Raw genomic sequence first — 111,642 nt, forward strand, 5'->3', positions numbered from 1 at the left:
TGCGGACGCGTCACGCGTCCGGCGTTCCGCACGCCCTCGTCGCAAGAGGGCGGAACGTTCACCGCAAAACCCGGGCGCGCCGCGCCGCGGGAACGGGATCGCGTATCTCAATTTCAAGCAGGGCTGTTTGAAAATCGAATCCGAAGCCGCTCGCGAATCCGAAGCGGGCTTTGACGTCGGAGTATGGTTCGGCGCGATCCGTCACGGCAATGAGGCGAGGGCGGCAAGATTCCTCACAACATCGCCCAAGACGGCGAGCACAATTCGCCTCACCGACATCAACCCTGCGGTCAGCTCACCGCGGCCGTTCGGCGTTGGCCGGCGAGGAGACCCGCACCCGGACCGGCACCCGTGGCGTCGGCAGGCGGTGTCCGCCGCCGCGGCTGCCCTTGTCGCCGAGGTCCTGTCCCATCGCCATCACCGCGGTGCCCATCGCGGCCGAGCCGAAGGTGACCACGAAGCCGAACAGCAGCAGGCCGAGCGCGGTGCCGGGCGAGGCGTCGGCGAAGATCAGGTCGCGCAGCCGCCCGGGGTTGAGCAGCAGCAGCCCGCCGGTGAGAAGCGCCGCCACCACCGCGCCGGCCGCCAGGTTGATCGCCAGCAGCCGAAACAGCGGTTGCCGCAGCGTCGCAAACCGGACGACGGGAGCCTCGTGGTCATCGCGCATCGCACGCCTTCCTTTCGCGGCCGCTGTGGCCATGACGGCGGTCAACGCCGCCGTCCCATTCCATCACCCCAGACCACGCCATGTTGCCGCGCCAAAGTGCGTTGTCACCTCTTCACCGACCCGACTTTGTCTCCCGACCGACGGGTCCGACCACATTCTGAACCAAATTCACGCACAACCCGCTAAGCTGTCAGGCGCCTTTCGAGTCTCGCGCGCTAGGCGACCTGCAAATTCGCCGCCGATCGCCGGATTGTCGTCATGCTCCATTAAGCTCTCGCCAGGGGAACGGTTTCAAATGATCAGGCTAGGTCTTGCAATTTTGTTGCTGGCGCTCGGCGCCGCGGCTCCGGCCCAGGCGGCGACCTGCGGCGGCGATTTCCAGAGCTTCGTCGCCAGCATCTCGCGCGAGGCGGCGGCGCAGGGGATTTCCCAAGGCGTGATCGCCCAGGCGCTCGGCGGCGTCACCCAGGACCAGGCGGTGCTGAGTTTCGACCGCCGCCAGCGCGGCACCTTCAACAAGAGCTTCGAGCAATATGTCTCGACGAGGGTCGGCCCCGGCCGGATCAAGACCGGGCAGGCGATGCTGATCCGCCACGCCTCGCTATTGTCGCGGATCGAGCGCCAGTTCGGCGTGCCGCCGCAGATCCTGGTGGCGATCTGGGGGCTGGAGACCGATTACGGCGCCGGCGACATGGGCAAGCTGCCGGTGTTTCGCGTGCTGGCGACGATGGCGCATGATTGCCGCCGCACCGAGCTGTTTCAGGGCGAGCTGCTGGCGGCGCTGCAGATCGTGCAGCGCGGCGATCTCGGGATGCGCGACATGATCGGCGCCTATGCGGGCGAGCTCGGCCAGACCCAGTTTCTGCCGTCGTCCTACATCAAATACGGCGTCGACTACGACGGCAACGGCCACGTCGATTTGCGCCACAGCGTGCCGGACGTGCTGGCCTCGACCGCCAACCTGTTGAAGACCGCGGGCTGGCGCGCCGGCGGCTCCTATCAGGAAGGATCGGCGAATTTCGAGGCGATGCGCGAGTGGAACAGGGCGACGATCTACCGCAAGACCATCGGCTATTTCGCCGACCGGCTGGCCGGCGGCAACTGAGCGGCGCGCGCTGCGACCATCACTCGGTGGTCGGCAGCGTCGCCGGCAGCACCACCTTCTTGATCTGATCGACCGTGAAGGACTGGCCGCCGATCGACAGCATCGGCGGGGTCTGCGACAGGTCGGCGGAGTCCACCAGGCCCTGGATCTCGGTGGAGACCGCGACGCTCTTGCCGTCGGCGTCCTTGCCGACCGCCGAGATGGTGTATTTGCCGTTCGGCCATTTCGTGCCGTCGCTGCCCTTGCCGTCCCAGACGAAGCTCTGGTGATCGCCGGCCGCCATCTTGTAGTCGCCGGAAAACACGGTCTGGCCGGTCGCATTGGTGATGTTGACGGTGACGGTCGAGGTCTTCGGCACGTTGATGCCCCAGGCCGCGACGCCCTTGGTCAATTCGGTGGTCTTGCCGTCGACCACGGCGGTGGCGCCGACGAAATTCAGCGCCTGGCTCGCCTGCGCGCTGTTCTGCAGCTTGACCAGCGATTCCAGCTGGCTGTTGGACTTCAGCTGCTGTTCGACGCCGGCGAATTGCACCAGCTGCTGGGTGAACTGGTTGGTGTCGAGCGGGTCGAGCGGATTCTGGTTTTGCAACTGCGTCGTCAGCAGCGTCAGGAAGGTCTGGAAATTGTCGGCGATCCCCGCGGTGGTGCTGGTGGTCGTGGTGCTGGACGAGCTTTGCACCGCCGGGGCCGACACCACCGTGCCGGGCATTGTTGCGTCGATCGCCATGGTGTTCTCCTCAGACCCTGATATCTACGCCGGTGGTTGATCCCAGCAGGCGTCCGTAGCTGCGTCCGACCGCGGCGATCGGCGTGGTGTCGTCGTCGCCGATCAAGAGCCGCTGATAGTTGCCGCCGCGCTCGTCGTTCTGGTTGTTGTTCTGCCCGGACGACTGGTCGCGCAGGCTGAACTGCAGGCCGCTGTCGCCGGTCTTCAGTCCGGCGTCGTCGAGCGCGCGCTGCAATTGCGGCGCGTCGTTGCGCAGCATCGCCAGCGTCTCCGGCTTCTCGACGGTGAGATGCGAGGTGACGTTGCCGTGGCGGTCGACGTCGATCCGCACGTCGATGCGGCCGAGTTCGGCGGGGTCGAGCCGGATCTCGAAGCGGCTGTTGCCGCTTTGCGCGGTGGCGGCGATTTCGACCGCCAGCCGGTCGAGCGGCACCGGCACGTTGGTGGCGAGCGTCGCGGTCAATTGCGCCGCCGGGATCTGCGCGGTTGCGGTGGGCAGCTGGGTCTGCTGCGGAATGGCATTTGTCGCCGCGTCGGCAGCGCCGACCAGGGATTGTGCCGCTGCTGCCGCAGCCGAGTCGGCATGGTGCCGCGGCTGCGCCGGCGCCGCATCCGTGGCGGCCGTGGTCGTCGCCGTGCCGTCACCTTCGCCGGCCTTCGGCTTGGCGTCGGCCTGTGTGGTCTTGTGGGAGGCAGCAGCCAGCGTCTGCGTTGCCGCCGGGCCGTTCCCCGGCGTCGCCGTCGCAAGCGCCGGCGTCGCGGTGGGATCCGCCTGCACCGAGGCATCGGTGCCGCTGCCCGGCTGACCGGGTTTGGTGGCGGCTTTGCCGGTGGTCGCCGTGGAGGCGGCAGCCACCGTCGCGGCGAGCGCCGGGTTTGCCGCGGGGGTCGTGGCGGCGTCAGCCTCGGCCGTGCCGTCGGCGACGGTCTCGGTCTTTCCCGCCTCGCTCTGCAGCGCCAGCAGCGCCGCGGCGGTCGCGGTGACGGCGGTGGTCGCGCCGGCGGTGGGATCGGTTGCGATCTCCGGGCTGCTCGCAACGCCGACCGGGATCACCACCGCGACCGGGGTGACGGTCGGCGTCGTGCCGGCCTGCACCGCCGCGGCAGCGGCGGTCGCGTCGTCGGTGGCAGCGCCGTCGGCGGCGGGTTTGCCCTCCGCGGCGGCCTCTTTGCCGGCCTTCTCCGACGTCGGCTTCGGTTTGCTGCTCGACGTGGTCTCGGAATTGGCGCGGGCGTCGCCGGCGTCGCGCCGGTCGGCGGCATCGGCGGATTTCTTGGCATCGTCGCGGCGATCCTGGGCGCGCTCGGCGCTGTCCGACGCCGCGGCGCGGGAGGACTGATCGCTCGCCCCGCGGTCGTCGGATCGTCGCGGCGCCGGCAGCGGATCGCTCGCCGCTTGACGATTGTCGACGCGATCCGACGCGGTGCTGCTGTCGACCAGCGACGCGAAGCTGTCCGAGGGCGCGGAGCGCTCCTGGCGCGCGTTTGACCGCGCGTCGGGGAGGGAGGAACTGACGGTGTCCGATGTGACGCTGAGCACAGGCATGACCTTTGCGGTAATTCAGCATCTTCTCAGCAAGGACCGCGCCAGTCGGGAGGCCGTGAAAGATATAACAATTCCATTGGCTTAACTCATCGGCGGGGCCGCCGCCGGGGCCCCTGCTGGGGCGATCCTTGCTGCCACCCGGCAAGACTTGCCGTTCTGCCGCGGCAAATCCGCGTCGGTGATTGCCTCTGTGGAATGCGGCCTATATTAAAGGCTTGGCTTTCGACGCTCGACCTAGGCCTCCGCGTGCCGGTTCGGCGCCGGCGCCGCAATCGCAGAATGACCGCAGCAATGCTCAACAGTCTCGATCTCGAAGGTCGCCCCCAGGATACGCGGATCGTCGTCGCGATGTCCGGCGGCGTTGATTCCTCGACCACGGCGGCGCTGTTGAAGTCCGAAGGCTACGATGTCGTCGGCATCACGCTGCAGCTCTACGATCATGGAGCCGCAATCCATCGCAAGGGCGCCTGCTGCGCCGGCCAGGATATTCACGACGCGCGTGCGGTCGCCGATCGGATCGGCATTCCGCATTACGTGCTGGACTACGAAAGCCGGTTTCAGGAATCGGTGATCGACAGTTTCGCCGCGAGCTACGCCACCGGCGAAACCCCGGTGCCGTGCATTGAATGCAACCGCTCGATCAAATTTCGCGATCTGCTGTCGACCGCGCGCGAGCTCGGTGCCTCCGCGCTGGCGACGGGGCACTACGTCTCGTCGCGCCGGCTGACGGATGGGTCGCGCGCGCTGGTCTGCGCGTCCGACGCCGACCGCGACCAGAGCTACTTCCTGTTTGCGACCACCCGCGATCAGCTCGACTATCTGCGGTTTCCGCTCGGCGACATGACCAAGCCGCAGACCCGCGAATTGGCGCGCAAGTTCGGTCTCTCGGTCGCCGACAAGCACGACAGCCAGGACATCTGCTTCGTGCCGACCGGGCGCTACACCGACGTGGTCGGCCGGCTGAAGCCGAACGCGATGGACCCCGGCGACATCGTCGACCTCGACGGCCGGGTGCTCGGCAAGCATCAGGGCATCGTGCATTTCACCGTCGGCCAGCGCCGCGGATTGGGCATCGCTTCCTCGGCGCCGCTCTACGTGCTGCGGCTTGAACCGTCGAGCCGTCGCGTCGTGGTCGGTCCGCGCGAAGCGCTGCGGATGGACCGCATCGTGCTGCGCGACGTCAATTGGATCGGCGACAATTCGCTCGACCTCGCGGTCGGCGACGGCCTCGAACTGTTCGTGCGGGTGCGCTCGACACGGCGGCCGCAGCCGGCCTGGCTGCGCGCGGTGGACGGCGGCTATCAGGTCGAACTGGTTGCGGGGGAAGACGGCGTCTCTCCCGGGCAGGCTTGCGTGTTCTACGACGCGCCGGCCGGACAGGCCCGCGTGCTCGGTGGCGGCTTCATCAAGAGCGCGACGCCGAGAACCGCGGGGAAAAGCGCGTTGCGCGGAGCGCCAGCTTCGCGGCCGCAAGTGGCGGACGTGCGCGGATAGCATCAATCGGGGCAGCACATGGGGAACGATATCGACCGCGCTGGCGTCGCGAAGGCGTATGCGCGTTGGGCACCGATCTACGATCTGGTGTTCGGCAAGGTTTTTGATTCGGGGCGGCAGTCCACCATCGCAGTGGCCGACGCGATCGGCGGCCGCGTGCTCGACGTCGGCGTCGGCACCGGATTGTCGCTGTCGGACTATTCGCCGACCACGCGATTGTGCGGCGTCGATATTTCCGAGCCGATGCTGCGCAAGGCGCAGGAGCGGGTGCGCGCGCTGAAGCTCAGCAATGTCGACGTGCTCGGCGTGATGGACGCCAAGAACCTGGCGTTCCCGGACGGTTTCTTCGACGCCGTGGTGGCGCAATATGTCATCACCGCGGTGCCCGATCCGGAAGCCACGCTCGATGACTTTGTCCGGGTGCTGAAGCCCGGCGGCGAGCTCATTCTGGTCAACCACATCGGCGCCGAAAGCGGGCCGCGCAAACTGTTCGAACTGGCGTTCGCGCCGCTGGCGCGCCGGCTCGGCTGGCGTCCCGAGTTCCCATGGGCGCGGCTGGTCAACTGGGCGGCGCGGCACGGCGGCGTGACGCTGGAAGAGCGCCGGCCGATGCCGCCGATGGGGCATTTCTCGCTGATCCGCTACCGCAAGGCGTAACGTGCAAGCGAGGGAACATCGGCGGCCGTCGCCGGTTCTCTCCCGATGCGAAACCTCAACCTCTCCCTGTTGATCTGCGCCGCCATGCTGGCCCCCGGCGTGGCTGCCGCGCAAGCGCCGCCGGCGACCGCGCCGGCACAGGTCGCGCCGACGCCGCAAGCCGGCTCCGGCAATTGCTCGCCGAGCCGCACCGCGCCCGAGCAGGGCAGCATCACCACGCCCGACGCCACCACCGGCCAGGGCCGCGAGCCGCTCGGTGATAAGCTGGCGCGCTCCGACGGCGTGCTGTGCCCGCCCTCCGGTGTCGACCCGGAAATTCGCGCGCCGACGCCGGATGTCGGCAAGACGCCGGTGATCCCGCCTCCCGGCAGCCCCGGCGGCGATCCGAGCGTTCGGCCGAAATAGCCCATTGCGAAGCTCCCCGCCGAGCCTGCTTGACAGGCCGTCGGGCGCCTCCTTATATGCCGCGCGTTCACGTCCCTACCGACGGTTCGGGCGGCGAATGCGCGTGGCGGGGTAGCTCAGCTGGTTAGAGCACGGGAATCATAATCCTGGGGTCGGGGGTTCAAATCCCTCCTCCGCTACCAAATAATTCAAGCACTTAGATGCAATCGCGATCAGCCACCGAATCCTTGCACCACGGTTTGCACCACGGATTCGGCGGCGAGTCTGCCGTCCGTTGAAGTCAGATAGCGTCAGGCGCCGTCTAGTCGGATAAGCGGAGCCCGGAGCCCAAGGATTCAGCGCCGGCGCGGCAAAATTTCAGATTAATTTCAGCAATTGAGCGACCCGTTGCAGCGCAGGCTCCTGCTCGTCGGCGGCATAGGAATCCATGTCTATTGCTATCGAATGCGGCGCTGGCGGCCCACGGCTGAGGCGACGTAGCCGCCCCAGGAGCCGGCGCGTCGGTCCCGACGCTGCGGTGGCCGACGTCGGCAGGCGGCTGCTCGAGGACGATTGTCAGTCGCGGACTGCATCGGGGGAGGACGACGGCTACTGGGTCGATTTAAGAGGATAACTCCTGCAACGCCTTGCGCCTCCCCTGCTCGACGCAGGCCTCTGCCATCTTGGCGGCGACGATGTCGGCATGTTTGCTGAAGGCCGCGATACGGCCCATGTCAAACCATGCCGACGAGTAGTCTCCGCGCATCGCAATGAATGCTCGTCCCAGGTCCTCGGGAAATGGGTCCATATCGGAGTAGTGCGGGCTAACCTGTCTTATCACAGCGTTCATCATTTCGACCATGCCCTCCAGCTTGGCCTTCGCGAGCCAGGTTCGGACCGCGAAGCCGGCGATGACGAGAATGATGGCGGCGGAGATCGCCGTGGTCTCGGGATGCTCGAACATGATCACTCCCCTAGGTGTACGGCCCTCTTATTTACGGGTGGGAGATCGTCGGCAACAAGAATGGCTCACCGACTGCTGCGCTTCCAGATCGTCTGAGGGTTCCATTTCCCGCCAAGGTGGTGATAGCATGCCGTCAATCGCGGGGGCGACGATGAAGAAATTCGGAAGTTCAGTTGTAGTGTTGGTGGCGTTCGGCGTCTGCTTCTGGCTGGCGCGGGAGGGGGTCAGATACCTGCAGGGGACCGGAGCGCAGGCGTTTTCAACGATTCCTGGCCTGTCTCGCGAATTCCGAGATGGTTTCACCGGCGCAGCTATCCGGACGTGCTTCGAAAACCAGAGCAGGGCGCCGGAGAACGCTGGCCTGACGAAACAGGTTTTGACCAGCTACTGCGTTTGCTTCGCCAACGGCATGGCCGACAGGATCTCCGACGCCACGCTTAAGTCGCTCGATGGCGTCCCTGATGCCGACCGAGTGAAGCGCATGCAGCCCGTCATCGATGCTGCCTATCCGGCGTGCTTGAAAGAGATCCAGGCCACGGCGCAGAGGTGACGGCGCGCGGTGGTGTTCCGCGCGCCTGGTTATCGTGTTGGCGCGCCGCCGGCCGCCAAGCGCAAGCCGACGACGCGCTCATAGGTTAGGCGCTATAGCCGAGGGCGATGGTGCTCGCGCACGTGCTCCAGCCGGCGATGCCGGATGCGCTCGTACGCCCGCACTTTGCAGCGCCGACGAGGAGTCTTCATTCGAAATTCCTTTCGAACAGAGGACGAACATGGCGCTCCCTGGCCTTGAAATCGTCAAGTCAGCGTGCGAGCCTTGCTCTGTGAAGAGCGCAAAGTCGCACGCCCCAGGGCGCGCCGGTGGAGCGGTCGTAGGCCGAGGTAGACCTGGTACGTCGCCTCGGCCTTTCGCGTTCAGGGGCCGACCGCTAAGCCCCCGACGCGGCTAACTCACTCAAATGCCGTCCTCCAATTGCGTTTCCGAATCGTCGCTATGCGGCCCAGGCGGCGGTGCGACCGGATCTGGCGGAGCCGGAGGACCATCGTCATCTGCCAGCGTCCAGCCGGACCTACCGTGCGACACGAAATTCCTCGCCTTCGACAGCATTGCGGATAGGTTCGATGGTGGGTCGTTCCCCGGTACCGAGATCCCGCGCTGGCGGAGATGGTCGAAAATGTCGGAGGTGCGCGTAGGCGTGCTGCGGCCAGCGAGCAATTCCCTGGCGGCGTTAAGCGCAGCCTCGGTCTCAGGTGCGCGCCGACGCCCAACCGCGCGCGCGTGCCCGAGAACTGTCTGGATTGCGAACGCCCCTGAGACGTGATGGGTCGTGTTGCTGCTGGTGTAGAATCGCTGGCGAATGGAACGCAGGTCTGCCAACTTGACCACGCGCACGTCAGGACGGGCCGCGATATCGGCTTCAAGTTCGGCTATTTCGGCGTCAAGCGCTTCGACAAAATTGTCCGACATGACCTCTGCCACGATTCCAATGTTAGCAGATTAAGGGCATAGGACCGATCCGGCAAGCACGCAGACAGACTTATCCACCTGTGAAGTCTGTGGAATAGGGGCTTGACATCTGCTTCGACTCATTAAGGCAGAGAATGATTCGGTTCGCTGAGATCCCCGCGCGACGCGACGTCGGACAGCGCTAGTGATGACGGAGGGGAATCCGACGTGCTACGCCAAACACAACACAGCGCGGCTCGCGTCATGGCGGGCGCGTGCCGGTGACGCTGGCAGTCGTAGCACCATCACACCAGCCCCATCGACAACGGCTCGTCCACCCGGCGCGCGAACAAGCGCAGATCGCGCTCGGCGGTAGCGATCCGCTCGCATGCGATGTCGAAAAATCGCGGCTCGATCTCGATCCCGACAAATGGGCGCCCCATTTTCACAGCCGCGACGCCGGTCGTGCCGGATCCCATGAACGGGTCGAGCACGACGTCGCCCGGATCGGAGAACCAGTGCACAAGCCAGTCAAAATGTAACTGCGCCCGCGAGCACGGATGTCCGTTCGGCTGCCGATTTCCGGGCTGCGCCGCCGGGGCACGACCGGGGATGACGCGCCGGCGCCACCGGATCTCCGTAGCAATACGCGATCTCGTCGCCGCCGAGCACGCGTCCGATGTAGTGTGGCATCACGTAGGGGAGCAGTGCCGTCCGGAAAAACCGCAGCCTATGCGGCACGTCGACGAGAAATCGCGGATCGCTGTCGCAGCGGAGGACTGCGACCAGGCGCTCGACGGATCGCGGCATCGCGGCCATGGCTTGCATCCATAACGCGTAGGGATCGTCCCCGCCGGCGAGCAAATCAGCCGGACAGTTCGGCCACACCGGATCGGTTATCAGCACGTCAGCCCGCAACGACGGCATGATTTTGATAGCGTCGCCGCAAAAGAGCGTTGCGTCGCCGATGACTACCTTTTCCATTTCAATCCTTCCTCCTAAACGGCGACCGCCCGGCCACCCGGTGCGCCGCCCCCCGCTCGAATCCTTCGCGGTACCGCCCGCCGGCGCCGGCTGGCGGCTCGCCGGCCCATCCATCAACGAGGCCGAGCGAGAGGTCGAGCCATGCGCGCTCGACGGCGGTGAGATCGACGTCCGACACCGTGCTCATCATTTGTCCTCGATGGATTTCGATTTGCGGAAGCGGACGAGCGCGTCGTCGCGGCCGGGTGAGAATGCCGCCGACACGCGGCGGTCGATCGCGGCGGAGTAGACCGCGAACATTTCGTGAGGCGGCACGTCGCGCCACATCTCCGGATCCCGGATGTCCGGCATAACTGTGTGCATCTGTTAGTACCTCCCCGCCGTGCGGTCGGCGGCGCCCCGCTTGTAGCCGGCGTCGTAGCAGTAGCCGTCGCCGAACGGCTTGGCACCGAGCAGGCCATCGACGTAGCCGTCGCCGACCGCCTCCTCGTCGCGCGCCTCCTGCGTTTCCGGCAGCGGGCGCAGCTGTTTATTGTAGTCGAAATTTTCGTAGGGATCTCGGATTGTCATTTCAGTGGCTCCGTGAGTTTTCCGTCGAGAATGTCGTCGATCGATACGTAGTCGTCGTCTCCCGGCTCGGGCTCCGTGTGCGCCAGATGCGACGTGGAGCCGGGCCGGAAAATCTCGGTGCGCCAGGCTTTTCGGCGGCTGGCGCGCGTGATGGTCCACCACGTGCATTTGTCGCGCACGAATTTCAGCACTTCTTTGTTCACGTCGAATTCCTCGCCTCGTCGAATGCGGGGTATCGCAATTGCATTATATTCCGGCATGATGTGTTCATCCAGCACCTGGAGCGCAGTTAGTTTGTAGCCGACCTTGTCATGAATGCAGTCGGTGTACGCCTCGGCAACCATGCGTTTGCATTCGTCGGCGACATCAGGGTAGATCGTGTTCAGATCGATGCGCAGGTAGCTCTCGACTTTCTCCGAGTCGAACTGCCTCCTGATCTTGCTCCTTCGCCTACTACGTACTGGCGTCAGGCCGCGCTCCTCGCGCTTCCGCTCGATCAGCAACGTCTCCTGCCGAGGTATGAATCCGGCCTCGTAGAGTCGGTAGCTGTCGGCCTTTTCAGTGAGGCCTTCTGCCGTGAATTTCTCGTCGAATGACGGGCGTTTTCGGTGTAGCGTGAACATGATTTCGACGACTTTTCCGCCCGGCCCGTTGCGACGGTACTCAGCATGCACGTTGTACTCGCGGCAGACCTGGTTGAATTCCTCGACGGCGCGTCGCAGCGTGCGGGTGCTGAATGCTGGCCACGGCGCCGGAATCAGTTCGCCGAGCATGTCGGGCTCGCGGTCCGGCTCGGGCTTGATGTCGAAATTCGCCATCGCGCGCTGCAGTGCTCGGTTGCTAAATCTTGACCGCGGCGCCGGAGCGCGCGGCCGGATCTTGCACTGTTTGAAATCTCCGAAAATGTAGTGCAGTTGCTCCTGCGACAATCGCTCGACTCTCGACGTCGCGGTTTTGAGCCTGAAATTTATCGATAATACCTCGTACAACCTATATCTCGCCGCACTTTTGAATCTGCGTAGTTCGTCGAGGTGAAGTAGCGAAAACACCGCGGGGTTCGACATATATTTCAGCAGCATCGCGTCGAACGAGTATTCCAGCACGTGGTCGCGGATGTACGACGACAGATAGCCGCAGATGAACTGCGCCGGCGCGCCGTTTTTGTCGATGCCTGTGATCTGGATCCTGGCTTTCCCGAGTCGCTCCAGCGACGCGACGAGTTCCGCGGTGGTGCAGTCGAGATAGCGGCGCGCGTCGACCGCCGGGATGGTGTGCGTCGGCTGCGATCCGATCTGGCCGTTGGCTTGCGAGCGTAGGTATGCAAATAGTTGATGATCCTCGATTTTCAGAGTGTCGAGCATCAGCCGTTTCGCGACGGCCTCCGGGGTTTTCACCTGGCCGATGCCAGCCCCGTAGCCGCCCCGGTAGTAGTCCGGCATCTTCTTGTTATCGCGTACGCTAATCTGCGGCTTGTAGAACTGCGCGTGCATGGGGCTGGCCTGTTTGGGATTTGCGATCACTTCGATTTTCCCTCGATCTCGCGCCGCAGAGTATCGATCGCGGAGGCCGTGCGGCGCAACGATTTTTTGTAGTCTGCCAGAGCTTTCGACAACGCGGACATGTGACGTGTTGCAATCGTGCGCTGTCCCGATAGCAACAGAGATAGCATCATTTGCGAGATGCCCATGCGGTCGGCCAGCCGGGCGCGCCAGCCCTTTCCATCGCCGCCGAACAATAGATGTCCGGCGGCGGTGAGGATTTCGATTTCGGTGCGGCTGGCCATCACGCGACGCACTGCTGCGCGAGCTTCGCGGCGGTGTGCTCGATCACGGTGCGCGCGAACTCCGGCCACTCATGCGGATTCCGGATCGACCCGTCCGCGCGTAGCTCGATAGTATCGACGCAGACACCCGCCGCACGGTCGTGGACCGTCAAAACCATGCATCGATCGAGTATTTTGTGCATCACGTCGAGCCCGCCGGCGCGCGCGGCGGCGACGACATCGAGCACCGTCGGCGGCTTCTCGTCGCGCAGCCTGCGGATCGCCGCGGCGACGACGGCGGCGAGCGTCGGCTGCTGCGTGTCGACCGCGGTCGGGATCAGATCGGTGTCGAGCGAGGCGATCGGCGTTTCGGAGCCGTCGATCAGAATGTTCTCAGCGGTCAGGCCGTAGATTCGGTGGCCGATTTCGTACCAATCGACGGTCGTGACCGTGCCGTCGGACAGGACGAGCGGCTCGGTGACGTGGTGGACGGCGCGGTCGGTGGCGCGCGGAATAGCTGGAATTGATTTCATTGTCATAGTGCCCTCGTTGCGTTGTTAGCTGTCGTCGGCGGCTATCGCCGGCTCGTAGCCGGTCTCGATGTCGATCACGTCATCGTCGTCGTCGTCGTTCTGACGCGTGCGGCCGGGCGCGGCGGCGAGCATGCGGGTGACCCACGGGGCGGTGCGGGAGAGCTCGGAGTGGCGGATGGTGGTGGTGGCCATGTCATTTGCCTCGGTTTGCGGGTTTACGCGACCAGGTCGCAGATCGCTGCGTCGTCCTCCGCGGCCATAGCTACCGGCGCCGGCGCCGGACGCGGCTGCACGAACAGCGCCGTTGCGACCGGACTCCAGACGTTGCGACCGGGCAGCGCGAGTCCGGCGCCGGCGAGGGCGCGATGAGTGTCGGCACGGCCCCGCCAGGCCGATCCGGAGAACCGCCCCTTCGGCTCCCTTGCGCGGTCGGGGTTGACCACCCACGATGTCCCGGACGACCAAAAATCGTGGTCGGCGTCACGGCACGGCCGGACGCCGCGGCCCTTTGCTGCGGCACAGACGTATTCGAATGCGGGCACCGTCGAGATCCCGAGCGCGCTTTCGTAATCGTCGCGGTCCGCCAGCCGCCCGCGTCCAGCGGCGATTTCCGCCAGCATGTAGCACCGCCACGCCAGAAGCCCCGACTTGTCGTCGAGCGCGATCCGGTACATCCCGTCGGCGTCCGCCGGCCACGCAGCAACGATGCCCTCGGTGGCCAGCGCGTCGTCGTCGCGGCGGATGCGGCCGAGGCCGCATGTCGCCAGCGGGTCGGTGCCGTGTGCGCGCAGCGCGGCGACGAGCGCGGTCTTGGTTTCCTGGGTCATCGTGTAGATGATCATTTTCTGCGACCTCGGTTTGTGAGTTGCTGAAGAGCCGGCGGCGAATGTCGCCGGCGCGATGTCGGGTGTGCGCCGAGTTAGGCGGCGATCCGCTCGGCGGGCGCCGGGGTGACCGAGGTCCTCGCTGCGGCGGCGATGGATTCGGCCGTCGTGGAGTCGATGCCGAGCGCGCGCATCGCGGTGTATGCGGCGGAGGAGACGGTGCGGGGCGAGCCGATGAGTTTCTCGACGGCGGGATTGCGCGGGTAGACCTCGGCGCGCTGAACCGACGTCACATACCACTGTCCGCCGGCGCCGGCGGTCAGTTCGACCGCGGTGCCGATCGCGCTGCGGCCGCCGTTGTACGATTTCGCCGAGGGGCCCGCGGTGCGATAGCTGACGACGGTGCCGGCGCGCTCGGCGGTCGGGACAGCGAGCCGGTCGAGACGTGCGGTCGCGCGGGCGGCAATGTGCACGAGCGTGCTGGCGTAGCGCAGCGTGAACGCCGAGGCTTTGCCATTGACGGCGTCGAGGGCGGCCTGCAGCGCAGCGGTGTTGTCGTTGTCGATCCGAATCTTGGTCATTGTGTGCCTCGTTTTGTGAGTGTGTTTTGTCCAACGCGTTTACGATGGCTAAACAGAACTCCGGAGGCTCACGTCCGTCAACAGGTTTTTACTCACTCATCGCGTACAAAAATGCGAGGTCGTTACCTCAACCGCAAAATACTCAGAAATGAACATCGTTCACCGCCGCGGTTATTGACGTCACTACTGAACAACGTTCAAAAGCCTGCCATCACAGCATGCGAAAATAATTGTGGGTGACGCTGACACTGGTGCGGAGATGTATGCGTACGCATATGCCATCATTCATTTTCGGCGAGGGCGGGCCGAATTTGCCATCATCCAGGCCTCGCCGTGCGACGTCGGCCGCCACTCAAATTCGCGAAATCCGGTCAGCGGCCTCTGCGGCAGCGGCTCGGCGCGCTCGATAAACATCGCCGACCGCAATGATTCGATTGGCGCGCGTAGCATCGTCTGCCGCTCGCCACGGCCAGCCAAGTCGATACTCCACGACGACCACCGCCAGCGTTTTTCGATGAGCGGCGCGCCGCCGAGCATCGCCAGCAAAATCTCCCGCGGTTTCGCCGTCAGCCGCACGTCGACGCCGCCCGGCGTGCTGTAGACCGGCTCCGGCGGCGGTTCGATCCGTCGGCGAGGATATATGACGTCGCGGTAATGCCACGACGCGTAGCCTGCAGGGATCGGTTTCCAGCGCGCGTTCGGCTGCTGGCCATATGACCAGCCGTCGAGATTGTACCAGCCGTCGGCATTACACCTCGCGACGTCGACGCAGAACTGCCCAACGTCGGCGGCCAGCAGCGCGACGACGTAGCTGTCGGCTCGCGTGTAGTCGGCGGCAGGACGCCAATCGGCGTCAGCGACGGGGCCGAATTCGATGACGTTTCCGTTGCGCCGGATTACGTTGCGCTCGGCGTCGATTATTTCGTCGCCATCGTTCATGCCGCCGTCCTCCATCTGTCTGCCGGCTCCGGCTCGCGCAGCAATCCCCAGGTGCGTAGTTGCGCGACAGCCGCGTCGAGCCCGCGACATACAGCGCACGTCGCGCCGGCGAGCGTCAATCCTTCGCGCATCACGCGTTGATGAGATTTCTCACGTCCGGCTTGGGATTTCATCTCGATATAGTAGGACCGCCCGCGCCAGAGAATGTAGATGTCTGGCACGCCCGGCGTGACGCCCTCATCGCGCAACCGCTCGGCCTCGCGCTTGGCGCGGTAGCCGCCGTTCGGAATAGCGTAGGCCACGGCATCGGCGTGTAGCAGCGGCCATAGGTACTCATCGAACAGGCGCACCTGGGCGTCGTGCTCCGGCGATGCGCGCTTGCGTTTCGGCGCGCCGGCGACCTGCAGGCGCAGCGCCGGCACGCGGAGCAGGGGCGCCCGGCGCTTGAGGTGCGCCAGCGATTTGAGACGGAGGGCCATCAAGATCGATTCATCGGGACTAACATCGTCTGCATTCGTGTCAGACGAAACGGAGACACGTCATCCGGCACTGGCCTGACATTCGCGGTGCTCGGCACCGTCGCCCTGGTCCGGCAGTCGATTAGATCGAAGGCGCGCGGGTGCCAGACGCAGCCTCCGATCACATCGAATGCAAAGGACCACTCTATCTGTTTCCGGGCCGGGTGCCGAAAACCGACATGGCTGTAGAAGAATCCGAGGTGCACGCCGTCGAATTCTCGCGCAACGTCTGCCCAACGGATCTTGATGACCTCGCCGTCGTACACGTAGCCGAACTGATCGCCGAACGCTGCGGCGTTCTCCGGCGTGTCCAGGCGAGCGATGTTGGCCTCCGGAGCAGTCACGACCTGGTAGCGGTGTGCGAAGGCCTCCGCCGAGCGCCACGACTCCGATTCCTTGCGCCATGACGCCCCTTCCGCGAACCAGAGGCCGCGAGGCTTGTGATGCGGTTCGGAGCGCTGGTCGCAGATGTGTGTCGCCTCGATGGGGGCGTAGGAATAATGAAACAGTTTCATAGTGACAGCCTCGGCCGCGGTTGCTCGATTTCGACGACGAACGCCGGCATGAAACCCGCGTTCTCTGACATCCCGTGCGCGAGCGGATATCCGCGCGGATTGCAGACTACGCGCGTGTCGCCGACGGTGTAGTCATGCGTGTCGTGGACATGTCCGTGCACCCACAACGCAGGCTGATACGTCGCGATCTCGGCGCTCATGTCGCTGATGAATGACGCGTTGACCGCGCCGGCGCCGGCGTACCGCGGATGCAGCGAACCGGGGTGGCAGCCATGATGTGTGACCACGACGCACGCCTCGTCGGCGTGCTCGGCCAGTTTATCGGTCAGCCAGCGGCGCTCGGCGATATGCCGGCGGGCGGCGTGCTGCGGCGAGAACTGCGCAATGCTGCGGCCGTCCGCGACGGTCAGAATGCGCAACGGGTCGTTCAGCCGCCAACCGGCATCCAGCCCCGCGCGACCTTTCGTCTGAAATCGGTAGTCAGTCCAGAGCGTGCAGCCGATGAAACGCACGCCCTCGATCAGCGGCGCGTCGTCGGCGTCGAGAAAATGAACGTCAGCGTGCGCCGCTGCAGATTTGCCAGCACCTATGCGATCCTCGATGATGCCGCCATAAAATTCATGATTCCCGGCGACGAAAATGATCCGTTTGTCGGCGAGCGCGGGCTGTGCGGCCAGCCATTTCACGGCCTCGATCGGGCTGCCCGCGACGTCGCCGGCGAACACCGCGACGTCGAACTCGACGTCCGGCGGCGGCGTCCAGGTCATTCCGCCGTGCTCGATGTGCAGGTCGGATGCTATCAAGATGCGCATGATTAAAGCCCGAGCCGATGCGTGTAGTCGTGCTCGACCTCGACGACCAGGCGTTCGTCGAAATCCGGATTCTCGCGCGGCGAGTTCCGGATGTCGCGGATCGGATAGCCACGCGGGTTGGCGAGAATCCTGGTGGTTCCGACGACGCGGTCGACGTTGCGGTGAATATGTCCGTGGCACCACAACGCGGGCGCCTGGTCGCCGTCGAGGAGATGCGAGAGATCGTTGTAGTAGCACCAGTCTAAATTCTGCGGCTCGCGATCGTTCGGGACGGGAACGTGATGAGTAGCGACGACCGTCGGGCCGTCATGCCCCGTCGCCAGCACAGATTCGATAAATGCTACCGACGCTCTATGGGCCTCGATCGTTTGCCTCGGCAGGAGCATGTCACGCGAGCGGCCGCGGCCGGTTTTGATCATCCGGTAGTCGTTCATCCCGCCGCGGCCAGCGGCGTCGCGAACAGCGTCGGCGAACGGCATGCTGGCAGGCCGCTGGCTGAAATCAGTCCACAACGTCGCGCCAATGATGCGCACGTCGTCGACTACTACGCATTCGTCGTCAAGCAGATCGACGTCATACGCATGCGCCGCGGCGCGCGCAAGTTCGCGCTCGCGTTCAAATGTGGTTTTCGCGCCGACGGGCGCCTTCGGATTGCCGTCGCTGTAAAAATCGTGATTCCCGGGCACGTAGATCACGCGGTCGCTCGGAAAATTCTGCCGCAGTCAGCGGATCGACCACGACGCCGGCGCCATGACGTCGCCGACGCAGATCACCAGGTCGCGTTCGAAATCGTTCGGCGGCGTCCACGCGTTGTGCGCGATGTCGACGTGTAGATCGCTGATGACGTGGATTCTCATAGCGGACACCTATCCCACAGTGTGGTATGCGAATTTGATAACCGCGATTGCAGTTATAGCGAGCGCGAGCGTGCTCATGCCGCCACCGCGTCGCTCGCCGGCGCCGGGAGGTCGATCGCGAGCGGGCCCTTGCCGACAAGGATTCGATGCACGCTGCGCGCGCGGCTGACGTCCCAGCCGCAGTATTCCTCGACGTCGTCGATGCGCCCGTCTGCGATCGCGTCCCACACGCCGGAGCCGTCGATGGCGGCTTTCGTCGGCAGGCCAAGCACGCGGCAGAGCCGGTCGAGCGACGGGCCGTAAAGCTTGCCGGCGGTGCTGCCGGCGAGCTCCATTGTGTCGACGACGAACTCGTCGGAGTAGCGCGGCGAATCCTTTGCTCGCTGCAGCCACGCCGGCACCGCGATGCCCAGCACGATGCAGCGTTGCCACAGAAAAAGGATGTCGAATCGCCGGACGTTGTGGCCGATGACAACGACCACGCCGCCGAGGTCGATCGCGGTGTCGATGAAATCGAAAAACTGCAGCAGCCGCAGGCGCTCCGGCGTGACGTCAACGGTCACGTGCGGCGTCGATTCAACGCCGGGCTCAGCCCAAATCCGGCCGTCGTGCGCGTCGACAGTGCGCAGCGTGACGACCGGCTGGTCGTCGAGCGCGGCGCCGACGACTGCGATGTGGCCGCTCCAGCCGTCCAGCGCGGTATCGCGCCACGCGCGGTCTGCGGCGGCGCGCGCCTTGGCCTGCGCGGCGGCCAGGTCGGCCACCGCCGCCGCGGTCTTGCGGTCGACGTCGGCGGCGATTTTCGCGGCGTCGGTGAGCAGGCCGTCCGCGCGGATCTCCGGCAGTACGTCAGACACGTGGAATTCCGGTCGCGCGAAGATTTCGTCGCGGAGTGCGGGGATCTGCGTCGGGATTGTCTCGAGATCGATGTAAAGCTCGCGCATGCGAGGGTGCCTCCGTTGATTTTGCGGATGATTAAAATTGTCGAACGCGTATCAACAGAACTAATATGTGTTGCCGATGAAATGACATGCGGATAAAGCGAGTGTCAAGCGTGACATGTCACAGACCGGAGATCATCGATGAGCAACGAATCCTTCAATCCGCACGCATTCGGCGCTGGCGCGGTTTTCGGCGGCGGGATGGCCGTCGGCGGCATCGTCGCCAGCGCATTCGCAGGCGTCGCCGAGGCGCGGCAGGCGGCGTACGATCGCGCGGCGTGCGATGACGCCGAGGAGACGCAGGCTTACATTTATGAGCTATGCGAGCTCTACGAAAACGAATGCCGCCAGCGCATCGAGGCCGAGGCTCGCGAGCAGGCGGCATACGCCGATATCGCTGATTTACAGGCGCAGATTGCGTCGCTCCGGATCAGACTCGCGGGCCGAAGCTGATTGCCTGCTCGTGTTCGTGCGATGCGAGTCCGTCGAAAACGTTGCCCATCTGGGAGCCAGGCTTGTAGTATTTCGACGTCTCGGAGACGTCCAACGGCACGTCGTCGAGACGCTGCACCGCGCACACTCCTGGCACTAATTTCTCGCCGGAGATGTGCGCGAGTATTCTCGCGGGGCCGGCCTCGGCAAGCGTTTCGAATTGCGCGTGCGTTAGACCCGGAAGCCAGTCGCGTAGCTGCGGCGGGATCGCGCGCGGCATGGCCAGACGGCGGCCGTCCATGGCCACGGCGAGCGAGTAGGAAAACACTGTCCCCGCCGCGCGATCTGCGGCCGTCGTCGTCGCCGCCGACGACGGTTTGAATCCCGGCGGATAGCCGCCCGGCGGCGGCGGGATCTGTGCCGCCGCCGCGTTTTCGGCTGCGCGCCGCAGCGCTGAACGCGGATCCGGACGCTCGGTCGATTGTGCCGGCGCCGCTCCGCCGCCGCCGGTCAGCGCCTGAACGATGCCTCCGGCGAGACGAAACGGCGACAGCAAAATCCAATCGAAAATGTGCGCTGCGCCTGCAAACGCGCCGCGCAGCGCGCTCACGATGGCCATCAAAAACGCTCGCATTGTAGTCCTCCTGGTTGATAGTGACCGCTCCCCGCCGAGGAGAGGACACCCGGCCTCGGCAAGCGCCAACAGAAAAATCTCAATGATGGCAACACAATAGCGCTTGCCGAACATGGAGTGTTCGGATATGTGTTGCCTCCGCGTCGTCCAGTGACGCCCGTAAAATCGCCGCGTTCACTTCCCCGTCCTCGAGGAGTATACGATGGACGATAACGACAAAACGCTGCCGGACATCGCCGGCGCGCAGTTGCCATCCGACCCGCTCAGCCGCATCGAACACGTCGGGAAAACGTTGTACGGGACGGAGTGGCGCGGGCGCCTAGCTGACGGAATGGGGGTCGGCCGCACGACGTTGTGGTCGTGGCTCTCCGGCTCCAGCAAGCCGCCCGGCGACATCGACGCACGCCTGGCGCGCGCTGTTCGTATCGAAGCGTCGTACGGACAGCGGCGCGCCGCGCGTCTCGCCGGCATCTACAGCGCCCTCGCGACGACGAAGGAGTCGTGAGATGCAGCAGATGGAAATCGATTTCGACGCACTCTGCGAGCCGCAGCGGCGGCCGCCCGTGCCGGCGGCGCGCAGCATGGAAAAATGGACGGTTGACGATATCGACCGGCTGCACGCGCTCACGCAGCGCATTCCGGCGCCGACAATAGAGCAAGCAGCCGCCGAGCTCGGGCGTAGTGTGCACGCGCTCCAGCGAAAATTCTCGGAGGTCGGATTCCGTCCGGTGCGCGGCGATCCGGACAAGAAATGGAGGCGCTGCTGCCGTGCCAGAGAATGTTTGTGTCGGAGCACGTCGGCAACCGGATCTGCCCGCGTTGCACGCACGCCGACGAGCTGGAGGGGCGCTATGACAACGCGTAGTACCGCCGGCTGGCGATTTCTGACGCCGCCGACCCGACCGAAGCCGGTTGCCGTCGCCGGGTCGGCGCCGCCGGCACCGGCGTCGCTCGCGCTGCCGGTCGAGCCGCCGCCGGTTCGGCTGACGGACCGCGACCGCAAGCGGCTCCACGCCGTCGGCCGCGAAGTGGGGCTCGGGCACGACGCGATAAAAGCGCTAGCCGTCGAGGCCTACGCTATCGGAAGCCTCAACGAGCTCACAGAAGAGATGGTGCATTATCTCGTCGACAGAATGCAGCGCATGCGCCCGCAGCCGGTGGTCGCGCCGGCGCGCCGATTGCGCCTGCCAGCGATGCTATCGCCGCAGCCCCCGACGCACGTCACAGCGCGTCAGCAGCCCGACGGCTCGGCCGTCATCGTCGATCCGCCGGAGCGCGCCTGCGAGGTCGTCCGTCCGGCGCCGCCACCGCCGGAGGAGCCGGCGCGGCATCGCGGCGTCTCGGAGTCGATCGACCAAATCCGGAAGCGCGCGCTCGGCGCCGCGGCCGAGCGCCAGGTTGTCGTCGCGCCGGTGCTGACGCCTCGACCGGCCGAGCCGCCGCCGGCGCCGACGCGGGCCCCAGTCGTCGACGACGACGGCTGGCTGTATCGTCCGGACGGCAGCCGGATCCGCCGTCCGCCGTTCCTGCCGCCGCGGCAGTAGCGTGCGTTCTGGTACGCGACTTTCCGTTTCAAGAAGGGGGATGTAACGGGGGGCCGTCGGGGATATGTGCGTACCAGTACGCTGTTCAAGTACCCTCCCGGGATGGCAGGGAGCCTCGCCACATGGAGTCGCCGGCTGATGGGCGGTTGTCAGCCGGCGCGATGAAAACCCAGGTGCGAATGCGTCCCGCGGGGCCGACGGAATAAAATAGTTTAAGTTAACGTTGAGAAAAATCAATTTGGCGAAATCGTGGAGGACGCCGCAGACGCCCGCTGATGAACTGCGGTCGCGTCGGGGCGAAATCGGAGCCGTCGCTTAGCCTCGCGCTTGCGTAGTCGCGTGCCTGCGCCAGGTCCATGTAGCCGTAAGACGCAACTTGTGCGATTTAACAATATTCGAGTGATGGCAAGGAGTTAGTATTTGGCGATCGCCGATAGGCCAGATATATTACGCTTAATAGCGCCTGGTCGCGGTTACAAACCGCGTGGTGTGGCTTTAAACCGAGGAATATCCGATGGATCCACATGATAATCACTGGTCGGACGTCACTGACGTCAAATTACCGCCTGATCCCATCTATCGCATCAAGGCAATTAGTACCACGCTGTATGGCACCGAATGGCGCAGCCGCATCGCCGAAGGAATGGGAGTCGATCGCAGGGCACTGTGGCAATGGCTAAGCGGTGCCAGCGAACCGCCTGCAGACCTCGACTCGAAGCTCGCCAGGGCGATCCGCATCGAGGTTGCGTATGGGCGGCGCCGCGCCAGCCAGCTCGCTAGCCTATCGCGAGCACTTGCTCTGACCGCTCCGAACATTCCGCCGCGAGACACTGTACAGCAGTGACGCATGTCGGGTGGCTCACGGAATCCAAAAGCAATCGGCTGCCCGGATCATAGCTTATATACCGCGCAGAAACCGGCCAGCGCGGCTATTCGCTGGCCTACCATAGAGTTTATTAGCGTTCCTACGCAGTACCGATCACCAACCCGTACGGCCGCTCTACTGGAGCCCTGTTATAACCAACGTGACGCCTGCCGTCGTCTTAGTAACGGCTGTCTCACTCAGCCACCGCTATCAAGAATCAATTCGGATGATTTCGGCATACAGTCGCTGTACACAGGCGGATCCCCCAGACACACCCGGAACCTCGTCACGATCCGCGCGGAAGAGTAGCTGGCGTTCGTAGTCAAATACGAAGACGCCTTCGTGAAAGGCGGCCTGACACCTGCGTAATTCGTTGGGGTTGCGCCTTGCGAAGCTGGGCGGTGGTGCTGGGAAGCGCCGGCGTCCCACTATAATCCGAAATTCATGGAGATGTCCGTTGAAGCCTGGGCGCGAGGTCCTCAGGCGGCGCCTTCAGCCTCGTCATGCTCACACTTGCGCGGCTGCTAGGCATTCAACTCCACATTGACTCCGCGACCCGGGTGGCGGTCATGTCGCCGTGGAGCTACTGGCCCGCCCATTACGGGCGGACCAGAGAACTTGCTTGTGAAAAATTACCGGTCGATGGTTTCAGAGGTCACCACCGCGAAGCGGATCTCCTCGCCATCGCTGCCGTCTCCCGACTCCAAGCGAGCGCGGAAGAGCTCGCGCCTCTCGTCGATCACGGAGTCCGACGCACAGAACCGCACGCGCGCTTTGTAGCCGTACCGCCGCCGTGCCCTGCGAAGCGCGAAGATTTCCGCGGCGGACTGCCGATCGACTACCGCCAGCAAACCTACGCGTGTGCCGTCGCGCAGCGCGCGCACGTTGGGATCTCTCGCGAAGAGCGGGAACAACCCTCCGGTCACAATTCGGGGAAGACAGATATATGTCGCCATTTGGTAACTCCGTAACGTGAAGATGAGCGCCGAGTTGCGTCGTGCAAAACGGACACACCACACCGTTCGTAGCGATGAGGCCCGCGCGAACGCGGAATGTAGCGCCGGATTCTAAGCCGACGAGCTGTTATTGGAAAAAACGGACGGAATGCCGGCTCGAACGCGGACTATGCTGTTAGAATGCGGCGCCGTTAAACGGCGTGGGGCACCTACGCAGGATAGCTCATTCGACGAACGAACTATGATTCGATGATGCCATAGCTAGACGTACCGGGGGACGCTGGACGATGACGAAACCGCACGAGTGCGGAAAGATGACGAAACCGCATGAGTGCGGAACGATGGCGAAAACCGCACGAGTGCGGAAAGATCGGAATGGTTGGAGCCCGTCCTGGTATGGATACGCGAACCTCTCTCGAAGGGCACGCGCAATGCGCAGACGCGATGGACGGATTGATGTCAAACAGCCTATAGCGCGCTATAGTACGAATCGATATTACGACCGCAACCGAAAGATTCCATTGTGGTGTCGAGATGCTCAATCGGTTCGTTACAATGCGAACAGAAGCTTGAGTACAATATTTGTCTTGCGACGAACGCGATTGGCTATGGTTACGGGCATGAGGGCGAGAACTGGGACCGAAGGGACGTTATGACCTAACCATCAGGCTCTGTTTTCATGCTCGCAAGTCTCTATAACCGCCATCTGGATCAAGTGCCTGACAAGCTTCAGATCCAGTTCTTCTGCTAAGCCACTGATTTCGCCCAGCTGATCGATCAAACGGCGTAATTTTTGTTGCCTCTCGGTTATCTGGCGCATGTTTTCGGAGTTGGACATGGCAAGAAAACTCCCGCTGAAATCACGTTCGCCAAATCCCCTTGCGTCCCGGTTGCGCACCGGCAAGTCGCGCTCATCCAAATCATCATCGATGCCGATCCGTCCGCTCGCGCTATCACCGAACAAACCGTCAAAATCAGAGATCAACAAAGAAGGACTTAGGCTCAATCGGGCGTTCTTTGGGATCACCAAAAAGAGCGACCGACTGCTCGTGATCGCGCTGGCTGAACGTCTGGCCAGGCCATGACCGACTGACAACGCCCGGCATCAGCCCGCAGCTCGACCTCGATGCTCATCGGCGGCGGGATCAGCGTCACTGATGCCTTCGGCCGCGGCGGAGGGTTCGGAGTGACCGACGTAAACCGGAAGGCGGCAGCCATTTCGAGTGCCAGTAACTGAAGCTCGAGCATGGCGACACCCATCCCGGCGCAAGCGCGAGGACCGGCGCCGAACGGCAGGTACGCATCGGTTGAATAGGTGCGATCCATCAGGAATTGGTCCGGCTGATCCCAATAGCGGGGATCCCGCTGAAGTTGCCAGGGAGAGATCAACAGAGAAGTGCCCTTGGCGAGTTTATGGCCGGCTATCGTGGTCGAGCTCATCACTTCACGCGAGAACCACCACGCTCCAGGATAAAGCCGGCAGACTTCCCTCACCAGCGTGGCGCTTAATTCCGCGCGTCGGACGGCATCGGCCCGCAACTCGCCTGACCCATCCGCGCACTCTGACGCTTCCGCCGCGATCGATTGCATCAGGTCTGGATCAACCGCCAGATGATACAAGATCCACGCGGCCGTGGTGCCCGTGGTATGGTGACCTGCGAGCAGCAAGGTCAGGATTTCATCGTGCAATTCCTCGTCGGTGAGTCCCAGGTCCTCCAGGTCCTTCAGCACACTTGCGCTGCCAGCCCTTTCGCGCAGTCTCTGGACGACGGTCGACATCGCCAGTTTGGCGAAGTCCCGGCGTCGCTTTTGGCGATACCAGCCGACCGGACCGACGGGCAGCACGCGAAACATGTCGTCGGCGAGGTCGTCCTCGATCATGCCCACCGCCTGCACCAGTGCTTGTTCGTCGCCAGCCGAAATGAGCTGCGTCCCGAACACCGCGATGCAGATGGTTCGGAGGGCAAGGGCTGCGGTGTGCCTGTGTGGATCGAAACAACCCAGGCGTCCGATCTTGGCGCCGACCGCGCGGATTTCAGCACACAGTTCCGGCAGGTAGCGCTCCACGGCGCCCTTCGCCATGCGCTTCTGCAGGACGTCCCGTCGGCGCTTGTGCTTCTCGCCGTGCAGCATCAATGAACTCTGCCCCAGGATGGGCTGCAATTTCCTGATCAGCCGACCTTTGCCGATTTCGGTTTCGGGAGCCTTCAACATCGGCCGGATCAGCGCCGGATCGGTGACCAGCAAGACCGGCTTCGGTCCCAGATGCAATCTTTCGAGGCCGACGGGCGCTCGGTTGCCCCGGTCCAGGAGAAACCGCAGCGGATCACGCCGGAATGCTCGCACGTCGGAGAATGCGTGTGTCATCTTGGATCTCCAGGTTTCGCGACAAATCGAGGAATTTATGCAGCCCGCGGTTGATCGCGGGATCGAGAGGAATTTCGCCGGCAACCGCCGTGAGGCTCGCGCCGCGACTATCAGTTCCGATGATCGCCGGTGCACCCAACCGGTGGGTGATGATGTCCATCCGTCCGAGGAAGCGCTCATAGGCCAGGTCAGCAAGCGCGACCAACGAGGTTGCACGGCGGGATTCTGCGAACCGAAACATGGCTGCATAGTTCATGCGAGCCGCTTCAACCCCATTTCCAACTGGCGGGAGCACGCCGAACCGGCTGATCTCCCAAATATCGGGGCTCCGCGGAAAGCCCCGCTCTGCGAGGTGCGGAGCGATCTCTTGCGACAGGTATGGCTGGTCGGTGCGGATCGCCCGGAACCCGCCCACAAGTTCGCCGCGATGGAACAGCAGGCAGTGCTGCGCTCCCGCGGTATCGAACTGATCGCGCTCGATGTCGCCTTGGGTCGGTAATTGCCAACCGCACTTGTCGACGAACAGGCGCTTGCGCAACCGCAGCAACGCCCGCACACTGCCGGGGTCGATATCTTCAGTAGTGATCAGGGCTTGGTATCGGGTGGGGGGACCGTGCATAACTCATCTCCCAAAAAGCATGTCATCTTGGGCAAAGAGCGAACGGTGCCGGCACCCCCGAAAAGGGGGGGATTTCGAAATGAAGCTGTGTGATGCGATTTCCGTCATCGAATCAGCGGATTGCATGGATGATCTGAGAATCTCCCTTCACCAGATTATCCAAGACTACGGGTTTGCTAGTTTTGCATTCTTAGATGCAGCCCGCCCGGAGCTTGATGTTCCCTACTACACGGGCACCCATCCGATCGCCTGGGAGCACGCTTACCGCCAGAACGATTTCATCCGTGTTGATCCTGCCCTGGCCAGGGCGCGACGAACCAACACCCCGTTTGCCTGGCACCACCTGGATCTTCCAAGGCAAATCGGGAGACGGCGTCCGCCGGAAAACCGAATGATGGATGCGGCGAAGGAGTTTGGTTTTACCGATGGATACGTGGTTCCGTTTCACTATCGGAACCGATTGGGTGCGATTCACTCAAGTTCGACGGTATTCTTTTGGGTGGACAGCGCGTCATGTTTTCAGAAGCTCTTTGCGGAGCACAGGCACGAATTGCACCTCATCATGATCTACTGGATTCAGCGTGCGATCGATGTGGTGGGACGAGATCGGCGCAACGCTTGCGCGATCTTTCGCCCCCCCGATGTCGAGCTACCGCTCCACCTCACTCTCCGCGAGCGCGAGGTGATGTCTTGGGCGGCCCGTGGCAAGACCGTTGCGGATACCGCTGAGATCCTGGGGCTGTCAGCGGAAACGGTTGACGGATTCATCAAGCAAGCGCTGCGTAAATTGAACGCGTCCAACAAGACCCACGGGGTCGCGAAGGGCATTGCCCTTGGGGTCGTGGATTTTTGAAGACGATGAAGCCGCGATAACTGACCGGCAAGCCGCGGCTCACGGCTTGGCCTTTCATTGTCCGATCTCTCGTTGATTTTGTAGTGGCTGTTGCGGCTCCGCTCGACAGCGAAGCGAGCGCGTCGGCGCAGCAAACGTTCGGTCATTGAGAGGACAGATAGTTTGCAACGACGCGCCGAGCGATAGCGTTGGTCTCGGGGAGCCCGATCGAGATGCGCGCCCAGGTTTCCAGCGGAGAGTGGCTTCGGCCGATATCAATTCCCATTGCGGCGAACTCCGCCGCCAGCAGCCGTTGCGGACGTTTGGTATCGAAGAATATGAAATTTCCCTGGGAGTCCGTGAAGCGGACGAGGTGGTCGCGAAGCATGGCCTGCCAGGCGTCGCGCTCGGCCTCCACTTGCGTGCGAACGGTGTCGATGAACGCGTGGTCGGTGAGACTTGCGTTCGCCGCGACGAGGCTGAGGCGGTTGATGTTAAAGAAGGCGCCCACTCCGATCTGGCTCATGGCGGCGGCGATATCAGGCGGGGCCAAAGCATAGCCGAATGCAAGTCCGGCGAGGGCGTGGAGCTTGGCAAAGGTGCGGAACACAATGATGCGCGCGCCTTCGCGCACCAGACGCGCTGCAGTCCTTTCGCGAAAGTCAGGCAAATAGTCCAGATAAGCTTCGTCGACCAGCACCAAAGTGCGCTGGGAAAGCCGGCGCAGAAACGTTAAGAACTCCTCCTTCTGTTCGACGAGTCCGGTTGGATTGTGCGGATTCACGAGGTAGACCGCTCGTGTACGGTCGCTAACGCGCTCGGCGATCGAGGGGAGGTCGTTCTGCAAGCGATCGTTGAGCGGAATGCCGATTTCCCTGCCCCCGGCCGGAGCAACCGCGTCGACGAGCGCGGTGTAGCCGGGCTCCGAATAGAGGAACTCGCCGTTCGGACCACCGCGTGCGGCAAGGTACAGCCCGAACACATTGAGCACCTCGCCGAGCACGATTTGCTCCGGGGCGATGTTGTCCAATTCGGCGATGGTTGCCTTCAGATCGACGAGGTCATCGCCGGCGTAGCTGCTCAGGTGCGTCAGCGCATTCCGTATGGCTTGCAGCGCCCGCGGCGAGGGGCCGAACGGGTTCTCATTCAGGGACAAACGGATTCCGTTGTGCAAGGTTGGCATCGCCATGGTATTTTCGCATGATCATTGCGTGGATCGCCATAATAACACGCTTGAGGCACGGCCGGATGCACCGTCAGGACGGGTCAATCAGTTTTTTCGCGCGAATTGCGAGTTGCTAACTCGCGTGCGTGACCGTTGTTGCCGCCCCTGAGAGCCACGCGCGGGCCATATATTGAGCATTGCCGGCCCGCCGGGCGCTTCAATCCGCAACGGAGGTCGCGCCGGCCGGGGCGGGTTCGATGACGGTCACCGTTCCGGCCTCGTTGTCGGTCTTGGCGAACACCGTGAAGAACTCGATCTCCGGCGCCGTCCCGTAGCGTTGAATGATGCCGTCGCGCCAGGGTCCGGAGTAGAACGCCTCGGCGTCCGCCAGGCTCGCCCATTGATACACGCCGCCGGCGACGCCGCGCTCGCTCCAGATGAAGTGCTTGCTGAGCAGTCCTTGCACCGACTGGAAACCCGGAGCGATCGTTTCGAAATGATCGCGGCATGCGGCACGATCGATATGCGCGGGCAGGCGATAGCGCACAATGGCGGTGATCATCGGTCCTCCATGGACGGCGGGAGCGCAACGGCTAGACGCGATGCAGCGAGACTGAAACCTTCGGGCCGTTCTTGATGGTCTGATACACCACGCAATAGCGCTCGGTGAGTTTCAGCAACAGATCGAGCTTGTCCTGCGGCGCATCCGTTCGGACCTCAAATCGCAGCCGGATCTCGCGAAAGCCGACAGGCGCTTCCTTGTCGACGCCGAGCGTGCCGCGAAAATCCAGATCGCCCTCAGCGAACACCTCGCCCCGCGATAGCGGCAGCTCGATCGCGGTGGCAACCGACTTCAGCGTGACGCCGGCGCAGGCGACCAGCGCCTCCAGCAGCATGTCGCCGGAGCAGAGCTCGAGCCCGGAGCCGCCGGTCGCCGGATGCAGACCGGCCGTCGCCAGAGCCTTTCCGGTTTCGACCTTGCAACTGATTTCGTCGGCGTCGATCGCGCCCTTGGCCTTCAAGGTGATCAGCGCGGTGGCCGGATCGGCCTTGTAGCGCTCCTTGATCGGTGCCTGCAGCGCACGCAATTCCAGCGCATCCATCGATCGCTCCTCCCAGGTTTTGCATGCTTATATCCCAGCGCCCGCGTTGAGCAAATCGTCGTCTTGGTGCCGATGACGTTGCAGGGAGAGGTCAAGCGAGTGCAAGACGGCGCGCTTGACGTCTTCGAAGGACGCCGAGGAGCGGTCGCGCGGACGCGGCAGATCGGTCCGGATTTCCTCGAACAACCGTCCCGGCCGCGGTCGCATCACCAGCACGCGGTCGGCAAGCGCCACCGCTTCCTCGACGTCGTGGGTCACCAGGATCAGCGTCGGTCGGGTATCGGCCCAGAGATCGAGCAGGTGGTCCTGCAGATCGGTGCGGGTGAACGCGTCGAGCGCCGAGAACGGCTCGTCGAGCAGAATGACTTCCGGCTGCGGCACCAGTGCTCGCGCGATCGCCACGCGCTGGGCTTGACCGCCGGAAAGCTCGCGTGGCCATGCTTTGGCTTTGTCCGCAAGCCCAACTCGGGCAAGCGCGACGGCGACACGTGAATGGCGCTCTGATCGCGGCAGCCCGTCGAGACCGAAGCCGATATTGTCGGCGACACTCAGCCACGGCAGCAGCCGCGCCTCTTGGAAGATGATGCCGATCTTGGGGTGTGGCGCGGTGACGCTCTCACCGTCGAGCGCGACAGTGCCTGCGGTCGCTCGATCGAGTCCGGCGATCGCACGCAGCAATGTCGACTTGCCGCAACCCGAGCCGCCGATCACCGCAACGATCTCGCCGAGATTGATTCTTGCAGAGAACGATTGCAGCGCGTGGACGCCGTTGGGGTAGGTCTTGTCGACGCCGTCGAGCACCAGCATCAAATCTCTCCGTCGTGACGCCCGAACGCATCCTGCCAGCGCAGCAGCGGTGCCGTTGCGATCTCGATCAGCCAGTCGGTGGTCTTGCCGAGCAAGGAAAAGATCACGATCGCCGCGACGATCTGCGCCGGCTTGCCGAGCTGCTGCCCGTCGATCAGCAGGAAGCCGAGCCCCTCCGAAGCGCCCATGAATTCCGCCGCGACGACGAACATCCAGCCAAGCCCGAGCCCGACGCGGAGCGCCAGCACATAGGCCGGCAGCACCGCCGGCAGCAGGATGCGCCGGATCATCGCCGGGCCGGACAACCGGAACGCGCGGCCGACCTCGACGATCTTGCGGTCCACCGAGCGGATCGCGCCCATCATGCCGAGATACACCGGGAAGAACACGCCGATCGCGATCAGCGCCACCTTCGAGGTCTCGAAGATGCCGAGCCACAGAATGAATAGCGGCACCCAGGCGATCGATGGGATGGCGCGGAGCGCCTGCACGGTCGGATCGAGCAGCCGGCGCGCCAGGCTCCAATAGCCGGCGACGGCGCCGAGCAGCGTGCCGGAGAGCACGCCGAGACCGAAACCGGCGGCGACGCGGCCGAGCGTGGCGGCGACATGGCGGGCGAGTTCCCCGGTTCTCGCCAGCTCGGCGAGGGTGGCGAACACCCGCGAAGGCGGCGGCACCAGCCGGCCGGTGGAATAGCCGAGATACACGGCCGTTTCCCAGCCGAACGCCACCATCAGCGGCAACAGCAATCCGAGCACCGGCCCCCGCCAAAGCCGCGCGCGGCGCGGCGCCGGTGCAACCACCGTCGTGACGGGCGCGGCATTGTCTAACGTCATGGCCATGAGCAAACCGCTTCCCAACTAAGTCTCCACGTGAGCACCGCCTTCATCCAAGGGAGAGACGGCATACAATTCGAGCCACCGGATGCGGCACGGCGTGAACCGCAAGCACCGGGAACGACAACCTCGGCAGCCCCAACGCCGTTCGCCGCGCGACGAACTCAGTTCGTCGGCAGCGGCACCTGATCGTCGATCAGATTGTCGAGCACGGCCTTCACGTCGACCGACGGCTGGATCACGCCGGCCTGCTGCAGCGCCAGTCCGGCGGCGAGAATGGAGTCGCGCTGCGGCGCGCCGATCCTGCTGTGGCTAAGCTCCGTTCGCTCCTTGAGTTGCTTGTCGACCACGGCCTCGGGCAGCTTGGTGACGCCGATGAACGCCTGCTTCAGATCGTCGTAATGAGCGAGCGAGTATTTGCGCGCGTCTTCGTAGACGGCCAGCACGCGGCGAACCAAGTCGGGATGCTCCTTGAGGAAGTCCTCGCGAACGTTGAGGATGCCCCAGGTGTTGGCCTCGGGTTTGCGGTAGAACAGCCGCGCGCCTTCCTCCACTTCCGCCTGCGCCATCATCGGATCGAGGCCGGCCCAGGCATCGACGTCGCCGCGGATCAGCGCGGCCTTGCCGTCGGCGTGCTGCAGCAGAACCGGGGTGATGTCGTTCTGGTTCAGGCCGGCGCCGAGCAGGGCGCGTACCAGAAAGATATGGGGGTCGGTGCCGCGGGTCACCGCCACTCGCTTGCCCTTGAGGTCGGCAATGGAGGTGATCTTCGAGTCTTTGGTGGTCACCAGAGCGGTCCATTCGGGCCGCGAATAGACGTAGATCGACTTGATCGGGTTGCCGTTGATCTTGGCGACCAGTGCGGCCGAACCAGCGGTGGAGCCGAAATCGATCGAGCCGGCGTTGAGGAATTCGAGCGCCTTGTTGGAGCCGGCCGACTGCACCCAGACGATGCCGATGCCGTCCTTGGCGAACTCCTTCTCGAGCAGGCCTTGCTGCTTCAGCACGATGGCCACCGGATTGTAGGTCGCCCAATCGATCCGGATCTCCCTCGGCTTGTCAGCGGCAACTGCGGCCGAAGGCGCAAAGATTGCTACCAAGACCAGACTGATCGCCAGGCGCCGGGATATCGTCGTCATCGGTTTACTCCCCTTATCATTGATGCAGCGCCTCGCGTCGAGCGCAGTTTGACGCGACGATAATACCTCGACGAGACATTCGATGTTTCAATTAGTTATTAGCGCAAATCAACTGGAAAGACGTTCTCGCAACTGATCCATCGCGAGGATGGAGTTCTTCAGCATGGCGAGTTTCCAGCATGGGTGGCCCGCGACGCCGTGACCGTCCTGATCGAGACTGGCATCGCACGCATCGATCGATCTAAGATGCTGACCGAATGAACAGCCTTCAACATCACGGCGGCGTCGATGTGAGCCGAAGTGCCGCCCGCCGCGCGACATGACTCCCAAGCCCAAAAGGTGACCGCTGGTGATTGAACGAGCTTTGCTGACCGAGACCCTGGCCGCGGAAGCGCTCGGACGAATTGACGCTGCGACCGGCGCGCTGGTTCCTCCGCTGCATCCATCCACCACCTATCAGCGCGGCGCCGACAATTGCTATCCGCAGGGCCGGGTCTATTCGCGTCTACGCCGAGGCCAGATCCCGGCATAGCCGGCGATCGGTCAGTCGATTTCAGCGGCGGTCTGCGCGATCACCGCGAAACGATCCGAGAGTTCGACCAACGCCACTTTGTGAAGGGTAGCCGCGGGCACCACGCCGCCTTGTCCATCCGGCAGGTCGCGGGTCGCGCAAGCGTCCGCAACCAGGGTGACGCGATAGCCGAGGTCGAGCGCCGCACGCGCAGTGGAACTGACGCACATATGAGTCATGAAACCGGCAAGCAGCAACTGCTTGCGTCCGGTGGCGCTCAGCAACGCGTGCAGATCGGTGGAGGCGAAGGAATTCGGCAGTGTCTTCTCGACCACGGTCTCGGCGGCTAGCGGCGCCACCGCATCGATCAGTTGACCGCGCGGCGCGATGCGGTCGAACAGACTGCCGACCTTGCCCTGGTGCGCGACGTGGAAGATCGGCGTGCCGGCTGCGCGCGCCGCCTTCAACAAGTGCGCCGCGGCGGCGACCGCGGCCTGCGCGCCATCGACCGCAATCGGCCCCTCGAGATATTCGTTCTGGATGTCGATCAGCACCAGGGTGGCGTCAGCCAGCTTGGCCGGATTGAGATCGGCGCCAGCGAGTTGCAGCAGGGTCTTGGCGGTGGACATGGCAGGCTCCATCGGAGGTTCGAGGCGGGACTGAGAGACTAGCGCGAGCGCGTGCAAAGCATAGCGGCGGCCGGTTGCCATGCGATTAAGGAACGACCTGCTCGCGACGATTGCTGCGTCCTGAGCAACGTTCACGAAGGTGAACGCGGCAGCGGTGGCTCCAAGATCATACCGAGGAGAGATCGCCAACTGAAGCGTGCAGACAGCCGCGCCAATTGCTGTATCGTGACTTATCCATATGCGATCTGCCACACGACTGACGAATGGAGTGCGACATGTCGCGGGTATCGATCACAACCAAAGCCGATCTGGCTATCCGCGCAATCAGGCGACCTTCGCTAAAGTCAAAGCAGTCGAGACTCCGGACGATGCCACGGTGATCCATGGACGCCATCATTGGCGTCTTGTCGCAACTTGAATCGATAGGGCCCGGGTCCACCCACGCAGTGGCGTGTCATTTCCCGGCGACGAGCAGCGCCAGACGGCCAGCAGGGTCGAGGACCCGCCAGCAGAAACACCGCCACTCAACCAACGACGCGAGCGTGTTCGGAGGCTGGGGGCCGCGATGATTGCGGGTTTCGCCATTTACGCCCAGATCGACGAGGTTTCGACGTCGCCGCTCCAGGAATAGATCGCCAGCAGCGGCTCGTGGTCGGTGCGCATCGCATGGACTACGTTGCTTCGATGCAGGATGGCCGATCCGGGTGCGAGGACCGCGCTGTCGCTGCCCACCGTCCATTCCGGGTGGCCCACCACCACACGATAGAGTTCGACCGCCGGATGGCGGTGCGGCGGGTAGAAGCTGTGCGGGCCGATCAGCGTCAGGCCGAAGCAGACCTCGCTGCTGACGATGGGTGCGACAGGCCCAATCAGTTCGGCCCAACCCATGGCGTTTTCCAAGCCGGCTGCATCGGATCGGGGCGCATAGCCGTAGCGCCACGGCAATCGTGCGGCGAGCGGACGGAGCGCCGTGGCGATGTTCGGCGCAACCCGATCGGCGAGATCGAGCGCCAGCGGCAAATGCCGCGTCAACGGATGTCCAGTTGGCTGCCAGTTGGCCGGCTGCGTCGCCAGCCCGGCTAGGCGAGATTCGACGCTGCGGATTTCCTCCGCCGCCTCGGCGCTGACGCCGGTCTGATCGGCGAACCACAGCCCAAGCGCCGCAAGCAGCGTTGCGAAGAGCTGGTCGTCCGCGCTCTCGGCCACTAGCTCAGCCCGGATTGCAGCACGACATAGGTATGCCCGATCCGTGCGCCGCTGCGGTGCGCCTCCCACGCAGCCACCGCGCTGAATTGGCCGTCCGCCAGCGCCGTCTCCAGAGCCTCGGCATGGTAGCCGGCTTCACCGGGATCGAGCCCCTCGAACGCCGCTTCCAACTGATCCACGGCATAGAACTGGAACGGTCCCAGTCCCTGCCGCTCCCAATGCGCATAGGTGGAGATGACGTCCTCGGCATCGGCCTGCACCTTCCAGCCATAGGTCAGGAACGTGGGAGCTAACCCCGCGGTGCGTGACATCCGTGCGATCACGTCAAGAGGTAACCGCGCGCCGATGGTCGACAGCACCACGCCGCCCGGCGTCAAGGCCTCGCGCGCCTGCACCAGCGCGAGGTAATGCATGGTCAGCAGCCAATCGGTCACCAACTGCGGAATGATTTCGGCCCGCGGCGCCAGGAATGCCGCACTGGTCTTGTCCCGCTCGATCAGCCGGGCATCGTCGACCGGCAGGTTCGGCAAGTTCTCGTAGATCACATCGAACTTCGCGCCGCTCGGCGCCAGCGGCGTGAGCAGGTCGCCGGCGCCGGCGTGCAGCACCACGTCGACGCCCGCTCGAAGGTTGCGACGGACGTTGCGTTCGGCGGCGGCAACCACCTCGTCGAACAGGTCGGTGATGCTGACGACGTCGGCGTCCAGAATCTCGATCGCCGCCAGCGCATCGACGCCGGAGCCGGTGCCGATCGATGCGAACGCCCGCACCGGCGTCGCGCGACGGCGCGCCAGCGCACGAAATGCCGGTGCCGCGACGCTGGACACCCAGTCGCGTTGGAGATCGCTGAGATCGGGCAGATAGGCGCGGTCCGCCAGTTCGATCTCGACCTCGTCCTTGATGCGCCGCAATGCGGTCGCTCCGAAATAGCGCCGCGCATCGAAGCGGAGCGGGGAGGAAAGCGCCGAGGTGGGCGGCGTCGCGCCGCTCGAAACGGTGCCGGCGATGAAGTCAGTGGGCATCACGTCACGTCTCTTCTGTGGTCAGGCACGAACTCATAGCGCAGCGGAGCCGACAAGACATTCTCTTGTTGCTCCGAGAATGCGCGGTTCATGCTGCGCGGTCGGACTTACGGAGAGCCGGGACGAGTCCACGACATGAGGCATCGTGCGATCTGTGGCCAGCTGATTTGCGCCCCTTGCGGCGCGCCGTCAGACCATCGGGCGCAGTACGTTCTCAATTTCGGCCGAAACTTAGCGCGCTCGTTTCGCCAAATGTTGCGAGGAGGGCAAGACGTTGCAAATTTCAACAGCGTATTGACGCTGATTTGATCCGGCGGCCAGTGTGCTGACGGAAGATGTCGGCCGGCGAAATCTCGCTCGTCGAGCCGGGCCGCGGCGAACCGATTTCTCGCGCGGTCGATGCAAGCTGAACATCCGTCACATCGGTCGGAAGCGGCGAGATCGTGAGACGGAGCGGAGTTGTGAGCGTGACGCGGCAGTTCGATTACCTGATCGTCGGGGGCGGCAGTGCCGGATGCGTGCTCGCCAATCGATTGAGCGCCGATGGCCGTCATCAGGTCGCGCTGCTGGAGGCGGGCGGGCCGGGTGGGCACCCTTCGTTTCATTTGCCGGTCGGCTACGTCTGGAATCGCGCGCATCCGCGCGGCAACTGGTTGTATCGCACCGAGCCCGAGCCATCGAGCGGAGACCGCGCGATACTCTGGCCGCGCGGCAAGGTGCTCGGCGGCAGTTCGGCGATCAATGGGCTATTGTATATTCGCGGTCAGCCGCACGATTACGACGCATGGCGCGACCTCGGCAATCCGGGCTGGGGGTTTGCCGACGTACTGCCGTATTTCCGCAAGGCGGAGGATCAGGCACGCGGCGCCGACGCGTTTCACGGCGCTGGCGGCCCGCTTGGCGTCTCGGATCCGACCGTCCGGCATCCGCTTTCGGATGCCTATATCGCCGCCGCGGTCGAGGCGGGCCTGACGCCGCTTGATGATTTCAATCGCGATCGGCAGGCCGGCGCAGGCTACTTTCAGTTGACGGTGCGCAACGGCCTGCGCAGCAGCACCGCCAACGCCTATCTGAAGCCGGTGCGCGGTCGCGACAATCTCCACGTGGTCACCCATGCGCATGCCATGCGCCTCACTTTCGACGGCCGCCGCGCCACCGGCGTGGTCGCGGTGAGAGGTGGCCAAACCGAAACCTATTCGGCGCGCCGCGAGGTGATCGTCGCAGCCGGAGCGATCGGCAGTCCGGCGCTGCTGCAACACTCGGGCGTGGGCGCCGCCGATCATCTGCGATCGCTCGACATCGAGGTCATCGCCGACCTGCCGGGCGTCGGGCAGAATCTGCAAGACCATTACATGGTAAGCCTGACCTACGCCGTCCGCCGCCTTGGTAGCTTCAACGAGACCACCCGCGGCTGGCGGCTGGTCCGCGAAATCCTGCGCTACGCAGCGTCGCGTCGCGGTCTGCTCACGCTGAGCGCGGCGCAGATCAACGTCTTCCTGCCGACGATCTCCGATCCCGACAACCCGGACGTGCAGTTTCATGTGATGCCGGCGACCTTCGATTTCGAAACCGGCAAGGTCGAGACTGAACCCGGGCTGACCTGCGGGGTGTGCCAACTGCGCCCCAACAGCCGCGGAACGATTCTGATTTCGCAGCCCGATCCGCGGGCCGCGCCGGCCATCCGTCCCGGCTATTTGACCGACGATCGCGACAAAGCGGTGCTGCTCGAAGGACTCCGGTTCGCCCGCCATATTGCCGCGCAGAAGGCGCTGGCCGGCGTTGCCGCCGAACGGCTGCCCGGCAGCGGCGTGACGACCGATAGCGACCTTCTGGAGTTTGCACGTCGCACCGGCAAGACGCTGTATCACCCGGTCGGCACCTGCAAGATGGGACGGGACGCCGACGCGGTGGTCGACAGCGAATTGCGCGTGCATGGCGTCCAGGGCTTACGGGTGGTCGATGCGTCGGTGATGCCGACATTGGTGTCGGGAAACACCAACGCGCCGACCATCATGATCGCCGAACGCGCGTCCGATCTTATTCTTCAAAGCGTGCGAATCCCGGAACTACAAGCGTGACCGTTCTTCATGATGCGGCGACCATCGACAGTCGCGACCCTGCCGAATATCAGGCCGCCCTCGGTGTCTACCGTTTCGAGAGGCTGAAACAGCAGATCCGCCACGTCTGGAGCAACGCGGACTACTTCCGGCCGCGGTTGATCGCTGCCGGGCTGTCGTCGCCGGACGATGTCCGCTCGCTGGATGATTTCCGTCGCTTGCCGGCGATGTTGGACAAGGCCAGCCATCGGCAATCGCAGGAGGACTCGCTGGCGCGTTACGGCCATCCGTTCGGGCTGCATCTCACCGTGCCGGTCGAGCAGGCGGTCCACCTGGCCGCCACCTCGGGCACCACTGGCCAGCCGACGTTCTATGTGTTCAGCCGGCGCGACCTGGAGATTTCGCATCGCGTCCTTGCACGGCTGTTCGCGCACGCCGGCATTCGCCCCGGCGAGACCACGTTTCACGCCTTCGGCCTGTCGCTGTGGCTGGCGGGCATTACCTATGTCCAGGCGTTGGAAGCTTATGGCGCGCGGCCGGTGGCGCTGGGGGCGGAGGCCGGTGTGCCGAAGATCCTGCGCTACATCGCGTTCACTCGGCCGACCACGCTATTCGCTACGCCGTCGATGGTGACCCAGTTGGTCGAGCGCGCGCCGAAGGAGATCGGCAAGCCGGTCGCAGCCCTCGGGATCAAGCGCGTGCTGTGCGCCGGCGAACCCGGGGCCGGGCTGCCCGCGTTCCGGCAGCGCGTGCGCGAGGAATTCGGTGCGGAAGTCTTCGACTTCATGGGCGGCGCCTGGCACAACGCCGCCTCGTCCTGCGCAAGCTCCGACTATCACGGCATGCACTATCTCAGCGACGACACCTGTTTCCGTTACGATCTGGTCGACCCGGCGACCAAACAACCGCTAGCGCTGACCGACGGCGCGGTGGGCGAGGCGATCCACACCGCGCTGGATTATCAGGCCGCGCCGGCGTTCCGCTACGCGACCGGCGATATTCTGAAAATCCACGTCGGCGTCTGTCCTGGTTGCGGCGTGTTCGGCACACGGATGGAAGTGGTCGGCCGCGTCGACGACATGCTCGCCATCAAGGGCGTCAAGGTCTATCCGGCGGCGATCCAGAATGTCGTGCTGCAATTTCAGCCCCGGGTGTCCGGCGAATTGCGGATCAGGCTGGACCGCCCGCCGCCGAAGGTCGAGCCGCCGCTGCGGCTGGTGATCGAAGCGGCGTCGGATGTGCCGGAAGCGGCGTGGCCGAGCCTCGCCGACGACATCGCGCATCGGATCCGGGAGTTGCTGAGCTTCCGCCCGGTGGTCAGCATCCTGCCGCACGGCAGCCTGCCGCGGTCCGGCCAGAAAACCAAATTGATCGAAATCGCCGGCCAAACCGCCGCAACCTGAGCTTACGAAAGGACCGCCATGTCGAGCGTGCTGTATCAGTCCCGCGACGGGATCGCCGAAATCACCATCAACCGCCCGGATAAGCACAACGTCATCGACCATTCGGTGGTCGACGGCCTACATGAAGCTTGGCATCGTTTCAACGCCGGCAGCGATCGCGTCGCCATTCTCACCGCCAATGGCGACCGCGCGTTCAGCGCCGGCGCCAACCTCAAGGATATTCCTCACGACTTTTGGCGCGCCGTGCCGGGTGTCGGTGTGCCGGTCGAAAAGCCGATCATCGCCGCGATCGGCGGACTGGTGATCGGCGGCGCCCTGGTGCTGGTGCAGTTCGCCGACCTGGCGATCGCCGCAGACAACACCGTGCTGTCCTATCCCGAGGCCAAGGTCGGCTATAGCGGCGGGCTGATCAGTTCGCTCGCGGCGCGGATTCCGCACAAGGTTGCGATGGAATTGCTGCTGGTCGGCGGCTCGATCGATGCCCACCGCGCCTACGAGATCGGCCTGGTCAACCGCGTCGTGCCGAGCGGCGATCAATTGACGGTCGCCCGGAAGTTCGCCGCCGAGATTGCCGCGAATGCGCCGCTGGTGCTCAAGCTGTTGAAGAATTTCGTCGGCGCGACGCTGCCGAAAGGTCCCTCGGAGGCCGCCGCCATCGCCCGCGCCACCGTGGAGGCGGTCAACACCGCGGACGACTATCGCGAGGGCATCGCCGCGTTTTTCGAAAAGCGCGCCCCGATCTTCAACGGCACCGTCCCATCTCCGTCTGAGGCCAGCACGGTCTAATCCGGGTGAGCATGCCCGCCATGGAGACCGCCACCCTTGATCCGAGCGACGCAGCAGACGCAATGTCACCGGTGTTGGATGCATGGACGCGGGCGGCGCGGTGGCCGCTCAGGCGCTGCGGCTGATTGCGGTGGTGTAGATGCGCTCGATCAGCGTCAGCGCGCCGCGATATCCGGCATAGCCGCGTGACAGCACCACTTCGTAGGACGCCGGGAAGCCGACTTCGAGGATGAACCCGCGCAGTTCCTTGGCGAGATCGCGTTCCCAGGTGGTGCCGAAGATCAGCGGCGGCTTGCGGCCGAAATCGGCGGCGCGGATCGCGGCGTGAACCGCGTAGCTGTCCTCGGCGAAGACCGGCTCGATCGAGACATCGTGGTCGAGCGAGCGGAACGCGGCGCGCACCGCGTCGCGATGTTCGGCGGGCGTATTGTCGGTCACCACCACGCAGGCCGGCATCAGGCCGAGCTGGCGGACCGCGAAGGTGCTGAGGGCCAGCGTGGTCGCGGCATCGCCCACTGCGGCGAAGCGTGCCGGCAGGCCCCAGCGATATTGCGAATAGAACTCCGAGAACGCCTCGATGTAGCCGTAGTAGTCGCGCTCCTCCGCGGCGATGAAAGCCGCCGCCGGCGCTTCGGGCACGCCGGCAAACCCCGCGACTTGGCGTAGGAACTCGCTGGTCTGACGCCCGCCGATCGGCGGCACCGCAATGTGCAGGAACGGCTGGCCGTATTGGCGCTCGAGATGCTGCGCAGTGGCCAGCCCCAGCCAGGGCGACAGCACCAGGTTGAACTGCGCTCGCGGGATCGCGCGCCACTCGGCGACGCCGGCCGAGCCCGGGCCGAACAGCACGTTGACGCGCAGACCGATGCCTTCGAGGAGGCGTTTCAGCTCGACCAGATCGCCACGCCAGAACGGATCCTGATAGGGGATTGGCGACCACAGATTGACCAGGCCCGCCTCGCGTGGTCCGTCGTAGGGGCCGGCGAACTGATCGATGATGGCGCGCGTCACCACCTCATGGCCGAAATAATTGTTGCCACGGAATCCGCCGGTGCCGGCATGCACCACCGGCGCGCCGCGCGCCTGGAACTCGCGCACCACCGCCGGCACGTCGTCGCCGATCAGATCGGGAATGCAGCCGGTGAGCACCACGAACAGGTCCGCTTCCATCAGATCGAGCGTATGGGTGATCAGCTCGCGCAGCCGGTCCTCGCCGCCGAAGATCACCTCGCGCTGGGTGGCATTGGTGCTGGGGGCGACGCCGAGGCCGCCCCAGCCGCCGCCCTGATAGGCATTGTTGAACGCGAGCGCGCCGCATTGCTTATCCGCGCATCCCGGACCGCAATGGGTGATCGCAATGGCGCGCGGGATCGATGCCACCGTCTGCATTGCTCCGAGCGCGCAAGCGTAGCGGACCTGCTCGATCGGGCCTTCTTCCGCAATGTCGGGAACCAGCGGTGCCGCGCCGGAGTTGCGCGTCTTCAGTGGCGTGATGGCCATGACTGTCCTATTCAGATGACTGTCCTATTCGGCGGCCTGCGTGGCAGCCGCCTGGCGGGCCAGCAGATAGGGATCGGTTTGCTCCAGCCACCACTGCTTGTAGGGCAGGCTGGTGTGGCCGGCGAGATCCTGATGGAATTTGCGCTGCGCCAGCGCATCGACGATTTCGTCGCCGAGGTCGATCATGCCCTGGTAGCCGATCGCGGTGGAGGCGTCGCCGAGCGCGATCGCCGGCACGCCGAGCCGGGAGGCGAGGCCGGCGAGGCCACCATGGCGGATGATGATGAAATCCGGATCGGAGCGCTTCAGCAGATTGTAGAACTGGTAAGGCTGGCGGTTGGAGATGCTGAAATGCTCGACGTCGCCATAGGTGTCGATCATGTGGCCGAGCGAATCCTGGCGCGCGTCGTGACTGTCGTAGACCGGGTCGTGGTGGAACACCAACGACCCTGGCACCTCGATGCCGAGTTCGCGCAACACGCCGATCACGCCGTGAGCGTAGGCGGCACCCATCGCCACATAGCCGCGCACGCCTTTCAGACGTTCGCGCAGCCGCTCGATCTGCGGGCGGACGCGGGCGTGCTCGCGGGCGATGTAGGCCTCGGCCAATTCCTCGCGGCCGGTCGCCGCCCCGAGCGCGCGCAGCCAGGCGTCGGTGCCGTCGAAGCCATAGGGCTGCGGCGCCTTGATCTCCTGCACGCCGTATTGCTGCTCCAGCGCCGCGCCGAGATAGCCGCCGACCGAGTAGCAAAAGGTCGCTGACGCCACCGCCTCGGAGGCCCGGGCTATCTCTTCGACCGAGGCGACGGTGAGGATGTTGTTGGCTTCGAGGCCCAATTCGGCGAGCATCGGCGTGAACACGTCGCTGCCCCACAGCACGATGATGTTGACGAGGTTATCCCGCCGCGGGCCGGGCTCGGGCTTGACGACGTGGCGCAGCACGCCGTGCTGGAGCGCGTCGAAGCCGGAGCTCCAATGCTTGGACTTGAAGCCCTCGCAATACATCGCGACCACCGGCAGGCCGAGCTCCTCCTCGCAGTCGCGCACCACGCTCTCGACGTCGTCGCCGATGATGCCGGTGGCACAGGAGGTGGCGACGAACACGGCCTTCGGTTGGTGGCGTTGCGCTGCGGCGCGGATGGTGGCGCGCAGCTTCTCGGCGCCGCCGTAGACCATGTCGCGCTCCAGCAGATTGGTCGAGAGGCCGGTGACGTTCCGCGGGGCGAGCCCGCGCCGCAACAGGCCGTTGCGGAAGAAGGCGTTGCTGTTGATATGGCCGGCGGCGCAGCCGATCGGCGAGTGCTGCACCAGCACCGCATCGCGGACATTGCTGGCTTGGCTTTCGGCGATCTGCTCGCTGCAGGTCGAGCCCTGAGTGAAAGGCGACTCCAACTCGCAGATGCGCTGACCCTTGCCGCCGCAACCGGGGCCGCAGCCGCCGCGCGAAAATGCCGACTCAGTGGCGAGCCGCGACGCCGGTCCGTCCCATGCGGTGATGGTACCAAGGCGTTGTTCACGAATTTCGGCAGAGGGGCTGCGAAGATTGATGGCCATGACGGTGTTGCTACCTGTCCATGCGCGGGACTATCAATAACGATGCGGGGCAAGAAAACACGTGGTGTTGCGCTACGCAAGCATGAACAGCGCAGAGCAAACGGAATTGGAATGTTGTAGCTTGGCTCAGCGGTTTTGAGAGAAATAAGTTATCGCCGCAGCACCGGCTTGCGCTTAGGCTTCGGCGAGCGCCGCTTGCAGTACGCCGATAATGTCGCGGGGATTCTCCAGGCCGATCGAAAGCAGCACGTGGTTCGCCGCGGTCGACGGCGCGATGACGGCGCTGCGAACCCCGCCATAGGTTGCCGCGCTTTCGAACAGCCAAAGGGCTTTCTTGAAGCGTGTGGTCGCTTGCGTATCGGCGAGATCGAAGCCGATCAGCGCAGCGCCGCTAGCGAGCCCCGAGACCTTCGGATGTCCAGCCAGATAGGCCGCGACCTGTTGCGCATTGGCGTTGTGGCGCCGCAGCCGCAACGGCAATGTTTCGATACCCTGGATCAGATGGAACACCGCTAGCGGATTGATCGCGGCACCCAGATCCCGCAGCAGATGCGCCCGGGTGCGCGCGACGAACGGGCTGGCCTTCCACTTCTTCACCAATTCGGTCCAGACCACGCCGTGATAGGAACTGTCCGGCTCCACCAGCGTCGGCAAGCGCGCCGCGTGAGCCTCCCATGAAAATCCACCGCCATCGACGATAAGGCCGCCGTCGGTGGTGCCGTGGCCGCCGAGATATTCCGCCGCGGAATAGACCACCACCGCAGCCCGGAGCTCGAACGGCCGGCACGACAGCGGCAAGGCGGTGTTATCGACGATCAGCGGCACGCCGAGCTGATTGGCGGTGTCGGCAACGCTTTCGATCGGGAACGGACGCAGCTCCGGCACGCTCAGGCTTTCGACAAAATACGCGCGGGTGCGCGCGTCCGTCAGCCGGACGAACGAGCCAACATCGTCCGCACAGGCGAGCCGAACCTCGATGCCGAGCTGATGCAGCGTGATCGGCAGCCCCGCATGGCGACCCTTGGCGATATCAGCCGAAACCACGACATTGTCGCCGGCGCGCGCCAGATTGAGCAACGCATAGAGCGAGGCGGCCTTGCCAGTTGCCAGCGCCAGCGCGCCCACTCCGCCCTCGAGCGCCGCGATCCGCCGCTCGAGAAATTCGCGGGTCGGATTGACGGTGCGCGTATAGGTGTAGCCGAGTTCTTCCAGGCCGAAAATGCGCCGGGCGTGTTCAGTGTTTTGGAACTGATACGAGGTCGTGAGGTAGATCGGCGGCACCACCGCGCCGGTCACCGGATCAGCCCGGAACGAGCCGCCATGCACGGCGATGGTCTCGAACTTCGCAGCCTGTTGCGTGGTCATGAGGATAGTCTCCACGGCGTGATGGCGCGACAATACGGTTCGCACCGCGTGCCGCGCCGCAATCGCTAGCAGCCTCGATGCAGCCGACGCGACGCCGATCAATGAGTCCGGTCGTGAACCGCTGGTAACTTGATGTAGTCCGTTACGGGGAAGCGGAATAGCGGTCGTGCGTAAATCCGGCTTGTTGAGTAGGGTTGTAGAGAATACGATCATGAAATGATGTCAAGTAACTCGGCTTGAAAGCAGATATGCATACGCCCCGTCCGACCCACGAAGAGATTTCTTTCCCGATCGCGCTTCACCCCGATACGTTTGCTCTTCATGGCGCCCTAAACGGCGGCGTTGGGGCGGTGCCGATTCATCAGCGTGTTGACGGTGGCGATGCTGATCGCGCCACGCTTCCGCGCTTTGGCATCGATGCGCTGGATGCGCTGTATCCGTCGGTGAGCAATCCGACGCAGCACGCATTCGAGGAACGGCTGGCGGCCTTCGAAGGCGGCGCCGCGGCTCTTGCGGTCGCCTCCGGGCAGGCGGCTTCGGCGTTTTCGGTGCTGAACCTGGCGCGGGCCGGCGATAATTTCGTCACCTCCACCGGCCTCTATGGGGGCACGTGGATCTTGTTCGACAACACCTTGCGGGAGTTGGGCATCGAGGCCCGGTTCGTCGATCCGACCGATCCGGAGAATTTCCGCCGCGCTACCGACGCCCGCACCCGGCTTTATTATGCCGAGACGCTGCCGAATCCCAAGCTCGAGGTGTTTCCGATCCGCGAGGTCGCCGAGATCGGGCGATCTTTGGGGGTCCCGCTGGTGATGGATAACACCTCGGTGCCTTTGACCGTGCGCCCATTCGAGCACGGTGCGGCGATTGTGATGTATTCGACGACGAAGTACATCGGTGGCCACGGCACCACACTCGGCGGTGCCATCATCGACGGTGGCAATTTCCCCTGGGAGCGGCAAGCCGGGCGCTTTCCCCAGCTCACAGAACCGGACGATGCGTATCCCGGTGTGGTCTGGACCGACGTCGCAAGGCCGTTCGGTCCGATCGCTTTCGTGTTGCGGGCGCGGATGAAGTTGCTCGCCGACTTCGGTGCGGCGATCACTCCGATCGCGGCCTTCCACCTGCTTCAGGGTCTGGAGACGTTGCCGATCCGGATGGAGCAGCACAACGCTAACGCCATCGCGGTGGCCGATTATCTGAAAGACCATCCGAAGGTTGCCAGGGTTCATTTCCCGGGGCTGCAGAGCGGCGAGCTGCGCCGCCGGGCCGATGCCTGTATGCGGGGTGGCTACGGCGCGCTGATCGGCTTCGAACTCAAGGGTGGCATCGCGGCTGGCCAGCGCTTCATCGAGGCACTGAAGCTATTTTATCACGTCGCCAACATCGGCGATGCGCGATCGCTTGCGATTCAGCCGGCCGCCACTACGCATTCGCAGCTCAGCGAAGCGGACCAGCTGGCGGCAGGCGTCACACCCAGCTTCGTCCGCTTGTCTATCGGGATCGAACACCAGGACGACATCATCGCCGATCTGGCGCAGGCTCTCGCTGGCGTCTGAGGTCTAACCTCGTCGATCGCCGGTGGCGCAGATCTCGGACGAGCGGTGGTCGTGACCACAGCGCGCCGGGCGGGGCGGGGCGGCGGCTACGATAACATCTCGATAAAGGCCTTGACGCGCATCACCTGCTCTTCGGTCGGCGGTTCGCGGTGGACGTCGGTTTCCAACGTGATGATCGGGATGTCGGCGCGGTTGAAGTGATCGCGTTCGAGCTGCTGCATCAGGCTGGCATAGGGGCAGCCGGTGATCGACGACGAGATCACGCCGCGGGCGCCGGTCTTGCGCACCTCCTCCTCGACAAGATGGCGGCGATAGGCCACCGACGCGCCGACCGCCTCGCCGAGGTCGCCGCGGCTCTGGGCGTCGAGCACGTAATGCGCCAGCGCTTGCAGCGGCGGCAGATCCTCGCGGTAGGTGTCGGCGCCGTGATAGACCCAGCCGACGATCGCGCCGTTGGATTCCTCGATCGCGTTGAAGATCTGAATGTTGCCGACTGAACCCGCCAGCACCACCGGAATGTAGTCCGGCGCCTCCGGCTCGTCGTCGAGCTCTTCCAGTTCGGCGATCAAAGTATCGAGCACGGTGCCGAAAGCGTCGAGATCGCCGAAGCCGTGCATCGCCCCCATGAAGATCTGCTTGGTGTGAATCCCCGGGATGTCGAGCGGGTGGCGGGCCCGCAATTCCAGCACCCGGGCGACCTTGTGCAGCACCGCGTTCTTGCGCCGGATCTCGAGCGCGACGCGGTCCTCATCGGCCGGCTTGCCGGTGAGCCAGTGCGACAGCCGCTGCAATTCCTCGACCAGGAAGGCGATATCGGCGTCGTGCTTCGCCGTTGAACGGAACGCGGTGACGGTGTCCAGCGTGAAGATGTCGTAGCCGTCCTGCTTGGCCAGTTCGAGCACCGAATGGATCGGCTCGCAGCCGGAGCCGAAATGCAGGATGCGCTTGATCTTGTGGTCGCGGTCGATGTGCAGGCGACCGAGCATGGCCTTGATCATCGAACAGAATTCCGACGGGACCTGGAAGTGATCCTCGGCGATCGCCTCAGATTCCCGACTCTCCTCGGACCATAATTGATCGTAGCTGACCGGAATGGTGTCGCAGGCATAGGTGAGTGGCGATTCCCAGCTCCAGCCACCCCAGATCACCGATCGGCCGGCATCGGCGGCGCCCAAAATCGAACGGAATGAATAGCTCTGCGCCATTGCGTCGAGCGCCTGCAATCCCTTCGACCACGACGGCAGACGCGGGCGGCGGCGGAGCAGGGTGGGCGCGTCGCGTTCGAGTGAAGCCGTGTGGGTCATGGAACAGGTTCCTTGCGATGCGCCGTTGCGGCAGGTCTCAATGGGCGGGTGCTGCGAGGTCGACGTCGTGGCGCCGTTCATTCAGAATCTCGATGAAGGCTTCGACCCGCGTCTTGATCTGGCCGTGATCGCTCTGCGAGTAATCGCTGGAGAGTTCGAGCACCGGGATGCCCTGATCCTGGAAATGGTTGACGAAGGCCTGGCGGGTGATGCCGTAGCAGGCGCAGAATTTGAGGTAGACGTAGAGGATGCCGTCGACGGCGTAATCCTGCGCGAGGCAGGTCGGAAAGCTGAGGCTGTCTTCCAGCGGCTTCATCCGCGCGCAGGGCGCCTGGTCGAGATAGCCGTTGGCGAGTGCCGCGAACGGATCGCCGCTCTCCGACAATTCATGGACGAACGGGCGCAACCCCGCGCAATGATCCTCGGCGACCACGCGGGCGCCGATCTCCTGTTCGATCAGGCTCACCAGCCGGCGGTCGCCGTCGGCCATGATGCTGCCGGTGATCATCAGCCGCACCGGCCGCGCGCCGTCGTCGGGGGTGCGGCTAAGCCTGTCGTAGAGCGGTTGATAGAGTGTGATCAGTCGCTCCGGCGGCAGATAGAAATAGCCGCGCACCAGTTCGAGGAAGTCGAGCCCGGTCAGCGGCGGATTGCCGCGTTGCCGGAGCTCGGAGAGCTTTTTCAGCAGCCGACGCGCCTGGTTGAACAGCACGATCTGGGCGTGGATGTCGTCATCGTTGATCGGACGACCAGCGAGCGCCGCGGCATCGTCGCGAAACCGCAGAATCTCTTCGCGAAAGTAGCGCCGCGAGGCAGCTTCATTGCGCATCCGCGGCAGGTTGAACAGCGTGGTGGGGACAAACTGCTCGATCACCTCGGAGGCGCGTTTCATCGAAGCGCAGGTGTGGAAATTGTACAGCTTATCGACCGCCAGATAGAACGGATCGCCGCCATTGCGATCGAACGCGCCGATGCAGCTTTTGCTGAAATCGCAGAACACGCTTTGGGTATAGTGCTCGCCTTGCGACACGATCTGCGCATCGCCGGCCTTGAACAGCCGGGCGTGGCGCAGCCCTGCGGCGTTGAGCAGCTCCGGCGGGGTGTAGGCGCAGAAATAGCCGGCGCGCTTGATCTCGTCCTGGCGGTCGATGAAGTCGCGCTGCTCGGCCTCGATCAGGGCGCGGATCGGCAGGATGTCCGCCGACAGCGACGCCTCGCCGGGACGATCGGGGTGTGCAATGTCCAGCATGATGGTCTCTCCGATCTCAGTCGTCGGCCTGCGCCGCAGCCCGCACGGCATGGGCGGGTTTCGCTACGCGCTCCGGCAGCCGGATGCCGGCCGGCAGGTCGTGGCGATGGTGCAAAGGATGATCCGCGGCGGCGTGGGTGGGGTGCGCGTGACCGTTGGCCGCTCCATGAGCGGCAGGCTTCGCGCTGGCGAGGCGCCCGGCCTGCACCGCGGCGCCGAGTGCGCCGGCATAGATCATGTCGATCGGGGTGGCGGCGAACGGCCTTCCGATCAAATCTTCCATCGCCTTGCGCATCCCGACATTGTTGGCGACGCCGCCGGTGAACACCAGGTCGGGCTCGGTGCCGACCCGGCCGAGCAGGGTCTTGACCCGGCGCGCCGAGGCGTAATGGATTCCCGCGGCGATATTGGCGCGCGCCGAGCCGTCGCCGTGGCGCTCGCCGCGGGCGCGCAGCGAGATCATTTCCGATTCGGCGAATACCACGCACTGGCTGGAGATCTGCGCCGGTGCGGTCGCCGCCAGCGCCACCGGGCCGAGTTCGTCGAGCCCGAGCCCGAGCAGCACCGCGGCCTTTTCCAGAAACCGCCCGGTGCCGGCGGCGCATTTGTCGTTCATGACGAACTGCACCACTTTGCCGGTCGCCGGATCGATCTTGATCGCCTTGGAATCCTGGCCGCCAATGTCGATGATGGTCCGGGTCCGCGGATTGAGCGCGTGGGCGCCGAGCGCGTGACAGGTGATCTCGGTAACGACCTGATAGGGGATGTCGTCATAGGCCAGCGAAATTCGCCCATAGCCGGTGCCGACCACGAACTTCACGTCTTGGCGCGCGAGGCCGGTCTGCCGCAGCAGCCGCGCCAATAGCTCGTCGGCCGTCTCCTGCATGTACAGACCGGTAGCAACGAAGGTGGTGTGGATCTCATCCGTGGTCAGCAGGACGGCTTTCGAGCCGCGAGAGCCGATGTCGAGGCCGACGACGGGGCGGTCCGGCGCAAAACGCCAGGGCAAATCCACTGCGATGTCGCTGATCTTCAAGCGCGCTTCCTCATCGGCTGCCGGTGGCGTCGCCGTGACCGAATGTTGAGCGCCCGAGAATTGCGAGCGCAACGGCCTGATGGGATCCGGACGCGGATCACACCAGCCACGCAATTTGATCGAGACCGCGCTGTCGAGGCAATTTCCAATTTCAGCCGGTTCGCAGGCCAAATTTAGTGTCGAGCATGCGGATTCGAGTATTGGGTTTCAACGCGCGTCCGCTGATCGGCATATCACTATCATGATGCCGTCGTGGTCAGTTGTTGGTCTTCGCGTAACAAGAGGGCTTGTTTGATTGTCGAAGCCAATGGACGAGATCGTGTTACCAGAGCAAACAGAACAGCCGCCGACTAACTCGATAGACCAGAGTGCTATCAACGACGTGAGATGACGAACAATATAGATCACGTCACGTAAATAACAGAAGATCAGTTCATTGACTTCGGTCTATAGCGAGCTACCATTTGAGAGAGGAAGCGGCCGATGAGGAAGCAACCGATGAAACTCAGCGGCGCGTCGCGGCGAAGCTAGCTTCGGGTCGGCCGCACGACGATCAGGTCGGCTTGGAATATCGCTATGACGCCATCAGATGGTTCGAAAGGTCACGGTCGCGGCGCGTCCGAAAAGCGTGAACGGTCGTTGTCGCGTCGCCGCCTGCTCGGCTTCGCCGGCGTATTCGGTGCCGCTGTTCCATTTGGGGGGCTGAAAAGCGCGAACGCGGTTTCCCTTGTTGTCAGGCCCACGGCGTTCGATCCGTTTCGGTATGCGCCGGTTTGCCGGGTCTCCGACACCACGGCCCTGGACGGCCCGCCTCGCCAGATCCGGTTTGCCTATAACGGCACCGGAGTCTGCACGGCCGCGGTGCCGGTAGCGCAGCATCGCGGCTACTTCACGAAGCACAATCTGGAGGTGGAGTTTGTCAAGCTCGCCGGTTCGACCGACCAGATGCTGCAGGCGCTCGCCACCGACAAAGCCGACGTCGGCGCCAGCATGCTGCTGAACTGGCTGAAGCCACTGGAGCAGGGCATCGACGTCAAGTTGACCACGGGGCTGCACGGTGGCTGCACCCGGCTGTTCGCCGGCAAGAATTCCGGCTTCACCGATATCAGCAAGCTGAAAGGGCAGACGATCGGCGTTTCCAGCATCTCCGGCAGCCCGCGCAATTTCTTCGCGAGCCTGTTGGCGCAAAGCGACGTCAATCCGGAAACCGAGGTGCAGTGGCGTGAGTTTCCTGCCGACCTGCTGCCGGTCGCCCTGCAGCGCGGTGAGATCCAGGCGATCGCCGATTCCGATCCGACAGCGTGGCTGACACTCAAGCGGAGCAACGGCGAGTTAGTCGAGATTTCGTCCAATCTGGTGGGAGACTACGCGACGCTGTCGTGCTGCACGCTCGGCGTCCGCACCGCGCTGTGGAACCAAGATCCGGCGGTGGTCGCGGCGCTGACCCATGCCATTCGCGACGCGGCGGCCCACGTCGCGAGCCAGCCCGAGGATGCGGCGGAGGTGTTCTCGCAATATGCGCCGAAGGTGCCGGTGGCCGATCTCGCCGCGATGTTGCGTAGCCACACTCACGGTCACCACCCGATCGGCGATACGTTGCGGAAGGAAGTGATCAAGATCACCAGCGATCTGAAGCGGGCATCTATCATCAAACCTGGCACCGATCCGGTGAAACTCGCCAATCGCGTAGTCGTCGACGTCGCCGGTTGATTGCCTGCTGGCGTGGCCGCGTTGCGGCCTTCGCAAGCCGTACGGTGGATCTCCAAGGCGCCCGGTTGTCGTTGTGCGGCGCGTTTGCCAGGCGCGGTCGCAACCAAGGCGACGAGGCATGAAAGCCCGCGTGGATGGGCAAGGGATCGGCGGGTGCGGATGAAGGTTGCAGGCGGACGCCATGGCATACCAACTCTCCTCACTCTGCTGACTACTCTGCTGAGGGCGGCCGTTGTGCGCCTGAATGCGATCGTGGGCTGCGGTGTGATCGGCTTGGTGCCGATCGCGCAAGCCGGACCGGCGACCGGCTATATCGAGCGCTACGTGTTCGTGCCATCCGCCGTCTCCCCGATCGTCACTTTGATCGACACCGACACGGATCAAATCTCCGGGACGTTGCAGCTCGAATACGTGCCGGGTCAGGTCGAGGTCAGTCGTGAATTGACCAAACTGATCGCTACCGAAGGCCGCTCCGCGATGACGGTGCTCGGTGTGTTCGGCGGGCCTCCGAACCAGATTGCGCTGCCCAACGCCGCGCAGCGGCTCGTACTGGGAGCCCGCGGACGCGTGGTCGCAGCGATTGATCCGACGGCTGGCGCGATTGCATTGGTGGATCTCGTCAGCGAACGGGTGACGGCTTCGATCACCGGCCTGCCGCCGTTACGGGACGTGATTTTCGGCAATGACGACAGTACGATCTATGTTGTGGCCAAGGGCGGAGGCGGGATCGGCGTGATCGATGCGGTGACCGGTCGGCAGCTTCGGCAGATTGTCGCGGGGGCACCGCCTGGGACGGATATTGGTACGCTGACGCGGTTGCCGGGCGACCGCCGCCTGTTGTTGCAGCCGCAGGGTGGTGGCTCGATCGATGTTCTTGATCTTGGGCTCGAACGGACGATCGACCGGATCGACGTCACGGTGGGGGCTGGCCCGGCGGTGCCGTCAGGCACCGGCACAGTCTTGATGATACCCGATGGATTGCGGCAGACGCTTGTTGTTCGGAGCGAGCATTTCCCCGCGCCTGTGACGTTGCGCGGCGCGGCTGGCGTCACCGGGACCTACAGTGCCTGGCTCGACAGTGTGGGGTTCGTCGCCAGCGCGGCGCGGCGGCAACTGTTGGTCTATGATCTCGACCGGCCGGCTCTGGCGAAGGAAATTACGTTGCCCGGCGTGCCGGTGCGCGGCGCGGTGACGGTCGACAGCCGAAAGCTCTATCTGCCGTTGTCGGATCCGCCGAAGCTGCTGGTCGTCGATGGGAAGACCCAACAGGTGGTCGCGACCATCGATCTGCCGAGCCAACCGCTCGTCGCGATCGTGGCCGGCGGCTGGGGGGTGTGCCACTGACAAAGTCGTCCGGAGCCGAGCGCCCTCGAATTGCTGGTTACGACACGACGCATCGTGGCGCGGTGATGCGGCACGCATGGAAGCTTCGATGAAGGCGAGTGCGGTGCTGTCTGAATCTCCGAATCTCCGCAGATTCGAAAACAACTACCATCGCGTCTGTGCTTAGCTCCGATCATCGCGGCCCACGATACAGCCGGAAGGGCGACATATGACTGATCGAAATGCTGATGCAAGGCAACGCGTGAGCCGATCGGAGGTCTCGCGCCGCGCGGTGTTGCGGGCAACAGCCGGCGCGGCGCTGGCAGCTCCGTTTGGCTTGGTGCGGCCGGCGCGCGCGCAGGATGCCAAGGTCTTGAAGCTTGCCTGGATGCCGATTGCGCTCTGCCATATTGGGGTCCCCGTCGCGTTGCACCGTGGATTCTTCGATAAGTACAATCTCAAGGTCGAGACCATCAATTGGGCCGGATCGACCGACCTGCTGTTGCAATCGTTGTCCTCCGGCAATGCGGACTTCGCCATCGGCATGGCGCTGCGCTGGATCAAGCCGTTGGAGACCGGTTTCGACGTCAAGTTGACGGGCGCCACCCATGGCGGCTGCATGAACATCCTAGCGCCCGCGGGGTCCGGATTGACCAATCTGCAAACGCTGCGCGGCAAGCGGATCGGGGTCGGCGATATCGCCGGCGTCGATCGCAATTTCTTCGCCATTGCGCTGGCGAAGCGCGGTGTCGACCCGGTCAAGGAAGTCGAATGGCGGCAGTTTCCGCCGGACCTGCTCGGCGTGGCGATCGAGAAGGGCGATGTCGATGCGGTCAGCACCAGCGACCCGCTCGCCTTCAAGCTAAAGCGTACGCATCATCTGGTCGAGGTATTCAGCAATGTAGTTGAAGAATACGCCGATCGCGCCTGCTGCGTGGTCGGCGTACGCGGCAGCCTCTATCGCGACGACCGGCCCACCGCCGTTGCCGCGACCAAGGCGTTGATCGAAGCGACGCAATGGGCGCAGGACAACCCTGACGAGGCGGCGGTGGCCTACGCGCCTTATGCCCCGAAGGAAAATCCGGCGGATCTCGGCCGCATGTTGCGGTCGTTGACCAACAACCGGCATCCGACCGGTGAGGAGTTCAAAAACGAGATCATCACCTACGCCGAAGAGCTGAAAGTGGTCGAGGTGATGAAACGCACGACGGACACGAAAAAATTCGCCGACCGCGTGGTCGTCAACATCGATTGAGTTCGCCTTCGCCGCAACGACGCGTGGAGCCATCGCGGGTGGCGCCGACCACGCCGGTCGATAAGCGCCGCAGCCATGTGGTCGGGTGGGCGTTTCGGCTCCACATCGACTAGCTTGCCACGCGCGTGACGGCTGCTTCGCGCGCAGGTTTGAAGGCGCTCCCGCAAGCGCGGAGCGGTTGGAGGTCGCATAGATGAAGCATCGTTTGCTCTCTGCGCGCGACAAGGCTGGGAAGTCGGCATCCACAATCAGCAACCTCAACACCATCTCTGCCGTCTACGAGTGGCTGATCCACGAAAAGACCGTGGACATTTGCCAATCCGATCGCCTCGCTTCGGAAGCGCGGCCGTTGGCCAGTAGATTCGGATCGAGGCCAAGTTTGAGCCGAAATGTTCGTTCACGGTCTCGAGTTGGACGTTGATCGCCGAAGGGGTGGAGACGGAAGTCCAGCGGTGCTTCCTTGTTTCGGAGCGGATCGACCAGTTGCAGGGCTATCTGAACGGCCAGCCGCTGCCGATCGAGCATTGGGCGGCGGCGGTCGGCCTGCCTGACGTCACCGGAGTGCCGGCGCGAGCCGCGTGGGTCTGACCTTCGCCGCGGTGCCTCTGAGTGACAGCCGCATTTTGCTGCGGGTCACTCTCCGACGAAAACCACCGCTGCCGCAAGAGCGGCTTTGGAGAGCAGCGACGGCTGCTCCGGGCTAGATGTTGCCTGTGGAGATCGTCGCTCTTGGTGCAAAACGGTCGTCGTTGATAGACAGCGTAGATAATCATTGCGGCACGACTAAGCACGACCTCTGCGTCGCCGATGCGGAGTCATGCCGAGGTATTGGCTCGTCTTATGGTCCGTATAAGTCAATGAAAGACTTGATGTATTTGACTTGGCGAGGGAGTAAATATACTATTCGAAGATGATAGCAGCGATTACCAACTGGTCCGTCGCGAATCCGGACCCAAGTCGCCGGGGCCCCTGATGGCAGTTGTTCTTTGCGACCGATACCGCGACCGGGCTTCGTTCCGGGAGGCTTGCTACTGCGAGGCTTGCGACGGCGAGAGTGATGTTACGACCGCGTGGGCAATCAGGCGGCGCTTCGATCGAAGACGTCGTGCAACACGACGAACGCCCGGCGGTCGCCGCCGCGTCATTTGTCGCGATGGGTTGGTCCGGCTATGAACCAAGCGATGCGGTCACCCGCGGCCGAGGCGCTGGTGCCGCCACCGCCAGAATTTCGCGCCATTACTGAGACGTTGTTCGACACAGCGCCGTCGCGTCAACCGTATTCGCTCATTGCGCTGGGCGTGAGCCTGTATGTTCTCACGCTGCTGGCGCTCCTGGCCGTCGATTTCAGCGCGCCGCCGATGACGCTCGAAGCCCCGATGGAGATGATCTACGACGAGCCGCCGCAGCCCGAGCAGCAAGCCGAGCCGGCGCAACCGGAGCAACCGCCGGAGCCTGCAGCGGCCAAACCGGAGAAGCTGCCGGAACCGGTTGTGGAGCAGGCCGCTCCGGAAAAGCCGCCGGAGGTCAAGCCCGAACCGCCCAAGCCGGAACCGAAGCGGGTCGAGCCCCGACCGAACAAGCCGAAACCGCAGCCGGCGCAACACGCAGCCCAGCATACCGAGGGGGCGGTGCCCTCGGATTATGCCAACGCGATCTATCAGAGGATCAACAGGGTCGCGGGCGGCAGCTTGCCGCGTGGCGCGCTGGCGTCGGGGCAGTCGATCCGTATCAGCTATGTGATCGTGATCGGCGCCTCCGGCGAGCTGCACTCCAAATCGGTCTCGGCCTCGGGCAACGCGGCGCTCGATCAGGCCGTTTCGCAGGTGCTGGCACGCTCAGCGCCATTTCCGGCGCCGCCCAATCTGGGGGCGCGCTCATACAGGATATCGGGCGCCATCGTCTATCGCCCGTAATCGCTTCGACGCCAACATCTCGTGAAAGGGAACGGCATGGCTGAATCTGCTATTTCTTCCGGGGGCACCGCGGGTGCCATCCACATTGCGACGCCGCTGGAATTGTTCGTCCAGGCCGACACCATCGTCAAACTGGTGATCGTCATCCTGATCCTGGCGTCGGCCTGGAGCTGGGGAATCATTGTGGCCAAGTCGGTTCGCTTGGGCGCGCTCGATCGCACCGCCGAGCGTCTGCTGAAGAGTTTGACGAAGGGCGTGTCGACTTCGGAGTTGTCGGAGGAATTTCTGAAGGTCAAAGCCGACGATCCGCTGCGCATCGTGTATCAGGCCATGGTCGACGAAAACGCCAGCTCCGCGGAGTTGCGCCGCAACGTCGGCCAGCAGGAAAGCCTGCTGGAGCGCGTCCACCGGGTCGCGCAGCTCGCCAGCGGTAACGCGCTCGACGGCTTGCGAACCGGCCTGCAGGGGCTGGCGACGATCGGCTCGATTGCGCCGTTTGTCGGGCTGTTCGGCACCGTCTGGGGGATCATGAACAGCTTTCAGGGCATCGCCGCCAGCAACAACACCAGCCTTGCCGTCGTCGCCCCCGGCATCGCGGAAAGCCTGTTCGCGACCGCGCTGGGTCTTGCCGCGGCGATTCCCGCCGTGGTGTTCTACAATCGCATCGGCGGCGCGATCGGCAAATACAGCAAGCGACTGACGACGTTCATCGGCATTTACGAGGTCGAGTTGTCCCGCCAACTCGCGAAGGGAGAGGCACATGGCCGCCGGGCTGCGTAAACACGACGACGATTACGACGACCAGCCGATCAGCGATATCAATGTGACGCCGCTGGTCGACGTCATGCTGGTGCTGCTGATCGTGTTCATGGTGGCGGCGCCGCTGATGGCCGCCGGTGTTCCGGTCGATCTGCCGAAAACCCAGGCCAAATCACTCAACGACCAGAAGCCGCCGCTCGCGGTGAGCGTCGACGGCGCCAGCAAATACTACATCGGATCGAGCGAGGTTGCGGCCGATCAGCTGCTGCCGACGCTGCTGAACTACGCCGAAAACGAACTCGACCGGCGCATTCACGTCCGCGCCGACAAGAACCTGCCGTATCGCGCGGTGCTGGAAGTGATGGGGCAGATCAATGCCGCGGGGTTCACCAAGGTGGCGCTGGTTTCGGAGGCGGCCCAAGGCGCCAACACGACCAATGGTCTTGCGTCACCCGAGGTGCGGCACAATTAGCCGAGGTTTTGCGCGGTGCGCGACGCGATCAGCGGCCGATGGCAAGTCCCCAGCCGGCGCCGCTGAAATTTTCGCTGCGGGCGCCGTGGCAGCGCTTAAATTTCAAGCCGCTACCGCAGGGGCAGGGCGCGTTGACGCCGACCTTGGCGCCCGCCGGCGGCGGTTGCAGCAGCGTCGCGAGGCGCCGCATCGGCGCCTCGACGTGTCGGAAGAACGCTCCGTATCCCTCGCAGAGATAGTTCAGCGGCGCACCGCCTTCGGGTGCGGTGACGAAGCGGTTCTTCGGACACTCGCCCTGACAGGCGGCGCGCACGTCGCAGGCCCGGCACTTCGGCGGCAGCGCGTCCCGCTTGTCGAGGCCGAACCCCGCTAAGTCGGCGCTCGCGGCGAGATCCGCCAAGGGCGTCACCAGCAGATTGCCGAGGCGATGTTGGGCGTCGACAAAATGGTCGCACATGAAGACGTCGCCGCCATGCTCCAGCACCAGAGCGTGGCCGCAGGTGGCGGCGAAGGTGCAGACGGGCGAGGGCGCGCCAATTTGCGCGGCTAACGCGGCCTCGAAGATCTGCACCGAGACCCGGCCGACGTCGCGCCTTAACCATTCGTCGAAGATCGCGATCAGGAAATGCCCCCAGGCGATCGGCGCGACCGACCGGCTGCTGACGTCGCCGAATGCCGTCCGTTCGACAACCGGGATGAACTGGAGAAAACGCGCGCCGGCTTCGTCGCGCAGGAAGCGATAGACCTCGAGCGGCCGCTCCTGGTTGGCCGCATTGACGGTCGCCAGAACGTTGAACTCGACGCGATGCCGCGCCAGCAACGCGATGCCGCGCATCACCTTGCTGAATGTGCCGTGCCCGGCCTTGTCGCGGCGATAGCGGTCGTGGCAGTTTGCCGGTCCGTCGAGGCTGATGCCGACTAGAAACTCCTCGTCGCGCAAGAACGCACACCAGGCGTCGTCGAGCAGCACGCCGTTGGTCTGCAGACTGTTGTGCACCACCTGATGCGGTCGGCGAAACCGCCGCTGCAGGGCCAGCGCGCGGCGATAGAAGCCGAGCCCCGCCAGCGTCGGTTCGCCGCCCTGCCAGAGGAACACCGCCTTCGGCCCGGCCTGCGCCAGATATTGCCGCGTATAGGCCTCCAGCACGTCGTCGGACATCCGGAACGAACTGCCGGGGTAGAGCTCGGTCTTGCTACGGAAGAAGCAGTATTCGCAGGCGAGGTTGCAGGAGGCACCGGTCGGCTTGGCCATCAGTTGAACGCCGGCGCGCCGCGCCGGATCGGCCCCCCGGCTCATGCGGGGACCCGGCGCGCCCTCGCGGCGCGATCGAGCGGCAGTCCGACGGCGAGAAACAGCGCCGCGGCGGCCGCGCAGCACGCAAGGCCGAGCCAGCCGATCGCCGAATAATTGCCGGCATCGCCCGCGGCGCCGGCCAGCACGGATCCTGCGGCCTGCGACAAGAGCCAGGTGGCGGTGCATAGCGTCGGCAGCCGCCCGATCGGATCGAGCGCGCAGGCCGCGCCGATCAGAGCCGGATAGGCCAGGAACCACAGCACGTAGTTGGCGACGAAAGCGATCGAAAAGGCCTGCGCGTCGGGCGGGGCGGCCTGAACCAAGCAGGCGACGCCGCTCGCCAGCAGGAACAGCAGCGCGGGAAGTGTTCGGCCGAGCCGCGCGCCGAGCAGGCCGCCGCCGATGCAGGCGGCAAAGCCCAACAGATTGCTGAGACTGGTCAGATAGCCGAATTGCGCCCGACCGATCCCCGCCGCCAGGCCGATACGCTCGGTAAACGGCCAGATCGCCAGCGAGCCGAAAGTGAACAGCGCCGTCGCAGCCAGCATCGGCAGCGCATGGCGCAGTTTCGGCCAGGGCCGCCGGTGCGGCGCGCACCGCGGCGCCGGGCTGCTATCCGGCGCACCAGACGGCTGCAGCATCATGAACGGGATCAACACCAGCACGAAGGCGCCCAGCGCCAGAAACATCGCAGGCCTGCCGCCGAACCCGCCGGCGCTGGGCAGCGCGACGCCCATGGCCGCAAACAGCGCGGTCTGCATCGCCATCGCAAAGGAGATCGCCTGGTCCGGGGAGGCGGTGCGGGCGGCGAAGACATTCACCGCGGTGTTGAGCAGGCCGAACCCTGTGCCGGTCGCGACCCGCAGCAACACCAGCACGGCGTAGCTGTCGACCACGGCGGATAGCAGCTGGCCGATCGCGGCGAGCAGCGCCGCGCCGCCGGCCAAAGCGGGCAGCGACAGCCGGCCGGCGCGGGGCGCCAGCACGAACATCGCGGCCGCATAGGCGAGCATCTCGGTCATGCTCCAGATGCCCATTCGGGTGGCGGAGAAGTGCAGATCCTCGATCAGGCCGCCGACCACGAACGGCCCCAGCGAATTCATGCTGTGCGCCGCCGCGTCGACCGCGCCGATCGCCAGCCAGTCGCGCGGCCGGATCCGGATAGCCGGCCGCAACGCCGATTCCGAGCGGAGACCGGCAGAGGGCTGCGCCGCTTCGGTCATGCTCAGAACTTCTGCGTCAGTTCGAGCCCGAAGGCGCGGCGCTGGCCGGGATATTGCGTGATGCTGCGGTTGAAGAACATCCCGAACGCGTTGGTGTTGTAGGCCCGGTCGGTGACGTTATGCACCCAGGCGGCAAGCTCGGTCTTCTGGTCCTCGGTCCGGTAGGCGAGCCGGAAATTGCCGAGCAGCAGATCGCCCTGCGAGAACGAGTTGTGGATCAGCGCCTGCGCCTCGGGCGTCGCCAAAAATGCCGCCGCCGTCACGTTGGTGGCATCGGACCAGGCCTGGAAGCGATAACGGCTGGTGTAGCGCCATTCGGTATTCAGATCGAAGGAGCCGAACGACACCGGGACGTGAAGGGTCGCCCCGAGGTTGGCCGAAATCTTCGGCGCGCGTTCGAACGGCTGGCCGGAGAGGTCGATCGGGTTGCCCTGGTTGATCGGATAGGGACCGCTGGCATTGGTGAAACTGACATAATGCGCGTTCTGATAGGTCGCGCCGAAGGTCGCCGTCAGGTTCTCGACCGGCCGGACCTTGCCTTCGAATTCGAAACCGTCCGACACCGCGCTGGCGGCGTTGGTCGTCGTGGTGCCAGTGTTCTGCAGGATCGTCACCTGCATGTTCTGGTAATTGTAGTGGAACGCGCTGACGTTGAGCTGCAGCCGGCCGTTCCACAGCAGCGTCTTGATGCCGGCTTCGTAGTCGGTGAGGATCTCAGGATCGAACAGCGCAAAGTCAGACGCGGTGGCGACGTAGGTGTTGTAGTTGCCGGTGCGGAAGCCGCGGGCGTAGCGCAAATACACCGAGTCGTCCGGTGTGACCTTGTACCTCAGCGTCAGGTCCTCACTGTCGTGGACGCCGCTGGTCGACAGCGCAGGACCAGCGATCGGCAGGCCGGTCGACGGATTGATGTAAGTCGCGGTCGCGGTGTTGATGTAGGTGAGGTTGCGGTTGCTGGGGTCCATCGGCGAGGCGGTATTGGTGATGTACGACCAGGCTTCGCCGTTGGCGCTGCGTTTTTCGTCGGTGAGGCGGCCGCCGGCGGTGAGCGTGAGGCGGTCGGTCAGATCCACCGCCAGCGAGGAGAACACCGCCAGATCCCGGGTGTTGATGTTGAAATTATAGGCGTTGCCGTCGACTCCGAAATTCACCGGGCTGTACAGCGGCTGCTGGCTGTAGGAATTGGTCTCGTTGTTCAGGTAATACAGCCCGCCGATGAAACGGACCGGATTGGTGTCCGGCGAGGCGAAGCGGATCTCGTTGCTGATGACGTTGGAGCGCCCGCCGATGTTCTCTTCGTAATTCAGCGGCGCCGGGGACGCGTCGTCGTCGGAGAAGATGTTGAACTTGCTCGACTCGTAGGCGAAGATATTGGTCAGCTTCCAGTCGCTCTGCAGATGATAGTTCGTGGTCAGCGAGATCCCCGAGCGTCGATTGGACGATTCGCCGCTGCCGTTGTTGGCGAGAATGTTGCTGCCGGGGGGCTGCGCGTAGCCCTGGGCATCGAGGCCGCCCGGCAGCAGACCGACATGTCGCAACGGCACGTCGGTCCGGTTATTGCCGGTGTGCACTTTCAGTAGCACGTTGAGGTCGTCGGTCGGCAGGAACTCGAGTTGCCCGCGCATGTCCCAATAGCGCTGTCCGCCGACCGACTTGTTGCGGAAGAAATCGTGATACTGGCCGCCATAGCCCTGATCGGTGAAGGAGAACCGTCCTAGCACCTTGTCTTCGACCAGCGGGCCGCTGATCCCGGCTTCCTCGCCGAGGCGTGAGCGATCGCCGACCGTGGTCTTCGAGTAGGCCTCGAATTTCGGGGTGGGGCGGTTGTTGTAGTAATTGATCGTGCCGGCTGTGGTGTTCTTGCCTTGCAGCGTTCCCTGCGGTCCGCGCAACACTTCGACATGGTTGAGGTCGTAGATCGGCACGCCCTGCGCCGAGCCGGCATCGAGGAAGACGTCGTCTTCGGACACGCCGACGGCGGGAATCATGTTGGCGGAAAAGTCGTTGGTGCCGATGCCGCGGATTCGATAGCGCGGATTGGTCGAGCCGGACGTGGTCTCCGCCTGCAATCCGGGAATCGCCTGCGAAAGCGTCAGCGAGTCATGCACGGCATTGTTGGTCAAAGCCTCGGCGGTGGCGGCCGTAATCGAGATCGGCGCGTCCTGGGCCTTTTCCTCGCGCTTCTCGGCGTGCACGACGACATCCGGGATGGTGAGATCCGCCGGCGCCGTGGCTGCGGGCGCGGCGGACGCCGGCGTCGGGCGGTCCTCGGCGAGGGCGGCGGTGATCGGAAGCGCGAGCGGCAGCATCACCAGCAGCGCGCGGCGGGGCGGCGTCTTTGTCATTGTCTGTCGTCCTGGTGGGCTGAGCATGGCCGGACCTTGTCCGCGGAACAAAGGCTGCTCGGCAGGCGGCTGTCGGCCTCAAGCCGTTCGATGGGTTTGTGCGGGCGGATGTAGGCGGTGGCGGCGACCCCAGGGGGCTCGTAGTCCCAGGGCGTGGTGCGTCCGCGTCGAAGCGCGTCCGCCACCAAGGATCGGCGACATTGGCTTGCCAGCACGTCGGCGGTGATCGTCTGCAGGGCCCAGCGCCGGTGAGCCTCGGCGCGGAACGCCGCGGCTTCGGGCGCCGCTGCGGCGAGGTTGTCGAGTTCATCCGGGTCGGCGTCCAGATCGTAGAGCTGGTCGGGATCGCCGGGCGAATGGACGAACTTCCAGCGTCCGCGCCGGATCATGACGATCGGCGCGACGGCGCCCTCGGCGCAGTATTCGGCGAACACCTCGTCATGACCCCCGCGGCCCTCGAGATGCGGCTGCAGGCTGCGGCCGTCGGTCTCCGCGGGCCGGGCGGCACCGCCCAGCGCGCACAGCGTCGGCAGCAGATCGACCAGCGACACTGCCTTGTCGACGACATGCGGTTGGAAGCGGCCCGGCGCGTGGACGACGAGCGGGATTCGGCAGGCGCCCTCGAAGAACGACATCTTGTACCATAGCCCGCGCTCGCCCAGCATTTCGCCGTGATCGCTGAGGAACACGGTAATGGTGTTGTCGGCGAAGCCGGATTCATCGAGCGTCTTGTGCAGCAGGCCGATCTGGTCGTCGACGAAGGAGATCGCGCCGTAATAGGCGTGGCGAGCGGCCCTGACCTGGTTCTCGGTGACCGGCTCGGCGTCGATGCCGCAGATATGCCGCAGCCGTGCCGTGTGCGGGTCCGGGGCGCACTGGCGAGCAACCCGCGGCAGGTCGATCTCGGAGTCTTTGTAGCGGTCCCAGTAGGCCTGTCCGATGTTGAACGGATCATGCGGGTGAGCGAGCGACACCACCATGCAGAACGGTTGATCGTCGCCGAAGCGGGCGAGATCGAACAGCTTGCGGCGCGCTGCAAACACGACTTCTTCGTCGTAATCGATCTGGTTGCTCCGCGCGCACGGTCCGGCCGAAAGCACCGAGTCCATTGAGTGATACCAGTCCGGCCGATGTTCCGGACGGGTCCAGTCGGGAGTCCAGGTGAAATCGGCCGGGTAGATGTCGGTGGTGAGCCGCTCCTCGAAGCCGTGCAACTGGTCGGGACCGACGAAGTGCATCTTGCCGGAGATGATCGTGCGATAGCCGGCGCGGCGCAGATGGTGACCGATCGTCGGCAGCTCCGCGCGCAGTTCGCAGGCATTGTCATAAGCGCCGATGGCGGTTGGCAACCGCCCGGTGAGCAGCGAAGCACGGGAGGGACCGCACAGCGGGCTGTTGCTATAGGCGCGATTGAATCGCACGCCGTTCGCCGCGATCCGGTCGAGATGCGGCGTGCGGACGACGCGGTTGCCGTAGGCCGGCAGCGCGCTCGCGGTGAGCTGGTCGGCAATGACGATAAGTAAGTTCGGCAAAGACGGCGGCATGCGGTTGTTTTCTTCTGATTAGCAGGCGCTACGCGGTAAAGCCTTTCTTATGTGGCGTCGCCGGCAGCTTTTGGATCGCGGTGAGTTGGTGCACAATTGCTATCGAACTAATCAACTATTAAACAAGTCTGTGAAGATGCCATCCTCTAATGGACGATATGAGCCCGATTAATGTCAGACGCTTCGTTCCGACCGCTGCTCATCGCGCTCGCCAGTTTCGAAGCGGCGGGGCGACTTGGTAGTTTCAGCGCGGCAGCGGATGAGTTGCGGCTGACACAGCCGGCTGTCAGCCAGCAGATGTCAGGACTGGAAGCTGAGCTTGGCGTTTCACTGTTCCGGCGATTACATCGCGGGGTGACCCTGACGCAGGCCGGCCAGACGCTGTACGATGCGGCTGCGAAGGCGCTGGATCTGATCGATGTCGCGGCCTCGGCGATCCGGCGCGACCCGGCGCGCCGACGGCTCGTGGTGTTCACCGATTTCGCGTTCGCGGCATTGTGGCTGATGCCCAGGCTGCCGGCGCTGGAGGATCATCTTCCAGGCGTCGAAGTCCGCATCCTCACGGCACAGAGCGTCGTTGATCTGCGTGGCGAGGACGTCGACGTCGCGATTTTGTTCGGCGATGGCCGGGGGCGGTTCTTTCCGTCCGGTTGGGAAACCAGCCTGTTGTTTGGCGAAGAGGTGACGCCGATCGGCAGTCCGATGCTGCTGAAGGACGCGAAGCCGCCGGTGGCTCCGGATCAGATCGCACAGATGCGGCGACTGCATCTGCAGGGCGGCCGCGACTGCTGGTTCACCTGGGCGGATTGGATGAAGGCCCATGGGGTGGTGGAAAATCCCGGCGCGCCGCCGCAGGCTCAGGATCTGAGTTTCGGCAACTATCCACTGATCCTGCAAGCGGTGATGCAAGGGCAGGGCATTGCGCTCGGCTGGAGCCCGCTGGTGGATGATGGACTGCGGGCGGGATGGCTGGTGCGGTTGACCGAACAAAGCCTGACCAGCGATCGCGGCTATGTCATCGCGGTGCCGACGCTACGCAATCCCGTCGGGCGGCGATTCCGGGACTGGGTGTTTGCCGAACGTGACCGAGGCGAGATGGCGATGAACGGCCGATCTTGCGCAGAGCCTGAGGGGGTTTTCCAGCCGCGCGGCTGAGCTTGGGCGTTGCTGTTGGGTCCTCACAGCACCCGGAAACCGTGGGTGCCGTCGCGGTCGAGTTGCGCGATCAGGCCGAACTCCCAGTCGAGATAGGCCTGCATCGCCGCACTCGCATTGTCGGTGCCCTCATAGGGCCGCTTGTAGACATCGTCGACCGGCTCGATGCTGCGGGTGATGCCGCGCTCGACCGGCAAGCCCGCCGCCTGCCAGGCCGCGGTGCCGCCGGCCAGCACCGCGATCGGCCGGTCGGTCAGCGCGGCGAGGTCGGCTGCGGCGTAGCGCGCGAGGTCGCCGTCGTCCGACGTCAGCACCAGCCGTTGGCCCGCCGGCAGGCGTCGCAGCGCTTCGGCGAGTCGCGCGCGAATCACGAACCACGCGCCGGGGACATGCCCTGCCGCGTGGCGCCGGCTGGTGGCGAGATCGATCACCACGCTCTGGTCCAGCTCCGCCGCAAGCGTCTGCGGCGCAATCGCCGCGATTGCGATCGCCGGGAACGGCGGCTGGCGCGGCGGCCGCGCGCCAGTCTCCAGTTCGGCGCCGGCGAGGCCGTTCTGCAGCACGTGGACGTCGCGCCATCCCATCTGGATCAGCCAGGAGGCGGCCAGCGTCGCCCGCACCCCGTCATCATCGGCGAGCACCAGGCGGCCGTGGCGGACGCCGATCCATTCGTCGGTGGCCTGCACCAATTGCCCGCCGGGCGCCGAGCGGAAGCCCGGCAGATGGCCTTCGTCGAATTCCTCCGGGGTGCGCACGTCGAGCAGATACAGCGAGACGCCGGCCAGGTCGCGCTGCCAGGATTCCAACGTGGCGCGATCGACGAAGGGAACGCCGACGCGCTCGGCGAGCGACCGCGCGCGCTTCTGCGCGGTTGCGCGCGCCTCGGCCGACAATTCCGGGAAGCGCCGCTCGGCGCCGTGGTCGAGTTGAAGTCCTGCGAGGGTCCAACCGATGGTGCCGTTGCGCAGCGCGAACACCTTGTTGGGAATGCCGGCATTGATCAGCGACTGCGTGCCGATGATCGAGCGGGTCCGTCCGGCGCAGTTGACGATGACGGTGGTGTCCGGCCGCGGCGCCAGATCCTGCAGCCGCAACACCAGTTCGCCACCCGGCACGCTGGTGCCGGTCGGAATCGACATGGTGCGATATTCCTCGAAGCGGCGGGAATCCAGCACCACGATGTCGGCATGATCCGCGATCAGTCGCTCGATCTCGGCGGCGGCGAGCGAAGGCGTGTGCCGCTTTGCCTCAACCAATTCGCCGAACGCCTTGCTCGGCACGTTGACGTCGATGAACACTTCGCCGCCGGCGCGCCGCCAACCCTCAAGACCGCCGTCGAGTTCAGCGACATCGCTGTAGCCGAGTGCGATCAGCCGCGCCGCGGCGCGTGCGACCAGGCCTTCGCCATCGTCATAGAGCACGATCGGCGCATCCAGCCGCGGCGCCAGATCCAGCACGTTCAATTCGAGCCGGCTGAGCGGCAGCGACACCGCGAATAACGGATGGCCGCGCGAATAGGGCGCTTCCTCGCGGACGTCGAACAGCGCGATCTCGCGGCCTTCGATCAGGGCGGCGCGGACCTCCGCGACAGTGGCGGTGCGGGTCATGATGGATCTCTCTGAAATAGCAGGCATCGCGCGGTTCAGCCCTGCAGCAGCTTGCCGGGGTTCATGATGCCGTGCGGATCGAGCGCGTGCTTGATGCGTTGCATCAGCGCGAGTTCGAGCGGGGTCTTGTAGTGCGGCAGGTCATCGCGCTTGGAGCGGCCGACCCCGTGTTCGGCACTGATGGAGCCGCCGAGCGCGGTGACCTGCCGATGCACCAGCGCGCGGATGTCATTCTCGTGTTCGGCGACGTGGGACTCGTCCTGAGCGAGCGGGCGGGCGACGTGATAGTGCAGATTGCCGTCGCCGACATGGCCGTGGGCGAATACGCGGACGCCGGGAAAGCGCTGCTGCAAGGCGGCTTCGGTGGTGCGCAGCAATTGCGGGATCTGCGAGATCGGCACCGAGATGTCGTGCGGAATGACGCGGCCGTCGCGGAGCTGCGACTGGGCGAGATTGACCTGGCGGAGTCGCCACAGCGCCTGGCTCTGCGCCAGGCTGTCGGCGATCACCGCATCGATCGCGATGCCGTTCTCGATCGCCGAGCCGACGACGCGTTCGAGCGCCTCTTGGGCGTGCTGCTCGCTCTCGCCGTCGGAAACCTCCAGCAGCACATAGCTGCGCTCGGCCTTCGGTTCCGCCGCGAACGGCAAACGCTCGTCCGGCAATTGGTGCTCGACCAGCGCGTAGGCCGGGCCGGTGATCAGTTCGAAGGCGGTCAGCGCGGCGCCGAACCCTTCGCGGGCGCGGTTCAACAGCGCCAGCACGTTCTCGATGGTGGCGAGCTTGATGAACGCGGTGCGTTGCGCCACGGGCTGCGGGAACAGCCGCAGCGTCGCCGCAGTGATGATGCCGAGCGTGCCCTCGCTGCCGATGTAAAGATCGCGCAGATCGTAGCCGGAATTGTCCTTGCGCAGGCCGCGCAGCCCGTTCCAGATTTCGCCCTCGGGCGTCACCACTTCGAGGCCGAGCGTCAGATCGCGGGTGTTGCCGTAACGCAGCACCTGGACGCCGCCGGCGTTGGTGGCGAGATTGCCGCCGATCGTGGAGCTGTCCTCGGAGCCGAGGCTGAGCGGAAACAGCCGGCCGGCGTCGCGCGCGGCGTCCTGCACCTTGCGCAGCGCCAGGCCTGCTTCCACCGTGATGGTGTCGTTGTCGAGATCGACGGCACGCACGCGGTCGAGGCGTTTCAGCGAAATCACCACCGCTTCGCCGCTGTCGTCGGGCGTCGCGCCGCCGACCAGGCTGGTATGGCCGCCCTGCGGCACCACCGGGATGCCCCAGGCCGCGAGTTCGCGCACCACCTCGGCGACCTCCGCGGTGGAGGCTGGCCGCACCACGGCGCGGGCGCGGCCGACATAGCGGCGGCGATAGTCGGTCAGCGCCTCGGGGGCATCGATGCCGGCCACCACATGTGCCGCGCCGACGATGCGACCCAGCGCCTCGAGCAGCGGATCGGAGTGATCGGCGTGGCTTGCGGTCGCGGCTTCGGCAATATTGCTCATCGTGGATTTCCCAATGTGTTTCCTAAGTCGTCATGACGGATTAGGTGCGGCCGACGGCCGGCCCGGGTGCAAGCTCGCCGGATCGGTTTTGGCGAAGGCGGGATGCCGTCGTCAGATTGCGTACTATCGAATCGGCTCGTAACAACCCGATGTCTGTTGGAGATCGGCGATATGATGGTTGGGCCATGATAGAACGGCGAACGCCCCTGCGTCTGCCGCTGCTCGGCTAAAACTACCGCTAAGCAGAAAATTGGGAGATTCGGATCACGCGCGCCGCGATCAGGGAAAGGGTTCTGCTGTGATTGGCCCTTGACTGAGGATCGCGATGCCATTGAGTAAGATTGTGAGGATGGGTGGCTGCAACGCGCGTGGCCGCGTTGCTGTTTGGCTGGATCGGTTCGGCCACAATGGTGGGCGCACGCTCGGCTGGTCCATCGCAACGGCTGCTCGGCCGATGCCGGCAATTCTCTCGGCTGGCCGATCGAGAGAAGAGGAATCTCCACAGCAGTTGATAGTTGGAAATCTGGTCCATTGACCCGACCCTTGGCGACAAGAGATACCTTTGGCTCTCGGCGAAATGTGATCGCCGCGCCGATTGCCGTGTGAGAGCCCCATGACCGCCGCCGTATCCGTCCCGCGTCCCGCCGATGCGCCCGCAACCGTCGAGGAGGTCGTGCGGCGGGCGCGCGCCGCGCAGCAGGCGTTTGCAGAGGCCGATCAGGCGCGGACCGACGAGGCGGTGCGCACGCTGGCGTGGTCGTTGTACAAGCCCGAGCACGCCCGCGAACTCGCCGAACTGGCTGTCGCCGACACCGGGCTCGGCAATGTGCCGGACAAGATCGTCAAGAAGCAGCGCAAGACTTTCGGCACGCTGCGCGATCTGTTGCGGGCGAAGTCGGTCGGCGAGATCGAGCGCGACGAGAGGCGCGGCCTGGTCAAATTCGCCAAGCCGCTCGGCGTGGTCGGCGCGGTGACGCCGTCGACCAATCCCGGCGCTACCCCGGTCAACAAGGCGATGATGGCGATCAAGGGCCGCAACGCCATCATCATCGCGCCGTCGCCTCTGGGTTATCGCACCACCGCGCGCGCAGTCGACTACATGCGCGCGGCGTTGCAGCAGGTCGGGCTGCCGCAGGACCTGGTGCAGATTCTGCCGGCGCCGATCACCAAGGCTTCGACGCAGTCCTTGATGCAGGCGGTCGATCTGGTGGTGGTCACCGGCTCGCAGGACAATGTGCGGCGCGGCTATTCCAGCGGCACGCCGGCGATCGGGGTCGGCGCCGGCAACGTCCCGGTGATCATCGACGAGACCGCCGACCTCGCCGACGCCGCGCGAAAGATCGCAGCCTCGAAGAGTTTCGACAACGCCACCTCGTGCTCGTCGGAGAATTCCGTGGTGATCGTCGACGCGGTGTACGACGCGGCACTCGCCGCGTTGCGCGACGCAGGCGGGTTTTTGGCTGAGCCGTCGCAGAAATCGCAGATCGAAAGCGCGCTGTGGCAGGGCGGCAAGCTCAACCGCGACCTGATCGCGCGCGACATTGTGGTGCTGGCGGCTGCCTTCGGTTTGCCGCAAGCCGCGACGGCAAAATTCATCATGGTGGAAGAGACCGGCGTCGGCTGGGAGCATCCGTTGTCCGGCGAAAAACTATCGCTGGTGCTGACCGTCTACCGCGCCAGCGATTTCGCCGCCGCGACCGCCAAGGCGCGGGACATATTGGATTATCAGGGCCGCGGCCATTCGCTCGGCCTGCACACCAAGGATTTCGCCCGCGCCTATCAGCTCGCGGAATCTTTTCCGGTGGTGCGGGTGCTGGTGAATTTCGCCCACACCTTCGGCAATGGCGGCGGCTTCGACAGCGGCCTCGACTTCACGCTGACCATGGGCTGCGGCTCCTGGCAAAAGAACAGCATCTCGGAAAACCTGAATTATCGGCACTTTCTCAACATCACCCACCTCGTGGTGCCGATCGCCGAGGACAGGCCGAGCGAGGACGAGTTGTTCGGGCCGCATTGGCAACGCTACGGGCGATAGGACGCGGCGATGAACTTCGAAGAGCACGTCGGCAAGGCACTGCTACTTGCCCCGGCCGGAATTGCTATCCCGCGCGGCGTTGTTTGTACGACGCCCGACGCCGCCGCCGACGCGGCGCGCGGCATCGGGCCGGTCGTGGTCAAGGCGCAGGTGCCGGCCGGCAAGCGCGGCAAATCCGGCGGCATCGCGATCGCCGTTACGCCGGAGCAGGCGGCGAGTGCTGCGCGAAAAATTCTCGGCAGCAGCATTGCTGGCTACGTGGTGGAACGCGTGCTGGTCGAAGCGCGCGCCGAGATCGATCGCGAAGTCTACGCGGCGGTGGTGACCGACGTGGAAAGTCGCAGCCCGCTGGTGCTGTTCTCGGCCGAGGGGGGCGTGGAGATCGAAGAACTCGCAGCCGCAAAGCCCGATACGATCCGCCGCGCCGTCGTCGATGTGACCCGCGGCTTCAGGTCAGCCGACTCGGTGGATCTGCTGCGCGGGCAGGGGCTCGGCGCGGCCGAGGCGGCGATCGCCGAGGTGCTTGCGAAGCTCTATCAGCTCTATCGCGACCACGATGCCGAACTCGTCGAGATTAATCCGCTGGCGCTGTTGCGCGACGGCCGCGTGGTGGCACTGGATTGCAAATTCGTGCTCGATGACGCCGCGGCGCTGCGCCAGCCGGCGCTGGTCGCGGCTGCGGCGCCGTTGAAGCTCACCGCGCTGGAGGGGCGCGGCGCCGAGCACGGGCTGAAATTCATCCAGCTCGACGGCAATGTCGGGATCCTCGCCAACGGCGCCGGGCTGACCATGACGACGATGGACGTGATCGCGCAATTCGGCGGCCGGCCGGCGAATTTCCTCGAGATCGGCGGCGACGCCTACACCAAGGCTGAAGTCGCGCTCGATCTGGTGCTGTCGAATCCCGGCGTCAAAAGCCTGGTGGTGAATTTCTGCGGCGCCTTCGCCCGCACCGACGTGATGGCGGCGGGCGTGATCCGCGCCTGGGAGGTGCTGCGGCCGAGCGTGCCGGCGTTCTTCTCGATTCACGGCACCGGCGCCGACGAGGCCGTGAAGCTGGTGCGCGAGCGGCTCGGTGTCGAGCCGTACGATCTGATGGAAGACGCGGTGCTGGCCGCGATCGAGGCTGCACGATGATCTATCGCAGCGGACACAGCGTGCTGGTGCAGGGCATCACCGGTAAGCAGGGCAGCTTCTGGACCCAGAATATGCAGGCCTGCGGCACCAACGTCGTCGGCGGCGTCAATCCGAAGCGCGCCGGCGAAAGGATTCTCGGCGTGCCGATCTACGGCTCCGCGGTCGACGCGGCGTGGGACGGCGCGATCGACATCTCGGTTATCTTCATTCCGCCGCTGCAGGCGCGCGCCGCGGTGATCGACGCGATCGACGCTCGTATCCGCACCATCGTGGTGCTGACCGAACACATTCCGACCCGCGACATCGTCGACATTCACGCCCGCGCCCGCGCTTCGCAGAGCCGCATCATCGGCCCGAACACCGCCGGCATCGTCACGCCCGGCGAGGGCTTCGTCGGCATCATGCCGGGCGGCAACGCGGAGGTGTTTCAGCCGGGCAGCGTCGGCGTGATCTCGCGCAGCGGCAGCCTCGGCACGCTGATCTGCCTCGATCTCAGCCGCGCCGGGCTCGGCCAATCCGCCTTCATCGGCATCGGCGGCGATCCGTTGATTGGCACCACGACGCGCGACGCGTTGATCGCGCTCGACCGCGACCCGCGCACGCGGGCGGTGGCGCTGATCGGCGAGATCGGCGGCAGTATGGAAGAGGACGCCGCCGACTATGCGCGCGGCATGACCAAGCCGGTGGTGGCGTTCATCGCCGGCCGCGCCGCGCCGCCGGACAAGAAGATGGGCCATGCCGGTGCGATCGTCAGCGGCGGCCGCGGCGGTTACGATTCTAAGCGCGCGGCGCTGGAAGCCGCCGGCGTGCGCGTCACCGATACGCCGAACGAGCTGGCGCGGGCGCTCGCCGGCCTGCTGGCGCCGTCCGGCGTCGCCTGATCATCCCTCGACATTGCAACCTGGACTTCATCCCATGCGTATGACCACCGAAGAAGCGTTCATCAAAGTCTTGCAGCTGCACGGCGTCGAGCATGCGTTCGGCATCATCGGCTCGGCCTTCATGCCGATCTCCGACCTGTTTCCGAAGGCCGGGATCAGGTTCTGGGACGTCGCGCACGAGGCCAATGGCGGGTTGATCTGCGACGGCTACACCCGCGCCACCGGCAAGATCGCGATGGCGATCGCGCAGAACGGTCCCGGCGTCACCAATTTCGTCACCGCGGTGAAGACCGCGTACTGGAATCACACGCCGATGCTGCTGGTCACGCCGCAGGCCGCGAACCGTACCATCGGGCAGGGCGGCTTCCAGGAAGTCGAGCAGATGGCGATGTTTCGCGACACGGTCTGCTATCAGGAAGAGGTGCGCGATCCGTCGCGCGTCGCCGAGGTCTTGAACCGCGTCATCACCAAGGCGAAGCGGCTGTCGGCGCCGGCGCAGATCAACATGCCGCGCGATTTCTGGACCCAGGTGATCGACATCACGCTGCCGTCGATCATCGAACTGGAGCCGCCGGCCGGCGGCGCGGACGCGGTCGCTGCGGCCGCGAAGCTGTTGTCGGAAGCTTCGTTCCCGGTGATCCTGTCGGGTGCCGGCGTGGTGATCGGCAACGCGATTGCGTATTGCGTGGCGCTGGCGGAGCGGCTCGACGCGCCGGTGTGCAACGGCTATCAACACAACGACTCGTTTCCCGGCTCGCATCGGCTGGCCGCCGGCCCGCTCGGCTACAACGGCTCGAAGGCGGCGATGGAGTTGATCGCCAAGGCCGACGTGGTGCTGGCGCTGGGGACGCGGCTCAATCCGTTCTCGACGCTGCCGGGCTACGGCATCGATTATTGGCCGACGGCCGCCAAGGTGATCCAGGTCGACATCAACCCGGATCGCATTGGCCTCACCAAGCCGCTGAGCGTGGCGATCTGCGGCGACGCGGGTCTGGTGGCGCGGCAGATCTTGGCGCAGCTCTGCGCGACGGCGGGCGACGGCGGGCGTGAGCAGCGCAAGGCGCTGATCCACACCACCAAGTCGGCCTGGCTGCAGCAGCTCTCCAGCATGGATCACGAAGACGACGATGACGGCACCAGCTGGAACGAACGCGCCCGGGTGCGCGATCCGGAGCGGATGTCGCCGCGGCAAGCCTGGCGGGCGATCCAGGCCGGCCTGCCGCGCGACGCGATCATCTCGTCGGACATCGGCAACAATTGCGCGATAGGCAACGCCTATCCGAGTTTCGACGCCGGCCGCCGCTATCTGTCGCCCGGGCTGTTCGGGCCGTGCGGCTACGGCTTTCCGGCGATCATCGGCGCCAAGATCGGCCGGCCGGATCTGCCGGTGGTCGGCTTCTCCGGCGACGGCGCGTTCGGCATTTCGATGAATGAAATGAGTTCGATCGGCCGCGAGGAATGGCCGGGGATCACCATGGTGATCTTCCGCAACTACCAATGGGGCGCCGAGAAGCGCAATTCGACGCTGTGGTACGACGACAATTTCGTTGGCACCGAGCTCGATCCGCATCTCAGTTATGCCCGCGTCGCGGTGGCGTGCGGGTTGAAGGGCGTCACCGTGCGCAGCCCGGACGAGCTCACCGCGGCGCTGGCGGAATCCTGCGCGGCGCAGGCGGACGGTGTCACCACCTTCATCGAGGTGGTCTTGAATCAGGAACTCGGCGAGCCGTTCCGCCGCGACGCCATGAAAAAGCCGGTGGTGATCGCCGGCATCGACCGCGCCGACATGCGGCCGCAGCAGGGCTCGGCATGAGCGCATCCTCGTGGTGAAGCGTGGCGCGCCACTTGGCGTCGCACAGCCTCATGGTGAGGAGCGCGCCGACTTCGGCGCGCGTCTCGAACCATGAGGCCGCCCTCATCCTTCGAGACGCCCGGCTTCGCTCTTCGGGCTCAGCCTGGCTCCTCAGAGCCTGACCGAAAAAGCAGCAAGCAAAATCAGGGTTTTGTCATTGCGAGCCGAGGACGGCGCGTAGCGCCGGCCGAACAGCGAAGCAATCCAGGGGCCTTTTTGCGTGGCCCTGGATTGCTTCGTCGCAAGAGCTCCTCGCAATGACGCGTTCAATGCCTGATTCCATTGATCGCTTTTTGAGTCACACTCTCAGGATGAGGAGACTTGATCACTCCGGCTTCGGCGTCCAGATCTTGGCGTCGTCGGCGTTGACCTTCACCGGCAGCAGGCCTTCGGCGAAGAACGCGTCGGCGATGCGCTGCTGCTCCGACAGCCCCGGCGCCGTCACCGCGCCGACCTTGTAGGAGCGGTGGCTGTTGGCCTCTTCGACCGTGGTGGCGTCGATGCCCCACAATCCTGCAAGCACTGAGGCTGCGTCCTGCGGCTTCGCCTTCACCCAGCGGCCGGTCTCGTCGAGCTTGCGAAAGATCACGTTCAGCACGTCGGCGCGGCGGTCGGCGAACGCCGCGGACGACAGATAGTAGCGCTTGTAGCTGGCGAGCCCGTTGCTGCCGTCGGCGAGCACGCGCGCCTTGGACTGCCGCGCCGCGCTGGTGAGGAACGGGTCCCACGCCACCCAGGCGTCGACATTGCCGCCGATGAAGGCGGCGCGGCCGTCGGCCGGCGTCAAATAGGCCGGCGTGATGTCCTTGAAGCTGAGCCCGGCCTTGGCCAGCGCGGCGAGCAGCAGGAAATGGCTGCCGGCGCCTTTGGTCACCGCGACCTTCTTGCCCTTCAGATCGGCGATGCTCTTGATCGGCGAGTCCCCCGCCACCAGGATCGCCTGCGCCGAAGGCGAGGCGGATTCCTCGGCGATATAAGCGAGCTTGGCGCCCGCGGCCTGCGCGAACAGCGGCACGGTGTCGGCGACGTCGGCGCCGAAATCGACATTGCCGGTGTTGATGGCTTCCAACAGCGGCAGCCCGCTGGTGAATTCGTGCCATGATACTTTGACGCCGAGAGGCGCCAGCGCCTTTTCGAGGTCGCCATTGGTCTTCAGAATGGCGGTCAGAGTCGATGACTTCTGATAGCCGATCCGGACCTGGTCGGGTGGGGCCGGTGTCTGCGCGGAGGCGTTCTGGGCGCCGATGGCGAGCGCGGCGGTGCCGATCAGGCCAAGCCTGGAAATGAAACTGATCATGGTCCTCGTCTGGGTTTCAGGGATTGTGCGGCGGCGCCAATCGATTGCTGGGACGCGGCGTCAGCACCACTGCCGTCGAATACGCCCTTGTATTCCCGCAAATGATGGTGGCGATCCGTCGTGCTGTCGAGGAGTCCTCGGAAATAGCACGGCATTGACTGTCTGCGCCGCGTGCGCGGGTGATTTGTTCTATTGAACCGGCGATACGCGGATAGTCTTTCTGATTCGCGGCGTGGCCGTCGCACCGCGCCGAGATCGGCGCGTCATAAGCCACGGTGGCGGTAGCGCCCGCTCGGCGCTTGGCTCCCTCAGCGTTGCGCGCCGGCGCTGAAAGAATTTTCCCCGAAGCGATGAAGCCCTGAAGGAACCTGCTGCGCCAGCACGCGGAGAATGACATCCGTTGCTTTCTTTTCCGACCGATTGATAAGTCGCCGTGACTACGCCACGACTAAGTCGACGAAGCAGCGCCGCGTCCCAGCCTCGCATCGACCGCGAGAGCTACTGCGTCGCCGACGATCGAATGGACGTCAGGTCAGACGCCGGGACGGGCCTCGTTCAAAATGAGCCGTCGGGCGCGGCGAAGATATGGAGTTGATGAGATGAAGTCGATGACCTGGCTCGCGCTGTTGCTGGCATTCGGATCGTGGGGCACGCCGGCCGGTGCGCAGACCAAGGAGGTCACGATCGCGCATCAGGACATGATCGTGCCGTTCCGTGTCGCGCAGGCTGCCGGCGCGGTAGAGCGGTCCACCGGCTACAAGATCAATTGGAAGATTTTCGGCGGAGGCGGCGATGTGATCAAGGCGATGGCGTCGGGCGACGTGCCGATCGGCGAGGTTGGCTCCAGCCCGGCGACCGCGGCGATCGCCCAGGGCCTCGACATCGAGGTGGTGTGGGTGCTCGACGATATCAACAATGCCGAACAGTTGGTGGTCACGCCGAATTCCGGGATCACCGACCTCGCCGGCCTGAAGGGCAAGAAGATCGCGACGCCCTTGGCTTCGACCGCGCACTACCAGTTGATCTATGCGCTGAGCAAGGCCGACATCAAGCCGGGTGAAGTGCAGGTCATCAATCTGCGGCCGCAGGAGATCGCCGCGGCCTGGGAGCGCGGCGACATCGACGGCACCTTCGTTTGGGATCCGGTGCTGAGCCGGGTCAAGGCCAATGGCGGCAAGGTGATCCTGTCGTCGGCCGACGTCGCCAAGCTCGGCGCGCCGACATTCGATGCGGTGATCGTCAACAAGGCGTGGGCCGACAAGAACAAGCCGTTCGTGACCGCCTTGGTCAAGGAACTGGCGCGGGCGGATGCCGCGTATCGGCAGGACAAGACCCGCTACGCCGCCGACTCCGTCGTGGTCAAGACCATCGCCCGCGTGGTCGGCGCGAAGGCCGAAGACGTGCCCGCCACGCTCGACAGCTACGCGTTCCCGCCGGCGGCGGTGCAGGCCTCGGCGGTCTGGCTTGGCGGCGGCAAGGAGAGCGGCGTCGCCAAGGCGCTGGCCAATACAGCGCATTTCCTGAAGGAGCAGGGACGCATCGTCGAGGTGCCGGCGGACTTCTCGAAATACGTCAACGCCGAATACGCCGCGGCAGCGGCGCGATGACGCGGCCGGAGTCCGCGGCGGCGCTGACGGTCGACGAGGTGTCGGTCCGTTACGCCACGCGGGACGGCAGCGTCGCGGCGCTCGACAGGGTCAGCCTGTCGATCGAGCAGGGCGAATTCGTCGTGGCGATCGGCGCCTCGGGCTGCGGCAAGACCACCTTGCTGTCGGTGATTGCTGGATTTCTGGCACCCACCGACGGCGGCGTGCGGCTGCGCGATCGAGCGGTCGTGGGTCCGGGCTCGGACCGCGGCGTGGTGTTTCAGAAGCACGCGCTGATGCCTTGGCTGAACGTGATCGACAACGTCGCCTTCGGGCTGCGGATGCGCGGAGTGGCCAAGGAGCAGCGCTACGCGTCGGCGCGCGAGCAACTCAAGCTGGTCGGTCTGGCGGATCTTGAGACCAAGATGGTCTATGAGCTCTCCGGCGGCATGCAGCAGCGCGTCGGCATCGCCCGCGCGTTGGCCTGCGACCCGCAGATCCTGCTGATGGACGAGCCGCTGGGCGCGCTCGACGCGCTGACCCGCGAACAGCTGCAGGAACTCATCCTCGATGTCTGGCACCGCACCGGCAAGATGGTGTTCTTCATTACCCATTCGGTCGAGGAGGCGCTGTTCTTGGCGACGCGCCTGGTGATCATGACGCCGCGCCCCGGCAAGATCGAGCACAGCATTGAACTTGATTTCGGCCGCCGCTTCGTCGCCTGCCGGGACGCGAGGCAGGTGAAGTCCAATCCGGATTTCATCGCGATGCGGGAATTCGTTCTCGCCGCGATCCGGCAGCGCGATACACTCGCGGTGGCCCGATGTCCGTGATCACCGCCAAGCCCGAACCTGACGCCGCGGTCCGACCCCCGGGGCCGCAGAAGACCAGCCGCTATCGCCGGCTCGGCGAGGGATCGAGCCTGGCGCTGAACGCGGCCAGCATCGCCGCGCTGCTGCTAGTGTGGTGGGGCGCCACCCATCTCGGGCTGATCAAGCCGCTGTTCCTGCCGAAGCCGGAGAGCATCTGGATCGCGTTCCAGCAGGCTGCGGCCGGCGAACTCGACGGCCACACCCTGGCGGTGCATTTTGTCACCAGCATGTGGCGGGTGTTCCTCGCGTTCGCGCTGGCCGCAGCGGTCGGCATCCCGATCGGCATCGCGATGGGCGTGTCGCGGATTGCCCGCGGCATCCTCGATCCGCCGATCGAATTCTATCGGCCGCTGCCGCCCCTCGCCTATCTGCCGTTGATGATCGTGTGGTTCGGGATCGGCGAATTGTCGAAGGTCCTGCTGTTGTTTCTGGCGATCTTGGCGCCGGTGGCGCTTGCCGCCCGCGCCGGCGTCCGCTCCGCAGGCCAAGAGCAGATCCAGGCGGCGCGCTCGATGGGCGCGTCGACGCTGCAGGTGATCCGGCACGTCATTATCCCGAGCGCGATGCCGGAAATCCTGGTCGGCTTGCGGATCGGCATGGGCGTCGGCTGGACCACGCTGGTCGCCGCCGAAATGGTCGCGGCCGACGCCGGCCTCGGCAAGATGGTGTTCAATGCATCGAATTTCCTGCGGACCGACGTGGTGATCCTGGGCATCCTGGCGATCGGCGCGGTCGCCTACGCGTTCGAGCTCGCGATGCGCGGGATCGAAACGCGGCTGGTGCCTTGGACGGGCAAAGCCTAGCGGGAGGTTCGAAGATCATATCCGAAGCGTGGAGACAGCCGCGCCAATTCCTGTATCGTAACTTGTCTATCTGCGATCTTCCACACGACTGACCAATGGAGTGCGACATGTCGCGCGTATCGATCAAGACCAAAGCCGATCTGCCGGCCTCGCTGCATCCGCTGTGGGACCGCATGGAAGGCTATGGCGCCTTTGCGAGCCAATCCGGCGCCATGGCGCAGCGGCCGCCGATCTTTCAGCACATGTGGTCGCTGCTGGTCGAACTGGCCGATGACGGCGTGATTGCGAAACGGCACCTTGAACTGGCGCTGGTGACCGTGTCGTTGCTCAACCAGTGCAGCTATTGTGTCACGCATCACACGCCGAAGCTCGCGATCCAGGGCGTCTCCGAGGCCGGCGCCGAGCGGTTGCTGGACTACCAGAACCATCCCGAATTGGATGAGGTCGATAAATTGGTGATCGAGTATGCGATCACCGTGACGAATAACTGGAACAGGACCAGGGACGACATCTTTGCGCGATTGCGCGCTCATTTCACTGAGCCGCAGATCGTCGAGCTGACGTGGCGGATCGCGCTGTGCGGGGCGTTCAATCGCTTCAACGACATTTTGCAGGTCGACGTCCAGGACGGAGCACAGGCGGCCGCGGAATAAACGCGCGCCACCGCCGCGCGATCATTCCACACAAATTGATGCGCAACTTTCCGGAGCGATCGCGGCCGTCGTGCACGCGATTAGGCTTGCGCAGCAAGAAATGGCCTGTGTTGCTGGCACGAGCGATCCGATCGTGCTCCGCATCCCGACTAATTTGAAATTGACCATCGCAACCGCGCACCTCGATATACGCGTAGGTATTTCTGGCCGGCAACGCTGCCGCCTTAGAAAACGCGTCACGGTCGATTTCACGAGGGACGGATGCTGCATCAGCGATCAGCGCAACGCGCGCGAGGATTTGAACCAGCGATTGACGCAAGGCGTTTTCGCAAATGGACCTCGGCCGCGGCGATGGCCGCGGCCTTGCTACTTTCGACACCGGCATTGTCCGAAGCGCCGCAGCCCGGCGGGACGCTGACCGCGATCATCCAGCCGGAGCCGGTGATCCTCACCGCCGCGATCAACACCGCGGCGCCGACCGGCACCATCAGCGGCAACGTGTTCGACGGCCTGGTCGATTACGACACCGATCCCAATTATCCGGTTTGCACCACAAGCCGAAGATTTAGCGAAATGGCAGCCTTAACCGACCAAGAGAAACCCGCGCGGGTCGCGGACTCCTCAGAGATTGAGGTGACGCAAGAAATGATTGAGGCCGGAATCGACCCGCTTCTTCGCTTTGCCCCACAAGGGCGACACTGAGGAAGAGACCGTGGCGGAAATCTATCGCGCTATGTGGTCTGCTCGTTAGCGCTAACCGCGCCCCGCTCAATGCGCTCTAGGCAATAGGCAACCATTTCACTGAAAATCTGGAGCTTGGCCGCCTTTCCAGTGAAGTTGAAGCTTTGAAAGTGTTTGAATAAATCGCCGGAAAAGAAGGTGTATTCTTTTGGCTCGTGCGCCATCCGGTTCCTTATGTTCTTGATTGCCATCAATTTTACATACACATCATCGTCAATAACCTCCAAGGCGTAGGCAACATCTATCTTTGCCGCGAACTCGCTGAGGGGCTTAAGGCCGCCAAAGAGCCGTTCTTGTTTTTCCTTGGAAAGCCCCGGTTTCATTTTTGCCAGAATGGCGCCTCTTAGGGCTCGGTCAAGGATGGATGCTGATAGGATGGCCGTACCGGCGTGACTCTTGGTCCAGAGCTCAAACGTCTCAAAGAATCGTTTGGCCCCAAGCGTCGGATTATCGGATGTATCGGACATGACGAAAGCCCCCAAGGTTGACGACGAATACAGCGACGACGAAATGCTCAGGCCTTCGTCGGCATCATGCCCATCATCATCATGCCGCCGCAGCTCATCATCATCGGCATGCCGTTGCCCATCATCGCCATCATGTTCTGACAGCACTGCATGAACATGTCCTTCATGGCGGCATCCATCGGCGCCATTTCGCAGGTCATCGTGCCGTCGGGAGACATGCTGCAGGTCATCTTGCACATCATCATCGGCAACGGCATCGGCATCGCCATGCCGGGCATGCCCATGCCGGGCATCCCCATCATCGGCATCGACACCATGGGCATCATTTGCATCGCGGCGTTCATAGCTCGCTCCAGCACTAGGGACGAAACTGATTTCGCCCGACCTGACAAAGAGTAGGACCATCTCCGCATTCGCTCAATAACAAGCAAATTCCTCTCGTCTCTTTCCTCCAACAAAGCGCCTGAGCTGACGCCAGCGCGGACAGATCCGCCGTTATCTTGGAAGTTCATCCAATATATTGGCGATCAGCCACAGACCCGCGAGGGCATGGCGTGATCTGATGCATTGTGGCTGGGGCGACTCGTGTAGTTGCTGGCCGGAAAGAGCGCTCCGCTCACGCCAGTTACACAGCCTAGGAGTGGCGATAGCTTTGGCGCGATAGCCTAACGGGCGCCCTTCGCCCAGTTACCCTGGTGATGTGCAGCTGCGGTGCATGGCTCTAGGTTTGATGGGGCTCGTAGAGCCCGGCGAGCGAATGAGAGGTTGTTGTGGAAATAATTACCAAAATTGCCGAGATGACCGAGCGATATTAGCAGAAGATGATCGCGGGTCGACGACGCCGACCCGCATTCATCATCAGCGATCGAAAATGAACCTGTCGTGCCGATAGGTCCGGTGACGTTCGCCCGTCCGGAGGAAAACGGTCTCGTCGCGGGGCAGCGACAACACCCGGCCGTTGACAACAACCGTGCGAACGCCGTGGTCCTCAGGGCCCCAGCCGATTCCGACCGTGGCCTGAGCGGGCACGGCCGCAACCAGGGTCGTCACGGCGGCAGCAACTAACGCCAATCGTAACGTCATTTCAAAGCTCCTTTTGTGGGTTAACAATTCTAATTCAATCGGCGTCCATGAAACAAGTTCCTACTCACCTGGTAAAGATTAGTTGACAGGTAATAACGTAGGACGGCGGGGGTGATCCATCGCGATCCCTGCGAGCGCCGGGCGCGGTCGAAAATGCACATTGGCGACGCCCTGCGCGGCTGTCGCTAAGACTCAAGAGTCGCTTCGCTCGTCACTCACCGCGGGCCGGTGTAATCCGTGCTGCGTCAGACGAAATCCGGGACTAATTTGCAAAATAATCGCAACTAAGCGACGCGCGACGCGGTGAGATCAACGCGAATGGAAATATCCCTGAAGTGATACGCGGCTTGGACGATTAGTATCGACGTAGCCGAATCTTTGGATGGGGCGAGTCAGCTGATTTCATTGACAATAATGGCCCGACAAATCACGCTTAGTTGATGAAATGACGTGTTGCACGTCGTTCGTGAACTGAGATGCGCAGTTCGCTTCTCCATCAAACATGTCGGTTTGCTAGTTGCGCGGGCAAACTGCGAGCCATTATAGAGGAGTTCTTTATGAGACATATGTTGCGCCGGCGCGCCGGCACTTTCATTCAGGCGACGGCGGTCGCGGTCGCCATGCTCGGCGCGGTCACCGCGGCCGATGCAGGGCCGACGCTCGATGCCATCAATGCACGCGGCAAGATCAAGGTCGGCGTCGGCACGTCGCCCGGCTTCTTCGCCCCGGACAGCAACGGAAAATGGCAGGGCTTCTTCGTTGATTTCGGCCGCGCCCTCGCAGTCACCGTGTTCAACGACCCGGAGAAGGTGGAGTTCACCTCGTCGTCGCCGCAGCAGCGGCTGCCGTCGTTGCAGGCGGGCGAATTCGATGTTCTGCTCTCCGGCGTGACGCAGACCATCACGCGGTCCTTCAAGCTCGGTTTCCATTTCGGACCCGTGGTGTTCTATGATGGCCAAGGCCTGCTGGTTAAGAAGTCGCTCGGCGTCAGCAAGGGCGCTGACCTGAACGGCGCCACGATCGGGATTCAAAGCGGCACCACCGGCGAGCTCAACATCGCCGACTTCTTCCGCAAGAACAAGAACACCTTCAAGCCCGTCGTGATCGAGGAGACCAAGGAGCTTCGTACGGCGCTGGAATCCGGCCGGGTCGATGCTTTGACCCAGGACGCGACCGACCTCGCCATCACCCGCGTGCAGCTGACGAAGCCGGATGACTACGTGCTGTTGCCGGAACGGCTCTCCAAGGAGCCGCTGGCGCCGGCGATCCGGTCCGGCGACGACCGCTGGCTCGAGGTCGTCAACTGGACCGTCTACGCCACCATCCAGGCTGAAGAGCTCGGCATCACCAAAGCCAACGTCGACAGCCTGCTGGAAAGCGACGATCCCGAGATCAAGCGCTTTCTCGGGACCGACAAATCGCTTGGCGAGGCGATCGGGCTCGATCCGAAATTCGCCTATAACATCGTCAAGGCGGTCGGCAATTACGGCGAGATCTACGAGCGCAATGTCGGCAAGGGCACCAAGCTCGACTTCGAGCGCGGCTATAACCAGCTCTGGACCAAGGGCGGTCTGCTGTATTCCCCGCCGTTCCGCTGAGTTGCGGCGATGGCGGACATCGGACAATTGCCGACCGCGGCGAGGCCGAACCCAACCGGGTTCGGCTTTCGTCATGTGATGGCGGCGTGGTGGGGAGAGCGGCCGCTGGCGCAGCTCGGCGTGTTTCTTTGCGTCGGCATCGTGTTGGGCTATCTCGGTTCCAATCTGTCCGGCAACATGGAGCGCGTCGGCATCAGCCCGGGCTTCGCATTCTTCTGGTACGCAGCCAATTTCGAGATTGGCGAGTCGCCGATCAACTATGCGGCTGGCGATAGCTACGGCCGGGCCATCCTGGTCGGCCTCCTGAACACGGTGAAGGTGGCCGCAGTCGGTTGCGTTCTCGCCACCATCCTTGGCGTCGCGCTTGGCGTCGCGCGGCTGTCGCACAATCGGCTGCTGTCCGGACTGATACGCGGCTACATCGAACTCGTACGCAATACGCCGCTGTTGCTGCAATTGTTCTTCTGGAACATCACCGTGCATATGCTGCCGGGGCCGCGCCAGGCCTTCGAGCCGATGCCGGGCGTGCTGCTGTCCAACCGCGGGGTGTTCGCGCCGGCGTTGCAGTCGAGCGCGGAATGGATCGCGCTGATCATCCTTGCATTGTTGCTGCTGATCGGGTGGGTGGCTCGCCTGCGGCGGCTTGGCGGTGCCAGGTTGTCGGCGGGTGTGCTCGCCGTGGCGTTGTTGTCGGCGGTGGTCCTGCCGCTGGCCGTGGCGCGCGCGTTCGGGGTCTCGATCGCCGTCGACTGGCCGCGGCTCGAGGGCTTCAACATTGCCGGCGGCCTGTCGCTGTCGCCCGAATTTGCCGCATTGGTGATCGGGCTGGTGGTGAATTCCGCAGCCGGCGTCGCCGAGACGGTGCGCGCCGGGATTCTCTCGGTGCCGACCGGCCAATGGGAGGCGGGGCAGGCCTGTGGCCTCAGTCGATGGCACGTGCTGCGGCTCATCGTGGTGCCGCAAGCGCTGCGCGTCATCGTCCCGGTGATGACCTCGAACTATCTCAGCCTGACCAAGAACTCCAGCCTGGCGGTGGCGATCGGTTTCCCGGACCTGGTCAGCGTGCTCAACACCACGGCCAACACCACGGGTCAGGCGCTTGAGACCATCGCCATCATGATGCTGGTCTATCTGTCGCTCAGCCTTGGCGTGTCCGTGGCGATGAACGGGTACAACCGCCGCTTGGCGATGCGCGAGGCAGGTCGCTCGTGACGGTGACAAGTCTCAATTCCGAATCCCGGCGCACCCAGCGGCGCGGCGTCACGGTGGCGCCGTGGCGCCGCGGCCTGCTGGATTCTCCCGGCAACATCGCGATCACGCTGGGCTATGTCCTCGTCGTTGCCTGGCTCGGCATTCCGTTTCTTCGTTGGGTGGTCTTCGACGCGACATTTAGTTCGGACGCTGCCGGCTGCGCGTCCGGCGGCGGCGCTTGCTGGGCCTTCATCGGCGAGAAATGGCGCTTCATCCTGTTCGGCACCTATCCGGTTGAACGCCATTGGCGGCCGGCCTCGGCCTGCATTCTGCTGATCGGCCTCCTGATCGCGGCCTGCATCCCGCGATTCTGGGGACGCGGGCTGGGCTACGCGGGGGCGGCAGGCCTCATCGTCGCCGCGATGTTGCTGTGCGGGGTTCCCGGGCCGATCGTCGCGACCGATCAATGGGGCGGGCTGCCGGTCACGCTGTTCCTGTCGGTCGGCGCTTTCGCCGGGGCGTTTCCTCTCGCGATCTGTCTGGCGCTGTGGCGACGCTCCGACCAGGGCGGCGTGCGCTGGCTTGCCACCGCCTTCATCGAGGTGGTGCGCGGCGTGCCGCTGATTTCGCTGCTCTATGTGGCGACGTTGCTGTTTCCGCTGATGCTGCCCGCCGGCGCCAGCCTCGACAAATTCGTTCGCGCTGGCGCCGCGCTGACGCTGTTCGTCGCCGCCTATCTGGCCGAAATCATCCGAGCCGGTTTGCAGGCCGTGCCGCGCGGCCAGTATGAAGCCGCGCTGTCCCTCGGATTGTCGCAGCGCCAGGCGACGCTGCTGGTCGTGCTGCCGCAGGCGTTGCGCGCGGTGATCCCGCCGATGGTCAATCTGGCGACCGGAATGTTCCAGGAGACCACACTGGTCGTCATCATCGGAATGTTCGACCTGCTCAATACCGCGCGGGCCGCCGCCAACGATCCGAATTGGATCGGCTACTACAACGAAGCCTTTGCATTCGTGGCGCTGATCTATTTCGTGTTCTGCTTCAGCCTGTCGCGCTACAGCCTCTGGCTGGAGCGCCGCTTCGGTCAGGCCAAGCGGTGATCGCCAGATGTCGTTGATCGATCAGCCTGGGACGCAAGCGCATTCATCGCGGCGGGATGTCGGCCTCGTCCGAAGCGATGCAGCCGTCCGATGAGTCGTCGCCTGCCACCATTGATTCCGTTGCGAGCCTTCGAGGCCGTAGGCCGCACCGGAAGCATCCGCGCCGCCGCCGAGGAGCTGTCGGTCAGCCATTCGGTGGTCTCGCATCACCTGCAAACGCTGCAGCAGCAGCTGCGCGTCAAGCTGGTTCAGGCCCGTGGCCGCGGTATCGAACTCACCCCAGAAGGGATCAGGTTTCAGGAGGAGATCGCACGGTCGTTCGACCAGATCGCGCAGGCGACCTGCAATCTCGGCGGCGCCCCTGCCGATCGGACGCTGAAGATCTGGTGCCGACCGGGGCTCGCCGAGCGCAAGCTGATGCCGTCGCTGCCGGATCTCAGAGCCAAGCTGCGGGACCGCGACATTGTGCTGTGCCCGACCAATCTGCGTCCAGACCTCACGGCCGGTGAGGCCGACGTCGAGGTGACATCCCTGCATCATATCAGCTCCGATACGCGATTGTCCGCGGAGCTTCTGAGCCGTCCGCGGGTCTTTCCGATCGTCAGCCCCGGCTTTCTGGCGCGCTATCCGGAGGTCACCAAGTTTGAATCGCTGACGCGGATGCCGCTGCTGCATGAGGATAGCACCAAACAATGGGAGCGCTGGCTCTGCGCCGTGCGACCAGGGTCGTTCGATCAGCTGTGCGGAGTGCGGCTGTGGAATGCGCAGTTGACGATCCAGGCCGCGCGGTTGGGGCAGGGCATCGCCTTGTCCAATGACGCGCTGGTTTCCGAGGAACTTGCCGCCGGCGATCTGGTCGAGCCGATTGCCTCGAATGTGCGACTTTGGGGTTACTACGTTCTGAGTAAGGCGTCGCGATGGCGCGACCCGGCCATCGTAGTCGTCCGCGAATGGTTGCATGACATCTGCACCGCGGTGCCGCAGCAGGCTTGATTGTCGGCAGGGTGCGTCGTTTAGGTCACACCCATTTGCCTGTTGCGAAGTAGCACGCGAGGCGTAGCTACAAGATGCCCTCGCACTTCGCGACGTTACAATCGTTACCCGCCTGAGGCCGTCGCCATATCAACGCGCGTCGCGTCCCGTGGGTTTGTCGAACAATCTGCTACCCGTCGTAGATGAGATTAGTTCGCCGGTTTGGTGCGGAGACCTCTTGCGTCCATTGCTGCAGCAGATCGACCAGTTAGTTAGATATTACATGATTGTCCGGATCGAAGCCGCCAAACATAGTTTTTTGCAACGGCTTGTCGTGCATCACCGACATTTCGCAAATCATCAGACGGGGTAGCTGCATTTTGCAGCAGCGCGGATCTGTGGGCGGGGCAAGCGCGTGAAACACGGCGACACAATCGCCATTGAAACGGGGGACGTTGATTATGCGAATGACTGAAATATTACTTACCAGTGTTTGCGCTGCGGCCATCGGCATCGGCCTCGGGGCTGGGCCGGCCGCCGCCGACGAGGCCGGGGATCTTAAATCGGAAGTGAAGGCGCTCAGGGCCGCACTCGAAGCCGTGCAGAAACGTCAGCAGGCGCTGGAGCGCAAGGAGGCGGTACGACAGGCCGCTGCGGCCTCCGCCCCCGCCGCCGGGCCCTTGCTGGCGGTGAAGTCGCCGTTTGCCACCGCGCATCCTGGCTATCTGCAGATCCCCGGCAGCAATACGCTGATCAAGATCGGCGGCTATGTGAAGGTCGATGGCGTTTACGACGTCAAAGGCAGCTTCAACGGCACAGCGGCCACGTTCGGCGACATTCCGCTGGAAGGCACCGCGGCGTCGAAGCGCAATCCGAATTTCAGCGCGACCGCCCGCGAAAGTCGTTTCAACATCGCCACCTTGACGCCGACCGAATTGGGCGAACTCAAGACCTTCATCGAAGGCGATTTCTACGGGGCCGGCGGCAACGCCGAGCAATCCAACAGCTACGGTTTCCGGCTGCGTCAGGCCTATTTCGAAGTCGGCCCGTGGCTCGCTGGCCAAGCCTGGACGACCTTCGCCGATCTCGAGACGGTGCCCGAAACGCTGGAATTCAACGGTCCGTCCGGCTTCCCGATCGCCCGCCAGGCGCTGGTTCGCTACACCACCGCGCTCGGGCCGGGCGCTCTCAGTCTGGCGTTTGAGAATCCGTCGAGCGACGCCCAATACACCCACGCGGTCTGGCCGGATTCGATCGGGACGAATTTCGCGCCGGAGGGCGTGGTGCGATGGAAGGCCGATCCGTCCTGGGGCCATGTCGCCGTCGCGGGCCTCGCCCGCGAGATCAGCGCCGACACCGGCGGCCCGAATATCTTCGGCATCACCGGCAAGTCCTCGACCTTCGGCTGGGGCGTGCTGGGCGCGATCGGATTCAATACCATCGGCAAGGATCGGCTGTCGTTCCAGGGAATCGTCGGCGAGGGCATCGGTCGCTACTTCAACAACGGCGCCGACGACAATTACCAAGGCGCCTCGGTCAATCTCGACGGGTCGGTACGCGCCACGCCGGCATTTGGCGTGACCGCCAGCTACAAGCACTATTGGAACGACTGGGTCCGGTCGACGGTGGCCTATGGTCACACCGAGTATGACAACGAGCTGCCGCGCGACCAGCTCAATTCGATTCGCAGTATCGATTCGGTGCACGCCAACTTGTTGTTCAACCCGTTTGTGAACACCACGGTCGGCGTCGAATACGTCTTCGGGCATATCAAGAAGGATGCGTTCGATCCGGCGACCGGGGCGACGGGCCCGGACGGCTGGGCGCATCGCATCCAGACGTCGGCGATCGTCAACTTCTGAGCGCGGCCGCATCACGCGGCTGACCGTTACGACATCGATGGACCGGCGGCGTTGCGCCGCCGGTCATGAGTTTGGGGACCGACCCCGTATGTCCTGCCCCCGCCGGGACGGCTAGCATCATTTCACATGGCTCAGAACGTCGCCTTCATGTTGACATAGAAAGTTCGCCCGACTTCCGGATAACCCAGGCGAGGGCGCTGTTTCTGGGCAGCGTCACCGTGATCGCAATTCTCGTGCACTGCTGTGCTGTCGCACACCACCTGGTTCCCGACATACTGGAAGGGCAAGGTCGCGGCGATCGAGAGCCAGGTCAACATCAGATAGCATTTCCTGAGAGCACGTGCAGCCGGCCGGGATCCACGGGCCATTCCTTTGCGACGACGCATGATCCTCACGCGCGCAAGGCATGGGGTAACGGGATTCATCATGGTGTATGCCCCTGTTCCCGAAGACCCGCGGCTTCCGCCGGTTCTCATCAACATGTTTTCTGAAACCCAGACCAGGCCGAGCCCGGCGATGCGCGAGGCGATGGCTTCCGCCGAGGTCGGCGACGAGCAGATGGGCGCCGATCCGACGGTGAATGCGTTGTGCGAGCGGGTGGCCAACCTGCTCGGCAAGGAGTCTGCGGTGTTCATGCCGTCGGGCACGATCTGCAACGTCGCCGCGACGCTGACTGCCGGCCTGGCGACGAGATTCTCGCGCATGAAACCGCTCACATCTTGACGCTGGAGGGCGGCGCCCATGCGGCGCTCGGCGGCGTTCAGATCAGGGCGCTGCATGGCGCCGGCGGCCAATTCACGGCCGACGGACTTCGACGAGCGCTTCGTCGCCCCGACCGGCGTCAAGCGCGGCAAGCGCTGATCAGCGTCGAGCAGACCACCAATCTCGGCGGCGGGACGATCTGGGAAGAATCCGAGCTCGATGCCGTGGTGGACATCGCGAGGGCCGCGGGGTTGGCGACCCACATGGACGGCGCGCGGCTGCTGAATGCCTGCGTTGTCACCGGCCTCAGCCCGCGCCAGATGGTCGCCGGATGGGATTCGGTCTGGATCGATTTCAGCAAGGGGCTATGTGCGCCGCTCGGCGCCGCGCTGGCCGGATCGCGCCGCTTTGTCGACCAGGTTTGGCGCTGGAAACTGCGGCTCGGCGGCTCGTTGCGGCACGCCGGCATCTGTGCCGCCGCCTGTCACTACGCGCTCGACCACAATGTCGGCCGCCTTGCCGACGATCACGCCAACTCCTGGACGCTCGCCGACGGGCTGTCGGCGATCCCCGGCATCGTTGTGCAGGCCCTGCAATCCAATCTGGTGTTCTTCAATGCCAGCGGCGCCGGATTGAGCAACGAGCGAATGGAGACCGCGGTGCGCCAGCATGGCGTGATGATCTCGATCATGGGCGGTCGGCTGCGCGCCTGCACCTATCTCGACGTCAGCGCCGCGATGGTCCAGGGAAACATTGGAGATCTTCGGCGAGGTCTTTCGCAATCGGGACGTTGGCGAATTGAGGCAGCGCGAGTTTTTCGGGCGTGGCCTGATCGTTGGTCTTCCTCGTCAGCCCATGGTGCTGGCGCGGACCACCGTGGTGTAGGTTCGCTCGATCAGCGCCAGCGCGCCGCGATAGCCCACATAGGCGCGCGACAGCACTACTTCGTCGGTGCAGGGATATCCGATCTCGACCAGCGGTGCGCCGATCGAATCCGCCAGCGCCGCCTCCCAGGTGGTGCCGAACACGATCGGTAGCTCACCGCTGAAATCGGCCTGCCGTATCGACTGATGGATCAGGAAGCCGTCCTGCTCGAACGCCACCTCGGCGCCTTCCCCCAGCGCGCGATAGCGTGCCTCGATCGCCTCGCGATGCTCCGGCGGCGGATTTTCGCTGATCACCATCGGTCCGGGATTGAGCCCCAGCTGCTCGATCAGGAAGGTCGCCACCGCGAGGTTATAGGCGCTCTCGCTGACCACCACGGCCTGCGACGGCAGCCGATACTGGCTGGTGCAGCCGGCATAGAACGCGGCGAAGTCGCGCAGATAGATGTAGTGTTCCTTCTCCTCGGCGGCGATGAAGGCTTCGGCGCGGTTGCGGTCGAGCCCGGCGAATTCCACCACCTCGCGCAAAAACGCGCTGGTCGCTCGGGCGCCGATGGGAATTGTCGGCACGTGCAGGAACGGCTGGCCGCAGGCCTGTTCGAGATGCGCCGCGGTGGCGAGCCCGAGCCACGGCGACAGCACCAGGTTGAACTGCGCGCGCGGAATCGCCCGCCACTCCTCGACGCCGGCGGACGCCGGGCCGAACAGGATGTTCACCTCGAGCCCGATGCCCTGCAAAATCCGTTTGATCTCGGAGAGGTCGCCGCGCCAGAACGGATTCTGATAGGGCAGCAACGACCAGACATTGACCAGCCCTTGCTGTTTCGGGACATCCCCTTGGCCCGCGAACTGATCGACGATGGCGCGGATGATGATCTCGTGGCCTGAGAAATTGTTGCCCCGATAGCCGGTGGTTTCGGCGAACACGATCGGCACGCCGCGCTTCTGATAGCGACTGACCACGCTCGCCACGTCGTCGCCGACTAGACCCGGAATGCAGCCGGACTGCACCACGTAGAGATCGGCCGTCATGACTTTCAGCGTCGAGCGGATCAGTTCGTCGAGCCGGTCGGCGCCGCCGAAGATCACCTCCTGATTGCCGAGATTGGTCGAGGGGACATGGAATTCACCGCCCTGATAGCCGTTGATGCCGGATAGCGCATGGAACTGCTTGGTGGCGCAGCCCGGGCCGCAATGGGTGATCGGCACCGCGCCGGGGATCGCGATTACGCTGGCCAGCGCGCCGAGGCTGCATCCATAGCGAACCTGCTCGATCGCGCCCGGCGAACTGCAGAACGACTCCGAGGAATCGCGAGGGTTGGAAACCGGAGATAACATCGGCAAGTGTCCTTACGCCGGCTCGGCGCTGAGCGCGTAGGGGTTGGTCTCGGCGAGCCAGGACGGCTGATAGGGAAACGCGGAATGCGCCGCGACGTCGTCGTAGAACCGCTTGCGCGGCAGCACCCCCAGGATGGCGCGGCCGATCGTCAGCAGGCCCTCGTAGCCAAGCCCGTCGTTGGAGTAGAAGATCGGCAGCACCGGGATGCCCATCCGCCCGGCCAGCACCGCCATGGTGCCGGAATGTCGGCAGATGACAAAGTCCGGCTTGGCCCGCTGTAAGGCGGCGTGGGCCTGAAAATGCTGGTCGGGGCTGACCGTGTAGTTCGGCACGTCGCCCCAGGTCTCGACCAGATGCCCGAGCGAATCCTGCTGCGGGTCACCACTGTCGGTCGCGGGGTCATGGTGGAATGAGAACGCGCCGTCGACCACGACGCCGAGTTCGCGCAAGTCAGCCAGCAGCCCGTGCGCGAAGGCGGCGCCCGCGGCGACGAAGCCGCGCTTGCCGGCGAGGGCTTTGCGCAAGTGCGCCAGCTCCGGCGCGATCCGGGCGCGTTCGCTTTCAATGATCGCCTCGACGCGGTCCTCGCGGCCGGTCAGTCGCGCGATGTCGCGTAGCCAATAATCAGTCGCGTCGAGACCATAGGGCAGCGGCGCCTTGACCTCGGGCACGCCAAATTCCTGCTCCAGTCCGGTCGCGAGATACGACAGCACGAAGCACATCGTCACGGTGGCCACGGCCTCCGAGCATCGCGCCAGCACCTCCAGCGTATTGCCGCCCATCACCAGATTGACCCGCAGCCCCAAGGGCGCAAGCAACGGCGTGAAGACGTCCGGTCCGCCGAGATGGATGACGTTGATCAGGTCGGCCTGCTTCGTTGGCGTGTGCGGCACCAGCCGGCGCAGGATGCCGTGCTCGATGACGTCCCAGCCGCTCGACCAGTGCTTCGACTTGAAGCCCTCGCAGTGCAGCGTGACCACCGGAATCCCGATTTCGTCCTCGACCCGCTTCGCCGCGCCATCGACGTCATCGCCGATGATACCGGTGGCGCAGGAGGTGGCGACGAAGATCACGCGCGGATTATGCCGCGCGAAGGCGTCGCGGATGGTCTGTTCCAGCCGCTCGACGCCGCCGAACACCATGTCCTGCTCGCCGAGATTGCTGCAGATCGATTTCGGATCTTCCAGCTTCCAGCCGCGCCGCGCCGCCAGATCGCGATAGTAGCGTGCGGTGAAGGACTGACTGGCGGAGCAGCCGATCGGCGCGTGCTGGATCACCACCGACTGCTGGATGATGGTGGCATTGGTGACCGCGATGTGCTCGGCGCACATCGAGGCCTGCGCGAACGGGCTGGATTGCTCGCACAATCGCCGACCGCCATTATCGCAACCTTTAGCGCAGCCGTAGGTGAAGGCGGAGTCCCGCGCCAGCTGCGTGGCGCTGCCTTCCCATTGGGTGATGGTGCCGAGCCGCTGGTCGCGGGTTTCGACCTGGGGGAGTCTGAGATTAAGCGCCATACGATCCTCGGACTGTGTTCAGGCTTGATCGAGCGCCTGCGCGATGTCGGCGATAATGTCGTCGACGCCCTCGATCCCGACCGAGATCCGCACATAGCCGGGCGTGACGCCGGCGGCGAGTTGCTTGTCGGGTGCGAGCTGCGCATGCGTGGTCGACGACGGATGGATCGCCAGGCTGTGGGCGTCGCCGATATTGGCGACGTGGAACAAGAGCTTCAACGCGTTGATGAAGCGGCGGCCGGCCGCGAAGCCGTCGTGCAGTTCGAAGCCGACCAAAGCGCCGTAGCCGCCGGTCAGATACGTATCGGCGCGGCGGCGGGCCTCGCCGCTCTGCAGCCCCGGATAGATCACGGTCTCGACCTTGGGGTGCTGGGCGAGATAGTCGGCGATGCGCGCGGCGTTGGCGGTCTGCTGCCGGATCCGCAGCGGCAGGGTTTCCAGCCCCTGAATTAGCTGAAACGCGTTTTGCGGCGCGATCGCCGGGCCGAGGTCGCGCAGCAGACCGGCACGCGCCGCGAAGGCATAGGCCACCGGGCCGTAGGGGCGGGCGATGTCCGGCCAGTTGCGGCCATTATAGGATGGGTCCGGCCCGGTAATTAGTTTGTGCCGTTCGGCGAACTCCTCCCAGGGAAACTGCCCGCTGTCGATGATGACGCCGCCGATGGTGGTGCCGTGACCACCGATGTATTTGGTCGCCGAATGCACCACGATCGCCGCGCCATGATCGATCGGCCGCGCCAACAGCGGCGCCGCGGTGTTGTCGATGATCAGCGGAATCCCAAAGCCGCGACCGATCTCGGCGACCTCGCGGATAGGAAACACGTTGAGCTTGGGGTTGGGCAGGGTCTCGCCGAAGTAAAGCCGTGTGCGATCGTCGGTGGCGTTGCGGAAGGCTTCCGGATCGGAGGGGTCGACGAAGCGCGCCTCGATGCCGAACTGCTTCAGCCGGTTGGCGAAGAAATTCCAGGTGCCGCCGTACAGATCGGTGCCGGTGACGATGTTGTCGCCGGCCTGCACCAGCGTCAGCACCGACAACGCCACCGCCGCCTGTCCGGATGCCAGCGCCAGCGCCGCGGCGCCGCCCTCGATCGCGGCGATGCGCTCTTCGAGCACATGCGAGGTCGGGTTGCCGATCCGCGAATAGACGAAGCCGAACTCTTCGAAATTCACCAGCCGGTCGGCGCGTTCGGTGCTCTGCAGATCGAACGACGTCGACTGATAGATCGGCACCGTGGTGGCGCCTGTCGCCGGATCTGCGCGGAACGAACCGCCATGCAGCGCAAGCGTATCAATGTTGCTGGTCTGAAGCGGCTGATGCGTTTGCAGCGACATAGAACATCCTCTTGATCAGGGCGCCGAAGTGATCGCGGCGGGTGACGCCGCCGGCCGCGGCTATCGTCCACGTGAATGCCACAACGCTAGAGAGGGCGCGCGCGAAGATCAATCGCGATGCATAGAAGGAAACTTCAATCTGCGTGCGATTAGGGAAAAGCGGTTTCGCCGCCGAACCGCGCCGAGCGAGCGGACGTGATAATAGGTAGCAAGGTGGTCAGGCATCCAGACTGATTTGCGACGCTTAGCTGGCGGTGCGGCGGCGGCTTGCTACCGGGCTTCGAGAAAATTGCCCTTCCCGGGAGCACGCCCCCGACATGAAACGCGCGCCGGCATCGGTGATCGGAGTACCAGCGTCGCTATTTTGCCGGATCTCTCGACAGTCACCAAACCCGGCGGCATCATTCCGCCGTTACTGTCGCTCATGGCATCGGCGTTCATCATGACTGTTTCGCAAAAGGCGCTCCCAGTCCTCGACTTGACCAGCTTCGACGCCGAACCGTCGCAACGCGGGGCGTTCCTACGCGAGCTGTGCGAGGCGGCGCAAGGGCCGGGCTTCTTCTATCTGGTCGGCCACGGCATTTCAGCTGATCTGATCAGCGATGTGCTGGCTGCATCGCGGCAATTCTTCGATTTGCCGGAGCGGGACAAGTTCTCGATCGAGATGATCAACTCGCCGCATTTCCGCGGTTACACCCGCGCCGGGCTGGAATTCACCCGCGGCCTGCCGGATTGGCGCGAGCAGCTCGACATCGGCGCCGAACGCGACGCGTTGCCATGGGACCGCACCGCGCCGCCCTGGATCCGGCTGCAGGGTCCCAATCAATGGCCGGCGGCACTGCCCGGGTTGAGGCCGACGCTGTTGCGCTACCAGGCGGAGGCAACGGCGCTGGCCATCAAGGTGTTGCGCGCCTTTGCGGCCGCGCTTGAGCAGCCGGACAACGTGTTCGAACCGATCTACGCGCCGAGCCCGAACCAGCTCCTGAAGATCATCCGCTATCCCGGCCGCGATGCGGGCGACAGCGATCAGGGCGTCGGCGCCCACAAGGATTCCGGCTTCGTCACCATCCTGCTGCAGGACAAGGTCGGCGGCCTGCAGGTCGAGACCGCGGACGGCTGGATCGATGCGCCGCCGCGGCCCGGCTCCTTCGTAGTCAACATCGGTGAAATCCTGGAGCTGGCCTCGAACGGGGCGTTGCGCGCCAACGTGCATCGCGTGGTGTCGCCGCCGGCCGGCGTTGACCGGCTGTCGGTCGCGTTCTTCCTCGGCGCCAGGCTCGATGCCACCGTACCGCTGCTCGACCTGCCGCCGGAGATCGCGGCGCGGTCGCGCGGGGTGACGGAGGATCCGCTCAATCCGTTGTTTCACGAAGTCGGCCGCAACTACCTGAAGGGCAGGCTGCGCTCGCATCCCGACGTGGCGCGCCGGCATCACGCCGATCTGCTCGACCCGTCATCGACCCAATCGGAGCCGGCCTCGGCTTATTAGGCCGCGCCGGCCGCGACATACAGGAGCGTTCAATGCCTCAATCGAAATCTGCTGGCGGCCGGGTGTCGCGGCGCACCTTGCTCAAAGCCACCGGCGTGGCCGGCCTTGCCGCATCGGCCGGCGTGCTGGCGAACCAGATCTATTCGCCGGCGGTGGCCGGTCCCGCGCCAAAGGTGCGGCTGGCCTGGACCGAGGTTGCGGCATGCCACTCGCCGCTCGGCTTCGGCGTCGCCAAGGGCTTCTACGCCAAGCACGATCTCGACGTCGAATTGTTCTATCAGGGCGCCAGCGGCCAGACCCTGATCCAGGCGCTCGCCACCGGCAAAGCCGATGTCGGCGCAGGGCTGATCGGCGACTGGCTGAAGCCGCTCGAGCAAGGCTTCGACGTCAAGCTGTTCGTCGGCTCGCACGGCGGCTGTCAGCGGTTGCTGGCGTCGAAAGCCTCCGGCGTCACCGACATCGCCGGCGTCAAGGGCAAGACCATCGCCAGCTACGACGTGGTGTCGCCGCCGAAGGTCGCGTTCCAGGTCACCCTGGCCAAAGCCGGGCTGGATCCCGAGAACGACGTCACCTGGAAGGTGGTGCCGTTTGATCTCGTCGGCGAAGCGGTCAAACGCGGCGACGCCGACATCGCCGCGCATCTCGATCCTTGGGCCTATTCGATCGAGAAGAAGTTCGATCTCGTCAAGATCGCCGACACCCAGACCGGGGTCTATGAAGGCCACACCTGCTGCGTGCTCGGCGCCAACGGCCCGTTCCTCAAGGCCAACAAGGATGCGCTGCGCAGGCTCGCGCAGGCGAATATCGAAGTGCACGACTACGTCGCCGACCATCCGGACGAATTGGCCAAGTGGTATCTCGACGCGTTGAAGCCGGCGGGGCTCACGCTTGCAGAACTGACCGAGATCCTCGGCTCCTTCGTGCTGCACAATCATCCGATCGGCCCGCCGCTGGTCGATCAGATCCGCAAGACCTCGGAGGACCTCAAGCTGGTCAAGGTGCTCGATCCGAGCACCGATCCCAAAGCCTTCGCCGAGCGCGTCACCGTCAATCTGTTGGCCTGAGACTTCCACGATGACCGACGCGACTGAAACGCTCGACGGCGCGGCAGCAGTCGACGCGCCGGGGCTATTGCCAGGGCTGTGGCGCGACGGCCTGCTGATCGCTCTGGCCTGGGGAGTCGCCGCGGTGGTGACGGTAAGCCTGCCCGACGTGGTGCCATGGGGCGGTGGCGATTTGTTCGCCGCGATCACCGGGGTGGGAGCGCTGACTTTCGTCGTGCTGGCGTTTGCCGCGCACCGGCTCGGGCGGGCAGGCGAGATCCTGATCCATTATGGCCCGTGGCTGATCGCGATCGGGGTGTGGCTGGCGCTGTGGGAACTGATCACGGCGAAAACCGGCTGGCTGCCGAAGCCGTTCTTTTCGCCGCCGCACGGACTGCTCAACGTCTATGTCAATGACGGCCAGCGGCTCTTGATCTGCATCGGCTATACGCTGCGGCTGTGGGCGCTCGGCTTCCTCTCCGGCATCGTGGTCGGCTACGCCGTCGGCGTGGCGCTGGGCTGGTCGAAGCGTTTCGCCTATTGGGGCATGCCGTTGTTGAAGCTGATCGGTCCGGTGCCGGCGACCGCCTGGATTCCCTGCACCTTCTATTTCTTTCCCACCACGTTCGGCGCCAGCATCTTCATCGTCGCATTGGCCTCGGGAATTCCGGTCGCGATCCTCACCGCGTCCGGGGTCGGCTCGGTCAACCGCGCCTATTACGACGTCGGCCGCATCCTCGGCGCCGACAGCCGCTATTTGATCCGCCGGGTGGCGATCCCCGCTGCGATGCCGCACGTCTTCGTCGGGCTGTTCATGGCCTTGTACTATTCCTTCGCCGTGCTGGTGGTCGCCGAAATGCTCGGCGCCAAATATGGGCTTGGCTGGTACATCCAGTTCCAGACCGCCTATTCGGGGTACGCCAATGTCTACGCCGCGCTGCTGATCATGGCGGTGCTGTGCGCCGGCATCATCCGGCTGTTGTTCGTGGCGCGCGATCGCCTGCTCAAATGGCAGCAGGGCTTCATCTGATGAGCGACGCAGTCTTCGCAGAGCAGGCCGTTGCCGATCAGGCCGTTGCAGATCGCGCCGTCGCGGCGCCGGCGCCGCATGCGGGCGCCGGCATGGCGGTGGAGATCCGCAAGGTCAGCCATCACTTCCGGCTCTCGGGGAAGTCGCTGCCGGTGCTGGAGGGGATCGACTTCAGCGTGGCGCCAGGGGAATTCGTCGCGCTGCTCGGTCCCTCGGGCTGCGGCAAATCAACCCTGCTGCGGCTGATCGCCGGACTGGAGCCGCCGTCGGCCGGAGCGATCGTCGCCGACTCCGAGCCGGTCAACCGGCCCGATCCGTCGCGCAATCTGGTGTTTCAGGATCCGACGTTGTTTCCCTGGGCGACGGTGTGGCGCAACGTCGCCACCGGGTTGGAAGCGCGCGGTCTCTTAAAACAGCATCGCGCGCGGGTCGACGACGCGCTGGCGCTGGTCGAGCTCGGCGGCTTCGCCGACGCCTATCCGCATCAATTGTCCGGCGGCATGGCGCAGCGCGCCTCGCTGGCCCGCGCGCTGGTCAACGACCCGTCGCTGCTGTTGCTCGACGAACCGCTCGGCAAACTCGATTCGCTGACCCGGATGACGCTGCAGGTCGAACTTGTGCGGCTGTGGCAGCGCAACGGCTTCACCGCGCTGTTGGTGACCCACGACGTCGAGGAGGCGCTGCTGTTGGCCTCGCGGGTGATCGTGTTCAGCGAGCGCCCGGCGCGGATCAAGGCGGAGTTTCGTTTCGACGAGCCGTATCCGCGACACCGCGACGATCCCGGGCTGATCGATCTGCGCCGCCGCATTCTCGGCACGCTCGGTCTGGCAACGTGAGCTCGTCGTGACCCGCACCGGCACAGGCTTGCTGATCGCCGGCGTTGTGCTGCTGCTGGTCGCCGTGGCGTGGTGGTGGCTGACCTTCGCCGACGTGGTTCGCTATGCCTATCTGAGCGCGCCGGAGGCGGCGGCCTGCCTGATCGGCCGCTCCGACGTCTGCGATCTCGCCCGTGCGATGTGCCGCGGCTCGCATCCTGCCGCGGTGCTGGCCTATTGGTGGGGCACGTTCTGGATCGCCATCGCGCTGGCGTCGGCGAGCCTGAGCCTCGCCGGCGCCAAGCGCGCCTGACCGTCGACCTCAAATGATCGCCAGCGCCTGCTCGAGATCCTCGGTCAAGTCCTCGACGTCCTCGATCCCGATCGACAGCCGAATGAGATTGGGTCTGATGCCACGCGCGAGGCGGTCGGCCTCGGGCAGCGAGCCGTGGCTCATGGTCCAGGGTTGCCCGACCAGGCTCTCCACCGCGCCGAGGCTCTCGGCGAGCGCGATCAGCCGAAACCGCTTAAGCACCTCGACGGTCTGTTGCTCGTCGGCCTTCAGATAAGCTGCGACCATGCCGCCGCCATTGCTCATCTGCCTTGTGGCAAGATCGTGCTGCGGATGGCTTTGCAGCCCCGGATAGATCACCCGCTCGACCCTCGGATGCGCCTCCAGCCAGCGCGCGATGGCGAGCGCATTGTCGCCGTGGCGCTGCATCCGCAGCGGCAGCGTCTTGATGCCGCGTAGCGCGAGAAAGCTGGAGAACGGGTCGAGGATGCCGCCGGTGGCGTTCTGCAGGAAGGCAAGTTTCTGCTCGAGCTCGGCGTCGCGCACCACGATGGCGCCGCCGACGATGTCGGAATGGCCGCCGATATATTTGGTGACCGAATGCACCACGATGTCGATGTCGTGTTCGAGCGGGCGCTGCACCGCCGGCGAGGCGAAGGTGTTGTCGACCACGGTGAGCACGCCATGCTCGCGGCCGATCGCCGCCACGGCCTCGAGATCGGCCAGCCGCAACAAGGGATTGCTCGGCGTCTCGATCCAGATGAAGGCGGTGTTCGGCCGGATCGCGGCGCGGATCGCCGCGGGATCGGCGGGGTCGACATGCGTGGCCTCGAGATTGGCCGAATGATTGCGCACCCGGTGAAACAGCCGCCAGCTGCCGCCGTACAGATCCTCGGATGCCACCACATGGCTGCCGTGCGGCGCGAGGTCGAGAATCGCGGCCTCCGCGGCAAGCCCGGAGGCGAAGGCAAACGCGGCGTGGCCGCGTTCGGCGTCGGCGATCGCGGCCTCGAACGCCGCCCGCGTCGGGTTCTGCGAGCGGGCGTACTCATAGCCTTTATGCACACCGGGCGCCTGTTGCACGAAGGTCGAGGTGGCGTAGATCGGCGTCGTCACCGCGCCGGTCGACGGATCGACATGCTGGCCGCCATGGACGGCGCGGGTGTTCGGTCCGGCGAGCCGGCTGTTACGAATGTTGTCATGCATGGCGATCGACCTTACGGCGGAGGTGGTTGACGAGATCGATCCGCGTGATCAACCCCAGGAAATGCGCGCCGTCGACCACCACCACGACGTGGCCGCGATCGAACACCGGCAATAGCTGCTCAAGCGGCGTCGACACCGACACGGTCTCGACGCGTTCGCTCATCGCAAGGCTCACCGGATCGGCAAAGCGTGCGGCATCGGCGAAGGTCGCCATCAATAGATCGGACTCGTCGATGATCCCGACCACATGGTCGTCGATCAGCACCGGCAGCTGCGAGACGTCGTACAGCTTCATCCGCGAATAGGCGAAGTTCAGCGTATCGTCGGGCGCCACGGTGATCGCCGCGCCCTCGTCGTGGCGGCGCTGGATCAGGTCGCGCAAATCGCCCTGCTGCGGCCGCTGCAGAAAACCCTGGTCGGTCATCCAGGCGTCGTTGAACATCTTCGACAGATATTTGTTGCCGCCGTCCGGAAACAGCGTGACCACGCGCTTCGGCGTGGTCTGCTCGCGGCAGTAGCGCAGCGCGGCCGCGAGCAGCGTGCCCGACGAGGAGCCTGCCAAGATGCCTTCCAGGCGCAACAACTCGCGCGCGGCGGCAAACGAGTCCGCATCCGAGATCGAATAGCCCCGCGCCACCCGCGCGAGATCGGCATTGGGCGGCACGAAATCCTCGCCGATGCCTTCCACCAGCCAGCTACCGAGTTCGCCGGGCTGCCGTCCTTCGACGACATCAACCAGGATCGATCCTTGCGGATCGGCCAGCACCATCTCGGTCGACGGCGAAACGCGCGCGAAGAACCGGCTGATCCCGGTCATGGTGCCACCGGATCCGATGCCGGCCACCACCGCGTCGACGCGTCGGCCCATCTGCTCCCAGATTTCCGGGGCGGTGCCGACCTCATGCGCCAGCGGATTCGCCGGATTGGCGAACTGATTGATGAACACCGCGCCCGGTGTCTGCGCCGTGATCCGCGCGGCGACATCCTGGTAGTAAGCGGGATGGCCCTTGCCGACGTCGGAGCGGGTCATCACCACTTCGGCGCCGAGCGCCTTCAGGTGCAGCACTTTCTCCCGGCTCATCTTGTCGGGAATGACAAGGATCAGCCGATAGCCCTTCAGCGCTGCGACCAGCGCCAGCCCGAGCCCGGTGTTGCCGGCGGTCGCCTCGACCAGCGTGCCGCCGGGCTGCAACCGGCCGTCGCGCTCGAAAGCGGTGATCATCGACAGCGCCGGGCGATCCTTGATCGAGCCGCCGGGATTCTGGAATTCGAGTTTGGCGAACAGCCGGCACGGGCCGGTATCGAACTGGGTGAGTTCGACCAGCGGCGTATTGCCGATCAGATCGAGCAGACTGCGTGGGGTCTGCTCGTCGGAATGCAAGGCTGCAATCATATTCACTGAGCGTCTCGCAATGATGGCGTCCCCATGATGCGCTCACCGAGCCGGGCCGCGGTTCACAACTAACTGATCCTCGGATCGCGTCGTCGTCAATACGCCGGGACGACTTAAGCAGAAACTGTGAGTTCCACCGCCGCAGGCAGCATGGAACTGCACAAAGCGTCACTTCGGCAGCATCGCGTTCTTCGCGGTTTCGGTCAACGCGTGAGGGAACCATTGCGGTCGTGTCGAGGTCACTTTGCGGTGACGATGCTCGCGCCGTCCACCCGCGTCGCGGATCCCTAATGGCTCGCGTCGAGCGACTTGTAAGCACGGTGATACCTTGCGTTATCAGCACAGCAACAAACAGGTCATGGACATACGCGTAGAAGAATACTCTTCACGGTTGAGTGGCGACTATGAAAACCAATCCTCGCGCAAATGAGTTACGAGTCGTGGTATCCGCTCCGTTGTGAGCGTGCCGAACGTAACTATCAGCGACTGCTGGTCGTCAATTCGCAACGATGTGATCGCGCATGGGTCCGCCACCGAGCTCAACCGAACCAACCCGGGTGGCGATCGCCACCGGCGACGGCGTCGCGGTCACCGAGCATTTCGGCTACGCGACGCAATTCCAGATCTGGGACTTTTCCGGCAGCGCACCGCGGCTGGTAGAGACCAGGCGTAATCTTCCGGCCTGCGGCGCCGATCGCAGCGCAGAGCGCCGCGATCCGATGGATATTTCGGTGGATCTGGTCGCGGATTGCCGCGCCGTGGTGGTGGCGCGGATCGGCGAATGCGCGATCAACCGGCTCTCGGCGCTCGGCATCCTGGCGTTCGAGACCGATGACGCGGTGGCGACAGCGGTGCGTGATCTCGCCGAAAGCACGCTGTTGCGGGAGCCCGTGCGCGCATGACGATGCCTGTCGATCCTTGCGCGGCGCAGACCATGCGGTTGGAGGCGACCAAGCCGGCGTTTCCGGCGCTGGAGGGCCGTCACCCTTGCTTCAGCACCACCGCCGTCGGGCACGCGCGCAGCGCGCGGCTGCATCTGCCGGTCAGCCCCGGCTGCAATATCGATTGCGCCTTCTGCATTCGCGATTTCAATCGCCGCGATCAGCGCCCGGGCGTCGCGACGCGGCTGCTCAGTCCAGATCAGGCGGTGGAGATCACCGAGCGGGCGCTTGAGCTGTGCCCCACCATCAACGTGATCGGCATCGCCGGGCCGGGCGATCCGTTGGCGACGCCGCATGCGCTGCAGACCTTCGAGAAAGTTCACGCCCGCTGGCCGGAGCTGGTGCTGTGCCTGTCGACGAACGGCTTGATGCTGCCGGAGCGGATTGAGGAGATCGCCGCGGTCGGCGTCACCACGCTGACGGTCACCGTCAATTCGGTCGACCCGCAGATCCAGGCCCAGATCACCCCGAAGATCGCTTGGCAGCGCCGCAGGTTGGACGGCATCGCCGCGGCCGAGCGGCTGATCGCCAATCAGCTCGACGGCATCGCCAAGGCTGCGGCGCTCGGGTTGACCATCAAGATCAACACCGTGCTGATCCCGACCGTCAATGACGACCACATCGGCACGCTGGCGCAGCGCGTGGCGGAGGCCGGCGCGCAAATGATCAACATCATCCCGCTGATCCCGCAGCACGGCTTCGCGCATCTGCCGGCGCCCGGCATGATGAAGCGTTACGTCGCCCGCGCCGACGCCGAGCAGCACTTGCGGGTGTTCACGCATTGCCAGCGTTGCCGCGCCGACGCCTGCGGCATTCCCGGCGTCAGCGACTACACCGCGCAGCTCTATGGCGACGGCATCAGCGCCGAGCCGACCTTCTCGCACGGCTGACGCCGTACACCCAACAGCAACAACCAGGAGCGCCGATCATGGCCAAGAAGCTGAAGCAGATTGCGATTTACGGCAAAGGCGGGATCGGCAAGTCGACCACCACCTCGAACATCAGCGCGGCGCTGGCTGAAGCTGGATATAAAGTGATGCAGTTCGGCGCCGACCCCAAGGCCGATTCCACCAACACGTTACGCGGCGGCGAATACATCCCCTCGGTGCTCGACCTGTTGGCGGAGCGGCGCCGCGTCGACGCCTATGAGGCGATCTTCGAAGGTTTCGGCGGCATCTATTGCGTCGAGGCCGGCGGCCCGCAGCCCGGCGTCGGCTGCGCCGGGCGCGGCATCATCACTGCCGTGGAGCTGTTGAAGCAGCAACGGGTGTTCGAAGAACTCGACCTCGACATCGTGATCTACGACGTGCTCGGCGACGTGGTGTGCGGCGGTTTCGCCGTGCCGGTGCGGGAAGGCATCGCCGAGCACGTGTTTACGGTGTCGTCGTCCGACTTCATGGCGATCTACGCCGCCAACAATCTGTTCCGCGGCATCGAGCGCTTCTCCAATTCCGGCGGAGCGTTGCTCGGCGGCATCATCGCCAATTCGATCAACACCGATTTCCAGCGCGAGATCATCGACGACTTCGCCGCCCGCACCGACACCCCGATCGTGCAATATGTGCCGCGCTCGCTCACCGTGACGCAAGCCGAATTGAGCGGCCGCACCACCATCGAAGCGGCGCCGCAATCGGCGCAGGCCGATGTCTATCGGCAATTGGCCCGCCGCATCGCCGAGCATACCGACTCCAAAGTGCCGACCCCCCTCAACCCGACGCAATTGCGCGAATGGTCGGCGCGCTGGGCGGACCATCTGGTCGCCGCCGAACAGGCCGAGGCCGAGCGCAGTAGGCAGGTCGCCTGACGGCGGCCGCGCGGCCGATGGCGAGGCCACACTGTCAGCATCTGTGCCAGCGGAGTATTCGGCATGACCCTCAATCTGAAAACCTCCAGCGTCGAGACCCGCGAGCAGCGGCTCGGCACCATCATCGGCTGGGACGGCACGGCGACGCAGCTCGCCGATGAATCGGCGTTTTCGCGCGGCGATTGCGGTGGTTGCGGCGGCAAGGCGCGGCGGATCTGCGAATTGGAGGGGCCGTTCACCCAGGGCTCGGTGTGCAGCGAGCAGATGGTGGAGTGCCAGGCCGGCAACATCCGCGACGCGGTGCTGATCCAGCATTCGCCGATCGGCTGCGGCGCGGGGCAAGTGATCTACAATTCGATCTATCGCAACGGATTGGCGATGCGCGGCCTGCCGGTGCAGAACATCCGCTTCATTTCCACCAATCTGCGCGAACGCGACATGGTCTATGGCGGCGCAGATAAGCTGGCTTTCGCGATCAAGGCCGCGGTCGAGCGGCACGCGCCGAAGGCGGTGTTCATCGCCACCTCCTGCGCCTCGGGCATCATCGGCGACGACGTCGAGAGCGTGGCGCGCGCCGCGGAGGCGGAGTTCGGCATTCCGATCATTCCGCTGCATTGCGAGGGCTTCAAGTCGAAGCACTGGTCGACCGGCTTCGACGCCACCCAGCACGGCATCCTGCGCCAGATCGTGCGCAAGAACCCGGAGAAGCGGCAGGACGACCTGATCAACGTCATCAACTTGTGGGGCACCGACGTATTCACCCCGATGCTCGGCGAACTCGGGCTGCGGGTGAACTATGTGGTCGACATGGCGACCGTCGAGCAACTGGCGCAGATGTCGGAAGCCCGCGCCACGGTGAGCTTCTGCTACACGCTCGGCACTTATCTGGCGACCGCGCTGGAGCAGGAATTCGGCGTCCAGCAGATCAAGGCGCCGCAGCCCTACGCCTTCGCCGGCACCGACGCCTGGCTGCGCGAGCTCGCCCGGGTCACCGGCCGCGAGCAGCAGGCCGAAGATTACATCGCCCGCGAGCACGCTCGGGTGAAGCCGCTGATCGCCGAACTGCGGCCGAAGCTGAAAGGCCTGAAGGGCTACGTCGCCACCGGCTCCGCCTATTCGCACGGTCTGATCGGCGTGCTGCGCGAGATCGGCGTCGAGGTCGACGGCTCACTGGTGTTCCACCACGACCCGGTCTACGACTCGGAAGATCCGCGGCAGGATTCGCTCGGCCATCTGGTCGAGACTTACGGCGACGTCAAACATTTCACCGTCGGCAACCGCCAGCAGTATCAGTTCTACAATCTGCTGCAGCGGGTGAAGCCGGACTTCATCATCATCCGCCACAACGGGCTGGCACCGCTGGCGGCGCGGCTCGGCATTCCGGCGATCCCGCTCGGCGATGAGCATCATGCGCTGGGCTATCAGGGCATGGTCAATCTTGGCGAGTCGATCCTGGCGGCGCTGCAGCATCGCAAATTCCATCAGGACATCGCGAAACGCGTCAGCCTCCCCTACAAGCAATCCTGGCTGGCTGAGCCCGATCCGTTCGCGCTGTCGCGCGGCGCCACCGCGTAAAGGAGCTCGATAATGGCCATCCTCGCCCTGAAATCGCGCCCGACCGAGATTTCGCCGGACGCCGACAAATCCGGTCCGATCGAGCTGGTGCGCTATGTCTGCGCGATCGGCGCGATGCAAAGCGCCGCGGCGATTCCGCGCGTGGTGCCGATCACCCATTGCGGCCCCGGCTGCGCCGACAAGCAATACATGAATCTGGCCTTCTATAACGGCTTCCAGGGCTCAGGCTATGGCGGCGGCCCGGTGGTGCCGTCGACCAACGCCTCGCAGCGCGAAGTGATCTTCGGCGGCGCCGATCGGCTGCGCGAATTGATCGAGTCCACGCAATTGGTGCTTGATGCCGATCTGTTCGTGGTGCTGACCGGATGCATCCCGGATCTGGTCGGCGACGACGTCGGCTCGGTGGTGCGCGATTTCCAGAAGAAAGGCGTGCCGATCGTCTATGCAGAGACCGGCGGTTTCCGCGGCAACAATTTCACCGGCCATGAAGCGGTGACGCGGGCGATCATCGAACAGTATGTCGGCCCGTGGGACGGCGTCCGCGAGCAGGGGCTGGTCAACGTCTGGTCGCTGCTGCCGTATCAGAACACGTTCTGGCGCGGCGATCTCGAAGAGATCAAGCGGCTGCTCGAAGGCATCGGGCTCAAGGTCAACGTGCTGTTCGGGCCGGATTCCGCGGGCTTGAGCGAATGGCGCGACATCCCGCACGCGCAGTTCAATCTGGTGCTGTCGCCGTGGCTCGGGCTTTCGACCGCGACGCTGCTGGAAGAACGCGTTCACCAGCCGTTCCTGCATATCCCGGTGGTCCCGATCGGCGCGCGGCAGAGCAGCGAGTTCTTGCGCCAGGTCGCGGAATTCGCGGGTCTGCCGTCCGAACGCGTCGAGGCGTTCATAAAGAGCGAGGAGACGCGGTACTACAATTACATCGACGGCTTCACCGATTTCTATTCGGAATATTGGTGGGGCTTGCCGGCGAAATTCGCGGTGGTCGGCGACAGCGCCTACAATCTGGCGCTGACCAAGTTTCTCGTCACTCAGCTTGGCCTGATCCCGGCCAAGCAGATCGTCACCGAAGATCCGCCGGTCGAGCACCGCGACGCCATCCGCGCCGAATTCCGCAACATCGATCACGACGTCAGCGTCGAGATCGATTTCATCGAAGACAGCTACCAGATCCACCAGAGCATCCGCAACGCGGACTTCGGCCACAAGCCGCCGATCATCTTCGGCACCACCTGGGAACGCGACCTGGTCAAGGAGATGAAGGGCTCGCTGGTCGAGGTCGGCTTCCCCGCGTCGTACGAAGTGGTGCTGTCGCGCAGCTATGTCGGCTATCGCGGCGCGCTGTCGCTGCTGGAGCGGATCTACTCCACGGTGGTCAGCCACAGCGCGTGACGATGGGGTCGGTCGTCATCGATCGACGAGGAGCCGAGGCGGAAGATTGAACTTCCGCCGACCTCTGCCTTGGTTCGTTTGACGACGCAGCGCCCCTGTCAGGCAGCCGACGCCGCGAAGGCCTGCTTCAAGTCCCACAGAAGATCCTCCGCATCCTCCGTTCCCACGGAGAGCCGGATCTGCTCCGGCTTGACGCCGGCCAGACGCTGCTCGGCTTCCGTCAGTTGGCCGTGGGTGACCGTGCCGGGGTGAACGATCAGCGACTTTGAGTCGCCGACATTGGCCAGGAACGAGAAGATCTTGGTGGCTTCGATGAAGCGCACCGCGCGCTCGCGGCCGCCTTTGATTCCGAAAGTGAGGATCGAGCCGGCGCCCTTCGGCAGATATTTGCGCGCCAGATGGTGATACGGGCTACTCTTCAGTCCCGGGTAGGCGACCCATTCGACGTCGGGATTGGTTTCGAGCCATTCGGCGATGCGTTGCGCATTGGCGACCTGGCGCTCCAGCCGGAACGACAGCGTCTCCAGCCCCTGCAGGAACAGGAAGGCATTGAACGGGCTCATGCAGGCGCCGAAGTCCCGCAGATAGTGCAGCCGCACCTTGATGATGTAGGCGATGTTGCCGGCGCCGGGATAGTCGCCCCATTTCTCCCAATGCACGAAATTGCTGTAGGCAGGATCCGCCGTGGTGAATCCGGAAACTTGCCGTTGCTCCAGTTGAAGTTGCCGCCGTCGACGATCAACCCGCCGATCGAGGTGCCGTTGCCGCCGATGAATTTGGTGGCGGAATGCACCGAGACATTGCCGCCGTAATCGAACGGCCGGAATAGATAGGGCGTGCCGAAAGTGTTGTCGACGATCAGCGGGATGCCGTTGCGTTCGGCGATCCGGCCGACCGCCTCGAAATCGATGACGTGATGTCGGGGTTGCCGATCGTCTCGACGAAGATCGCGCGGGTCTTGTCTATGACGGCGCGAGCAAAATTGTCCGGGTCGGCCGGGTCGACCAGGGTGGTGGTGACGCCGTGCTTCGGCAGGGTGTTGACGAACAGGTTGAACGAACCGCCATAGAGCGTCTTTGCCGCCACCACCTCGTCGCCGGCATGGGTGATGTTGAGGATCGAATAGGCGGTGGCCGCCGATCCCGAGGCGACCGCGAGCGCTCCGCTGCCGCCCTCCAGCGCGGCGATGCGATTTTCCAGCACCTCATTGGTCGGGTTGGTGATGCGGGTGTAGTCGAAACCGAATTCTTCGACCGAGCTGATCGCCTTGGCGGCGGCGAAATCCTTGAAGACGAACGAGGTGGTTTGATAGATCGGCACCGCGCGCGCGCCGGTGGCGGCGTCGGGCACCTGTCCGGCGTGCAGCTGCTGGGTGTTGAAGCCGAATTGGCGTTGAGCCATGTCGATCCTCGCTCATGCGAAATAGGTTTCGGGCTGGATACGGAACGGATCGAGCGCGGCATCGATATCGATGCGCAGCGCGCTGTTGACCACGTTGTTGACGATCATCAGCGCGCCGAACACCGTCAGCTCGACGATCTCGGCCGGCGAGAACTCGGCGGCCAGCCGGCCATACAGCGCGTCGTCGACGCGGTTGGCGTCCTTGGCCAGTTGCTGGCCGTAGTCCCAGAGGAGCTGTTCGCGCGGCGTCAGCTGCAGCGTCTCCGGCGCCTCGCCCCAGCCGGCGATCTCCCGCCGCATGAAGGTGGTACAGAGCTCGCAGGCATTGGCGCGGGAGATCGCAAAGCAGAACAGCACCGCGGCGCGTTCGCCGAGGAACGGCTTGACCCGGGCGAACAGCGTGTACCATTGCAGCACGGCGTGCAGCGCCACCGGCGAATGCAGCAGCACCGCCTTCATGTTGGAGAGGCTATGGGTCTTGATCAGCGCGTCATAGGCCGCGCGAATGTCGGCCGGCGCCGTCGCCGGGTCGATGGGGGCAATGCGGGACATCTCGGGATTCCTGGCTTTGCTCGGCGCTGAAACATCTCGCGCGATTCCTCCGCCGCTGCTGTTGTCGCGGAGCTGTCCGCGGCTCTGCTGCGGCATCGAGCGGAAGATTGCTGCGCCATGGTGGGATGCGCGATGGCGGTGGAGGCGATCCGCCTCCACCGTTTTCGAGGACGCGTGCTATTCGGCCGGCACGGCGGGGGCCGCGGCGGCTTCGTTGAGGTCGACCTGGATCAGTTGCAGCACGCTCGGCGAGCGGCTGCGCAGATACAGGAAATGCAGCGCGCCGATCGCCAGCAGCGCCACGAAGATGTAGGGCAGCAGGTTCAACGGATAGGGCGGGATCGGGTACAGCGAGCCGATCAAGGGCAGCGCCAGCAGCAGCACCGAGGCCGCCGACACCGCGAGATGAGCGGCCCTGAGCTCGCCTCGGCGCTTCAGGAACAGCGGCGCCGCCACCGCGACCAGAATATAGGCCACCAGGAAGCCGAAGGTGGCGAGCGTGCCCAGATAGGCGAAGGCGTCGAGCAGGCCGACGCCGAGCAGCGTCAGCGGCAGCGACAACAGCAGCACCGCGACGCTCGCGATCGCCACCGCGATATGCGGCGTGGAATGGGTGGCGTGGGCGTCGCCGGCGCGGCTGTGGATGATGCCGTGGCGCGACAGCAGAAACAGCACCCGCGCGCCGGCGTTGATGCTGGCCAGCGCCGAGGCGAAGAAGCTGGCGGAGACGCCGGCGGCGATCACCGGGCCGAGATAGCTAAGGCCGATCGCCGAGGCGACCACCGACAGCGGCGCATCGGCCTTGTCGAGCGGCGTCGCGCTGCCCTGGAACGCGGCGACCAGCACATAGGCCGACACCACGAAGAACAGCCCGGTGAACGCCACGGTGGCGATGATCGAGCGCGGGATCACCCGCAGCGGATCCTTGGCCTCGTGGCCGAGCACGGTGGCGCTTTCAAAGCCGACGAAGCTGAAGAACGCCAGCACCAGGCCGAGCTGCAGGTTCTCGCGGCTGACGTCGGTGAGCCTGAGTTGCGCGGCGTCGATCGACGGGCCGGCATGAATGAAATAGCCGACCACGACCGCCAGAATGGCGATCACCGTGATCGCCTCCAGCGTGAGCGACAGCCGCGTCGACAATTTGATGCTGCGCCATGCCACGTAGAACGCCAGCCCGATCGCCGCCAGCGACAGCGCCACCGCGGGCCACAGCTCGGCGAACTCGCCGAACACCAGATGCAGCACCACCAGCGCGTAGTTGATCGAACCTGCGACCACGGCGCCGGCGGTGAACAGATAGGCGATCACCAAGGACCAGCCGGCGATGCCGCCCCAGAACGCGCCGAGGCCCTGGCCGGCGAAGGTGTAGAGCGCGCCCGGCGAAGCCGAGCGGCTGGCGAACACGTTGATGTTGAGTGACAACAACAACAGCGCCAGGGTGGCGAAGAAGTACGCCAGCCAGGTGCCGTTGCCGGCGGTGGCGAACACCCCGAGCACCACGAAGGCCGGCGTGCCGGAGGGCGCGATGACGCCGACCGATTGGGCGACGACGTCTGCAAAGGACAGATGGTCGCGCTTGAGGGATCCTTGCGGCGGGTGAAGAGCTGAGGTCATGAGCGTGGGGTCTCGCAATTGCCGATTCATCGATGCACGGAGAAGGGCCATTGCGGCCCGGCGATGGCCGTCAGGCCACCGCCCCGCTACATGGGTCGGCGGAACCGGAGACGGCGGGAAGGATGATGGCGAAGCCGGCGAAGCCGACCACCTCCCGCCAAGGCTTGAAGGCCCACAGCAACTTCATGAATCCAACTCGCCTTTCGGACGAACGCGGATCAGTGCGTAGTAACGGTTTCGACGCGCAACAAACTCGTTGCGCACGCAAATGCTATGTGGCGTGTCCGTCCACGTCAACGAAAGCCGTTTTCGTAATTGCGCTGCACGACGCAACAAACCTCCGCTGCTAAGCGCAGTCGGAGTTATCTGTTTCATGGCGAGTGCTGGACCGGCTGCAACGCCGCGCGTAACTATCCGATCGCGAGGATCTGTTCGATCAAGGCGAGGCCACCGCGGAAGCCGCCGAGACCCGCAACCAGCCGATGCTTGCCGGTCGGGACCGCGACTTCGATCAGCGGAATACCGAGTTCGTCCGCGACGGAGCGTTCGATCGCGCTGCCGAGCACGATCTCTGCGCCGGAGCCCCGCAGGATGTCGTCGATGCCGCCGGCGTCCTCGATGAATTGGACCTCTGCAAGGCTCTCAGCGAGAGCGTCGCGGACCTCAGGCGCGGGGTCGTCGGTGATCAGGGTTGCTCGCGCGGTCCAGCCCAGCGTCTCGGTTAGGAATCGCGAAAGCCCCGCGGCGTGCAGGCTCGGCGCCACCACGGCGAAATCGCGCTGCGCCTGGCGGCGATAGAGCGCCTCGGCGACGGCGTCGAGCAGGTAGGCTTCGCGCCGGATCTCTTTGGCCAGATAGGACTCTGCCTCCGCAGGGCGCGGCGATATCAGCCCGGCAACCCGACGCAGCAGATCGACCGAGGCGTCGGCGCCGACGGGAAGGCCGGTGACCTGCAGCCAGGGAATGCCGAACCGCGATTGCAGCGCGCGCGCCGGCTCCAGCCCCCAGGGCGACACCACCAGGCTGAGTTCGGCCTGCGGCAGAGCGCGCAGGCTATCGACGCCTCCATCGGGCCCGAATAGCGAATTGGCGTGCAGTCCGATGCCGGCGAGCATCCGCGACAGTTCGTCGAGTTCGGCCAGCCAGAACGCGTCCTGCTGCGGCACGATGCCGAGGATATTGACGAGGCTCACGCGCGTGCCGCCCGGTGCCGGATCAAACGCCACCCGTTGCGCGATGACACCCTTGAGAAAGGCCTCGTAGCCCTGATAGGCCGAGCCGCGGAAACCGGCCGTCGCGATTTCGATCGCCGGCTCACCCTGATTGCGGACGTCCTGCACCATGGCGGCGACGTCGTCGCCGATCATCTCGGCGGGGCACCCGCTCAGCACCACGGTCAACTCGCCATCGACCAGGCCGATGGCGTTCTTGACCTGCTCGCGCAACCGCGAGCCGCCGCCGAAAACGATGTGCTTTTCGGAGAGATTGCTGCTGGGCACCGCGAGGCGGCGGTCGTCGCCGAGGCATCCTCCGCCGGCGAGAGCCGACTGATAAGCCTGGACGCCGCAGCCGGGCGTGGAATGTAACAGCGGCGTCACGCCGTCGATCGCGGCGGCGGTGAACAGCGCGCCGTGCAACGCGCAGCCGCTGCGCGAGCGCGTGAGCGGAATCGCCATCTACTTGACCTCGAGTTTGATGTACCAGTCCGGGCTGCGCTTGAACCATCCTGGCTGATAGTCCCCGCGTCCGCCGGCGAGACGTTGCACCAGCGCGGTGTTGCCA

At 64.7% G+C, this 111,642-nt stretch carries 110 protein-coding genes, 1 tRNA gene and 3 pseudogenes (1 of these 114 only partly in view); 51 read left to right on the forward strand and 63 right to left on the reverse strand.

Going from position 1 to position 111,642, the window contains the following annotated elements:
• Positions 1 to 295: 295 nt before the first annotated feature.
• A complete protein-coding gene (locus tag HNR60_RS07860; RefSeq protein ID WP_184256116.1) occupies positions 296 to 667 on the reverse strand; it encodes a hypothetical protein in 372 nt (123 codons plus the stop codon).
• 295 nt (positions 668 to 962) lie between these two features.
• Between HNR60_RS07860 and HNR60_RS07865 the strand changes: the two genes are divergently transcribed.
• Complete coding sequence (locus tag HNR60_RS07865) at positions 963 to 1,772, forward strand: lytic murein transglycosylase (protein ID WP_184256118.1); 810 nt, start codon at positions 963 to 965, stop codon at positions 1,770 to 1,772.
• A gap of 19 nt (positions 1,773 to 1,791) precedes the next feature.
• Here HNR60_RS07865 and HNR60_RS07870 read toward each other — a convergent pair whose 3' ends face one another.
• Together HNR60_RS07870 and HNR60_RS07875 are read right to left on the reverse strand one after the other, a co-directional pair.
• Positions 1,792 to 2,499, reverse strand: coding sequence for a flagellar hook assembly protein FlgD (locus HNR60_RS07870; RefSeq protein WP_184256119.1), 708 nt, complete (start codon positions 2,497 to 2,499; stop codon positions 1,792 to 1,794).
• A 10-nt stretch (positions 2,500 to 2,509) separates the two neighbouring features.
• Positions 2,510 to 4,045 carry a flagellar hook-length control protein FliK gene (locus HNR60_RS07875; protein ID WP_184256121.1) on the reverse strand — a complete coding sequence of 512 codons (1,536 nt, stop codon included), beginning with the start codon at positions 4,043 to 4,045 and terminating at the stop codon, positions 2,510 to 2,512.
• A 291-nt stretch (positions 4,046 to 4,336) separates the two neighbouring features.
• On the opposite strand from HNR60_RS07875, the gene mnmA reads away from it, so the two are divergent.
• The 4 genes from mnmA (at position 4,337) to HNR60_RS07895 (ending at position 6,783) form a co-directional block, all read left to right on the forward strand.
• A complete protein-coding gene (mnmA, locus tag HNR60_RS07880) occupies positions 4,337 to 5,539 on the forward strand; it encodes a tRNA 2-thiouridine(34) synthase MnmA (protein ID WP_184256385.1) in 1,203 nt (400 codons plus the stop codon).
• Positions 5,540 to 5,557: 18 nt separating this feature from the next.
• Positions 5,558 to 6,196: a class I SAM-dependent methyltransferase gene (locus HNR60_RS07885; RefSeq protein ID WP_184256123.1), complete on the forward strand. Its 639-nt coding sequence runs from the start codon at positions 5,558 to 5,560 to the stop codon at positions 6,194 to 6,196.
• Positions 6,197 to 6,241: 45 nt separating this feature from the next.
• Positions 6,242 to 6,601: a hypothetical protein gene (locus tag HNR60_RS07890; RefSeq protein WP_184256125.1), complete on the forward strand. Its 360-nt coding sequence runs from the start codon at positions 6,242 to 6,244 to the stop codon at positions 6,599 to 6,601.
• A gap of 105 nt (positions 6,602 to 6,706) precedes the next feature.
• Positions 6,707 to 6,783, forward strand: a tRNA-Met gene (locus tag HNR60_RS07895).
• A 419-nt stretch (positions 6,784 to 7,202) separates the two neighbouring features.
• Here the strand turns inward: HNR60_RS07895 and HNR60_RS07900 are convergent.
• Positions 7,203 to 7,544, reverse strand: coding sequence for a hypothetical protein (locus tag HNR60_RS07900; protein ID WP_184256126.1), 342 nt, complete (start codon positions 7,542 to 7,544; stop codon positions 7,203 to 7,205).
• 127 nt (positions 7,545 to 7,671) lie between these two features.
• Here HNR60_RS07900 and HNR60_RS07905 point away from each other — a divergent pair, with 127 nt between their 5' ends.
• Positions 7,672 to 8,094: a hypothetical protein gene (locus tag HNR60_RS07905; RefSeq protein WP_184256128.1), complete on the forward strand. Its 423-nt coding sequence runs from the start codon at positions 7,672 to 7,674 to the stop codon at positions 8,092 to 8,094.
• Positions 8,095 to 8,496: 402 nt separating this feature from the next.
• On the opposite strand, the gene HNR60_RS07910 is transcribed toward HNR60_RS07905, so the two are convergent.
• The 19 genes from HNR60_RS07910 to HNR60_RS07995 all read right to left on the reverse strand — a co-directional run bounded on the left by HNR60_RS07910 (position 8,497) and on the right by HNR60_RS07995 (position 18,827).
• Complete coding sequence (locus tag HNR60_RS07910; protein WP_184256130.1) at positions 8,497 to 9,009, reverse strand: hypothetical protein; 513 nt, start codon at positions 9,007 to 9,009, stop codon at positions 8,497 to 8,499.
• A 284-nt stretch (positions 9,010 to 9,293) separates the two neighbouring features.
• Positions 9,294 to 9,512: a DNA methyltransferase gene (locus HNR60_RS24455; RefSeq protein WP_430694890.1), complete on the reverse strand. Its 219-nt coding sequence runs from the start codon at positions 9,510 to 9,512 to the stop codon at positions 9,294 to 9,296.
• Positions 9,513 to 9,519: 7 nt separating this feature from the next.
• On the reverse strand, positions 9,520 to 9,972 hold the full coding sequence (locus HNR60_RS07920) for a hypothetical protein (protein WP_184256132.1): 453 nt from the start codon (positions 9,970 to 9,972) through the stop codon (positions 9,520 to 9,522).
• 1 nt (position 9,973) lies between these two features.
• Complete coding sequence (locus HNR60_RS07925; protein WP_210313368.1) at positions 9,974 to 10,162, reverse strand: hypothetical protein; 189 nt, start codon at positions 10,160 to 10,162, stop codon at positions 9,974 to 9,976.
• Complete coding sequence (locus HNR60_RS07930) at positions 10,159 to 10,299, reverse strand: hypothetical protein (RefSeq protein ID WP_184256137.1); 141 nt, start codon at positions 10,297 to 10,299, stop codon at positions 10,159 to 10,161. Before HNR60_RS07930 ends, HNR60_RS07925 begins: the two co-directional genes overlap by 4 nt.
• Positions 10,300 to 10,338: 39 nt before the next feature.
• Complete coding sequence (locus tag HNR60_RS07935) at positions 10,339 to 10,542, reverse strand: hypothetical protein (protein ID WP_184256139.1); 204 nt, start codon at positions 10,540 to 10,542, stop codon at positions 10,339 to 10,341.
• Positions 10,539 to 12,062, reverse strand: a complete 1,524-nt coding sequence (locus HNR60_RS07940; protein WP_184256148.1) for a RepB family plasmid replication initiator protein — start codon at positions 12,060 to 12,062, stop codon at positions 10,539 to 10,541. The genes HNR60_RS07935 and HNR60_RS07940 overlap by 4 nt, the downstream gene beginning before the upstream one ends.
• Positions 12,059 to 12,325: a hypothetical protein gene (locus HNR60_RS07945; RefSeq protein WP_184256150.1), complete on the reverse strand. Its 267-nt coding sequence runs from the start codon at positions 12,323 to 12,325 to the stop codon at positions 12,059 to 12,061. The genes HNR60_RS07940 and HNR60_RS07945 overlap by 4 nt, the downstream gene beginning before the upstream one ends.
• Complete coding sequence (locus HNR60_RS07950) at positions 12,325 to 12,843, reverse strand: hypothetical protein (protein ID WP_184256152.1); 519 nt, start codon at positions 12,841 to 12,843, stop codon at positions 12,325 to 12,327. Before HNR60_RS07950 ends, HNR60_RS07945 begins: the two co-directional genes overlap by 1 nt.
• Before the next feature lie 18 nt (positions 12,844 to 12,861).
• Positions 12,862 to 13,029 (reverse strand): hypothetical protein, encoded by a 168-nt coding sequence (locus HNR60_RS07955; protein WP_184256154.1) that lies wholly within the window; start codon positions 13,027 to 13,029, stop codon positions 12,862 to 12,864.
• A gap of 23 nt (positions 13,030 to 13,052) precedes the next feature.
• Entirely contained in the window at positions 13,053 to 13,679 is a 627-nt protein-coding gene (locus HNR60_RS07960) for a hypothetical protein (protein ID WP_184256156.1), read from the reverse strand.
• A 77-nt stretch (positions 13,680 to 13,756) separates the two neighbouring features.
• Positions 13,757 to 14,242 carry a hypothetical protein gene (locus HNR60_RS07965; RefSeq protein ID WP_184256158.1) on the reverse strand — a complete coding sequence of 162 codons (486 nt, stop codon included), beginning with the start codon at positions 14,240 to 14,242 and terminating at the stop codon, positions 13,757 to 13,759.
• 285 nt (positions 14,243 to 14,527) lie between these two features.
• Entirely contained in the window at positions 14,528 to 15,181 is a 654-nt protein-coding gene (locus tag HNR60_RS07970; RefSeq protein WP_184256160.1) for a hypothetical protein, read from the reverse strand.
• A complete protein-coding gene (locus tag HNR60_RS07975) occupies positions 15,178 to 15,660 on the reverse strand; it encodes a VRR-NUC domain-containing protein (protein WP_184256162.1) in 483 nt (160 codons plus the stop codon). The genes HNR60_RS07970 and HNR60_RS07975 overlap by 4 nt, the downstream gene beginning before the upstream one ends.
• A complete protein-coding gene (locus HNR60_RS07980; RefSeq protein ID WP_184256164.1) occupies positions 15,660 to 16,214 on the reverse strand; it encodes a hypothetical protein in 555 nt (184 codons plus the stop codon). Before HNR60_RS07980 ends, HNR60_RS07975 begins: the two co-directional genes overlap by 1 nt.
• The gene (locus tag HNR60_RS07985; protein WP_184256166.1) at positions 16,211 to 17,026 is read right to left on the reverse strand and encodes a metallophosphoesterase; all 816 of its coding nucleotides are present in this window, start codon (positions 17,024 to 17,026) and stop codon (positions 16,211 to 16,213) included. Before HNR60_RS07985 ends, HNR60_RS07980 begins: the two co-directional genes overlap by 4 nt.
• 2 nt (positions 17,027 to 17,028) lie before the next feature.
• Positions 17,029 to 17,721 carry a metallophosphoesterase family protein gene (locus tag HNR60_RS07990; RefSeq protein ID WP_184256168.1) on the reverse strand — a complete coding sequence of 231 codons (693 nt, stop codon included), beginning with the start codon at positions 17,719 to 17,721 and terminating at the stop codon, positions 17,029 to 17,031.
• Positions 17,722 to 17,748: 27 nt separating this feature from the next.
• Complete coding sequence (locus tag HNR60_RS24315) at positions 17,749 to 17,883, reverse strand: hypothetical protein (protein ID WP_283810624.1); 135 nt, start codon at positions 17,881 to 17,883, stop codon at positions 17,749 to 17,751.
• 74 nt (positions 17,884 to 17,957) lie between these two features.
• Positions 17,958 to 18,827 (reverse strand): 3'-5' exonuclease family protein, encoded by an 870-nt coding sequence (locus HNR60_RS07995; RefSeq protein WP_184256170.1) that lies wholly within the window; start codon positions 18,825 to 18,827, stop codon positions 17,958 to 17,960.
• Positions 18,828 to 18,965: 138 nt separating this feature from the next.
• On the opposite strand from HNR60_RS07995, the gene HNR60_RS08000 reads away from it, so the two are divergent.
• Positions 18,966 to 19,277: a hypothetical protein gene (locus HNR60_RS08000; RefSeq protein ID WP_184256172.1), complete on the forward strand. Its 312-nt coding sequence runs from the start codon at positions 18,966 to 18,968 to the stop codon at positions 19,275 to 19,277.
• Here HNR60_RS08000 and HNR60_RS08005 read toward each other — a convergent pair.
• Positions 19,255 to 20,004: a hypothetical protein gene (locus tag HNR60_RS08005; protein WP_184256174.1), complete on the reverse strand. Its 750-nt coding sequence runs from the start codon at positions 20,002 to 20,004 to the stop codon at positions 19,255 to 19,257. The two genes, HNR60_RS08000 and HNR60_RS08005, sit on opposite strands and share 23 nt — an antisense overlap.
• Before the next feature lie 88 nt (positions 20,005 to 20,092).
• Here HNR60_RS08005 and HNR60_RS08010 point away from each other — a divergent pair, with 88 nt between their 5' ends.
• The 3 genes from HNR60_RS08010 to HNR60_RS08020 all read left to right on the forward strand — a co-directional run bounded on the left by HNR60_RS08010 (position 20,093) and on the right by HNR60_RS08020 (position 22,278).
• Positions 20,093 to 20,395, forward strand: coding sequence for a helix-turn-helix transcriptional regulator (locus HNR60_RS08010; RefSeq protein WP_184256176.1), 303 nt, complete (start codon positions 20,093 to 20,095; stop codon positions 20,393 to 20,395).
• A 1-nt stretch (position 20,396) separates the two neighbouring features.
• Complete coding sequence (locus HNR60_RS08015; RefSeq protein ID WP_184256178.1) at positions 20,397 to 21,434, forward strand: hypothetical protein; 1,038 nt, start codon at positions 20,397 to 20,399, stop codon at positions 21,432 to 21,434.
• Positions 21,435 to 21,948: 514 nt separating this feature from the next.
• A complete protein-coding gene (locus tag HNR60_RS08020) occupies positions 21,949 to 22,278 on the forward strand; it encodes a helix-turn-helix domain-containing protein (RefSeq protein WP_184256180.1) in 330 nt (109 codons plus the stop codon).
• Positions 22,279 to 22,931: 653 nt separating this feature from the next.
• Here the strand turns inward: HNR60_RS08020 and HNR60_RS08025 are convergent.
• The 4 genes from HNR60_RS08025 to HNR60_RS08040 all read right to left on the reverse strand — a co-directional run bounded on the left by HNR60_RS08025 (position 22,932) and on the right by HNR60_RS08040 (position 26,241).
• Positions 22,932 to 23,255 (reverse strand): hypothetical protein, encoded by a 324-nt coding sequence (locus HNR60_RS08025; protein WP_184256182.1) that lies wholly within the window; start codon positions 23,253 to 23,255, stop codon positions 22,932 to 22,934.
• Positions 23,256 to 23,919: 664 nt separating this feature from the next.
• Entirely contained in the window at positions 23,920 to 24,261 is a 342-nt protein-coding gene (locus tag HNR60_RS08030) for a hypothetical protein (protein ID WP_184256184.1), read from the reverse strand.
• A gap of 17 nt (positions 24,262 to 24,278) precedes the next feature.
• Positions 24,279 to 25,622 (reverse strand): cytochrome P450, encoded by a 1,344-nt coding sequence (locus HNR60_RS08035; protein ID WP_184256186.1) that lies wholly within the window; start codon positions 25,620 to 25,622, stop codon positions 24,279 to 24,281.
• Complete coding sequence (locus tag HNR60_RS08040) at positions 25,582 to 26,241, reverse strand: acyl-homoserine-lactone synthase (RefSeq protein WP_184256188.1); 660 nt, start codon at positions 26,239 to 26,241, stop codon at positions 25,582 to 25,584. The genes HNR60_RS08035 and HNR60_RS08040 overlap by 41 nt, the downstream gene beginning before the upstream one ends.
• A 79-nt stretch (positions 26,242 to 26,320) precedes the next feature.
• Here HNR60_RS08040 and HNR60_RS08045 point away from each other — a divergent pair, with 79 nt between their 5' ends.
• Complete coding sequence (locus HNR60_RS08045; RefSeq protein ID WP_184256190.1) at positions 26,321 to 27,094, forward strand: LuxR family transcriptional regulator; 774 nt, start codon at positions 26,321 to 26,323, stop codon at positions 27,092 to 27,094.
• Positions 27,095 to 27,236: 142 nt separating this feature from the next.
• Here the strand turns inward: HNR60_RS08045 and HNR60_RS08050 are convergent, their stop codons facing one another.
• The 6 genes from HNR60_RS08050 to HNR60_RS08075 all read right to left on the reverse strand — a co-directional run bounded on the left by HNR60_RS08050 (position 27,237) and on the right by HNR60_RS08075 (position 32,123).
• Positions 27,237 to 28,262 (reverse strand): pyridoxal phosphate-dependent aminotransferase, encoded by a 1,026-nt coding sequence (locus tag HNR60_RS08050; RefSeq protein WP_184256192.1) that lies wholly within the window; start codon positions 28,260 to 28,262, stop codon positions 27,237 to 27,239.
• Positions 28,263 to 28,455: 193 nt separating this feature from the next.
• A complete protein-coding gene (locus HNR60_RS08055; protein ID WP_184256194.1) occupies positions 28,456 to 28,800 on the reverse strand; it encodes a hypothetical protein in 345 nt (114 codons plus the stop codon).
• Positions 28,801 to 28,831: 31 nt separating this feature from the next.
• Complete coding sequence (locus HNR60_RS08060; RefSeq protein WP_184256196.1) at positions 28,832 to 29,341, reverse strand: OsmC family protein; 510 nt, start codon at positions 29,339 to 29,341, stop codon at positions 28,832 to 28,834.
• Positions 29,342 to 29,368: 27 nt separating this feature from the next.
• Complete coding sequence (locus HNR60_RS08065) at positions 29,369 to 30,148, reverse strand: ABC transporter ATP-binding protein (protein ID WP_184256198.1); 780 nt, start codon at positions 30,146 to 30,148, stop codon at positions 29,369 to 29,371.
• Positions 30,148 to 30,990: an ABC transporter permease gene (locus tag HNR60_RS08070; protein ID WP_184256200.1), complete on the reverse strand. Its 843-nt coding sequence runs from the start codon at positions 30,988 to 30,990 to the stop codon at positions 30,148 to 30,150. Before HNR60_RS08070 ends, HNR60_RS08065 begins: the two co-directional genes overlap by 1 nt.
• 158 nt (positions 30,991 to 31,148) lie before the next feature.
• Positions 31,149 to 32,123, reverse strand: a complete 975-nt coding sequence (locus tag HNR60_RS08075) for an aliphatic sulfonate ABC transporter substrate-binding protein (protein WP_184256202.1) — start codon at positions 32,121 to 32,123, stop codon at positions 31,149 to 31,151.
• A 349-nt stretch (positions 32,124 to 32,472) separates the two neighbouring features.
• Between HNR60_RS08075 and HNR60_RS08080 the strand changes: the two genes are divergently transcribed.
• Positions 32,473 to 32,655, forward strand: coding sequence for a hypothetical protein (locus HNR60_RS08080; protein WP_184256204.1), 183 nt, complete (start codon positions 32,473 to 32,475; stop codon positions 32,653 to 32,655).
• An 11-nt stretch (positions 32,656 to 32,666) separates the two neighbouring features.
• Here HNR60_RS08080 and HNR60_RS08085 read toward each other — a convergent pair whose 3' ends face one another.
• The 3 genes from HNR60_RS08085 to HNR60_RS08095 all read right to left on the reverse strand — a co-directional run bounded on the left by HNR60_RS08085 (position 32,667) and on the right by HNR60_RS08095 (position 35,491).
• On the reverse strand, positions 32,667 to 33,263 hold the full coding sequence (locus tag HNR60_RS08085) for a cysteine hydrolase family protein (protein WP_184256389.1): 597 nt from the start codon (positions 33,261 to 33,263) through the stop codon (positions 32,667 to 32,669).
• A 585-nt stretch (positions 33,264 to 33,848) separates the two neighbouring features.
• Positions 33,849 to 34,469: a dimethylsulfonioproprionate lyase family protein gene (locus HNR60_RS08090; protein WP_184256206.1), complete on the reverse strand. Its 621-nt coding sequence runs from the start codon at positions 34,467 to 34,469 to the stop codon at positions 33,849 to 33,851.
• Positions 34,469 to 35,491, reverse strand: coding sequence for a class I SAM-dependent methyltransferase (locus HNR60_RS08095; RefSeq protein ID WP_210313377.1), 1,023 nt, complete (start codon positions 35,489 to 35,491; stop codon positions 34,469 to 34,471). The genes HNR60_RS08090 and HNR60_RS08095 overlap by 1 nt, the downstream gene beginning before the upstream one ends.
• A gap of 467 nt (positions 35,492 to 35,958) precedes the next feature.
• Between HNR60_RS08095 and HNR60_RS08100 the strand changes: the two genes are divergently transcribed.
• Genes HNR60_RS08100 through HNR60_RS08110 form a run of 3 tightly spaced genes read left to right on the forward strand, consistent with a single transcriptional unit; the run spans position 35,959 to position 39,737 of the window.
• On the forward strand, positions 35,959 to 37,569 hold the full coding sequence (locus HNR60_RS08100) for a GMC family oxidoreductase N-terminal domain-containing protein (RefSeq protein WP_184256208.1): 1,611 nt from the start codon (positions 35,959 to 35,961) through the stop codon (positions 37,567 to 37,569).
• Positions 37,566 to 38,951, forward strand: a complete 1,386-nt coding sequence (locus HNR60_RS24395; protein ID WP_184256210.1) for a phenylacetate--CoA ligase family protein — start codon at positions 37,566 to 37,568, stop codon at positions 38,949 to 38,951. The genes HNR60_RS08100 and HNR60_RS24395 overlap by 4 nt, the downstream gene beginning before the upstream one ends.
• Positions 38,952 to 38,969: 18 nt before the next feature.
• On the forward strand, positions 38,970 to 39,737 hold the full coding sequence (locus HNR60_RS08110; RefSeq protein WP_184256212.1) for an enoyl-CoA hydratase/isomerase family protein: 768 nt from the start codon (positions 38,970 to 38,972) through the stop codon (positions 39,735 to 39,737).
• Positions 39,738 to 39,845: 108 nt separating this feature from the next.
• Here HNR60_RS08110 and HNR60_RS08115 read toward each other — a convergent pair whose 3' ends face one another.
• The 3 genes from HNR60_RS08115 to HNR60_RS08125 all read right to left on the reverse strand — a co-directional run bounded on the left by HNR60_RS08115 (position 39,846) and on the right by HNR60_RS08125 (position 44,156).
• Entirely contained in the window at positions 39,846 to 41,237 is a 1,392-nt protein-coding gene (locus HNR60_RS08115) for a nitrogenase component 1 (protein WP_184256214.1), read from the reverse strand.
• Positions 41,238 to 41,261: 24 nt separating this feature from the next.
• A complete protein-coding gene (locus HNR60_RS08120; protein WP_184256216.1) occupies positions 41,262 to 42,791 on the reverse strand; it encodes a nitrogenase component 1 in 1,530 nt (509 codons plus the stop codon).
• Between the two features lie 174 nt (positions 42,792 to 42,965).
• Complete coding sequence (locus tag HNR60_RS08125) at positions 42,966 to 44,156, reverse strand: PLP-dependent transferase (protein WP_184256218.1); 1,191 nt, start codon at positions 44,154 to 44,156, stop codon at positions 42,966 to 42,968.
• A gap of 248 nt (positions 44,157 to 44,404) precedes the next feature.
• Between HNR60_RS08125 and HNR60_RS08130 the strand changes: the two genes are divergently transcribed.
• Entirely contained in the window at positions 44,405 to 45,715 is a 1,311-nt protein-coding gene (locus HNR60_RS08130) for an O-acetylhomoserine aminocarboxypropyltransferase/cysteine synthase family protein (protein WP_184256220.1), read from the forward strand.
• 86 nt (positions 45,716 to 45,801) lie between these two features.
• On the opposite strand, the gene HNR60_RS08135 is transcribed toward HNR60_RS08130, so the two are convergent.
• From HNR60_RS08135 to HNR60_RS08145, 3 genes are read right to left on the reverse strand one after another with little or no spacing between them, the layout of a single operon-like run.
• A complete protein-coding gene (locus tag HNR60_RS08135) occupies positions 45,802 to 47,019 on the reverse strand; it encodes a 2-hydroxyacyl-CoA dehydratase family protein (RefSeq protein ID WP_184256222.1) in 1,218 nt (405 codons plus the stop codon).
• 37 nt (positions 47,020 to 47,056) lie between these two features.
• Positions 47,057 to 48,268 (reverse strand): 2-hydroxyacyl-CoA dehydratase subunit D, encoded by a 1,212-nt coding sequence (locus HNR60_RS08140; protein ID WP_184256224.1) that lies wholly within the window; start codon positions 48,266 to 48,268, stop codon positions 47,057 to 47,059.
• 16 nt (positions 48,269 to 48,284) lie between these two features.
• Positions 48,285 to 49,304: an acyl-CoA dehydratase activase gene (locus tag HNR60_RS08145; protein ID WP_184256226.1), complete on the reverse strand. Its 1,020-nt coding sequence runs from the start codon at positions 49,302 to 49,304 to the stop codon at positions 48,285 to 48,287.
• A 576-nt stretch (positions 49,305 to 49,880) separates the two neighbouring features.
• Here HNR60_RS08145 and HNR60_RS08150 point away from each other — a divergent pair.
• The 7 genes from HNR60_RS08150 (at position 49,881) to HNR60_RS08180 (ending at position 56,736) form a co-directional block, all read left to right on the forward strand.
• Positions 49,881 to 51,014 (forward strand): ABC transporter substrate-binding protein, encoded by a 1,134-nt coding sequence (locus HNR60_RS08150; RefSeq protein WP_184256228.1) that lies wholly within the window; start codon positions 49,881 to 49,883, stop codon positions 51,012 to 51,014.
• 153 nt (positions 51,015 to 51,167) lie between these two features.
• Entirely contained in the window at positions 51,168 to 52,358 is a 1,191-nt protein-coding gene (locus tag HNR60_RS08155; RefSeq protein ID WP_210313370.1) for a YncE family protein, read from the forward strand.
• A gap of 241 nt (positions 52,359 to 52,599) precedes the next feature.
• Complete coding sequence (locus HNR60_RS08160; RefSeq protein WP_347339321.1) at positions 52,600 to 53,592, forward strand: ABC transporter substrate-binding protein; 993 nt, start codon at positions 52,600 to 52,602, stop codon at positions 53,590 to 53,592.
• Between the two features lie 417 nt (positions 53,593 to 54,009).
• Positions 54,010 to 54,180 (forward strand): hypothetical protein, encoded by a 171-nt coding sequence (locus HNR60_RS08165; RefSeq protein ID WP_184256234.1) that lies wholly within the window; start codon positions 54,010 to 54,012, stop codon positions 54,178 to 54,180.
• A 581-nt stretch (positions 54,181 to 54,761) separates the two neighbouring features.
• Positions 54,762 to 55,505 carry a TonB C-terminal domain-containing protein gene (locus HNR60_RS08170; protein WP_184256236.1) on the forward strand — a complete coding sequence of 248 codons (744 nt, stop codon included), beginning with the start codon at positions 54,762 to 54,764 and terminating at the stop codon, positions 55,503 to 55,505.
• 21 nt (positions 55,506 to 55,526) lie between these two features.
• A complete protein-coding gene (locus HNR60_RS08175; protein WP_347339322.1) occupies positions 55,527 to 56,285 on the forward strand; it encodes a MotA/TolQ/ExbB proton channel family protein in 759 nt (252 codons plus the stop codon).
• Positions 56,266 to 56,736, forward strand: a complete 471-nt coding sequence (locus HNR60_RS08180; RefSeq protein WP_184256238.1) for an ExbD/TolR family protein — start codon at positions 56,266 to 56,268, stop codon at positions 56,734 to 56,736. The genes HNR60_RS08175 and HNR60_RS08180 overlap by 20 nt, the downstream gene beginning before the upstream one ends.
• 28 nt (positions 56,737 to 56,764) lie before the next feature.
• On the opposite strand, the gene HNR60_RS08185 is transcribed toward HNR60_RS08180, so the two are convergent.
• Genes HNR60_RS08185 through betC form a run of 4 tightly spaced genes read right to left on the reverse strand, consistent with a single transcriptional unit; the run spans position 56,765 to position 63,142 of the window.
• Positions 56,765 to 58,033, reverse strand: a complete 1,269-nt coding sequence (locus HNR60_RS08185; protein ID WP_184256240.1) for an anaerobic sulfatase maturase — start codon at positions 58,031 to 58,033, stop codon at positions 56,765 to 56,767.
• A complete protein-coding gene (locus HNR60_RS08190) occupies positions 58,030 to 59,253 on the reverse strand; it encodes an MFS transporter (protein ID WP_184256242.1) in 1,224 nt (407 codons plus the stop codon). The genes HNR60_RS08185 and HNR60_RS08190 overlap by 4 nt, the downstream gene beginning before the upstream one ends.
• Before the next feature lie 2 nt (positions 59,254 to 59,255).
• Positions 59,256 to 61,598, reverse strand: a complete 2,343-nt coding sequence (locus HNR60_RS08195) for a TonB-dependent receptor (protein WP_210313372.1) — start codon at positions 61,596 to 61,598, stop codon at positions 59,256 to 59,258.
• On the reverse strand, positions 61,595 to 63,142 hold the full coding sequence (gene betC, locus HNR60_RS08200; RefSeq protein ID WP_184256246.1) for a choline-sulfatase: 1,548 nt from the start codon (positions 63,140 to 63,142) through the stop codon (positions 61,595 to 61,597). Before betC ends, HNR60_RS08195 begins: the two co-directional genes overlap by 4 nt.
• Positions 63,143 to 63,313: 171 nt before the next feature.
• Here betC and HNR60_RS08205 point away from each other — a divergent pair, with 171 nt between their 5' ends.
• The gene (locus tag HNR60_RS08205) at positions 63,314 to 64,297 is read left to right on the forward strand and encodes a LysR substrate-binding domain-containing protein (RefSeq protein WP_184256248.1); all 984 of its coding nucleotides are present in this window, start codon (positions 63,314 to 63,316) and stop codon (positions 64,295 to 64,297) included.
• Positions 64,298 to 64,320: 23 nt separating this feature from the next.
• Here the strand turns inward: HNR60_RS08205 and HNR60_RS08210 are convergent, their stop codons facing one another.
• On the reverse strand, positions 64,321 to 65,904 hold the full coding sequence (locus HNR60_RS08210; protein ID WP_184256250.1) for a rhodanese-like domain-containing protein: 1,584 nt from the start codon (positions 65,902 to 65,904) through the stop codon (positions 64,321 to 64,323).
• A gap of 35 nt (positions 65,905 to 65,939) precedes the next feature.
• A complete protein-coding gene (locus tag HNR60_RS08215) occupies positions 65,940 to 67,406 on the reverse strand; it encodes an FAD-binding oxidoreductase (RefSeq protein WP_184256252.1) in 1,467 nt (488 codons plus the stop codon).
• A 595-nt stretch (positions 67,407 to 68,001) separates the two neighbouring features.
• On the opposite strand from HNR60_RS08215, the gene sauS reads away from it, so the two are divergent.
• From sauS to xsc, 4 genes are read left to right on the forward strand one after another with little or no spacing between them, the layout of a single operon-like run.
• Positions 68,002 to 69,441: an acylating sulfoacetaldehyde dehydrogenase gene (gene sauS / locus HNR60_RS08220; protein ID WP_283810625.1), complete on the forward strand. Its 1,440-nt coding sequence runs from the start codon at positions 68,002 to 68,004 to the stop codon at positions 69,439 to 69,441.
• Between the two features lie 9 nt (positions 69,442 to 69,450).
• Entirely contained in the window at positions 69,451 to 70,578 is a 1,128-nt protein-coding gene (locus HNR60_RS08225) for a succinate--CoA ligase subunit beta (protein WP_184256256.1), read from the forward strand.
• Positions 70,575 to 71,459 (forward strand): succinate--CoA ligase subunit alpha, encoded by an 885-nt coding sequence (sucD, locus tag HNR60_RS08230; protein WP_184256258.1) that lies wholly within the window; start codon positions 70,575 to 70,577, stop codon positions 71,457 to 71,459. The genes HNR60_RS08225 and sucD overlap by 4 nt, the downstream gene beginning before the upstream one ends.
• 34 nt (positions 71,460 to 71,493) lie before the next feature.
• Positions 71,494 to 73,272: a sulfoacetaldehyde acetyltransferase gene (gene xsc, locus HNR60_RS08235; RefSeq protein WP_184256260.1), complete on the forward strand. Its 1,779-nt coding sequence runs from the start codon at positions 71,494 to 71,496 to the stop codon at positions 73,270 to 73,272.
• 364 nt (positions 73,273 to 73,636) lie between these two features.
• Here the strand turns inward: xsc and HNR60_RS08240 are convergent, their stop codons facing one another.
• Positions 73,637 to 74,608 carry an aliphatic sulfonate ABC transporter substrate-binding protein gene (locus tag HNR60_RS08240; RefSeq protein WP_184256262.1) on the reverse strand — a complete coding sequence of 324 codons (972 nt, stop codon included), beginning with the start codon at positions 74,606 to 74,608 and terminating at the stop codon, positions 73,637 to 73,639.
• 16 nt (positions 74,609 to 74,624) lie between these two features.
• Positions 74,625 to 75,005 (reverse strand): hypothetical protein, encoded by a 381-nt coding sequence (locus HNR60_RS08245; protein ID WP_184256264.1) that lies wholly within the window; start codon positions 75,003 to 75,005, stop codon positions 74,625 to 74,627.
• 202 nt (positions 75,006 to 75,207) lie between these two features.
• Between HNR60_RS08245 and tauA the strand changes: the two genes are divergently transcribed.
• The 5 genes from tauA to HNR60_RS08270 all read left to right on the forward strand — a co-directional run bounded on the left by tauA (position 75,208) and on the right by HNR60_RS08270 (position 79,224).
• Complete coding sequence (gene tauA, locus HNR60_RS08250; protein WP_184256266.1) at positions 75,208 to 76,215, forward strand: taurine ABC transporter substrate-binding protein; 1,008 nt, start codon at positions 75,208 to 75,210, stop codon at positions 76,213 to 76,215.
• Positions 76,212 to 77,027 carry a taurine ABC transporter ATP-binding protein gene (locus tag HNR60_RS08255; RefSeq protein ID WP_184256268.1) on the forward strand — a complete coding sequence of 272 codons (816 nt, stop codon included), beginning with the start codon at positions 76,212 to 76,214 and terminating at the stop codon, positions 77,025 to 77,027. Before tauA ends, HNR60_RS08255 begins: the two co-directional genes overlap by 4 nt.
• Positions 77,018 to 77,869 carry an ABC transporter permease subunit gene (locus HNR60_RS08260; RefSeq protein WP_184256270.1) on the forward strand — a complete coding sequence of 284 codons (852 nt, stop codon included), beginning with the start codon at positions 77,018 to 77,020 and terminating at the stop codon, positions 77,867 to 77,869. The genes HNR60_RS08255 and HNR60_RS08260 overlap by 10 nt, the downstream gene beginning before the upstream one ends.
• A 107-nt stretch (positions 77,870 to 77,976) precedes the next feature.
• Positions 77,977 to 78,522: a carboxymuconolactone decarboxylase family protein gene (locus HNR60_RS08265; protein ID WP_184256273.1), complete on the forward strand. Its 546-nt coding sequence runs from the start codon at positions 77,977 to 77,979 to the stop codon at positions 78,520 to 78,522.
• 261 nt (positions 78,523 to 78,783) lie between these two features.
• Positions 78,784 to 79,224 carry a hypothetical protein gene (locus HNR60_RS08270; protein ID WP_184256407.1) on the forward strand — a complete coding sequence of 147 codons (441 nt, stop codon included), beginning with the start codon at positions 78,784 to 78,786 and terminating at the stop codon, positions 79,222 to 79,224.
• A gap of 29 nt (positions 79,225 to 79,253) precedes the next feature.
• Here HNR60_RS08270 and HNR60_RS08275 read toward each other — a convergent pair whose 3' ends face one another.
• Positions 79,254 to 79,877 carry a DUF4145 domain-containing protein gene (locus HNR60_RS08275; protein ID WP_184256275.1) on the reverse strand — a complete coding sequence of 208 codons (624 nt, stop codon included), beginning with the start codon at positions 79,875 to 79,877 and terminating at the stop codon, positions 79,254 to 79,256.
• Between the two features lie 18 nt (positions 79,878 to 79,895).
• On the opposite strand from HNR60_RS08275, the gene HNR60_RS23970 reads away from it, so the two are divergent.
• Entirely contained in the window at positions 79,896 to 80,129 is a 234-nt protein-coding gene (locus HNR60_RS23970; RefSeq protein WP_210313374.1) for a hypothetical protein, read from the forward strand.
• Between the two features lie 459 nt (positions 80,130 to 80,588).
• Here the strand turns inward: HNR60_RS23970 and HNR60_RS08285 are convergent, their stop codons facing one another.
• Positions 80,589 to 80,813, reverse strand: coding sequence for a hypothetical protein (locus tag HNR60_RS08285; protein WP_184256277.1), 225 nt, complete (start codon positions 80,811 to 80,813; stop codon positions 80,589 to 80,591).
• Positions 80,814 to 81,433: 620 nt separating this feature from the next.
• Between HNR60_RS08285 and HNR60_RS08290 the strand changes: the two genes are divergently transcribed.
• From HNR60_RS08290 to HNR60_RS08320, 7 genes and pseudogenes are all read left to right on the forward strand, one after another.
• Positions 81,434 to 82,411, forward strand: coding sequence for an amino acid ABC transporter substrate-binding protein (locus HNR60_RS08290; protein ID WP_246432870.1), 978 nt, complete (start codon positions 81,434 to 81,436; stop codon positions 82,409 to 82,411).
• A 9-nt stretch (positions 82,412 to 82,420) separates the two neighbouring features.
• The gene (locus HNR60_RS08295) at positions 82,421 to 83,623 is read left to right on the forward strand and encodes an amino acid ABC transporter permease (protein WP_246432862.1); all 1,203 of its coding nucleotides are present in this window, start codon (positions 82,421 to 82,423) and stop codon (positions 83,621 to 83,623) included.
• On the forward strand, positions 83,620 to 84,702 hold the full coding sequence (locus tag HNR60_RS08300; protein ID WP_347339323.1) for an amino acid ABC transporter permease: 1,083 nt from the start codon (positions 83,620 to 83,622) through the stop codon (positions 84,700 to 84,702). The genes HNR60_RS08295 and HNR60_RS08300 overlap by 4 nt, the downstream gene beginning before the upstream one ends.
• Positions 84,703 to 84,792: 90 nt before the next feature.
• Positions 84,793 to 85,695 (forward strand): LysR substrate-binding domain-containing protein, encoded by a 903-nt coding sequence (locus HNR60_RS08305; RefSeq protein ID WP_184256279.1) that lies wholly within the window; start codon positions 84,793 to 84,795, stop codon positions 85,693 to 85,695.
• A 548-nt stretch (positions 85,696 to 86,243) separates the two neighbouring features.
• On the forward strand, positions 86,244 to 87,536 hold the full coding sequence (locus tag HNR60_RS08310) for a DcaP family trimeric outer membrane transporter (RefSeq protein ID WP_184256281.1): 1,293 nt from the start codon (positions 86,244 to 86,246) through the stop codon (positions 87,534 to 87,536).
• Between the two features lie 197 nt (positions 87,537 to 87,733).
• A pseudogene (locus tag HNR60_RS08315) lies at positions 87,734 to 87,860 on the forward strand (light-harvesting protein); the annotation flags it as partial.
• 102 nt (positions 87,861 to 87,962) lie between these two features.
• Positions 87,963 to 89,005: pseudogene (locus HNR60_RS08320) on the forward strand (threonine aldolase family protein); the annotation flags it as partial.
• 81 nt (positions 89,006 to 89,086) lie between these two features.
• On the opposite strand, the gene HNR60_RS08325 reads toward HNR60_RS08320, so the two are convergent.
• Genes HNR60_RS08325 through HNR60_RS08335 form a run of 3 tightly spaced genes read right to left on the reverse strand, consistent with a single transcriptional unit; the run spans position 89,087 to position 93,310 of the window.
• A complete protein-coding gene (locus HNR60_RS08325) occupies positions 89,087 to 90,460 on the reverse strand; it encodes a nitrogenase component 1 (RefSeq protein WP_184256283.1) in 1,374 nt (457 codons plus the stop codon).
• A gap of 12 nt (positions 90,461 to 90,472) precedes the next feature.
• A complete protein-coding gene (locus HNR60_RS08330) occupies positions 90,473 to 91,978 on the reverse strand; it encodes a nitrogenase component 1 (protein ID WP_184256285.1) in 1,506 nt (501 codons plus the stop codon).
• Positions 91,979 to 91,996: 18 nt separating this feature from the next.
• On the reverse strand, positions 91,997 to 93,310 hold the full coding sequence (locus HNR60_RS08335; RefSeq protein ID WP_184256287.1) for an O-acetylhomoserine aminocarboxypropyltransferase/cysteine synthase family protein: 1,314 nt from the start codon (positions 93,308 to 93,310) through the stop codon (positions 91,997 to 91,999).
• Between the two features lie 442 nt (positions 93,311 to 93,752).
• On the opposite strand from HNR60_RS08335, the gene HNR60_RS08340 reads away from it, so the two are divergent.
• The 5 genes from HNR60_RS08340 to HNR60_RS08360 all read left to right on the forward strand — a co-directional run bounded on the left by HNR60_RS08340 (position 93,753) and on the right by HNR60_RS08360 (position 98,000).
• Positions 93,753 to 94,799 carry an isopenicillin N synthase family dioxygenase gene (locus tag HNR60_RS08340; RefSeq protein WP_184256289.1) on the forward strand — a complete coding sequence of 349 codons (1,047 nt, stop codon included), beginning with the start codon at positions 93,753 to 93,755 and terminating at the stop codon, positions 94,797 to 94,799.
• A gap of 32 nt (positions 94,800 to 94,831) precedes the next feature.
• Positions 94,832 to 95,863, forward strand: a complete 1,032-nt coding sequence (locus HNR60_RS08345; protein ID WP_184256291.1) for an ABC transporter substrate-binding protein — start codon at positions 94,832 to 94,834, stop codon at positions 95,861 to 95,863.
• Between the two features lie 10 nt (positions 95,864 to 95,873).
• Positions 95,874 to 96,872: an ABC transporter permease gene (locus tag HNR60_RS08350; protein ID WP_184256293.1), complete on the forward strand. Its 999-nt coding sequence runs from the start codon at positions 95,874 to 95,876 to the stop codon at positions 96,870 to 96,872.
• A gap of 92 nt (positions 96,873 to 96,964) precedes the next feature.
• Positions 96,965 to 97,708, forward strand: a complete 744-nt coding sequence (locus HNR60_RS08355; protein WP_246432872.1) for an ABC transporter ATP-binding protein — start codon at positions 96,965 to 96,967, stop codon at positions 97,706 to 97,708.
• Positions 97,709 to 97,715: 7 nt separating this feature from the next.
• Positions 97,716 to 98,000, forward strand: a complete 285-nt coding sequence (locus tag HNR60_RS08360) for a hypothetical protein (RefSeq protein WP_184256297.1) — start codon at positions 97,716 to 97,718, stop codon at positions 97,998 to 98,000.
• A gap of 9 nt (positions 98,001 to 98,009) precedes the next feature.
• Here the strand turns inward: HNR60_RS08360 and HNR60_RS08365 are convergent, their stop codons facing one another.
• On the reverse strand, positions 98,010 to 99,185 hold the full coding sequence (locus HNR60_RS08365; protein WP_184256299.1) for a trans-sulfuration enzyme family protein: 1,176 nt from the start codon (positions 99,183 to 99,185) through the stop codon (positions 98,010 to 98,012).
• On the reverse strand, positions 99,178 to 100,578 hold the full coding sequence (locus HNR60_RS08370) for a pyridoxal-phosphate dependent enzyme (RefSeq protein ID WP_184256403.1): 1,401 nt from the start codon (positions 100,576 to 100,578) through the stop codon (positions 99,178 to 99,180). The genes HNR60_RS08365 and HNR60_RS08370 overlap by 8 nt, the downstream gene beginning before the upstream one ends.
• A 557-nt stretch (positions 100,579 to 101,135) precedes the next feature.
• On the opposite strand from HNR60_RS08370, the gene HNR60_RS08375 reads away from it, so the two are divergent.
• The 5 genes from HNR60_RS08375 (at position 101,136) to HNR60_RS08395 (ending at position 106,293) form a co-directional block, all read left to right on the forward strand.
• The gene (locus tag HNR60_RS08375) at positions 101,136 to 101,480 is read left to right on the forward strand and encodes a NifB/NifX family molybdenum-iron cluster-binding protein (RefSeq protein ID WP_347339324.1); all 345 of its coding nucleotides are present in this window, start codon (positions 101,136 to 101,138) and stop codon (positions 101,478 to 101,480) included.
• Positions 101,477 to 102,409, forward strand: a complete 933-nt coding sequence (locus HNR60_RS08380; RefSeq protein ID WP_184256303.1) for a radical SAM protein — start codon at positions 101,477 to 101,479, stop codon at positions 102,407 to 102,409. Before HNR60_RS08375 ends, HNR60_RS08380 begins: the two co-directional genes overlap by 4 nt.
• A 38-nt stretch (positions 102,410 to 102,447) precedes the next feature.
• Positions 102,448 to 103,323, forward strand: coding sequence for a nitrogenase iron protein (gene nifH / locus HNR60_RS08385; protein WP_184256305.1), 876 nt, complete (start codon positions 102,448 to 102,450; stop codon positions 103,321 to 103,323).
• A gap of 63 nt (positions 103,324 to 103,386) precedes the next feature.
• On the forward strand, positions 103,387 to 104,898 hold the full coding sequence (locus HNR60_RS08390; RefSeq protein WP_184256307.1) for a nitrogenase component 1: 1,512 nt from the start codon (positions 103,387 to 103,389) through the stop codon (positions 104,896 to 104,898).
• A 12-nt stretch (positions 104,899 to 104,910) separates the two neighbouring features.
• Positions 104,911 to 106,293: a nitrogenase component 1 gene (locus HNR60_RS08395; RefSeq protein WP_184256309.1), complete on the forward strand. Its 1,383-nt coding sequence runs from the start codon at positions 104,911 to 104,913 to the stop codon at positions 106,291 to 106,293.
• Between the two features lie 98 nt (positions 106,294 to 106,391).
• On the opposite strand, the pseudogene HNR60_RS08400 reads toward HNR60_RS08395, so the two are convergent.
• The 5 genes and pseudogenes from HNR60_RS08400 to HNR60_RS08420 form a co-directional block, all read right to left on the reverse strand.
• A pseudogene (locus HNR60_RS08400) lies at positions 106,392 to 107,694 on the reverse strand (O-acetylhomoserine aminocarboxypropyltransferase/cysteine synthase family protein).
• 12 nt (positions 107,695 to 107,706) lie between these two features.
• Positions 107,707 to 108,246, reverse strand: coding sequence for a carboxymuconolactone decarboxylase family protein (locus HNR60_RS08405; RefSeq protein WP_184256320.1), 540 nt, complete (start codon positions 108,244 to 108,246; stop codon positions 107,707 to 107,709).
• A gap of 177 nt (positions 108,247 to 108,423) precedes the next feature.
• Positions 108,424 to 109,860 (reverse strand): APC family permease, encoded by a 1,437-nt coding sequence (locus HNR60_RS08410; protein ID WP_184256322.1) that lies wholly within the window; start codon positions 109,858 to 109,860, stop codon positions 108,424 to 108,426.
• Between the two features lie 410 nt (positions 109,861 to 110,270).
• Entirely contained in the window at positions 110,271 to 111,536 is a 1,266-nt protein-coding gene (locus HNR60_RS08415; protein WP_184256324.1) for a nitrogenase component 1, read from the reverse strand.
• Positions 111,537 to 111,642 carry the final stretch of a nitrogenase component 1 gene (locus tag HNR60_RS08420; protein ID WP_184256326.1) on the reverse strand. It continues 1,256 nt past the right edge of the window, so the window shows 106 of its 1,362 coding nt (coding positions 1,257-1,362); the start codon falls outside the window, past its right edge; it ends in the stop codon at positions 111,537 to 111,539. It abuts the gene before it with no gap.

Origin of the sequence: Rhodopseudomonas rhenobacensis (assembly GCF_014203125.1) — a bacterium.
GTDB classification, from domain to species: domain Bacteria; phylum Pseudomonadota; class Alphaproteobacteria; order Rhizobiales; family Xanthobacteraceae; genus Rhodopseudomonas_A; species Rhodopseudomonas_A rhenobacensis.

Excerpts from the sequence above, each read along its gene's own strand:
- HNR60_RS08355 (WP_246432872.1), top strand. The coding sequence starts at position 96,965 with ATGGCGGTGGAGATCCGCAAGGTCAGCCATCACTTCCGGCTCTCGGGG.
- HNR60_RS07905 (WP_184256128.1), top strand. The coding sequence starts at position 7,672 with ATGCCGTCAATCGCGGGGGCGACGATGAAGAAATTCGGAAGTTCAGTT.
- HNR60_RS08170 (WP_184256236.1), top strand. The coding sequence starts at position 54,762 with ATGAACCAAGCGATGCGGTCACCCGCGGCCGAGGCGCTGGTGCCGCCA.
- HNR60_RS08135 (WP_184256222.1), bottom strand. The coding sequence starts at position 47,019 with ATGACCCACACGGCTTCACTCGAACGCGACGCGCCCACCCTGCTCCGC.
- HNR60_RS08405 (WP_184256320.1), bottom strand. The coding sequence starts at position 108,246 with ATGTCCCGCATTGCCCCCATCGACCCGGCGACGGCGCCGGCCGACATT.
- HNR60_RS08285 (WP_184256277.1), bottom strand. The coding sequence starts at position 80,813 with ATGACGTTACGATTGGCGTTAGTTGCTGCCGCCGTGACGACCCTGGTT.
- HNR60_RS08095 (WP_210313377.1), bottom strand. The coding sequence starts at position 35,491 with ATGCCCACTGACTTCATCGCCGGCACCGTTTCGAGCGGCGCGACGCCG.
- HNR60_RS07950 (WP_184256152.1), bottom strand. The coding sequence starts at position 12,843 with ATGACAATGAAATCAATTCCAGCTATTCCGCGCGCCACCGACCGCGCC.
- HNR60_RS07920 (WP_184256132.1), bottom strand. The coding sequence starts at position 9,972 with ATGGAAAAGGTAGTCATCGGCGACGCAACGCTCTTTTGCGGCGACGCT.
- HNR60_RS08415 (WP_184256324.1), bottom strand. The coding sequence starts at position 111,536 with ATGGCGATTCCGCTCACGCGCTCGCGCAGCGGCTGCGCGTTGCACGGC.
- HNR60_RS08130 (WP_184256220.1), top strand. The coding sequence starts at position 44,405 with ATGCATACGCCCCGTCCGACCCACGAAGAGATTTCTTTCCCGATCGCG.
- HNR60_RS08260 (WP_184256270.1), top strand. The coding sequence starts at position 77,018 with ATGTCCGTGATCACCGCCAAGCCCGAACCTGACGCCGCGGTCCGACCC.
- HNR60_RS07865 (WP_184256118.1), top strand. The coding sequence starts at position 963 with ATGATCAGGCTAGGTCTTGCAATTTTGTTGCTGGCGCTCGGCGCCGCG.
- HNR60_RS07995 (WP_184256170.1), bottom strand. The coding sequence starts at position 18,827 with ATGCGCGAGCTTTACATCGATCTCGAGACAATCCCGACGCAGATCCCC.
- HNR60_RS08065 (WP_184256198.1), bottom strand. The coding sequence starts at position 30,148 with ATGCTGGTGCTCGACGGCGTCGACAAGACCTACCCCAACGGCGTCCAC.
- HNR60_RS07925 (WP_210313368.1), bottom strand. The coding sequence starts at position 10,162 with ATGATGAGCACGGTGTCGGACGTCGATCTCACCGCCGTCGAGCGCGCA.
- HNR60_RS08025 (WP_184256182.1), bottom strand. The coding sequence starts at position 23,255 with ATGGCGACATATATCTGTCTTCCCCGAATTGTGACCGGAGGGTTGTTC.
- HNR60_RS08055 (WP_184256194.1), bottom strand. The coding sequence starts at position 28,800 with ATGATCACCGCCATTGTGCGCTATCGCCTGCCCGCGCATATCGATCGT.
- HNR60_RS08390 (WP_184256307.1), top strand. The coding sequence starts at position 103,387 with ATGACCCTCAATCTGAAAACCTCCAGCGTCGAGACCCGCGAGCAGCGG.
- HNR60_RS08045 (WP_184256190.1), top strand. The coding sequence starts at position 26,321 with ATGAAGCTGTGTGATGCGATTTCCGTCATCGAATCAGCGGATTGCATG.
- HNR60_RS08085 (WP_184256389.1), bottom strand. The coding sequence starts at position 33,263 with ATGTCCACCGCCAAGACCCTGCTGCAACTCGCTGGCGCCGATCTCAAT.
- HNR60_RS08190 (WP_184256242.1), bottom strand. The coding sequence starts at position 59,253 with ATGACCGAAGCGGCGCAGCCCTCTGCCGGTCTCCGCTCGGAATCGGCG.
- HNR60_RS07935 (WP_184256139.1), bottom strand. The coding sequence starts at position 10,542 with ATGACAATCCGAGATCCCTACGAAAATTTCGACTACAATAAACAGCTG.
- HNR60_RS08330 (WP_184256285.1), bottom strand. The coding sequence starts at position 91,978 with ATGGCGCTTAATCTCAGACTCCCCCAGGTCGAAACCCGCGACCAGCGG.
- HNR60_RS07930 (WP_184256137.1), bottom strand. The coding sequence starts at position 10,299 with ATGTGGCGCGACGTGCCGCCTCACGAAATGTTCGCGGTCTACTCCGCC.
- HNR60_RS08015 (WP_184256178.1), top strand. The coding sequence starts at position 20,397 with ATGCAGCAGATGGAAATCGATTTCGACGCACTCTGCGAGCCGCAGCGG.
- HNR60_RS08395 (WP_184256309.1), top strand. The coding sequence starts at position 104,911 with ATGGCCATCCTCGCCCTGAAATCGCGCCCGACCGAGATTTCGCCGGAC.
- HNR60_RS08255 (WP_184256268.1), top strand. The coding sequence starts at position 76,212 with ATGACGCGGCCGGAGTCCGCGGCGGCGCTGACGGTCGACGAGGTGTCG.
- HNR60_RS08305 (WP_184256279.1), top strand. The coding sequence starts at position 84,793 with ATGAGTCGTCGCCTGCCACCATTGATTCCGTTGCGAGCCTTCGAGGCC.
- HNR60_RS08240 (WP_184256262.1), bottom strand. The coding sequence starts at position 74,608 with ATGATCAGTTTCATTTCCAGGCTTGGCCTGATCGGCACCGCCGCGCTC.
- HNR60_RS08125 (WP_184256218.1), bottom strand. The coding sequence starts at position 44,156 with ATGACCACGCAACAGGCTGCGAAGTTCGAGACCATCGCCGTGCATGGC.
- HNR60_RS08110 (WP_184256212.1), top strand. The coding sequence starts at position 38,970 with ATGTCGAGCGTGCTGTATCAGTCCCGCGACGGGATCGCCGAAATCACC.
- HNR60_RS08290 (WP_246432870.1), top strand. The coding sequence starts at position 81,434 with ATGCTCGGCGCGGTCACCGCGGCCGATGCAGGGCCGACGCTCGATGCC.
- HNR60_RS07890 (WP_184256125.1), top strand. The coding sequence starts at position 6,242 with ATGCGAAACCTCAACCTCTCCCTGTTGATCTGCGCCGCCATGCTGGCC.
- HNR60_RS07860 (WP_184256116.1), bottom strand. The coding sequence starts at position 667 with ATGCGCGATGACCACGAGGCTCCCGTCGTCCGGTTTGCGACGCTGCGG.
- HNR60_RS08325 (WP_184256283.1), bottom strand. The coding sequence starts at position 90,460 with ATGTTATCTCCGGTTTCCAACCCTCGCGATTCCTCGGAGTCGTTCTGC.
- HNR60_RS08350 (WP_184256293.1), top strand. The coding sequence starts at position 95,874 with ATGACCGACGCGACTGAAACGCTCGACGGCGCGGCAGCAGTCGACGCG.
- HNR60_RS07970 (WP_184256160.1), bottom strand. The coding sequence starts at position 15,181 with ATGAACGATGGCGACGAAATAATCGACGCCGAGCGCAACGTAATCCGG.
- HNR60_RS08245 (WP_184256264.1), bottom strand. The coding sequence starts at position 75,005 with ATGTCATTCTCCGCGTGCTGGCGCAGCAGGTTCCTTCAGGGCTTCATC.
- HNR60_RS07910 (WP_184256130.1), bottom strand. The coding sequence starts at position 9,009 with ATGTCGGACAATTTTGTCGAAGCGCTTGACGCCGAAATAGCCGAACTT.
- HNR60_RS08115 (WP_184256214.1), bottom strand. The coding sequence starts at position 41,237 with ATGGCCATCACGCCACTGAAGACGCGCAACTCCGGCGCGGCACCGCTG.
- HNR60_RS08265 (WP_184256273.1), top strand. The coding sequence starts at position 77,977 with ATGTCGCGCGTATCGATCAAGACCAAAGCCGATCTGCCGGCCTCGCTG.
- HNR60_RS07900 (WP_184256126.1), bottom strand. The coding sequence starts at position 7,544 with ATGTTCGAGCATCCCGAGACCACGGCGATCTCCGCCGCCATCATTCTC.
- tauA (WP_184256266.1), top strand. The coding sequence starts at position 75,208 with ATGAAGTCGATGACCTGGCTCGCGCTGTTGCTGGCATTCGGATCGTGG.
- HNR60_RS07980 (WP_184256164.1), bottom strand. The coding sequence starts at position 16,214 with ATGAAACTGTTTCATTATTCCTACGCCCCCATCGAGGCGACACACATC.
- HNR60_RS08340 (WP_184256289.1), top strand. The coding sequence starts at position 93,753 with ATGACTGTTTCGCAAAAGGCGCTCCCAGTCCTCGACTTGACCAGCTTC.
- HNR60_RS08270 (WP_184256407.1), top strand. The coding sequence starts at position 78,784 with ATGCTGCATCAGCGATCAGCGCAACGCGCGCGAGGATTTGAACCAGCG.
- HNR60_RS08195 (WP_210313372.1), bottom strand. The coding sequence starts at position 61,598 with ATGACAAAGACGCCGCCCCGCCGCGCGCTGCTGGTGATGCTGCCGCTC.
- HNR60_RS08295 (WP_246432862.1), top strand. The coding sequence starts at position 82,421 with ATGGCGGACATCGGACAATTGCCGACCGCGGCGAGGCCGAACCCAACC.
- HNR60_RS24315 (WP_283810624.1), bottom strand. The coding sequence starts at position 17,883 with ATGAGAATCCACGTCATCAGCGATCTACACGTCGACATCGCGCACAAC.
- HNR60_RS08345 (WP_184256291.1), top strand. The coding sequence starts at position 94,832 with ATGCCTCAATCGAAATCTGCTGGCGGCCGGGTGTCGCGGCGCACCTTG.
- HNR60_RS08185 (WP_184256240.1), bottom strand. The coding sequence starts at position 58,033 with ATGAGCCGGGGGGCCGATCCGGCGCGGCGCGCCGGCGTTCAACTGATG.
- HNR60_RS08365 (WP_184256299.1), bottom strand. The coding sequence starts at position 99,185 with ATGCATGACAACATTCGTAACAGCCGGCTCGCCGGACCGAACACCCGC.
- HNR60_RS08040 (WP_184256188.1), bottom strand. The coding sequence starts at position 26,241 with ATGCACGGTCCCCCCACCCGATACCAAGCCCTGATCACTACTGAAGAT.
- HNR60_RS08070 (WP_184256200.1), bottom strand. The coding sequence starts at position 30,990 with ATGGCCATGACGTTAGACAATGCCGCGCCCGTCACGACGGTGGTTGCA.
- HNR60_RS08010 (WP_184256176.1), top strand. The coding sequence starts at position 20,093 with ATGGACGATAACGACAAAACGCTGCCGGACATCGCCGGCGCGCAGTTG.
- HNR60_RS07985 (WP_184256166.1), bottom strand. The coding sequence starts at position 17,026 with ATGCGCATCTTGATAGCATCCGACCTGCACATCGAGCACGGCGGAATG.
- HNR60_RS08000 (WP_184256172.1), top strand. The coding sequence starts at position 18,966 with ATGAGCAACGAATCCTTCAATCCGCACGCATTCGGCGCTGGCGCGGTT.
- HNR60_RS08180 (WP_184256238.1), top strand. The coding sequence starts at position 56,266 with ATGGCCGCCGGGCTGCGTAAACACGACGACGATTACGACGACCAGCCG.
- HNR60_RS07885 (WP_184256123.1), top strand. The coding sequence starts at position 5,558 with ATGGGGAACGATATCGACCGCGCTGGCGTCGCGAAGGCGTATGCGCGT.
- HNR60_RS08120 (WP_184256216.1), bottom strand. The coding sequence starts at position 42,791 with ATGGCCATCAATCTTCGCAGCCCCTCTGCCGAAATTCGTGAACAACGC.
- HNR60_RS08205 (WP_184256248.1), top strand. The coding sequence starts at position 63,314 with ATGTCAGACGCTTCGTTCCGACCGCTGCTCATCGCGCTCGCCAGTTTC.
- HNR60_RS08225 (WP_184256256.1), top strand. The coding sequence starts at position 69,451 with ATGAACTTCGAAGAGCACGTCGGCAAGGCACTGCTACTTGCCCCGGCC.
- HNR60_RS07975 (WP_184256162.1), bottom strand. The coding sequence starts at position 15,660 with ATGGCCCTCCGTCTCAAATCGCTGGCGCACCTCAAGCGCCGGGCGCCC.
- mnmA (WP_184256385.1), top strand. The coding sequence starts at position 4,337 with ATGCTCAACAGTCTCGATCTCGAAGGTCGCCCCCAGGATACGCGGATC.
- nifH (WP_184256305.1), top strand. The coding sequence starts at position 102,448 with ATGGCCAAGAAGCTGAAGCAGATTGCGATTTACGGCAAAGGCGGGATC.
- HNR60_RS08215 (WP_184256252.1), bottom strand. The coding sequence starts at position 67,406 with ATGAGCAATATTGCCGAAGCCGCGACCGCAAGCCACGCCGATCACTCC.
- HNR60_RS08050 (WP_184256192.1), bottom strand. The coding sequence starts at position 28,262 with ATGGCGATGCCAACCTTGCACAACGGAATCCGTTTGTCCCTGAATGAG.
- HNR60_RS08005 (WP_184256174.1), bottom strand. The coding sequence starts at position 20,004 with ATGTTCGGCAAGCGCTATTGTGTTGCCATCATTGAGATTTTTCTGTTG.
- HNR60_RS23970 (WP_210313374.1), top strand. The coding sequence starts at position 79,896 with ATGGCGGCATCCATCGGCGCCATTTCGCAGGTCATCGTGCCGTCGGGA.
- HNR60_RS07955 (WP_184256154.1), bottom strand. The coding sequence starts at position 13,029 with ATGGCCACCACCACCATCCGCCACTCCGAGCTCTCCCGCACCGCCCCG.
- HNR60_RS08335 (WP_184256287.1), bottom strand. The coding sequence starts at position 93,310 with ATGTCGCTGCAAACGCATCAGCCGCTTCAGACCAGCAACATTGATACG.
- sucD (WP_184256258.1), top strand. The coding sequence starts at position 70,575 with ATGATCTATCGCAGCGGACACAGCGTGCTGGTGCAGGGCATCACCGGT.
- HNR60_RS07945 (WP_184256150.1), bottom strand. The coding sequence starts at position 12,325 with ATGGCCAGCCGCACCGAAATCGAAATCCTCACCGCCGCCGGACATCTA.
- HNR60_RS08210 (WP_184256250.1), bottom strand. The coding sequence starts at position 65,904 with ATGACCCGCACCGCCACTGTCGCGGAGGTCCGCGCCGCCCTGATCGAA.
- HNR60_RS08075 (WP_184256202.1), bottom strand. The coding sequence starts at position 32,123 with ATGACGACGATATCCCGGCGCCTGGCGATCAGTCTGGTCTTGGTAGCA.
- HNR60_RS07960 (WP_184256156.1), bottom strand. The coding sequence starts at position 13,679 with ATGATCATCTACACGATGACCCAGGAAACCAAGACCGCGCTCGTCGCC.
- HNR60_RS07965 (WP_184256158.1), bottom strand. The coding sequence starts at position 14,242 with ATGACCAAGATTCGGATCGACAACGACAACACCGCTGCGCTGCAGGCC.
- xsc (WP_184256260.1), top strand. The coding sequence starts at position 71,494 with ATGCGTATGACCACCGAAGAAGCGTTCATCAAAGTCTTGCAGCTGCAC.
- HNR60_RS08370 (WP_184256403.1), bottom strand. The coding sequence starts at position 100,578 with ATGATTGCAGCCTTGCATTCCGACGAGCAGACCCCACGCAGTCTGCTC.
- HNR60_RS07875 (WP_184256121.1), bottom strand. The coding sequence starts at position 4,045 with ATGCCTGTGCTCAGCGTCACATCGGACACCGTCAGTTCCTCCCTCCCC.
- HNR60_RS08150 (WP_184256228.1), top strand. The coding sequence starts at position 49,881 with ATGACGCCATCAGATGGTTCGAAAGGTCACGGTCGCGGCGCGTCCGAA.
- HNR60_RS08140 (WP_184256224.1), bottom strand. The coding sequence starts at position 48,268 with ATGCTGGACATTGCACACCCCGATCGTCCCGGCGAGGCGTCGCTGTCG.
- HNR60_RS08410 (WP_184256322.1), bottom strand. The coding sequence starts at position 109,860 with ATGACCTCAGCTCTTCACCCGCCGCAAGGATCCCTCAAGCGCGACCAT.
- HNR60_RS08035 (WP_184256186.1), bottom strand. The coding sequence starts at position 25,622 with ATGACACACGCATTCTCCGACGTGCGAGCATTCCGGCGTGATCCGCTG.
- HNR60_RS08020 (WP_184256180.1), top strand. The coding sequence starts at position 21,949 with ATGGATCCACATGATAATCACTGGTCGGACGTCACTGACGTCAAATTA.
- betC (WP_184256246.1), bottom strand. The coding sequence starts at position 63,142 with ATGCCGCCGTCTTTGCCGAACTTACTTATCGTCATTGCCGACCAGCTC.
- HNR60_RS08380 (WP_184256303.1), top strand. The coding sequence starts at position 101,477 with ATGACGATGCCTGTCGATCCTTGCGCGGCGCAGACCATGCGGTTGGAG.
- HNR60_RS07870 (WP_184256119.1), bottom strand. The coding sequence starts at position 2,499 with ATGGCGATCGACGCAACAATGCCCGGCACGGTGGTGTCGGCCCCGGCG.
- HNR60_RS08060 (WP_184256196.1), bottom strand. The coding sequence starts at position 29,341 with ATGGATGCGCTGGAATTGCGTGCGCTGCAGGCACCGATCAAGGAGCGC.